The sequence below is a fragment of the Pseudonocardia sp. EC080619-01 genome (genome assembly GCF_001420995.1).
Taxonomy (GTDB): domain Bacteria; phylum Actinomycetota; class Actinomycetes; order Mycobacteriales; family Pseudonocardiaceae; genus Pseudonocardia.
This window is the reverse complement of the sequence record NZ_CP012184.1, coordinates 4803453-4916039: the sequence shown is the minus strand read 5'-3', so window position 1 is coordinate 4916039 and position 112587 is coordinate 4803453. Positions and strand designations below refer to the sequence as shown.

Below are 112587 nucleotides of genomic sequence, written 5' to 3'. Positions count from 1 at the left end.
CGGGCGGCAAGAACCTCGGTGGCCTGGTCAGCAGGCAGGCCGCCGAGGCCGGGGCGAACGTGGCGATCCACTACAACTCGGAGTCGTCCCGTCCCGAGGCGGAGGACACGCTGAAGGCCGTCGAGGCCGCCGGGGGGCAGGGCGTCCTGCTGTCCGGGGACCTGACCGTCCCGGCGAACGTCGAGCGGCTCTTCGCCGATGCGACCGGATCGCTCGGACCGATCGACGTCGCGGTCAACACCGTGGGCAAGGTGCTCCGCAAGCCGATCGTGGAGACCACCGAGGACGAGTACGACTCGATGTTCGACATCAACTCGAAGGCGGCCTACTTCTTCATCAAGGAGGCCGGCCGCAACCTCGCCGACAACGGCAAGATCGTCACCATCGTGACCGCGCTGCTGGCGGCGTTCACCGACGGCTACTCCACCTACGCCGGTGGCAAGTCCCCGGTCGAGCACTTCACGCGTGCCGCGGCCAAGGAGTTCGCCGAGCGCGGGATCTCGGTCAACAGCGTGGCCCCGGGCCCGATGGACACCCCGTTCTTCTACCCCCAGGAGACCCCGGAGCGGGTCGAGTTCCACCGGTCGATGGCCATGGGCAACCAGCTCACCCGGATCGAGGACATCGCGCCCATCGTGCGGTTCCTGGCGACCGAGGGCTGGTGGATCACCGGCCAGACGATCTTCGCCAACGGCGGCTACACCACCCGCTGAGCGGGTCGCGGCGCCGTCGCCGGTGCTGAGCGTCGTGGCCGGGCGCGTGTGCGAACCACACCGGGGCACGCACCCGGCCACGACGCCGCGGCAGTGACCCGACCCGGTCGACCTAAGGTGGAGTCGTGGGACACGAACCCCCCGGCGGGACCAGGAACCGGCTGCTGCGCGCCGCTGCCGACCTGATCGCGGCGTCCCCGGGCGAGACCGTCCCGTTGCGTGCGATCTGCGACGCCGGCGGTGTCCGGCTGCCCACGCTCTACCACTTCTTCGGGAGCAAGGAGGGGCTGCTCGACGCCGTCGTCGAGCACGGGTTCGAGCAGTACCTGTCCGCCAAGCAGGAGCACGAGTCCAGCGGCGACCCGATCCAGGACATCCGCGACGGCTGGGACGCCCACGTCGCGTTCGGCATCGCCAACCCCGGCTTCTACGCCCTGATGTACGGCCAGGTCACGCCGGGCAGGCGACCCGCGGCACAGGAACGGCCCACCACGATCCTCCTGGGTCTGACCCGGGAGGCGGCCGCCCGCGGCCGCCTCGCCGTCGAGCCGGACCGGGCCGCGGCCCACATCCTCGCGGCCAACATCGGCGTCACCCTGCAACAGATCATCACCGCCCGTCCCGACCCGGGGCTGTCGGCCGACATGCGCGAGGCCACCATCGCGGCCGTCACCGGCGGCAGCCGGCCCGCCCACCATCCGGCGGAGGAGCCCCACCTCGCCCGGGCGGCGGCGACCCTTCTCGCGCTGCCGGACGACAACACGGTCCTCGCCGCCCCCGAGACGGTGCTGCTCAAGAAGTGGCTGGCCGACATCGCACGCCTCCCCGGCCCGGCCCACCGACCAGGGACGTCGTCCACGCCCTGAGCCCGCAGGCGCCGTCGGCCTCAGCCGGGGCTCGGGCAGAGCTCGTGGGAGCTCCGGAAGGCGGCCCGGTAGGCCGTCGGGCTGACGCCGAGGGAGTGCCGGAACCGCCGCCGGAGCGTCGCCGCGGTGCCCATGCCGCAGCGTGTGGCGATCTCCTCCACGGAGGCGCCGGTACGTTCGAGGAGGTCCTGCGCACGGCGGATCCGCTGGTCGTGGAGCCAGGTCAGCGGGGCGACACCGAGCTCGGCCAGCATCCGCCGGGCGAGCTGCCGGCTGCTGAGCCGGGCCCGATCGGCAAGCCCCTGCACCGTGATCGGCTGGTCGAGACGGGTGCGCGCCCAGTCCAGCGCCGCAGCGAGCTCGTCGGTCACGACGGGATCGGCCGGCGCGACGATGAACTGCTGCTGGCCGCCGGGGCGGTGCGACGGGACGACGAGCGTGCGCGCCAGCCCGTTCGCCGCGGCAGTGCCGTGGTCGAGGTGGACGAGGTGCAGGCAGAGGTCGAGTGCCGCGGTCTTGCCCGCCGACGTGAGGACCTGCCCGTCGTCGACGTAGAGGACGTTCGCCCGCACGTCGACACGGGGATGACGGTCCGCGAGCTCGGCGGCGTGCATCCAGTGCGTGGTCGCCGGGCGGCCGTCGAGCAGACCGGCCGCCGCGAGCACGAACGAGCCGGTGCACAGGGCGGCGATCCGCGCGCCCCGTTCGTACGCGGCCCGGAGGGCGGAAAGGAGCTCCGCGTCCGGCTCGCGGTCGAGAACGGACGTGGACGGGACGAGGACGGTGTCGACCCGGCTCAGCGCTGCGAAGTCCTGGACCTCGGCGCCGGGGAACCAGCCGGGGGCGACCCCGTTCGGGGTGCAGACGACGACGTCGTACCACTCACCCGTCGCCGACAGCTCGGACCTGTCGACCCCGAAGACCTCCGACGCGATCGCCGTCTCGTAGAGCATCGAGTCCTGGTGGAGGGCGAGCCCCAGGGTGTGCATGTCCGAAAGTGTACGTACGTCGTCGGATCAGACACTCGAACGAACCCCTCTGCGCTGGTGAGGTGGACGCATGGAGAGCAGAGTTCTGGTCTACGGGGCGTACGGCCACACGGGACGGTTCGTGGTCGCGGAACTGGTGCGGCGCGGCCTGGTGCCCGTCCTGTCCGGACGGAGCACGACGGCCCTGGACGAGCTCGGGGCGCAGGTCCCGGGGTCGGAGGTACGGCCGGCGTCGGTCGACGATCCGGCCGCGCTGGACGCCGCAGTACGAGGGGTCTCGGCGGTCGTGAACGTCGCCGGCCCGTTCCTCGACACGGCCCGCCCGCTGGCGGACGCCGCCGTCCGCGCGGGAGCGCACTACCTGGACGTCGCGGCCGAGCAGGCTGCGGTGCAGGGCCTGTACGACGCGTACGGAGCCCCCGGTGCCGCGCCGGACGTGGCGGTGGTGCCGGCGATGTCGTTCTACGGCGGGCTGGCCGACCTGCTCGCCACCGCCGCGACGACGGGATGGGACACGATCGACGCGGTGACCGTCGGCATCGGCCTCGACCGGTGGTGGCCGACGAGGGGCACGCGGATCACCGGCGAGCGCAACACGGCCACACGGCTCGTCGTCGACGGCGGGCAGCTGGTCCCCGCACCCGCTCCGGCCCCCGAACGGGAATGGGTGTTCCCGGCCCCGATCGGGACGCAGACCGTGGTCGGTGTGCCGTTCAGCGAGATCGTCACGATGGCCCGCCACCTGCCGGCGACCCGGATCGAGAACTACCTGGCCTCGGTCGCGCTCGGGGACGTCCGTGATCCGGCGACCTCGGCGCCGCAGGCCGTCGACGAGCACAGGCGCTCGGCGCAGGTGTTCGTGGTCGACGTCGTCGTCCGGCGCGGCCGGGAGGACCGCCGCATCGCGGCGACCGGCCGGGACATCTACGCGGTCACCGCGCCGCTCCTCGTCGAGGCGGTCGTGCGACTGTTGGACGGCCGGGCGCAGGAGCGGGGTGTCCTGGCGCCCGGCGAGGCGTTCGACGCGCAGGACTTCCTCGACTCCCTGAGCGCGGAGTGGCTGACGATCGACACCCCCTGACGACGAACGATCCCCCGCCGCAGTGCGCTGCGGGGTGACCGCTGCTCACCGCTGCTCAGTGGTGGACCTGTCCGCCGACGGGGCATCAGGAGTGTGCCTGTCGCGCCGCAGATCAGAGCATCGCCATGATCACGAAGAACGCGAAGATGTCGATCACGCCGAGGACCATCGCCCCGACCGCGTCGTTCTTGCCGCGCTGCCCCGGCAGGAGCTGGTTGTACGCGGTGAGCCCCAGCGCGAAGGCGATCGGACCGAGGACGATGCCGAACACCAGCAAGCCGAGCCCGCCGCAGGCGATGGCCCAGCCGGCGAGCTTGCGGGCGGACTCGGAACGCGCGGCGGCCTGGTGCTGCTGCCAGGCCTGGTGCTGCTGCCACGCCTGGTACTGCTGCCACTGGGCCAGCTCGTAGGGGGTCGGCTGCGGGGAGTTCGGAGTAGTCATGCACGTCCATCCGGCGCAACCGGGCGTTCGTTAGTCGGCGGCGGGCCGGATCGACAGAAGTGACGATCGGCGAGAAGTCACTCGCAGGAAGCCCGACTCCCTCACACTCTGTCGGGCTCACGCCCGCGTCGTTGCGCACGTGCAGACCGGATCCTTCAGCTCCCCACCGGCGTCCACGAGGAGTGACCGATGACCGAGGACGGCAGTCCACTGCTGGCAGGCTGGGCAACCGCCATCGGACGTCCGGAGGTGGCCGACCGAGCGACGAACGATCTGACGATGATGCTGTTGCTGGTCGAGCGGAGCACCTCTCCTCCGCCTCCGGACGACGTCCTTGACGAGTGGCTGCGAGTCATCGTCTCCGAGCGATACACGGTCGCCATGTCCGACCTTCACTTTCTCCGCGCGGCCAGGCGGGTCGGCTGGTCCGCGGAGCGCCTTCGCGACGCGCTGGCGGCTTCCCCGTCCGTGACGATCGACGAGCTCGAAGATCAGCTCGAGCAGAAGGTGGCGAATCTCCATCCGTCGCGGAACGGTCAGCAATGAGTCGAGACCAGCCGACCACCGTCTCCAGCGCAGATCGAAAGCACTCACCGTCGACATCATCGCTATGAAAGGTGCCAAGTCCCCGGTCCATCCTGGAGGGCCAGGAGGCCGCAAGACCTGGACAAACGCAACCATGCCGTGCTTTGGACCACCCAGACGATCCGAACCAGTCACGCGGGGATGCGCCACGGTCGCGGCGTTGCGGCTGTGAGGGCAGCGCAAGCTCCACCGGTACGACGAGGACCGCTCACGGCGCAGGCTGCTCACTGACGCCATCGCCGACCTACCTGCACTGCATCTGATCGTGATCAGAGTCGACATCAACGCCGGCTCCGAGCGACGTCGGCGGCTCTGCCTGGCCCGTGTCCTCCCGGAACTGGACAGGCACGGAGTGCTCGAGGTCTATCTCGAAGCCCGTGAAGCCAAGCAGAACGCTTGTGACCTGGACATCCGGCGGGAACTTCTCGGGCTCACTTCCAAACGCTCCGCAAAGCGCCAGCTACGACCTCGATGAGGCCAGCATCACGACGGCGCCGCAGACCAACCGCCAGCACAAGTTGAGCAGGCAGGGGCCGTGGGCTCCGGCGACACGGGCCTCCGCCCGTGCCTGCTCGACCTGCCACGAACGAATCTGTGCGTGGTCAACGGCTCTCGTCGGCGATCGTCTCGACGTTGGGCGCTGGGACCTCGTTCAGTCTCCAGGGACGTGCGATAAGGACGATGGTGGCGGCAGCAGCGGCGAACAGGATGAAGATCGGCCGTTGCCCGACGAGTGATGCCGCCGCGCCACCGGCGATCGCGCCGAGTGGGGCAGACCCTAGACCGACGAGCTGGAATGCGGCATTGACACGCCCTCGAAGGTCGGCAGGGACGCGCCGCTGCCTTGCGGATATCACCTGGATCGCGAAGAGCATGCCAGCTGCGCTGCACAGGAGCATGAGTGCTCCGATGACGAACGGATTCGTGGAGACTGACGGCGCGCCGATGTTCACAGTCAGTGCGAGCGCACCAATCATCACAGCAGCGGTTGCGCCGGTCCGCTTGATCACGCCACTCACGAGGAGTCCGCCGAGGACCGAGCCCACGCCGGAGCACCCAAGAAGGAGGCCGTACTCGACGCTACTGAGTCTCAGCCCTTCCGCCGATACCGCGTAGGAGACGAGGACCGCCAGACTGGCACCGGAGGCGAAGTTCATCGCACCGACAGCGGTGACGGCACGTACCAGCCATGAGTCGGCCCTGATGGCTGCCAAGCCACCGCCGACTTCCTTCGCAAACGCCGCGACACCGCGAGTTGCCCGGCGTTCGCTCGCGGGGGTCGTGGGGAAGATGGCCACTGCCGACAGGTAGCTCACGATCACGAACACCAGCGCCATTGGTGGACTCCAGTTGAACAGAAGCCCACCCAATGCCGGACCTACGAGGGTGTTGCTGGTGTTCTGGACTACCGAGACTCTTCCGTAGACAGAGTCCAGACGCTCGTCCGAGACGATCTGCGGGACCGCGCTCTGCGCACTGAGGTCAGAGAAGATCTCCGAGAATCCACACATCAGAGCGACTGTGAGCAGCAGCGGCAGTGGTGGCGCAGCACTGGTCATCACTACGCCGACCAGTAGCCCGGCCAGCACCACCGCTCGAATCGCGTTCGACGCTCTGATCAGGGAAGACTTGCGTGAGCGATCGATGACAACGCCGGCCAGCAGGCTTCCCAGAAGCCAAGGAGCGAGCAGCGCACCCACCAGCAGGGAGACCTCGAATGGGCTAGCTCCGGAGCGGATCGCCAACAGAGGCAGGGCCAGCCTGAGAATCCCATCAGAGAGGTTTGTGGCGGCCGACGTCGTGACGACGCGCACTTCTATCGCCGATCGCACGCCACTGCCCCCGCCCTAACGCCGCTTTGCCTCCTTGCTCAGTTGGAATACTAACCGAGCCACGGATACCGCGTGCCAACGCGGAACAGCTCGGCCTCGGCGGGTGTTTACACGTCGGCCATCGTGAGCCCGTACCGTCTGAGGATCCGGTCGGCGTCGCCTGCGCCGGCGAGTGAGCCGTCGCCGACTGCTCGACTGAGCGCCCCACCGACATCGGTCTTCCACCCCGCATCCGACAGTTGACTGAGGATCATGTTGAGGCTGTGCTCGTCCCAGCTGCTGGCCAGTGCCGCGATGCTGACCGAGCCATCCCCGAGGCTGCCAGATCCCGGCCGCTCCTTCATGAGGGCCTTAAGAAAATCTGTTGATCGGTAGTGCGCTCCCGCGTTCACAACAACATCACCGAGCAGGACATCGCTACTCGCCAACTCTGCCAGCAGCGCAGAATACTGCGGAGTGAACAGGATGTCGGTCATCTTGATAACGGTGAACAAGTTTGCCTGCACAGTCTGGCCCTGTGTAGTGCCCCGGAACGCCTCGCGAAATGCATCCGGGTCAGACCGTGAGAGCATGCGCATGATCTTCAGGCGAGTTCGCATCGCCGTCGTCGCCACCTTGTAGCTGCCACGCACATCCGGCGGGAAGTAGTTGCGTTGGGGCCCGAGCTCGGCCACCGGATAGGTGCGGAAGAGAAGGCTGACGGTAGGCAGGTTCAGATGGCAGACAGAGTGCGGCGCGGCGTCACCTGGCAGAACAACTGATGCAGTCCCCGGAGTCCAGACTGTCGCCTGGTTGATATCAAATCGCCCCGGCTGCACACCTTCCTGAATGTCGTCACCCTGGAACTTGAAGGTGACATCCAGTGACTTGCCCGATAGCTGAAACTGTACACCGGAGAAATCGTGGTCGTGGATATTCAGATCACTGGCCCACCAGTTAAGGACTTCCACCCAGTAGTGACCATCGTCATATAGCTTGAAATACAAGTCGGAAAACGTCGAAGGCTGCTGGAGATCACCCACGGCAGGATCCATGCCGACCCGGTACAGGTTCGTGAGGTCGCCAAAGTACCTGAGATCAAGGTTGCGGGTAAGATCTAATACGATTTCCGGGAAATCATCGAGGTCTCGCCCGCTGCGTCCTCATTCGTTGCTGATGCGCTCGGCGCATTCCACCAGCGCATCATACTCAGGGATAGCCATCGTCACGCCTCCTCCACGAGAGCAGTAGCTGAGCGCGCGTCGAGACATCTACGCTTCGACCGATTAACCAGATCGACGGTCCGATCTGACACCAGCTCAGGCAGGTTCGAAAGTGCGAGGACGCTGTCGCAAGCGTCGATCGTTGCGCTGATTACTGTAGGGGTATCAGGATGAACCTTCCGGGGGGTGCAGGCGCCCTCATCCAGTATCGCAGAGCGCGCGCTGACCAGCTCTGCGGCGACGACGATGCTATGGACGACCTTGTCGAGCGGTCGCTTGCTTTTCCGAATAGCGGACTGTGCGAAATTTGCGGGTTCGCCGATGAGTGAGTACTCGAAGTGGTAATGGCAATATTCGTCGATAAACAGGAGGTGATGAGTTAGCTCGTGAATGAGCAGCTCGCAGATGTCATCGGTCGACAGATCGTCGTTCAGCGAGAGCCAGATGGACCCGATCGCATTGCTCGACGAGCCACCGTGCGCGGCGGATCCGTCGCTGACACGGTTTGTCTTCTTGATGAAGATCGAGTGGATCACTAGCTCAAACATCGCATGCAGAGTGGCATCCCGATCTGCAATTCGATCGATCGCTGGGCGTACTTGTGCGATACGCTTCGCGTGCTCCTCAGGCGTGAACGCGTCACCGATGATCGTGCTCTGATCGAGGTCGTTCAGGTTACCCCCCGAGTACGCACGGGCGATCGCATCGGCCGTCGCCGGGTCAGTGATGAACACATCATCGGAGTGGTTGACTGGCGCCTCGAAGCGAGGGTCCGAGAGGAAGCGGAGGTACTGCTCTCGCAGGTCGCCAAGGGTGGTCACCGCCCCTGTGTTACCTGAGCGCGACAAACGGAAGACATTCTGGATGATCTCGTCGTCACCGTAAAGATAGTACATCCAGCTCCTCGCTTCCTCTCGAACCTCGTATCGCCGATTAGTCGAATGCAACCATGTTCATCGGCTGGCGGTTGACACTCTGATCCGTGAGAAGACGGTCGACCCGAATAGCGGAGTCCTCCACCTCCTCGGTGTTGACCAGTGCGACGACGTCGGAGATATCGATGCTGGAGTTGGACGGCTTCTCGGTGGTGGTCATGACGCGACTCCAAACTAGATGGGCACCCTACGAATCAGAGGTGATCGCAGGGATCGGACCGAAATCGCGCGCGGAACGTGCGACTCGGAGCTTCGCCACACTGGGGAAATCCGAAGCTCGACAATACAAGCACGAGCCAGCTATTCGCGTCAATGCAGGCGGATCACACATAAGCGCGTCACACATCTGGTCTGCTGCATGATAGCTGCAAGTACCAATGATCTTGTTCGCCGTAGCGCAGATCAACCGAATGGCGGTTGAAGTGGTCACGAAGTAGATCGTGGTCGCGTATTTGCAGCACTGCTGCGCGCGTCGCGCTGTGGCCAGTCCGCATGGCTGGATGACCATCCAGCGGCAAGCGGATGATCGGATATTTCGAGTACTTGCAGCGCGGATAGCACCCACGGGTCGTGTTCGCCCAGGTCGGTCGAGCCGAGAATGGTCATTATGTTCGATCGCCGCCACGGAGAGCACTTGCTAGTGCTTGCAAAAAGCGAGCATCAAAAGATGCTGACGCGGGGCCGCACCTCGAGTTGAGCGACGCACTTCTCGTATGTCGGGTCGCGCTCCTCGGTCCACAGCGCGGCCGGCACCCGCCATCCACCGCAAGAGTGCCGTCGCCGGAATCGAACCGCACGGTCGACGTGCCGCCGACCGTGTCGACCTTCGGCGGTTGCTCACTCATGTTGACGCCCGGGTCAGTGACGCGCAGCGTCCCGGTCCACGTCGCGGCCTGCGGCAGTGTGCCCCCTGCCGTCACCGACGACGGCCGAGAGCTACTGGTGGTCGCGGCGTGGCTGCACGACATCGGCTACTCCCCCGCCGTCCGGGACGCCGGGAGCCAACAGGTCGACGGCGCGGCGCACCTGGAGCGCGAGGGCTACCCGGAGCGCTTGTGCGCGTTGGTCGCCCACCACTCGGCAGCGTCCTACGAAGTGGCAGAGCGCGGTCTCGGCGACCGCCTCGCCCGCTGGGAGCGCGAACGCTCGCCAGTGGCCGATGCACTCTGGACTGCGGACATGACCACCGGGCCGGGAGGTCAGCGGATGAGCTACCCGGAACGGCTCGACGAGATCCTGGAGCGCTACGAGCCGGACTCCGCGGTCGCCCGGGCGATGACGACGGCGCGAACCTCGATCGAGGCCGCAATCGACCGGACCACACGGCACCTCGAACGAGCGCGGCTCAGCTGATCCGCGGCGTGGAATCGCCACGGAGGGCGTCGTCGATCCGCCGGCGCATGGACGGGTGGATGGTCAGGTCGGGGATGTCGGCAGGATCGACCCACTTCGCCGCCTTCGTCTCGGTGCCGTCCTCGCGCAGCGTGCCGCCGGTGGGCCGGGCGTGGAAGCACACGGAGAACTCCTGGCGGACCTCGCCGTCGTCGTAGGCCATGACGTGGCCGGGGTCGGTGTAGATGCCGACGAGCCCGGTGATCTCGACGGTCAGGCCGGTCTCCTCGGCAACTTCGCGGACGGCGGCCTCGGAGATCGACTCACCCAGATTCATGCCGCCGCCCGGAAGAGCCCACTTGTCGTTGTCGACCTTGTGGATCATGAGCAGGTGCCCACGGTCGTCCCGCACCGCGGCGGTGGTGGACGGGACGACGCTGTTCGCCTGCGGGGCGTCAGAGTCCTGGAAGTAGTCGATACGGCCCATCGGGCGAGCATGGCGCACGTTCACCTCGCACGAGGCCGGCTCACTCCCGGACCTTCCTCGAACGAGTGCATGAGGTGCTCTCGCACCAGCCCGCCGGGGACGCGGCGCAGTGCATGACCGCGCGCCCGGGGCGCTGCGCCGACCCTCCTCGGCGTCTCAGCGCCCGTGGTAGTTGTCGGCCAGACCGCGCAGTCCGGCGGGCAGGTCGAGCGGATCGGTCCGCACGTGCAGCACGACCAGGCTGTCCGGTGAACAGGACACCGCGGCCAGGGCCTCGTCCAGCTCGCCGGGCGTCGCCGGCTCGGCCGTCACCATCGGCACGCCGGGCGCGAACGCACGGGCGAGCGCGCACCAGTCCCATGGGGCGACGTCGTTGTAGACCGCCGCCGGGCTCTGCAGAGCGCGTTCGATCGTGTAGCCGGAGTTGTCGACGACGATCACGACCGGCGGCTGCGGCAGCCGCGCGAGCGTGCTGAGCTCCTGCACCGTCATCTGGGCGGCACCGTCACCGATCACCAGCACCGGTCGTCGTTCCGGGTCGGCGACGGCGCAGCCCAGCGCGGCGGGCAGCGCGTAGCCGATCGACGACCACACCGGCTGCGCGACGACGTCGGAGCCTGCCGGCAGCGTGATCCCGGCCGCGCCCCAGAACGTGGTGCCGATGTCGGTGACCAGCCGGTGCCCGTGCGGGAACCAGCCTTCCAGGTGCGCCCACAGCGTCGCCTGGTCGAGCGCCGGACCGGCCTCGGGGCCCTCCGGAGCGGTGTCGGGCAGGTCGCGGCGCAGCGCAGCGCCGTCGACCAGTTCGGTCAGCACGTCCAGAGCGGTCGCGAACGGCACGCCGTCGATCCGCGACCCGGCCACCGTGGCGCCGTGCAGGCCCAGGTGGATGGTGTGGGCGGGATCGTCGCGGTGCGAGAACATCCCGGTCACGGCGTCGGCCATCAGCGTCCCGGCCTCGATCACGACGTCCGCGGTGTCGACGGCGAGGATCGCCCGCTTGGCACCGATCGTTCCGCAGTAGACCCCCGCGAAGTGCGGCGAGCCGGGGTCGACGGCGCCGCGGGCGGAGACCAGGGTGACGACCGGGGAGGCGGCCGCGTCGACCAGCCGGGCGAACCGGTCGACGGCGCCGGAGCGCTCCACGAGGTGGCCGGCCACCAGGACGGCGCTGCGGGCCCCGCCGAGCAGGTCGGCGGCGGCGGACCGGAACCGGCCGACCGCGCGCTCGTCCGTCGCGGTGAGCGGGAGCGGGGCCGCCGGTGCGAGAACCAGTGCGGTGGCGACGTCGACCGGTACGGCCAGGTAGACCGGACGCAGCTCGCGGACCGCGGTGGCCAGGACGTCGTCGATCCGCTCCGCGGCGTCCCGGGCGGTCAGGACGGCACCGGCGGCGGTGACCTCGGCGTAGGCGCGGGCGAAACGGCCGAAGTCGCCGTCGCCGAGCGTGTGGTGCAGCAGCCGTCCCGCGGCGGCGGACGTCGTGGGCGGAACGCCGGTGATCTGGACCAGCGGCACGTTCTCGGCGTAGGCGCCCGCGACCGCGTCGATCGCGCTGAGCTCGCCGACGCCGAACGTCGTGACCATCGCGGCCATGCCCCGGGTGCGGGCGTAGCCGTCCGCGGCGTATCCCGCGCCCAGCTCGTTCGGGGACCCGACCCACTCCTGGCGTCCCTCGGCGAGCATGTGATCGAGCAGGGTGAGGCTGAAGTCGCCGGGAACACCGAACAGGTGCTCGACGCCCAGCTCGCCCAGCCGGCGGGCGAGGTACTGCGCAACGGTCACGGTCTGCATGACCCCAGCTGACGACGGTGCATCGCTCTGCGCAATACTCGACCGATCGACTGCGCAGAATGCGTCATCCTACGGCGAGGCATGAACAGGAGATGGTCATCGTGCGCCCTCTGGACGGGACCGACGCCCGGATCCTCCTCGCGCTCGACGACGACCCCGGCGCGACCGTCGTGGCCCTCGCCGAGCGCCTGGGCCTGGCCCGCAACACGGTCCACGCACGGCTGCGCAGGCTCGATGCCGACGGCGCCCTCGCCCCGCCGAGCGTGCGCGTCCGGCCCGCGCACGCCGGGCTCCCGGTGCTCGCGTTCCTGACGCTGGCCATCAGCCAGGGGGACGCCGACGCGACGATCGCCGAGATCGCCGCGGTGCCCGAGGTGTGCGAGATGCACGCGATCACCGGGGACGGCGACCTGCACGTCCGCGTCGTCGCCGCGGACAACGCCGACCTGCACCGGATCACCGGCAGGCTGCTCGGCTGCACCGGGGTCGTGCGCTCCAGCACGGTGATCTCGATGGTGGAGGTGGTCCCGCTGCGGACGGCGCCGACGCTGTCCGGGATCGCCGACCGCTAGAGACCGGCCCGGTACTCCTCGAGCAACGCCGTCAGGCGGGCGACCATGAAGTCGTAGTACCCGGCCATGTCGTGCAGCCTGCGGCGCTGCGTCTCCGGCAGGGCGGCCCCGTTCGCCTCCGTCCGGTGGGCGAGGTCGCGCAGGTCCCGGGTCTGCCGGAGCTGGTGTTCCAGGCAGCCGACCCAGGCGTCCGCACGCCACTCGTAGACGAAGTGCCGTGCACCCGGCGCCTTGACCCGCTGCACGACGCCGTTGGTGATCAGCAGGCGGGTGATCTCCGACATCGACCCCGCACTGGCACCGACGTCGGCCTGCAGCTGCTGAGCGGACATCGCCCCCTCGGCGAGCATCAGCACCCCGGCCGTGCGTCCGGCCATCGGCGGCCAGCCCATGGTCCGGCCGAGGACCGACGCGAAGTCGTCGATCAGGACCTCCGCGTCCGCCGAACGGGTGCCCGAGGCGACCATACCGACCTCATTTCGATCAGCTCTGAATTTTCGCTATTGACTGAGAGTTCAGGAAACGCTGATAGTACCGGCCATCGGCGGCCCCGTCCGGGATGCTGCCCCGTCCGGCGGAGGTTCGTCCGTGACCAGGAACGGCTGGGACGTCATCGTGGTGGGGGCCGGTTCGTCCGGCGCCGTCCTCGCGAGCCGCCTCTCCGAGCAGGGACGACGCGTCCTGCTCCTCGAGGCCGGCCCCGACTTCCGCTCGGCGGAGATGGCGGAGGTCTGGCGCTCCCCGAACCCGGTGCGCGCACTGATCGACCCGGCGGCGAGCGCGCCGCTGGTGTGGTCGGGCCTGCTCGCGACCCGGACCGACAAGCAGGAGCCCGCTCTCTACTGGCGGGGCCGCGGCACCGGCGGCAGCTCCTCGATCAACGGGCAGATCGCCATCCGGCCGCCGATGGAGGACTTCACGGACTGGGTCCGGCAGGGGTGCACCGGCTGGTCCCCGGACGACGTGCTGCCCTACTTCGCCCGGTCCGAGGACGACGAGCAGTTCGGCGCCGAGCCGTACCACGGCCTCGGTGGGCCGACCCCGATCCACCGGATGGCCCGCGCGGACTGGGGGTCGGTCGACACCGCGCTGCACGCGGCCGCGCTGGCAGCGGGCCACGCCCCGGCCGAGGACGTCAACGCGCCGGGCGCGAGCGGTGTCTCGCCCTACCCGATCAACTCCCGGCACGGTCGCCGCGTCACCGTCAACGACGGCTACCTGGAGCCGGTGCGCGGGTCCGGTGCCCTCACCGTCCGGGGCGACGCCCTCGTCGACCGCGTGCTGATCGAGCACGGCCGTGCACGGGGTGTCCGGTACCTCGCCGACGGCGTCCCGGTCGAGGAGCGGGCGGATGTCGTCGTGCTGAGCGCCGGTGCGGTGCACTCCCCCGCGGTGCTGATGCGCTCCGGCGTCGGCCCGGCCGGTGCGCTGCGCGGACTCGGGATCGACGTCGTCGCCGACCTCCCGGTCGGCGCCGGCCTGCAGGACCACCCGATGGTCGGGGTGGCCATCCCGCTGAACGAGGCCTCGGCGATCCGCACCGCCGACGACCGGCACACCAACGTCTGCGTGCGCTACACGAGCGACGCGCAGGACGCGCTGCCGCTGGACATGATGTTCGTGTCGCTCAACCAGAACGTCCTGTCGATGGAGAGCGCCGACGTCCGGTTCGGTGCGGGCGGTTTCGGGGTCTGGGTCAACCAGGCCCACTCCCGCGGCTCGGTCACCCTGAACTCGGCGGACCCCACCGCCCATCCCGAGGTCCGGGAGGCGATGCTCTCCGACGAGCGCGACCTCTCCCGGTTGCGCTCCGGGTTGCGCGCACTGGTCACGATGGCCCGCGGCGACGACGTCGCCGCCATCTCGGACGGACCGGTCGACCGGGTGAACGGCCGGCTGCTCTCGATCCTGGACGACGACGCGCAGCTCGACGACCACCTCCTGGCCACGGCCGCCGACGCCCAGCACGCCACCAGCACCTGCCGGATGGGTGACCCGGCGAGCGGGGACACCGTCGTCGACCCGGGCTGCCGGGTGCTCGGCGTCGACGGGCTGCACGTCGTCGACGCCTCGATCTTCCCGTCCGTCCCGCGGGCGAACACGAACCTCGCCGCGATCATGGCCGGCGAGCTGATGGCCGACCGGCTCGGCCGCTCGTGACCGCCCCCGTCCACGACCCGAGGAGCGCGATCCCTGCCGTGCGCACGCTGCAGAACCACGTCGGGGGCCACTGGACGGCATCGGCCGCCGACGGGACCGGTGACCTGGTCGACCCGGCCACCGACGAGCTCGTGGCCCGGTGGCCGGTGGGCTGCGCCGAGGACGTCGACCGCGCGGTGACGGCCGCCGCCGCGGCCCGGCCGGCGTGGTCCGCGCTGTCGCTCGACGAGCGCCTCGCACACCTGGAGCGGGTCGCCGACACCGTTGCCGCACACACGGACGAGCTCGCCGAGCTGCAGTGCCGGGAGATGGGCAAGCCGGTCGGGCTGGGCGCGACCTTCATCGCGAACGGCGTCGCCGCGCTGCGCGGCTCACTGGCCGACGCCCGCAGCTACACGTTCGACACCACGACCACGCATCCGAACGGGAGCTCCACCCGCGTTCTGCGCCACCCGCTGGGCGTCGCCGCGGTGATCACGCCGTGGAACTTCCCGGTGCTCAACGTGCTGATCGCGATCGGACCGCTGCTGGCGGCGGGCAACACGGTCGTCCTCAAGCCGTCCGAGCGCTCCCCGCTGTCCAGCACGCGGCTGGTCGAGCTGCTCGACCTGCCCGACGGCGTGCTCGTCCTGGTGCACGGCGACGTCCGCGCGGGCGGTCCGCTCGCCGGGCACCCGGGGGTCGGCCTGGTCCGGTTCACCGGCTCGGTCGCGGCCGGGCGCGCCGTCGGCGCGAGCTCCGGGCACAGCCTGCACCGGTCCGTGCTGGAGCTCGGCGGCAAGGACCCGGTGATCGTCGACGCCGGCGTCGACCCGGTCGCGACCGCGCAGGCCGTCGCGTTCGGGGCGTTCGTCAACACCGGACAGATCTGCACGTCGATGGAACGCATCTACGTGCACCGCGACGTCGCGACGGCGTTCGTGACCGCACTCTGCGAGGCCGCGGCCGGCTACACCACCGGCGACGGCCGCGACGAGAAGACGGTGCTCGGCCCGCTCGTCGACCGGCGTCAGCGGGAGATCGTGCACCGCCACGTCACCGACGCCGTCGACCGCGGGGCGACCGTGCTCGTCGGCGGGGCCGTCCCGCCCGGGCCGAGCAGCTTCTACCCCGCCACGGTGCTCACCGGCGTCGACGAGTCGATGCTCGTCATGACCGAGGAGACGTTCGGCCCGGTCGCGCCGGTCCGGATCGTCGACTCCTGGGAGGAGGGCATCGCACGGGCCGGCGACTCGCCGTTCGGCCTGGCGTGCACCGTCTACACCTCGGATCCCGCCCACATCGCGTCGGCCGGGTCCGTGCCGGCCGCGGTGACCTGGGTGAACCAGTGGCAGGGCGGCGGACCGGGCCGGGTCTACGAGCCGTCCGGGGACAGCGGGATGGGCGCGACCGGATCGCACGCCGCCTTCGACGCCGCGACCCGCCCGGCGACGGTGCACGTGGGCGCGCCGTGACCGCGCCGCCGACCGCCCCCGACCGGCTGCGGCGCGACGTCGAGGGGCGGATCCGGGCGGCCGGCACCGACCTGGTGGCGCTGTCACACCGGATCCACGCGCACCCCGAGCTCGCGTTCTCCGAGATCCGCGCCAGCACGTGGGTGGCCGAAGCGCTGGCCGGGGCCGGCTTCGCCGTCGAGCACGGGTGCCACGGCCTGCCGACCGCGGTGCGCGCGACGATCGGGACCGGCCCGGTGCACGTCGGGATCTGCGCGGAGTACGACGCGCTGCCCGGCATCGGGCACGCCTGCGGGCACAACGTCATCGCCGCCGCGGCCGTCGGCGCCGGGCTCGGGCTGGCGCGGGTCGCCGACGACCTCGGGCTGACGGTGACCGTTCTCGGCACACCCGCCGAGGAGGGCGGCGGCGGCAAGGTGCTGATGCTGGAGCGCGGGGCCTTCGACGGCCTCGACGCCGCCATGATGGTGCACCCCGCAGCCGTCGAGATGGCGGCGATGCCCGGCTCGGCGGTCTCCGTGTTCGACGTGACTTACCGGGGCGTCCCCGCGCACGCGGGTGCCTATCCGGAGCGCGGGATCAACGCCGCGGACGCGATGACCGTCGCCCAGGTCGCGATCGGGCTGCTCCGCCAGCAGACCACCGGCACCGACCGGATCCAGGGCGTGGTCACCGAGGCCGGGACCGCCGCCAACGTGATCCCCGACCTCGGCCGCGGCCGATGGATCGTCCGGACCGGGACCGTCGACGAGCTGGGACCGCTGACCCGGCGGGTGCAACGCTGCTTCGAGGCCGGCGCCCTGGCGACCGGCTGCGATCTCGAACTCGTCCCGGCCTGCCCCGACTACGCCGACCTGCGCCCCGACCCCGGGCTGCTGGCCCGTTACCGGGCCAACGCCGAAGCGCTCGGCCGCACGTTCCCGGACCCACCCTCGGGAGGTGTCGTGGGGGCGGCCACCGACATGGGCAACGTCTCGCACGTCGTGCCGACGATCCACCCGATGCTCGGGCTGGACTGCGCCCCCGCGGTGAACCACCAGCCCGAGTTCACCGCGGCCGCCATCAGCCCGGCGGCCGACCGCGCGGTCCTCGACGGCGCGATCGCGATGGCCTGGACCGCCGCCGACCTGGCCGCCGGGAAGCCCGGAGCATGACGGCCGGTGGAACCCGGTGCGCGCGGGACCCGACCCATCGGTGGTCCGGTCGGTGATCGACACCCGGCGACGGCCTCTTCCTGGAGGAAGGGCGTTCAGTAGCGGCCGGTACGCGGCCAGGCCGTAGCGGATCCGCGCAGTGAGAATTCCGGTCCCGAGCGCGTTCTTCCCTCAGTGCGCAGCTCGACGGCCTCGCTGTCGGTGGCAGCTGATTACCTAGCCGAATGTTCGAAACTCCGGACGAGCTTCGCAGCCTCCAGGTCCTGCTCGACAAGTCGCTTGCCGCGTCCAGCGACCACCTGAAGTCGATCGTTCGGCCAGGTGAGAGCACCTTGGACGCCGAGCAGGTCGTCCACGCCTGCCAGGGCATGTGCACACTGGCCATCGCCACAGTCACCCGGCGCGGCGAGCCACGCATCAGCGGCGCCGACGGGCACTTCCTGCACGGCCGCTGGATCATGGGTACCCACCGCCAGGCCGCGAAAGCCCGCCATCTCGCAGCGCGGCCCGGCATCAGCGCGACCTTCATGCGCGGCGAGCAGCTCGGCATCTTCACGCACGGACACGCCATTCCGTTGAACCCCGAGGGGACGAGCAGCGACCCGACTTGGCCGGACGTCCGCGACTACCTCGTCGACCACTACGACGACGATGGCGACAACCCGTTCTGGGACGAGAACGTCTGGTATCGCATCGACCCCACCTGGATGGTCGCCTACAGCGTCGACCCCCTCGGCCTGCTCACCCCACGACCATCGGACTGATGGTTCCCGCGAATCCTCCTCAGGCCGTCACCGGGGGACCGGTCGAGGGTTGCAGGCGCCCCCGCCTGCACTGCGGATCTGACCGGTCGTTCCGGAGCCGGCCTGGAAAGCAGGCTCCGGAAATGAGCTCCGGGAACATCCCCGGACACAACGAAATCCCTGGTCAGATCCGGCTCTTCGATGACGTGACCAGAGGTTCTGACACTGGCGACACTGGGCTGGCATCGGCGTGGAGCTGCCCTCACTCGGCTGGTCCCGCGGCGGGCCCACCACCGTGCTGCTCGATCCGCGCCTGCTCGATCAACTCCGGGTAGTTCTCGACGGCCTCATCGTCATCCAGTTTCCAGTGTGCCGTCGACCAGGGGATCGGACATGGAGATCGATGCATCGGGTCGGGGCAGAGCATCAGTTGGATCTTGTCGGTCAGCTCTCTGGCTTGCTCAGCCGTGCAGAACACACCGATCCTGAGTTCCCACACGCCTGCGTGCTCCTGGTCCGCCGGCTCCGGTACCGCGTTCATGTCCGTGACTGTGACGACGGGGAAAGAGAACGGCATCAGGGTTTCACCTGGCCCGGTACGGATGTCTCGAGAGCGGGGTCAGGGCCCGCCCTGCTGCTCGTGGTCAGAGCTGCTCGCCGTCGCACAAGGGGTCGAACCGCCGGTACGCCGCGATGTCGCGGAAGTGGCGGCTGTACACGTCGACGACTGTCGTCGTGAAGTCGTCGCTCAGAGCCGGGGCGACATCGACGACGCGCACCAGGCGATCACTGACCGTCTCCCCAGCGTGGTTCGTGAAGGAGGTCTCGGCGTCGTGCCCGTGTCGTTCGGCAAGGCCCTGGGCGCCGTCCAGTGACGGCGCGCGCAGCATGAGGACGTCCTCGCGGTAGAGCGGTCGACAGCTCGGCGCCGACGATGTCGACTCGAACAGGAGGACAGCGACGAACAGCGCGTCAGGAGCCATGTCCGCATCGTCGCCCCGGAGGCTGCCGACTCGCTTCAGGTCGATCCCGGAGGCGCACCCCGGGATCGTGAACGGGACATGCCCGTCATCGTCGACGCGCCTTCGGGCAATCCGGAGTGCGAGTTCCTTACATCTCGGGCCGGCCGCAGTGGCGGTCGTGCGCGCGCCAGTCGCCGGTCGGGAGGTGGGAGGCAGCGACGCGGCCCGCCCGGGCCCACGACCACGAGCAGGCCGCGGGAATGGCGGGGCTGCGGTGATCCGGAAATGCACTCCGGGAACGACTGAGGCCCAACCCGAATGGATCGGATTGGGCCTCTGACCTGCGTGGGCGATACTGGGATCGAACCAGTGACCTCTTCGGTGTGAACGAAGCGCTCTCCCCCTGAGCTAATCGCCCTCAGCGGTAGTACGTACTCTACACAGCCCGTCCCACCGCCGTTCACGGGGGTCGATCCCGATCACTGCGACGGCGTGACCATCGTCGACCCCGGGATCTCGACCGGCGGGGGCGGCGGCTGGAGCAGCGGCATGAGCGGGGACTTCAGCCAGGCCCACTCGATCCCGACCCACCCGCCGACGGTCTCGAAGACCCCCACCGCCCAGGCGCACAGCGCGACGACGCCCAGGATCGCCGTCATCACCAGCACCTGGACCACCCGGGTCTGGCGGCCCATCCAGGCCACCCAGGCGTCGTACCGGACCCGGACCCAGTGCAGCAGCCGCTTGGCCCAGTGGAACTCGGCGGCCAGCACCCCCAGCCCGAGGAAGATGATCGCCCAGCCCGGCCCGGGGGCCGGGAGCGCGATGATCCCGATCACGACGATGGCCGTGCCTAGCACGCCCGCCGTGATCCGGTAGGTCATGTCCAGGACCGGGTTCCGCGCCACACCGGCCCGGAAGATCCGGTAGCGGACCTTGGTCTTCCGGAACCACGTCCGGAGCCCGGTGTAGCGACGGCGGCGGGGTCGCTGCCCCGTCACCGTCGTCCCGGTGTCGTTCTGCTCCGTCGTACTCAGGTCTCCACCCGCCCAGCCGCGACTACTGCCGACGGCGCGGGCGGAGCGACCCGCCCGCGCTCGAGCGAGACCGCGTACTGCTCGTACGTCCCGCTCCCGGGCGATGCTACTGACATCGGGCTGTTGATTCCCGTACGGACGTCGAACGTTCCGACGGCCTGCGGGTTCGCGTCACCGTTCAGACCCCAGAGGACGTAGGTCTGGTCGTCGACCTGGTTCGGCGCCAGTGCCATCGGCATGACCTCGGGCCTGCCGTCCTGCACGATCACCGCGGCCATCGGCGCCGCGGACGGGTCGGTCGGGGACGCGAGGAACGCGTGCGTCGTGCCCGGCTTGGCGAGCGCCCCGAGGACGTCCTCCATCTGCTGGGCCTGCGCGATGCTCGCGTCCCGCTCGGAACGCAGCGCCTGGATCTGCCCGGCGAGCACCCCGCCCCCGACGAGGACGGCCACGATCGCGGCGGTGGCGAGCAGCGCCCGGCCCGTACGACCGGACGGTCCACGACGCGCGCGACGGCGGCCGGGGCCGGCCGCGGGACGCTCCGCTCCCCCACGCGCCGGCTCCGGGCGCGACGACGGCGACTGCCTCGGCGGCACGAGTGCGGGTGCCGGTCGGCGCCCGGGGGACGGCACGACGTACTCGGGTCCGGCGGGCCCGCTGCCGATCCGGTCCCCCGGCACCACACGCTCGCCGTGGCCGCGCCCCGCCTGGGGGGTGCGTCGTGCCTCCTCCATGATCGCGTCACGGAGGCCGCGCGGGGGCTCGTACTGCGGGAGCGCGGTGGCGAGGCCCGTCGTGACACCCGCCACATCGGCGGCGACCCGCCGGCACTCCGCGCATCCGGCCAGATGCTCGATCACCTCGAGCTCCTCGTCGGGCTCGAGAGCGTGCAGCGCCCAGCCGACCGTCTGTTCACTCATCGGGCAGGGCCTCCTCTCGTTCCCGTTCACGTCACACCCCCGGGCCACTCGGCGCCGGAGTCCCCGATCACGGGGCCCAGCAGGTTCCGGAGTCTCGCGACCCCGGTGAACATCCGGGACTTCACGGTGCCCAGCGGCACCCCTGTCATCGCGGCGACCTCGCGCTGCGTGTAGCCGCCGTAGTAGGCGAGCGCGAGCACACGCCGCTGTTCGGCGGGCAGCCGTCCCAGCGCGTCCCGCACCTGGCCGGCCACGACCGATCCGATCGCGTCCTCGTCGGCACCCGGGCCGGGCGGGGCGTTCCACTCCGCGCCGTCCTCGCTCGCCGGCACGGTGCGGCGCCGGATGGCGCTCTCGCGCCGGACGGCGTCCACCGACTTGTGGTGCACGAGCGTCAGCAGCCAGGTGCCGAACCGGCCGCGCTCCGGGTCGAACCGCGAGGGGTCCCGCCAGAACGCCAGGAACACCTCCTGGACGACGTCCTCGGCGAGCCCCTCGTCGGCACAGATCCGTCGCGCGAGCGAGTACGCCTGCCGCCCGAACCGGTCGTACAACTCACCCAGGGCGGTGGAGTCTCCGGACACGATCCGTTGCACGAGCCGCACGTCCTCGGCGCCGTCCCGGCGAGGAGGTTCGCGGCGTGCGACACCCTCACCGGGCCGCCCGCGCTCCGGACGGTCCGGTGGATCGGCGATGCCTGCCACCAGCGATGTCCTCACAGTTGAAGTGTTCGATGTCCTGGCCCGATCGGTTCGGACCCCGGCGAGAGTAGTCGTGTCCCGTCGCCCACCTCACACGCAAGGACGGCGGCGCGCCCGTTCAGCCGCATCACCGCAGCGCGGAGTTACACCCGTGTGACTCGATCGGGCGTCATCCCGTGGTGATCCACGTTGATGCGCATCGGACCCGTCACCCCGAGGGCCGCTTGCTCGTTCTTCCGACTGACGCCCCACGCAACGCCCCCAGAAAGAGGATGACCGATGCGCGACGAGTCCAAGACGATCCGGGCGACGGCCATGTTCGAGCTCATCGCTCCGGACGCGCCTGTCGTGCCCGTGAAGGTCGAACTGTCCTACTCGAGCCGCGACCCCTACGCCGTCCAGGCCTCGTTCCGGACCGGCCACGACTCCACCGTCGACTGGGTCTTCGCCCGCGACCTGCTCGCCGACGGCCTGGTCGACTCGGCCGGCACCGGCGACGTCCGGGTGCAGCCCATGAGCGACGACCCGTCGCGGATCGAGCTCGAGCTGACCTCCCCGTCGGGCCACGCACTGTTCACCACCTCGGCGCAGACCCTGTCGGAGTTCCTGCAGGCGACCTACGACGCCGTCCCCGCCGCGTCGGAGTACTCCTGGCTCGACTTCGACGCCGCGCTCGCGGACCTGCTCGACACGACCGCCCGGGACTGACCCGACGCACCACCACCGGGCGGAGTCGATCTCCGCACGTGAGAGGACATCCGGTGGTGGCGAGGGGGGTGGACGACTCCCCTCCGGGGCGGGTGCTAGTGTTCTCTCATCGCACCGAGGACGGGCCGAGGCCCCGAGAACGGTGCTCATGCGGACGTAGCGCAGCTGGTAGCGCATCACCTTGCCAAGGTGAGGGTCGCGGGTTCGAGTCCCGTCGTCCGCTCGGAGGATCGGCCCTGAGCCGGGACCTTCCTGCAGAGTCAGCCAGACTCTGGCGGAGTGGCCGAGTGGCTTAGGCAAGGGCCTGCAAAGCCCTGTACGCGGGTTCGATTCCCGCCTCCGCCTCGCGCGATTAGCTCAGCGGGAGAGCACTACCTTGACACGGTAGGGGTCACTGGTTCAATCCCAGTATCGCGCACCATCACCGGAATCCCCGGGCCGCCGGCCCGGGGATTCTGTCGTTTCCGGCCCCGGCGACGCCCGCCGCGCCCCCGCGACGCGGACACTCCACTACCCCACCCCCCTCGTGGACCGCCACGGACCGTGCGCTACTGTTCTCCCAACGCACCGGGAACGAGCGGAAACGCCACGGGAACGGTACGAATGCGGACGTAGCGCAGCTGGTAGCGCATCACCTTGCCAAGGTGAGGGTCGCGGGTTCGAGTCCCGTCGTCCGCTCAGCCGGGTCTCGTACACGGGCCGGGTGTCCGGCGGCGTGGCCGAGTGGCTTAGGCAAGGGCCTGCAAAGCCCTGTACGCGGGTTCGATTCCCGCCGCCGCCTCGCGCGATTAGCTCAGCGGGAGAGCACTACCTTGACACGGTAGGGGTCACTGGTTCAATCCCAGTATCGCGCACCATCACCGGAATCCCCGGGCCGTCACCGGCCCGGGGATTCCGTCGTTCAGCGCCCCCGTCCGACCCACGCGGAGTCGACCGACCGGCGGGCGCGCTCCGGGTCGTCACCGGCCTCCGCGACGACGCCCGCGAGCATCGGCGGGACGTGGTCCAGCGCAGCGGGTGGCAGTGGCCCGTTCGCGACCAGCGAGCCGATCCCGTGGCCCACGGCCCAGCTCCGGGTCGCGAGATCCAGCGGGACGACGTCGGCGCGGACCCGTCCCGCCGTCCGCCCACGGAGGGCGGCCTGGACGAGGTACTCCAGGGTCGCGTCGGCCGCACGCAGGTCCTCCAGCTCGACGCTGTCGTCGAACATCACCCGGTACAGATCGGGGTGCTCGAGCGCGTTGTCCGCGTAGGCCGCGACCAGTGCCGCCAGGTCGTGCACCGGGTCGTCGGTGGTCCGCAGCCGGCCGAACGTCGCACCGAGCCGGACGAAGCCCTCCTGCCGCAGCGCCCGCCACAACCCGTCCATCCCGCCGAAGTGCGTGTAGACGGCCATCGTCGAGACCCCGGCGCCCGTGACCAGCGACCGGGTGGTGATCGGCTCGCGGGCACGCAGCATGTGCGCCGCGCGCTCGATCAGCGCAGTGCGGACCGCCGGATCCTTCGTCCTCGCCACGCTCGAATTCTATAACATTGCAGTGTTATTGTTCGACGGTGACCATCACCCTGAAGAGCCCGTCCGCTCTCCCCGCCGTGCCGATCTACCAGCAGGTGTCGATCGCGACCGGCTCCCGCCTGGTCTTCGTCGCCGGGCAGGTCGCGCGGGACGCGGCGGGCACCCGGATCGGCGAGGGAGACCTCGCCGCCCAGACCGAGCAGTGCTACGTCAACATCGCGGCGGCGCTGGCGGAGGCCGGGGCGACCTTCGACGACGTCGCGAAGTACACCGTCTACCTGGTCGACTGGACACCGGAGAAGATGGGCGCGTTCGTCGAGGGCGCCGAGCGGGCCGCGAGGCGGCTGGGACTGGAGACGCTGAGCGGCCCGCCGCTCACCGGGATCGGCGTCGCCGCACTGGCCGAGCCCGACCTGCTGATCGAGATCGAGGCCACCGCGGTCGTCGGCGGCTGAGCCGCCGGGCGGGCCTCAGCGGACCTGCTCCACCGGACGGACCAGCATCTCGTTCACCGCCGCGTGCCGCTGCCGCACGACCATGTACACGACGGCGTCGGCGATGTCGGCCGGGTCCAGCACACCCCGGTCGGAGGCGGCCGTCGCGTCGGGGGCGTGCCCGTGGCCCGAGGTCGTCATCTCCGAAGTCACCAGGCCGGGCTCGACCAGCCCGACGCGGACGTGCTGCTCGGCGTACTCCTGGCGCAGCGCCTCGGAGAACGCCCCGACGCCGTGCTTGGTGGCCGCGTAGACATTGCTCGCGGGCGTGGGCACCGTCCGCCCCGCCACCGAGCTGATCGTGACGACGTCGGCCACGCCACGCGGGCCCACCGCCGCCCGGGCGAGGTGCGGCAACGCGGCGTGCGTCGTCGACAGCACCCCGGTGAGGTTGATGTCGACGACCTTGCGCCAGTCCGCGACGTCGGCGTCGGCGGCCGGGCCCCAGACGCCGAAGCCGGCGTTGTTCACGAGCACGTCGACGGCGCCGTGCTGCTCGGCGACGGCGTCGACCGCAGCGTGCAGCGCGTCGTCGTCGGTCACGTCGACCGGGTGCACCGACGCCCGCCCCAGCTCGGCCGCGAGCCCGGTCAACCGGTCCTCCCGGCGGGCCAGGAGCGCGACCGTGGCCCCCTCTGCCGAGAGCGCCCGCGCGGTCGCCTCGCCGATCCCGCTCGAGGCGCCGGTCACGATCGCCGTCACGCCGTCCAGCCGTCCCGTCATGTGCCTGCCTCCCGTCGCCGGTGTGCGGTTCCTGCCCACCGGCTACCCGGCACGACCCGGCCGTAACGATCATCGTCCGCCCTGCCGCCGGAGCGCGTCGCGGCGTGCGATAGCGTCGCCCGCGCACGCACCGGAGACGGTGCGACTGCGGACGTAGCGCAGCTGGTAGCGCATCACCTTGCCAAGGTGAGGGTCGCGGGTTCGAGTCCCGTCGTCCGCTCCGCGAGCACCGAGAGCGATCACCCGGAGCCCCGGCCCGACCAGGCCGGGGCTCTCTCGTATGAGGGGGCCGTGCGGGTCGAGCGCCTCACCGGCGTCTACAAGAACGTGCTGCGGGACGTCGTCGTCCTCGCCTACCGCTGCTCCCCCGTCGCCGGGACGCAAGGGCCGCGGGCCGAGACCAGCGCCGTCGAGTGGATCTCCCCCGACGAGGCCGCGCGCCGGATGCCGCCGGTGTTCGCCGCCCGGGTGGCGGACGCGCTGACGGCGGGACCGCCGGCGTCACGGGCGCACGACGGGCACGACCTGGTGTAGCCGCGTCAGGGGCGCCATCCGTGGCGGTGCCGGGCGAACCCGCCCTCGGAGTCGATCACCTGCCCGGTGATCCAGTACGCCTCGTCGGTGCACAGCCAGGCGATCAGCCGGGCCGGGTCGTCGGGCTCGCCGAACCGGCCGAACGGGAACATCTCCGCCATCGCCCGGAACGCCTCCGCACCCAGGTAGCCGGTGTCCACCGGGCCGGGGTTCACGGTGTTGACCCGGATCCGTCGGTCGGCGAGCTGGTCGGCGAGGGTCGGCGTGATCCCGGCGACAGCGGCCTTCGCGGCCGCGTAGGCGACCTCGCCGGGCATCGGGCCGCGTTCCTGGCCGGAGGTGAGCAGCACGATCGCGCCGCCGGGCCGGGCGTCGTCGTGCGCGTTCGCCCACGCCTGGGCCAGCAGGATCGACGCGCGGGCGTCGACCGCCCAGTGCCGGTCGAGCTCGTCGGCCAGGTCCCCCAGCGGGCCGTCCGACCCGGACAGCGCCTGGTTCGCGACGAGCAGGTCCAGCGGGCCGGCGATCCGCCGGGCCGCCTCCACGACCCGCTGCGGCTCGCTCGGGTCCCCCAGATCGGCGTGCAGGCCGGCGACGACAGCGCCCTCGGCCACGAGATGTCCGCGGACGTCGTCGACGGCGGCCTCGACGTCGTCGGCACCCCAGTCCTGGGTCGCGTCGTGCGGGGCGAAGTGGTGGACGACGACGCTCGCCCCGTACGCGGCGAGCCGGCACGCCGTCGCGTGCCCGATCCCGCCCCGCCGCCCACCACCGGTGACGAGCGCGGTCCGCCCGCGCAGGGGCATCGGGTCCCGTCGCAGCGAGGTCATGCCGCGACCCTCGCGCAGGTTCCGGCGGGACGCGAACGGGTTCCTGCCCTACCGTTCCGCCATGACGTCCTGGACGGAGTTCGCGGCAGCGGCCCCGGTGGTCTCCGAGGTCTTCCGGCGCCGCCACGACGCCACCGACGACCTCTGCCTGCTCGGCACGCTCCGCGCCGACGGCTTCCCGCGGATCTCCCCGCTGGAGCCGCGGTTGTTCGAGGGTGAGCTCTGGATCGGCGGCATGCCCGGCACCCGCAAGTTCGACGACCTGCAGCGCGACCCCCGGTTCACCCTGCACACCGCCACCGTCGACACCCAGGTCACCGAGGGCGACGCGAAGCTGTGGGGCCGCGCCGACGACGTGCAGGACCCGGCGTTGCACGAGCGCTACGCGGAGATGCTGTTCGAGCGGGTCGGGCTCGACGTCCGCGGCCGGGAGTTCGGCTTCTTCCCCGTCGCCCGGATCGAGGGCGGGTCGTGCGTCCAGCGGACCGGCGGGCACCTCGACATCACGATCTGGCGGGCCGGCGGCGTCGAGGAGACGGTCCGCAAGCACTAGCTAGCCGCGCGCCGCCTCCGGTGCGATCGCGCAGCGCAGCCGGGCGGGCAGCGCCTGCGGGTCCGGCGCCCCACCGCCCTGCAGCCAGCGGGTCACCGCCCGCACGTCGTCGGTGCTGCGCACCGGGCCGACCGCCACGACCGGCGACTCCGGGTGACGGCGGCCAGCGTCGCAGGCCTGGACCAGCACCATCATCCCGGGGCGACGGCCCGCGCAGACGCCAGGGCCGAACCGGCAGCCCGACGTCACGAGCATCCCGTGCGCGCTGTCCTGCACGACCGCGCGCAGTCCCTCGACCAGCACCTCGTCGACCCCGGGCAGCGCGGCGACGGTGCCGTGCGCGTCCTCGTCGAAACCGCTGGGCATCTGTGCGCAGGCCGCGCACCGGACCGCCGTGAACCCGTCCATGTCGCACCTTCCTGCAAATCGGAACCGTTGTCGTTTAGGATCACGGTAGCAGTCGAACGCGCAGGAGGAATCCGTGAAACCAGGTATCCACCCCGACTACGGCCCGGTCGTCTACCGGGACATGTCCACCGGCGACCAGTTCCTGACCCGGTCCACCGAGACCTCGCGGGAGACGGTCGAGTGGTCGGACGGGAAGACCTATCCGCTGGTCAAGGTCGACATGACCGCGGCGTCGCACCCGTTCTGGACGGGCAACGCCCGGGTCCTGGACTCGGCGGGGCAGGTCGAGAAGTTCCACCGCCGCTTCGGCGGCCGGCGGCGCTGAGCCGGACCGCGGCGCTGAACCGGGTCGCAGCGGGGATCCGGACCACGGCGGGGACCCGGGCCGCGACGGAGAGGTCGGCGTAGCGTCGGCCGCGTGCGCCGACGCCGCCGCGAGCCGGTGCAGGTCGTCACCGACCTGCGCGAGCCGCTCGCGGTCGAGCACGGCCGGCGGATCCGGATCCGGCTCGTGGCGATGGCCGTCTGGATCGCCGGGTGGATCGTCGCCGGCGTCTTCTGGCGGGACGGCTGGCTGGCCACGGCGATCCTGCTGACGAGCGGCCCCGGCGTCTGGATCCTGTGGTGGCTGTTCGTGCCGCGGCCCGGGCACGGGCGGCGCGAGCCGGTGCGGGCGCGGGAGCCCCGTCGGCTGCCCGGGCCCGCGGACGGGGGCGGCGGACCGGCGGACTGAACGCGCGACTGCCGGCGGGCCGATCGGGTGGGCGGCCGCGGGGATCCGCGACCGCCCACCCCGGCGACCGGCGCAGCCGGGTGGTCCCGGCCTCGTCGGGTGGCCGTACGGGGACTCAGCCGGCCCGGCTGATCCCCACCATGTCCTCGCGCGGGATGACCTTCATCCGCTCGCGCCCGCGCTCCTCGCCGAGGCCGCGCTCGTGCTTGTCCAGGGCGAGCCAGCCGTCCCACGTCGTGAAGGGGACGCCGCGGCCGTCCAGCAGGGCGGGCACGGCCTCCGGGTCGCGCTGCGGCGCCTTCGGGAGGCCGGGGGCGTCGGCGAGCAGGCTGCCGACGGTCTCGAGCGCGCAGCCCTTCGTGTGCCCGATCAGGCCGACCGGACCGCGCTTGATCCAGCCGACGGTGTAGACACCCGGCACGCCGGACACCCGGCCCGCCTCGTGGGGGATCACGCCGCGGGCCGCGTCGAACGGCAGCTCGGCGAGCTCGGACCCGGTGTAGCCGACGGCCCGGTAGACGGCGCCGACCGGGTACTCGGTGAAGACGCCGGTCCCGCGGACGTTGCCGTCGCCGGTGTACTCGGTGCGCTCCACGCGCAGGCCCTCGACCCGGTCGGTGCCCAGCACGCGGTCCGGCTTCGCGAAGAAGTGCAGGTGGATGCGGCGCGGGTCGCCGCGGTGGTCGCGCAGCGCCCAGTCCTGCATGATCTTGACGACCATCTGGACGTGCTTGGTGGCGCGGATCTGCTCCATCGAGCCGTCGTCGAACTCGACGTCCTCGGGGTCGACGATCACCTCGAGGCCGGGCACGTGGTCGAGCTCCCGCAGCTCCATCGGGCTGAACTTCGCCTGGGCGAGCCCGCGCCGGGCGAACACGTGCACGTCGGTGGCGGGGTTGACGGCCAGGCCGGCGTGCACCGAGTCGGGGACCTCCGTGCTCAGCATGTCCTCGGCGGACTTCGCGAGCACCCGCGCGACGTCGAGCGCGACGTTGCCCGCCCCGATCACGGCGACCGACGACGAGTCGAGCGTCCACTCGCGCCCGACGTCGGGGTGGCCGTCGTACCACTGCACGAACTCGGCGGCGCCGTGGCTGCCCGGCAGCTCGATCCCCGGGATCTCCAGGTCGCGGTCCCGCTCGCAGCCGGTCGCGACGATCACGCCGTCGTAGTGCTCGCGCAGGTCGGCGAGGGTGACGTCGGTGCCGTAGTGGACGTTGCCGAACAGCCGCACGGCCGGGTTGTCGAGCACCCGGTGCAGCGCGTTCACGATCTGCTTGATCCGCGGGTGGTCGGGCGCGACGCCGTAGCGCACCAGGCCGAACGGCGCGGGGAGCTTCTCGAACAGGTCGACGGCGACGTCGGCGTCGGACTTCAGCAGGGTGTCGGCGGCGTAGATCCCGGCCGGTCCGGAACCCACCACCGCCACGCGCAGCGCAGTCATCGTTCTCCTCGGGTCGACGACCCCCGAGGGTATAGCAAGGTAAGCCTTACCTTACTGTTACATGGGTAACACCGTGCGCGGCAGCAGGTCCGGGAAGTGGCTGCCGACGCGCTCGGAGTGCCGGCGCCACTCGCGCGGGTAGCCCAGCGAGACCTCGACGAACGGGACGTCGTCGACCACGACGGTCCGCGGAATGTGCAGGTGGCCGTGCACGACCGCCCGCGCGCGGTAGCGGCGGCGCCAGTCCGCGGTCGCCGTCGTACCGCACCACAGCGCGAACTCCGGGTACCAGAGTACGTCGCAGGGCTCGCGCACCAGCGGCCAGTGGTTGACCAGCACCGTCGGCAGCCCGGGGTCGAGCGTGTCGAGACGGGCCGCCGTCGTCGCCACCCGGTCCGCGCTCCAGGCCTGCCGGCTCGGGTGCGGATCGGGGTGCATCAGGTACTCGTCGGTGCAGACCACCCCGGCCGCGCGCGCGGCGGCCAGCCCCTCGTCGGACGACGCGGTCCCCGGCGGCAGGAACGAGTAGTCGTAGGGCACGAACAGCGGCGCGACGACGGCCGGTCCGCCCGGCCCGTCCCACACCGGGTACTCGTCCTCCGGGGTGAGCACGCCGATCCCCCGGCAGCGGCGGACGAGCTCGTCGTAGCGCGCGACGCCGGCGAGCTGCTCGCCGTCGTCGGCGTCGGCGTTCTTCCCGCGGGTCCACAGCTCGTGGTTGCCCGGGACCCACAGCACGGTGCCGAACCGGGCGCGGAGCATCTCCAGCGTCCCGGCGACGCTCTCGATCCGCTCGTCCACGTCGCCGGCGACGATCAGCCAGTCCCCCGGGTGGCCGGGGGTGATCGCCTCGGCGATCTCCCGGTTCTCCGCGTGACGCACGTGCAGGTCACTGACCGCGAGCAGGCGCGGGCCGTCGGGAGCGGACATGCCTCCAGTACTACCCGCCGCCCGGGGGACGGGGTGCGGCAGGGATGGCCGAAAGATGGTTACCGGGAGTAGGTTACCGGGAGTAGGTTCGCGGACGAGCTGACGACGCGGGAGGTCGACATGGCGGGATCGCGCGGTGCGCGACGCTGGATCCGATGGGTGATGCGGCACGGGGCCGTGCGGCGCGAGGTGACCCGGCAGTCCGACAAGGGTGACCTCGGCGCACGGATGATCGTCCACCCGGACGCGGTGCGGGACCCGTTCCCGGCCTACGAGGAGATCCGCGCGCAGGGCCGGATGGTGCGCTCGGCGCTGAGCTGGACCACCGTCGACCACGAGATCACCACGGCGGTGCTGCGCAGCCCCGACTTCTGCGTCGGGATGCGGATGCCGGAGAACGCCCCCGGCCTGCTCAAGGCCCTGATGAGCGCGGGCGGGACGTGGCCGCTCGGGCCGGCCGAGCCGCCGTCGTTGCTGTCGATCGACCCGCCCGACCACAACCGGATCCGCAAGCTCGTCACGCGGTCGTTCAGCGCCAAGGCGATCGCCCGGCTGCGCACCCGCACCGAGGAGGTGGCCGCCGACCTGCTCGACGAGATGGAGGCCCGGACCGGTGCCGACCGGCGGGCCGACGTGATCGCCGAGTACGCCTCGCTGCTCCCGGCGACGGTGATCGCCGAGATGCTCGGCGCACCGGTCGAGATGCGCGAGCAGTTCCTCCAGTGGGGCGAGGGCGGCGCGTACTCGCTGGACATGGGCCTGAGCTACGCCATGTTCCGCCGGTCGGAGAAGGACATCGACGCGCTCGCGGAATGGATGTCCGGGCACTTCGACCACCTGCGCGCGCACCCGAACGACAGCATCCTGTCCTCCCTGGTGCACGCCTACGACTCCGAGGAGGGCCGCCTCACCTCCGACGAGCTGCTCTCGCTCGCCCTGCTGCTGCTCGCCGCCGGGTTCGAGACGACGGTCAACCTCATCGGCAACGGCACCAAGCTGCTGCTCGCGCACCCGGACCAGCGGGAGCGTCTGGCCGCGGACCCGTCGCTGTGGCCGAACGCCGTCGACGAGATCCTGCGGCTGGACTCCCCCGTGCAGCGCACCGGGCGGGTCGCCGCGCGCGACACCGAGGTGTGCGGGTTCCCGGTCCGCCGGGGCGCGCTGGTGCTCACCCACCTCGGCGGCGCCAACCGGGACCCGGAGGTGTTCCCGGAGCCGGACCGCTTCGACGTCGGCCGCGTCGGCGCCGACAAGCACGTCGCGTTCAGCCAGGGCATCCACTACTGCCTCGGTGCAGCGCTGGCGAAGATGGAGGGCGAGGTCGGGCTGCGGGCGCTGTTCGACCGCTACCCGGACCTGCGCTCCGCCGGTCCCGCCGAGCTGCGGGGCACCCGCGTGCTGCGCGGCTACCGGAGCCTGCCGGTCCGCCTCGGCGACGCCCGCGTCCCGGTCGGGACCTGACCGGGGCGCCTCAGGCGCGGGTGGAGGCGCTGGTGACCGTCGTGGTCACCAGGCTGATGATCGCCATGCCGATCACCAGGTGGATCGCCGCGGTCGCGATCCGGACGGTCAGCGGCTCGGTCGACAGCGCCAGCGGGTAGACCGTCGCGACGGCGGTGAGCAGGCCCGCGATCCACCCGAAGTACGCCATCGGGCTGGGCACGGCCATGAGCAGGATCTGGGCCAGCCCGGTGGCGGCCAGCGCGGCCAGCGCGGCGACGATCGCGAGCTGCACGGCGCCGTCCCAGCCGCCCACGGCGTCCGTCTCGATCGGCGCCAGGTAGGGGATCTGCAGCAGCACCCGCACGATCAGGAACCCGACGACCGCGATCAGCGCGGCGATCACCGCGGTCGCGACGCCGCCGGCCCACAGCCGGCTCCCCTGCACCGCCGGCCCGTGCGGGGCCCGCCGGGTGGAGCGGCTCATCTCACGGGTCCGGTCGTCGGCCTCGGACATCGTCGGTCTCCCCGGTCTCGTGCGCGTGGTCGTGCGGTGGCGACGGCGTCGACGGCGTCGCCGGTGTCGACAGTGTGACGCACGCCGGCCGCCCGCGCTCCACGGTGATCACCCGGCGTGCCGGCGAGGTTACGCCGCGGGCCCGCGGCCGGGAACCGTCGCCGTCGTGTGCCGGGCGTTTTCCCGCCGGCGTGCCCGGTCCGGGCAGGTCACGGCACCGGGCCCCGCCGCCCCCGGTCGCGCAAATCGGCGGATCGTCCGGCGTAACGGATCGGCAACCGCGCCCCGGTTCGGTGTCCTCCATCGGCACATTCGAGGAGGCCACCATGATCGTGCCCGACATCCGGGAGACCGCCGACCTGCGGCGTGCCTACGGGGCGTTCCCGAGCGGTGTGACGGCGCTGTGCGCGCTGCGCGACGGCGTCCCCGTCGGCATCGCCGCGAGCTCCTTCGTCTCCGTCTCGATGGACCCGCCACTGGTCTCGATCTGCGTGCAACGGTCGTCGACGACCTGGCCGCTGCTCGCCGACCGCGACCGGCTCGGGGTATCCGTGCTGGGGGCCGACCAGGCGTCGGCCTGCCGGCAGCTCGCCGGGCCCGCGGCCGGCCGGTTCGCCGGGCTCGTCCACCACGCGACACCGGAGGGGGCGGTCCTGCTCACCGGGGCCGCGGCCTGGCTGGACTGCTCGCTGCACGACGTCGTCGACGCCGGTGACCACGTCCTCGCGCTGCTGCGCGTCGAGGCGCTCCAGACCCACGACGGCGTCGCCCCCATCGTGTTCCAGGCCAGCCGGTTCCACCGGCTGGTCGAGGACGCCGCGTGATCCCGGCGGCACCGGCCGGGTCCGTCGCCGCGGCCGTCGCGGCGTTCCGGGCGGGGCGGCCGGTCGTGCTCGCCCCGCGGCACGGCGACCGGCCGTGCGACGCCGTGCTCCCCGCCGCGCTCGCCGGGACCGCCTGGACCGCGTGGCTGATCCGGCACACCTCCGGGCTGCTGCGGGTCCCGATGGAACCCGGCCGCGCCGACGGGCTGCGGTTGCCCGCCCTGCGGGCCGATCCGGGCACCCGCTGCGGCGCCGTCACCGTCTCGGTCGACGCCGAGGGGGTCGGCACCGGCATCAGCGCCGTCGACCGCGCGCTCACCGCCCGCGTGCTGGCCGATCCGGCCTCCCGGCCCGACGACCTGCGCCGGCCGGGGCACCTGCTCCCGGTCCGCGTCGCGGAGGGCGGCGGGCCCGGTGGCGCCGGGGCCGACGAGGCCGCGGTGGCGCTGTGCCGCGCGGCCGGGCTCCCCCCGGTCGCGCTGGCCGCCGGCCTGGTCGGCACGGGCACCGGGCTGGCCGACCCGGCGACGGCGGTGCGGATCGCGCACCGGCACGGCCTGGTCGTCGCCGATCCCGCCGAGGTGCTCACCCACCTCACACGGGATCCCGCCGACCCGCGCGACCCCGCCGACCTGCACGACCCCGCCGGCGTGCTCGCCCGCACCCGGCGCCACCCCGCGGCACCGCTCGCGACCACCCACCCCACCGCCCGGCACCTGGAGCACCTGTGACCGTCACCGTCGTCGTCGGCAACCCGAAGCCCGGCTCCCGCACCCGGGCGGCCGGCGAGCTGCTGGCCCGCTCGCTCACCGGGCGGGAGCCCGACCACGTCGTCGAGCTCGCGGAGCTCGGCCCCGGGCTGCTGGGCTGGGGCGACCCGGCGGTCACCGCGGCCGTCGACACCGTCCGCGGGTCGGATCTCGTCGTGATGGCGAGCCCCACCTTCAAGGCCACCTACACCGGGCTGCTGAAGCTGTTCCTCGACCAGTTCGCGGGCGGGACCGGGCTCGAGGGCGTGGTGGCCGTCCCGCTCATGCTCGGTGCCGGGCCGGCGCACGCGATGGCACCGGACCTGCTGCTGCGGCCGGTGCTGACGGAGCTGGGCGGCACGTGCGCCGTGCCGGGCCTCTACCTGCTCGACGACGACCCCACCGGCGGGGCGGCCCTGGCCGGCTACGTCGAGCGGTGGGCCCCCGTCGTCGGTGCGCTGACCGGCGTGCGGGCCTGACACCCGCGTATTTCCCCGCCCCGACGGCGCTGACCTGCGACGACCGTCCCGGCACCGGTCGCGCAAATCGACCGTGACGGTGACGGACACCGGACGCAACACCCGCCGTCGAGGCTTCTCCCCAGCACTCCCCCGCCCGGGCTCCCGGGCGGACCGGACGGGCACACCGGGGTGCCGCCCGACCCCCGATCCGACTTCAGAGGAGGTCACCGTGCGGTTCCCGGACACCGACCAGGCCGTGGCGCCGGTCCCCGACACGTCCCCCGGAACGGGCCGGTGGTTCGACCGGCACCGCTGGTGGGTCACCAGGACGGCGATGCTGCCGGTCCACGTGCTCGTGTTCGCCGTCGTCGCGTTCTTCCTGGTCTCCCTGATCCCCGGCGACCCCGTCGTCGCGCTCACCGGCGGCCGGCTCTCCGCCGAGGACTACGCGTCGGCCCGGGCCGACCTCGGGCTGGACGGGCCCTGGTGGGAGCGGCTCGGCCGCTTCCTGGGCGATCTCGTCTCCCTCGATCTCGGCACCTCGCTGGCGACCGGCCGCGACGTCGCCGGTGAGCTCGCGACCCGGCTCCCCGCCACCCTCGAGCTGGCACTCCTGGGCCTGGTCGGCTCGACCGTCGCCACCCTGGTGGTGTCGTGGTTCGCGGTCACCCGCCGCGGGTCCTGGTTCTCCCGGGTCGTCGTCGGCTATGCCCGCTCCGCCGGTGCGATCCCCGAGTTCGTGCTGGCCATCGCCGCGGTCTTCGTGTTCTACGCGGCGCTGAGCTGGGCGCCCGCCCCGTCGGGACGGACGTCGCCGATGGTGCCCGCCCCGGACACCGTCACCGGGTTCACCCTGCTCGACGCCCTGCTCACCGGCAACGGGGAGGCGTTCGCCTCGCTCGCCGGGCACCTCCTGCTCCCGGTGCTCGTCATGATCGCCGCCCACTCGGCGATCCTGATCAAGATGCTGCTGGTCGGTCTCGACGAGGCGATCGACGCACCCGCGACCCGCTTCCGGATCGCGACCGGCGCACCCCGCCGCGTCGTGGTGCTCTCGGTCTACCGCCGCGCCGCGCCGGCGATGGTGGCGACGATCGGGATGCTGTTCGGCTACCTCATGGGTGGCGCGGTGGTGCTCGAGTCGATGTTCGCGCTCGGCGGGCTCGGTCAGTACGCCGTCGACGCCGTCACCACCGCCGACGTGGTCGCGCTCCGCTCGTTCCTCGTGGTCACCGCGGCGTCCTGCCTGGTGATCTACCTCGTCGTCGATCTCGTGACCATGACCCTGGACGTCCGGCGACGTCCCGGCGCGGTCACCGGGGAGTGAACATGACTGCCGCCGTCCTCACCCCGGGGGAGGTCACGGGGCCACGCCCCGCGGCCCGGCCCCGGCTCGCCCGCCCGCTCCTCGCGCTCCCCTTCGCGCTGCTGCTGGTGCTCGCCGTCGTCGGTCCGCTGCTGGCGCCGTGGGACCCGCAGAGCGTGGTCGCGACGCCGTCGTCGCCGCCGTCGTCGGCGCACTGGTTCGGCACCGACACCAACGGGATGGACGTGTTCTCCCGCGTCCTCACCGCCACCCGGCTCGACGTGCTGATCGCGCTGTCGGTGACGGTGCTCAGCACCCTCGCCGCGCTCGTCGTCGGCCTGGTCACCGGCATGAACGAGGCCCGTCGCGGCCCGGCCGGGATCGCCGCCCGTGCCACCGCCCGGGGCATCGACCTCGTCCAGGCCGTGCCCACCGTGATCGGTGGTCTCGTGCTGCTGTCGTTCTTCGGCCGCGAGCCGCTCGTCATGGTCCTGGCGCTGGCGCTGCTGCTCCTGCCGGTGCAGGCCCGGCTCGTCCGGGTCGAGGTCCTCCGGGTCCGGTCGGAGGGCTACGTCGACGCCGCCCGGATGTCCGGGGAGAGCGAGCCCGCCCTGATCGTCCGGCACGTCCTGCCGAACGCCTCGCACGCGGCGCTGGAGAACACCTCGGCGATCTTCGGGATCGCCGTCATCTTCTGCGCCGGGCTCGGCTTCCTCGGGGTCGGCATCGTGCCGCCGATCCCGGAGTGGGGCTCGATGCTGGCGCTCGAGGCGACCGACGCCGCCGTCGGCCGCTGGTGGGGGGCGCTGTTCCCCGCACTGGCGCTGGGTCTCGCGGTGGCCTCGGCCGCCGGTGCCGCCCGCGCGCTGTTCGCCGGGGGTGCCCGGTGAGCGCCGGCCGCCGCGCGCCGCTGGCCGGTCTCGTCGCCGCGCTCGCCGTGCTGGTCACCGGCTGCGGTGCCGGCGCGGTGGAGGCGGAGCGGGACACCGTCGTCATCGTGACGGGGGCGCAGGCTCAGTCCTTCGCCCAGGACTCCAACGGCACCGGCTACGAGAGCGCCGAGTACCTCGCCAACACCAACGCCACGCTGCTGCGCAACCCCTACGTCGACGGCAGCGGCGGGCAGGCCCGGCACCAGGACCTCTACCGCTTCGAGCCGCTGCTCGCCGAGCGCTACGAGGTCAGCCCGGACCGGCTCACCTACACCTTCCACCTGGACCCGGACGCCCGTTCCACCGCCGGGAACCCGGTCACCGCCGAGGACGTCCGCTGGTCCTACGAGCGCAAGTTCGCCACCGCCACCTCGATCGTCCCGTTCGTGAACGCGCCGGTGATCGTCGACCCGGAACGCCAGATCCGGGTGCTCGACCCGATGACGGTGTCCTTCACCGTCGACGAGCCGGGCTACGGGTTCACCCTGCTGTCGCTGCTGTCCAACACGACCGCGGCGATCTACGACACAACGGTCCTGAAGGCGCACGTCACGCCCGACGACCCGTACGCGGTGGAGTGGTCGGCGAGCAACGGGAACTGGGGCTACGGCGCCTACGGCCTGGAGAGCTTCACCCCCGGCCAGCAGACGACCTACGTCCGCAACGAGGACTACGCCGGCGGCGCACCGCCGGTGCGGCGGATCATCCAGCGGGTCGTCGCCGACGCCGGGATCCGGGCGAACCTGCTCGCCCAGGGCGACACGCACGTCGCGGCGCAGCTGCGGCCCGCGGACCAGGTCGGGATCGCGGAGACCGGGGCGCAGGTGTTCAGCGCCCCCACCAACGCGATGGTCTACATGCCGCTGACCACGACCATGGCCCCCTTCGACGACGTCGCGGTCCGCCGGGCGCTGGCCCGCGCGGTGCCCTACGAGCAGATCGTCTCCGACGTCTACAAGGGACGCGCGGAGCAGCTGGCCGGGATGCTGTCCCCCGGCGCACCCGGCTACGACGGCGACGGCCTCGTGCCGTTCCGCTACGACCCGGCCGAGGCGCGCCGGATCCTCGCCGAGGCCGGCCACACCGAGCCGGTCGCCTTCACCCTGACCGTGAACGCCAGTGTCCCGGACCTGCAGGAGGCGGCGGTCCAGATCCAGACCGCGGCCCGCGACGCCGGGTTCGCGATCACCATCGAGCCGGTCCCGTCGGCCGCGTTCAACGAGGGGCTCGCCGCCAAGACCTTCCAGGCGTCGATGGGCCGCGACTACGCCGTCGTCCAGTCCCCGCCCTACGAGCTGGCGCTGTTCTACACCGCCGACTCGCCGATCAACTGGCCGGACTGGGAGGACTCCCGGTTCGACACGGCGCTGGCCGCGGGCAACGCGGCGGGCGACCCGCTCTCGGTCACGGCGGGGCGCTCCTGGAACGCCGCGCAGCGCCGGATCCAGAGCGACGTCCCGACCATCTGGATGGCCTACGTCCAGCCGCTCAATGCCTTCCGCGGCGACGTCGGCGGCTACGTGTTCCGCACCGACAACACCATCGACTACTCGCAGCTGACCCTGGAGGGCTCATGACCGCGCAGATGGACACCGCGCAGGCGGCACCGGCGGCACCGGCGGGTCCCGTGCCCGCGGACCCGGTGCTGGCGGTCGAGGGACTCGACGTGCGGTACGGCACGTCGCACGCGGTGCGCGGGGTGGACCTCACGGTGCGCCCCGGTGAGCGGATCGCGCTGGTCGGCGAGTCGGGGTCGGGCAAGTCGACCCTGGGGCTCGCGGTCGCCGGGTTCATCGACCAGCGGGTCGCGACCGTCGAGGCGCGGCGGATGGAGTTCGCCGGCGTCCCGCTGCGCCGCGAGCTGACCCGGCTGCCGCAGCGCACCCCGGGGATGTCGATGGTCTTCCAGGACGCCATGACCTCCCTCGACCCGTTGTGGACGGTCGGGAGCCAGCTCGTCGCCGTGCTGCGCGGCGCGGGCGGGGTGGACGGCCGCGCCGAGGCCGCCGACGCCGCCCGGGAGTGGCTGACCCGGGTCGGGCTCACCGACACCCGGCGGGTGATGGCCGCCCGCCCGCACGAGCTCTCCGGCGGGATGCGCCAGCGGGTCATGACCGCGATCGCGCTCGCCGGGCGGCCCCGGCTGCTCGTCGCCGACGAGCCGACCAGCGCGCTCGACGCCTCGCTCGCCCGGGGAGCCGTGGAGCTGCTCGTCGAGCTCTGCGAGACGCAGGGCGCGTCGGTCCTGATGATCAGCCACGACATCGGGCTGTGCCGGCGCTACACCGACCGGACCCTGGTGATGCACCGCGGCGTGCTGGTCGAGGAGCTCCGCTCGGACGACCTCGGCGCCGCCACGCACCCGTACACGCGGGGCCTGCTGCGCTGCATCCCGACGCTCGCCTCGGCCGGTCTCGACGAGCTGCCGACGATGACCGACGACGAGCTCGGGATCGCGGCGTGAGCGCGCCGCAGGTCGTCCTGGAGGGGGTGACCCGGCGGTTCGGCGACCGCACCGCCGTCGCACCACTGTCGATGACCGTCGACGCCGGCGACCGGATCGGCATCGTCGGCGAGTCCGGGTCCGGCAAGTCCACGCTCGCCCGGATGATCGCGGGCCTGGACCGGCCGTCCGGCGGGACGATCACGATCGACGGCCGCACCCAGACCGCCTGGATGTCCACCACGGCGGGCCGCCGCGACCTGCGGCGACGCATCCAGCTCGTCGCCCAGGACACGACGTCGACCTTCGACCCGCGGCGCACGGTGCGCGACGCGCTCCGCACCCCGGCCCGGCTGCTCGGCGGGCACTCCGGGGCCCGGGCGGACGCCGTCGCGGAGGAGGCCGTCGCCGACATGGGCCTGCCGCCGGCGATGCTCGACCGCCACCCGCACGAGCTGTCCGGCGGTCAGCGGCAGCGGATGGCGATCGCGCGGGCCATGGTCGTGCGCCCCGGGCTGCTCGTCTGCGACGAGGCGGTCTCCGCGCTCGACGTGTCGGTGCAGGGCGCGGTGCTCAACCGGATCGTCCGGTACTGCCGCGAGCACGGCGCCGGGCTCCTGTTCGTCTCGCACGGCCTGCCCGCCACCGCCTTCGCCACCGACGACCTGCTGGTGATGCTGCACGGCCACGTCGTCGAGCACGGCCGCACCGGCGCGGTCCTCTCCTCCCCCGTCCACGACCACACGGCGGCCCTCGTGGCCGCCCACGCCTGACACCCGCACCTCGGAAGGACACCTCGCATGTTCCACCTCGGATGGTTCCTCGGTAACGGCTTCGGCATCCAGCCCTGGAACCCGGCCGCCGACGGCCCCTGGACCGGCAGCAACCACCTCGACTGGATGAAGCCGGACCTCTACGTCGATCTCGCCGCCTCGCTGGAGCGGGCCGGCTTCACCTACGTCCTCATCGAGGACACGGCGATGGTCGAGGACACCTACCAGGGCTCGGCCGAGACGTCGCTGCGCCGCGGGTTCATGGCGCCGAAGAACGACCCGATGCCGCTGGTCCCGCTGATGACGCAGCGGACGAAGCACCTCGGCATCGTCCCGACCGTCTCGACGATCCAGTACCACCCGTACCTCGCGGCGCGGCTGTTCACGACGCTCGACCACCTCACCGAGGGCCGGGTCGGCATGAACGTCGTCACCTCGGTGACCGACCGCGTCGCCCAGAACTTCGGGTTCGAGAAGCACTTCGACCACGACCAGCGCTACGAGATGGCGCAGGAGTGGGTCGAGGTCGTGAAGGCACTGCAGAACAGCTGGAAGGACGGGGCGGTCCTGGCCGACCCGGTCAAGGGCGTCTACGCCGACCACACCCTGGTCGAGCCGATCGACTTCCAGGGCCGCTGGTTCTCCAGCCGTGGACCGCTCAACACGATCCCCGGCCCGCAGCGGCAGCCCCCGATCGCGTCGGCCGGCGGATCGGCGCCCGGCCGCGAGCTCGCCGCGAAGCACGTCGACACCCAGATGGCGATGTGCAAGAGCGTCGACGACATCAAGGCCTACCGGGAGGACCTGCACCGCCGGATGGCCGCCCACGGCCGCCGTCCCGACGAGGTCAAGCTGCTGTTCCTGGCCAGCCCGGTCGTCGCCGCGAGCGACGCCGAGGCCCGGGCCAAGGCCGAGCAGCTGAAGCTCGCCCGCCGCTCCGACCTCGCCGTCGAGTACAACCTGTGGAACCTCTCCTACACCTCGGGCGGCCGGATCGACTTCGGCGGGATCGACCCGGACACCCGCGTCGAGGACATCGACACCTCCCGCGGCAACGGCGAGCGCTCCTCGATCGCCAACCTGTTCCAGGGGCAGGAGGGCAAGACGCTGCGCGAGCTCGCCGCCACCTCGTTCCAGATCACCGACCTCGGGCTGGTCGGCTCGCCGGAGACGGTCGCCGCGCAGATGGACGAGATCATGCAGGAGGCCGGCGGGGACGGGTTCCTGCTGTACGTCCCGCCGACCCGGGTGCAGATCGCCGAGATCACCGACGGGCTCGCACCGGCGCTGCGGCGGCGCGGCGCGATCCGAGACGGCTACGCCCACTCCACCCTGGCCGAGAACCTCCAGGAGTTCTGACGCCCCGGCCCGTGCCCGCCACCGGCGCCGGGCACGGGTCACAGCATCGTTCCCGGCCGGTAACCCGGGAGGGACGGTTCCCGGGCGACGGTCACCCCAGCAGGAATCCCTCGCAGGAAGGCCCCGCCCATGTCCCGTCCCGGCCGGCTCACCACCGTCCCGCACCCCCGCGCGTCCGGCGGGACCGCCCGCGGGCGGCACACGTTCCCGCGCCGGGTGCGGGAGATGCTGCGCGCCTCCGTGCGGGGCGGCTACCTCGTCGTCGACGAGAAGCTCGTCGAGGACCAGCTGATGGAGTCGCTCAACGCGAGCCGCTCCGCGGTGCGGGCCGCCCTGCAGCAGCTCGCCGACGAGGGGTTCGTCGACCGCCAGCAGCGCCGCGGCACCGTCGTCGTCCGGCGGGGTGTCGCGGTCCGGCTGCGGGACACCGTGACCGCCCTCGGTGCCACCGAGGTGACGCTGCAGATGACCGAGCAGGGCGTCGTGCCCTCGACGCCGCTGCTGCGGCACCGGCTCGGCGTCCCCGACGCGGCGCTGCGGATGAACGAGAACATCTTCCGCGCCGACGGCGAGGTGATCGGCGTCCGGACGGCCTACTTCCCGAGCTCCTTCACCACGCCGTCGTACGCCGGGCCGGCCGCCCTCGACGTCGTGTTCGCCGACTTCTTCGGGGTGGGCCTGGGCCGGGTGCAGACCGAGATCGGCGCCGCGGGCGCCGACGACCGGACCGGGCGGCTGCTGGGCGTCGCCCCGGGTGCCCCGGTGCTGCTGCGCGAGCAGCTGTTCCACGACGAGGACGACCGGCCGGTGCAGGTCGTCTTCGACAACTACCGGGCGGACCGGGTGACCTTCGTCGACGACCCGGACCTCGGCTGAGCCCGCCGGGCCGTCAGCCCGCGAGCTCGGCCAGCGCGGCCTCGGCGTCGGCGAGCACCCCGAGCCTGCGCCGTTCCAGCGTCGCGCCCGACTCCGCGCCGGCACCCATGTTCCCCTGCGCGTAGCGGGTCCAGACGCCGGTGCCGATGCAGGCGCACCGCCAGTACGCGAACGCCACCCAGTACGGCAGGTCGTCCACCGGGCGGCCGGACCGCGCGGCGTAGCGGCCGGCGATGCCGTCGCGTTCCGGCCAGCCCGGCGCCGCGGTCGGGCCGCTCGTGATCGTGTGCCGGGTGTCGCCGGGGCGCTCCCAGGACGCGACGAGCCAGCCGAGGTCGGCCAGCGGCTCGCCGAGCGTCGCGAGCTCCCAGTCGAAGACGGCCGCCACCCGGCCGTCGCGGTAGGACAGGTTCCCCGGCCGGTAGTCGCCGTGCGCGATCCGCGGCCCCTCCGCCGGGTCGGCGGGCATCCGGGCGAGGAGCTGCTCGTGCGCGGCGTCGATCGCGGCGAGATCGGTGAAGGCGCCCGAGTGCGCCTGCCGGTGCCAGCGCCGCAGCTGGCGTTCGAGGTAGCGGCCGGGCCGCCGCAGGTCGTCCAGTCCGACGGCGCCGGGATCGACGGCGTGCAGCGCGGCGAGGACGTCGGCGGTGTCCAGCCCGCAGGCCTCGCGCTCCGGCTCCGGGATCGGGTCGCCGGACGCCCGGTCGCCGGGGACGACGCCGTCCACCCAGCTCATCAGGTAGAAACCGGCGCCGATCACGGCGGTGTCCTCGCAGTGCGCGACCGGCTCCGCGACGGGGACGCCGGTCCCGGACAGCGCGGTGAGGAACCGCCACTCCCGGCTCATGTCGTGCGCGGTGGCGAGCACCCCGCCGGTCGGGGGGCGGCGCAGCGCGAACGGCGTGCCCTCGGCGTCGACCACCCGGAAGGTGAGGTTGGAGTGCCCGCCGGAGATCCGCTGCACGGCCACCGGCCCGTCACCCGTCACCACCCGCGGGGCCTCGGCGGCGAGCCAGCGGGTCAGGGCGACCGGGTCCACTCCGTCGTGCGTGTCGGCCATCCCCCGATCCAACATGATCGTCGCCGGACGGGCCAGGCGTCCGGACCGGTCACCCGCCGAGGGGCAGCACGAGGCGCTCCAGCAGCCGGTCCGCCTCGGCGTGCGGGTCCGCGGTCAGTCCGGTGTGGACGGGCCCGGGCCGGACGATCGTGCTGCGTGCCGTCGTCAGCCTGCGGAACCGGCGTCCGATGTCCTCGCCCGCCCCCGGGCCGCGGGCGGCCAGCGCGCCCGTGGCGTGCCGGTCCGAGCGGGGCGGCTCCGGCACCGCGGCCACCGCCGCGATCGTCTCCAGCACGTCGGCGACGGCGTCGGCGTCGCAGTGCGGGTCGAGCGCGGCCAGCCGCTCCCGGTCCAGGTGCACCCGGACGGCGAGGACGTCGCGCCGCCGGCAGTGCAGCAGCACCCCGGCGTTGACCGACTCCCCGCGCTCGACCCGCGGAACCACCTGCAGCAGGGCGTACTCGTAGGTGACGAGGTCGCTCACCGGCCCGCACCGCCGTCCACCCCGCCGATCCGCAGCCACGACGGGCGGCGCGGCTCGCGGTCCACCGGGCGTGGCCGGCCGGCGCGCACGGTCTCCCGCACCCCCGGCAGCCACTCCGCGCGCCGCTGCACGCGGCCGAGCAGTGCCGTCACGTAGGCGTCGCGGACGGCCTCCGCCGAGTCGAAGCCCGGCTCCCCGTCCAGCCACCCGCCGGGGACGAGGGCGAGCACGTCGTCCAGCAGCGCGCGGGTGACCAGCGGCGCGAGCGCGGTGTCGGCGGCGTCGAGGTCGGGCCGGCAGCCGAGCAGGACGTGGTCGCCGGCGTCGAACGGCTTCGCCGGGAACCGCGACGCCGACTCCCAGCTGTGCGCGAAGGTGAGCGTCGCGCCGTGGTCGATCAGGTACGGACGCCGGTGCCAGAGCAGCATGTTCGAGTTGCGCCAGGAGCGGTCGACGTTGCCGACGAGCGCGTCGAACCACAGCACCCGCCCGGCGAACTCCGGGCCGACGTCGAACGCCAGCGGGTCCAGGTCGAGCGCCCCGGGCAGGAAGTCGATCCCCAGGTTCAGCCCGGCCGAGGAGCGGAGCAGCTCCTGGACCTCCTGGTCGGGTTCGGTGCGGCCGAGCTCGCCGTCGACGTCGACGGTGACGATCTCGGGGACCGGTAGGCCGAGCGCCCGGGCCAGCTCACCGGCGACGATCTCGTTCACCAGCACCGACCGGCCCTGGCCCGCACCGGTGAACTTCACCGCGTAGCTGCCCAGGTCGTCGGCCTCCATCAGGCCGGGCAGCGAGCCGCCCTCGCGCAGCGGGGTGACGTAGCGGATCGCGGTGACGTGGCGCAGGCCCTGCCCGCGCGGGTCCGGTCGGGACAGCACGCGCGGAGGCTATCCGGCGCCCATCCGCACCCGCGATCGAGATGCGAACGGCCCGCACCCCGTGGCGTCGGGATGCGGGCCGTGATCGCGCCGGAGCGGTCCTGCGGGGCCGGGCGGGGCCGGGCGGGGCAGAGGTGGGGCAGAGGTGGGGCGGGGCCGGGCTCACCGGCCCGTCCGGCGTCGGGGGCGCACGGACGGGCCGGGAGGTCTCACACCGAGATGGTCTGGCGCGGGATGGTCTGGGTCTGCTCCATCCGGCGCTCGGCCTGGCGGGACAGCACCGTGTCCAGGCTGAACCGGCCGGCACCGGCGACCATGAAGGCGGTCAGCGCGCAGATGATCGTGCCGACCAGCGCCCAGCCGCTGTTCTCCATGAACAGGCCGTTCTGGCCGTGCACGAACCAGATGGCACCCGCCATCACGAAGATCATCAGTCCGGCGGGGACGACCATCCGCAGGCCGAGCAGCAGCGACACCGACACCACGATCTCGACGACGATCGTGAAGGACGCCGCGGCGATCGCCAGCGGGATGCCGAACTTGGAGAACACCGTGGCGGTGTCGAAGAGCCCCGCGTCGATCTTCTTCCAGGCGTGCATGATCAGGATGTAGGCGAGCAGCACACGGCCGACGAGCAGGACGACGTCCCGCGGGGTTCCGGTCAGGGAGCGGTACACGGTTCCTCCAGTACGAGCATGATCACATCGGGTGAACTGGTCACCACGTAATGCACAAGAGCTTATGAGTGGAATCGCTCTGCTCCACCCGGTTAAGCGACTCTGCGCGACGAATCGACCGCATGCCGCGACGAAAGTCGCTCGGCTCACACCTCACCGTGTGTCGCACCTCCGGAGCGCGCCGTGACCGGACGATTCGGCGGCACGACCGGTCGAGCGGTCCCTTCCGTGGTGCGTTCGCGCAGGTAGACGACACGCTGCGTGCAGGGATCGTGGGCGCCGTCACCCGGGTGCAGCAGTACTATCCGGTAACTCGACCGGGTGTCACGGACGGTTCGCAGCGATGGGCGGTCCGTCGTTCCGGACGTACCGCTCGTCCCGCCCGGGGCCGTCCGCGACGGGCGGTACCCCCGTGCGGCGCAGTACGCCGGGGACCGTCCACCGTGGCCCCGGCCCGCGCGCCCGGGGCTTGACGCTGCGGAATGATGGCCGGGTGTCCGACACGAACGACGTCATCGGCAGAGACATCACAGCGACCCCCGAGTGGACCGCGCTGACCGAGCACGCGGCGGAGGTGGAGCCCCGCCACCTGCGGGCGCTGTTCGACGAGGACCCGGACCGGGCCACCGCGCTCACGGCGTCCGGCGCCGACCTGGTCCTCGACCACTCGAAGCACCGCATCACCCGGGACACGGTCGGCCTGCTCACCGCGCTCGCCCGCGCGGCCGGGCTGCCGCAGCGCACCGAGGCGATGTTCACGGGCGAGCACGTCAACACCTCGGAGGACCGCGCGGTGCTGCACACCGCGCTGCGGCTGCCCCGGGACGCGTCGCTCGTCGTCGACGGGCAGGACGTCGTCGCCGACGTCCACGCGGTCCTCGACCGGATGGGCGACTTCACCGACGCCGTCCGGTCCGGGCGGTGGACCGGCTTCACCGGCGAGCGGATCCGCACGGTCGTCAACATCGGGATCGGCGGTTCGGACCTCGGCCCGGTGATGGCCTACGAGGCCCTGCGGGACTACGCGCAGCGCGACCTCGAGTGCCGGTTCGTGTCCAACATCGACCCCACCGACCTGTCCGAGACGGTGTCCGACCTGGACCCGGCGACGACCCTGTTCCTCGTCTCCTCCAAGACCTTCACCACCCAGGAGACGCTGACGAACGCCCGCAACGCGCGGTCGTGGCTGCTCGCCGGGCTCGGCACCGACTCCACCGACGCGGTCGCGAAGCACTTCGCCGCGGTGTCGACGAACGCGGAGAAGGTCGCCGAGTTCGGCATCTCCACCGAGAACATGTTCGGCTTCTGGGACTGGGTGGGCGGCCGCTACTCGGTCGACTCGGCGATCGGGCTGTCGCTGATGTGCGCCATCGGCAGGGAGAACTTCGCGGAGTTCCTCGCCGGGATGCACGCCATGGACGTCCACTTCCGGGAGACGCCGCTGGAGCGGAACCTCCCGGTGATCGCCGGGATGCTCGGCATCTGGTACTCGAACTTCTTCGGCTCCGAGACCCGCGCGGTGCTGCCCTACTCCCAGTACCTGCACCGGCTGCCCGCCTACCTGCAGCAGCTGACGATGGAGTCGAACGGCAAGTCCGTCCGCGGCGACGGCACCCCCGTCACGACGACGACCGGGGAGATCTTCTGGGGCGAGCCGGGCACCAACGGCCAGCACGCCTTCTACCAGCTGCTGCACCAGGGCACCCGGCTCGTGCCTGCCGACTTCATCGGGTTCGCCCGCCCGCACCACGACCTCGCGGGCGAGGGGGAGGCGGACATGCACGACCTCTTCATGGCGAACCTGTTCGCGCAGTCCGCGGCGCTGGCGTTCGGCAAGTCCGCCGAGGAGTTCGCCGCCGAGGGCACCCCCGCCGACGTCGTGCCGCACAAGGTGATGCCGGGCAACCGGCCGTCGTCGACGATCCTCGCCGAGAAGCTGACGCCGTCGGTGCTGGGCCAGCTCATCGTGTTCTACGAGCACGTCACGTTCGTCGAGGGCGTGATCTGGGGGATCGACTCGTTCGACCAGTGGGGCGTCGAGCTCGGCAAGGTGATGGCCAAGCAGTTCGGCCCGGCGCTCTACGCGGCGGACCCGCCGGACGCGAAGGAGGCCGGCCTCGACGCCTCGACGGCCGCGCTGATCGACCGCTACCGCTCCTGGCGCGGACGGTGAGCAGCGGCCCGGCGGGGCGGGCCCCCGCCGGGCGGACCGGCGGGGCGCCCGGACACCGGCCCGAACCGCGCACGACCGGGATCGTCGCCGCCCTGCTGCTGGTCACGGCAGTGTCGCTGCTGCTGATCGGCGTGAGCGGCGGGCTCCAGCGGGACGTGACGACGGCGACCGGGCTCGCCGCCGAACGGGAACCCACCCCGGTGGCGTTCGCGCTGCTCGTGACGGAGATCGGCAACACGGTGGGTAGCGCGCTGGTCGCGCTCGTCGCCGGCGGCGTCCTGTACTGGCGCGGGCGCCGCGCCGAGGGCGTCTGCCTGGCCGCCGTGCCGCTGGTCGCGAGCGCGGTGATGTCCGGGCTCAAGCGGGTCCTGGACCGGTCCCGGCCGCCGGAGCAGCTGCAGGTGCTGTCGGTGGCGAACGAGTCGCTGCCGTCCGGGCACGCGACGATGGTCGCCGCCGCGTGGACCGCGCTCGTGCTGGTGCTGTGGCCGTCGCTGACCCGGCGGGTGCGCACACTCCTGGCCGTGTTCGCCGCGCTGTGGGCGGGCGCGGTCGGGTTCACCCGGATCTACCTGGGCGTGCACTGGCTCTCCGACGTGCTCGCCGGGTGGGCGCTGGGCGCCGGGCTGGCGTTCGCCGGGGTGACGGTGCTGAGCGTCGTGCAGGCGGGCCGCCGTCCCACCGGGGTCACCTGAGCGGGTCCGGGTCAGGTGCCGCCCTCGATGTCGGCCCGCACCTGCTCGGCCCGCTCCCCCGCCGCGGCCAGGGTGCGGGCGTGCTCGTGCCAGGCCGCGACGTCCCCGCGGAGCCAGGCCGCGCGCAGCTCGTCGGCCGCGGCGGACCAGCGGCGCAGGAGCACCGCGCCCTCGGCGGCCGGACGGGAGCGCCGCATCGCCCGCTGCGCCGCGATCCCGCGGCTCATCGCCAGCATCGCGCGCATCGCCGTCGCGACCTTCCCGGTGATCTCGATCGGTACCGGCAGGCCGGCGACGGCGTGCGCACCCCGGGCGGCACGCGTCAGGAGCACCACGGCGATCCCGGCGGCCACCAGCAGGACCGGTGTCCAGAGCAGACCGGACGTGCCCGGCACCAGCAGGACGATCGTCACCAGGACCAGGACGACCGGGAACGCCCGCCGCGCCCACCGGGCGGCCCGTGACCGGGAGTGCGCCCGGCGCTGGGCCTGCAGGTCGGGCGGGCTCTGGTCGGCGCGCACGAGACCACGGTCGACGTAGAGCAGGGCGGTGTCCGATTCGTCCGGCACCCGGCGATTGTGCACGACCCGCGGGCGGCGCCGCGGCTCAGCCCTGTTCCTGCGGGCACCACCACGTCGACCGGCCGCCGACGGTCCCGTGCACCATCTCCGCCCCGCAGCGGGGACAGTGCCCGCCCGGGTGCCGGTGCTCGATCACCTCACCGGTGTGCACACCGCCGTTCGCGATCGCCCGCTCCAGCGCGCGGTCCAGGTTGCGGTGCAGCCGGTCGAGATCGGTGCGCGTCAGGTCCCGCACCGGGGTCGCCGGGGCGATCCGGGCCTGCCAGAGCGTCTCGTCGGCCAGCAGGTTCCCGACACCCGCGAGCACCGACTGGTCCAGCAGCCGGGCCTTCACCGCCGACCTCCCGCGCAGCAGCCGCTCCCGGAACACCGCGGGCCGCAGCCCCTCGGCGTCGGGCCCGAGACCGGACAGGTCGGGATCGAGCCGGACCCGGCCCAGCCGGCGCTTGTCGAACAGCCGGAACTGCCCGCCGTCGTCGAAGGTGACGGTGAAGCGGTCCCACTCGCGTTTGCGCGACTGCCGGTCGGGGCGCGCCGGGCCGCCGCCGATCCGCTCGCCGCCGGAGTTCGTGACGACGATCCGCCCGCCCATCCCGAGGTGCACGCCCAGCGCGGGCCCGGCGTCGCCGTCGGCGGTCTCGGTGTCGCACCACATCGTCTTGCCGATCCGGTGGGCCGCGGTCAACCGCCCGCCCTTCAGGGCCGACGCGATGTCGCCGGGCCGGTGCGGGCGGCACACCCAGTCGTCGCCGTCGTCGACGTCGGTGATCGTGCGGCCGGTCGCCTGCGCCAGCACCGCACGCGCGTTCTCGACCTCGGGCAGCTCGGGCATGCCGGTCAGTCTCGCGCGGTCACGGAACACCCGCGCGCCGGTCCGGCGTTGCACATGATCGTGAGCGCTGGCGAGAGCGGTGCGGCCGGGACGAGCCCGGGCGCCGAGCGGATGAAGGTACGGGCCCCCGAGCTGCGCGGGCGGCGCTGGCTCAACACCGGCGGCCGGGAGATCACCCTGGCCGACCTGCGCGGCCGGATCGTCGTCCTCGACTTCTGGACGTTCTGCTGCGTGAACTGTTTGCACGCGCTCGACGAGCTCCGGCCGCTGGAGGAGGAGTTCGGCGACGTCCTGACGATCGTCGGGGTGCACTCGCCGAAGTTCGTGCACGAGGCCGATCCGGACGCGGTCGAGGCCGCGGTGGAGCGCTACGGCGTGGAGCACCCGGTGCTCGACGATCCCGAGCTGACCACCTGGGACGCCTACGCCGCACGCGCCTGGCCGACGCTCGCGGTGATCGACCCGGACGGCACGGTCGTCGCCCGGATGGCGGGAGAGGGTCACGGGCCGGGGCTCGCCGCCCTGGTGCGGGAACTCGTCGACACCCACGGCGACCGGCTGCGCCGCGGCGACGGGCCGTACGTCCCGCCGCCCGCACCGGAGACCGCGCTGCGGTTCCCGGGCAAGGTCGCGACGCTGCCCGGCGGAACGTTCCTGGTGTCCGACACCGCGCACCACCAGCTCGTCGAGCTCGAACCCGATCTCGTCACCGAGCGCAGGCGGATCGGTGACGGCGGGCGCGGGTACACCGACGGCCCGGCCGGGAGCGCCCGGTTCTCCGAGCCGCAGGGGCTGCTCGTGCTCGACCCGTCCACGGTGTTCGTCGCGGACACGGTGAACCACGCGGTGCGCCGGGTGTCGCTCGACGACGGCACCGTCTCCACCGTGGCGGGGACGGGATCGCAGCTGCGCGAGCGCGTCGACCCGGGCGGGACCGCGGCCGAGCTGTCGTCGCCGTGGGACCTGGCGCCGTGGGACGGCCACGTCGTCGTCGCGATGGCCGGGTCGCACCAGCTCTGGACGGTCGACCCCGTGTCCGGGCAGGCCCGGGTGCTGGCCGGGACGACCAACGAGGGCCTGCGCGACGGCTCGTTCGCCGAGGCGTTCCTCGCGCAGCCGTCGGGGCTCGCCACCGGCCCGGACGGCACCCTCTGGGTCGCCGACTCCGAGATCTCGGCACTGCGCCGGGTGGACGTCGACCCGGGGGCCGGGCCCGCGGTGAGCACCGCCGTCGGGCAGGGCCTGTTCGAGTTCGGGCACCGCGACGGGCCGGCGGCCGAGGCGCTGCTGCAGCACCCGCTGGGCGTCGCCGTGCTGCCCGACGGCTCCGTCGCCGTCGCCGACACCTACAACGGCGCCGTCCGCCGGTTCGATCCGGCCGCGGGCAGCGTGTCGACGCTGGCCGAGGGGCTCGCCGAGCCCTCGGACCTGCTGGTGGACGGCGAGACGCTGGTCGTCGTGGAGTCCGCGGCGCACCGCCTGGTGCGGCTGCCGATCCCGGCCGGGTCGCTGGTCGAGGGCGGCCGGCACACCGTCCGGCGCACGCCCACCGAGCTGGGCGCCGGCGTCGCGCTGCGGATCGGGTTCACCCCGCCCGCGGGCCAGCACCTCGACGACCGGTTCGGCGACCCGACGTCGCTCACCGTCGCCGCGGACCCGCCGTCGCTGCTGCGGGCGGGGGCCGGCACCGCGACGGGGCTGACCCGCGAGCTGGAGCTCGACCCGGCCGTCGGGTCCGGGGTGCTGCAGGTCGCCGTCGCCGCTGCGGCCTGCGACGCCGCCGACGGCGGGCCCGACACGTTCGCCGCCTGCCACCGCTACCAGCAGGACTGGGGCATCCCCGTCACCGTCACCGGGACCGGCCCTGCGGTGCTCGACCTGGACCTGCGCTCGGTGTAGGCGCGGCTCAGCTCTCCACCCAGGCGAGCACGGCCATCACGCGGCGGTGGTCGTCCGACGACGGCGGCAGCCCGAGCTTGGTGAAGATCGACGAGATGTGCTTCTCGACGGCCCCCTGGGTGATCACCATGATCCGGCCGATCGCGGTGTTCGTGCGGCCCTGGGCCATGAGCTCGAGCACCTCCCGCTCGCGGGGCGACAGCTCCTCGAGCGGGTCCCGGCGGCGCCGCTTGGTCAGCAGCGCGGACACGACCTCCGGGTCGAGGACGGTGCCGCCCGCGGCCACCCGGCTCAGCGCGTCGGCGAGGTCGGCGAGCTTCGAGACCCGGTCCTTGAGCAGGTAGCCGACTCCCCCACCCGCCTCCAGGAGATCGGTCGCGTAGGACTCCTCGACGTACTGGGACAGCACCAGGATCCCGACGGCCGGGTGCTGCCTGCGGATCTCCAGCGCGGCGCGCAGGCCCTCGTCGGTGAACGACGGCGGCATCCGCACGTCGACGACCGCCACCTCCGGCCCGTGCTCGGCCACCGCCTCGACGAGCGTGGTGCCGTCGCCGACCGCTGCCAGGACCGTCGCACCCGCCTCCTCCAGCAGCCGGACCAGGCCCTCGCGCAGCAGCATCGAGTCCTCGGCGAGGACCACGCGCATCGTCATGGACCCATCCTGGGTCACGCCTCCCCCAGCCCGGCGACCGGTACCTCCGCCGTGAGGACCGTCGGACCGCCCGCGGGGCTGCGCACGTCCAGCCGGCCCTCGACGATCTCCAGCCGGTCCGCGAGCCCGGCCAGGCCGTGCCCCTTGCCGAGGTGGGCGCCACCGCGGCCGTCGTCGCGGACCACGATGCGCAGCAGGGTCTCGTCGACGGTGACGACGACCGTCGCGGACGAGGCCCCGGCGTGCTTCGCCACGTTGGTCAGCGCCTCCGACACGACGAAGTACGCGGTGTTCTCGACCAGCGCCGGCATCCGGGCGCCGGGATCGAGGTCCACGTCGAGATCGACGGGGACGGGGCTGCGGCCTGCCGCCGCGGCCAGCGCGGGCCCGAGGCCGCGGTCGGCGAGGATCGGCGGGGCGATGCCCCGGGACAGCGCCCGCAGCTCGGACAGCGCCTCGCGGCTCTGCTCGAGCGCCTCGTGCAGCAGGGGGCGGGCGCGCTCGGGGGCGTCGTCGAGGCGGCGCACGGCCGCCTCCAGGTCCATCCCGAGGCGGACCAGGCGCTGCTGCGGGCCGTCGTGGATGTCGCGCTCCAGCCGGCGCAGCGTCTGCGCCTCCGCGGCGACGGCGGCGCGGCGCCCGGCGGCGAGTGCCTGGGCCCGGGCACGCAGAGCGGCGGTCTGGTTCGTGAGCAGACCCCGGGCCAGCAGCGCGCGGACGTCGGTCAGCCACCGCACCACCGTCGGGAGCGTCACCAGCAGCAGGACGCCGAGCCCGGTGTTCAGCGCGATGTCGCCGGCCGTCGAGTGGATCCCGGTGACCGACTCGAACAGCGTCCAGACGTCCTCCCCGCGCGGCAGCGACCACTGCCAGAACACGTAGAACAGCCCGCCGAGGCCGGTCACCGACCAGACCAGCGCGACGGCGGCGGTGATCGCCCGCAGCGGCAGCGCGGCCACGGCGTGCGCGACGTCGCGCCAGCTCTGCGGATCGGCCAGCGCGCGGAACAACCGGCTCATCAGCCGTCGTCCGCGGTTGGGGCGGTAGTGGTGCGGCGGCAGCGGCCGCCCGGTCGCCGCCTCGGTGGCGCGGCGCTCCAGCTCGGCCAGGCCGCGCGCCGCGACCAGCGTCCCGACGGTGATCGGCAGCCCGATCCAGACCACGAAGGTCCCGGCCCCGAGACCCAGCCCGACGAGCACGACGACGCCGCTGATGATCGCGAGCGGCAGGCCCGTCAGCAGGTAGGCCATCTGCGCGCCCAGCCGGGTGCGGCCGGGCCAGCCCGACGGCCAGCTCACCGACTGCGGCAGGTGGCGACCGCCGTCGCGCAGCAGGTACTCGCGCAGTGCGCCGTTGCCCCAGCCCTCGAGCACGCGCACCAGGTGCGGATCGAGGGGGTTGCCGCCCGGCTCGTCGGGATGCGGCTCCCGGCGGGCCTCCGGGTCCCCGGTGGTCCGCGTCTGCTCCGGCATGGCGCTCGGTCCCTCCGGTCGGGTCGTGATCCGAGGATAGGCGGGTGGTCCCTCCGGTGAGCGGGTCGCGTGTGCCGCCCGCCGTGACCGGACCGGTGGTCCTGCTCACCCCCGCGCCGCACTCGCGCGTCCCCCGGCTGTCGTGGTGAGCTACCGGGCGGTAGCAACCGCGACGACGCGAGGAGCCTGACGCGTGGATCCCTCCGACCTGACCGACGTCCTGGATTCCGTCCGTGACTTCATCCGCACCGAGGTGGTGCCGCTGGAGGAGACGATCGACGCCGAGGACGCCGTCCCGGAGCGGATCGTCGCCCAGTGCAAGGAGATGGGCCTGTACGGGTTCACCATCCCCGAGCAGTACGGCGGCCTGGGCCTGACCGCGTCGGAGGAGGTCCGGCTGGCGTTCGAGCTGGGGTGGACCACCCCGGCACTGCGGTCGCTGTTCGGCACCAACAACGGCATCGCCGGGCACGTCCTGCTGGAGGGCGGCACCGACGAGCAGAAGGCCCACTGGCTGCCGCAGCTCGCCTCCGGCCGGGTCACGGCGTCGTTCGGCCTCACCGAGGCCGACGCGGGGTCCGACCCGTCGTCGCTCGCCACCCGCGCGGTCCGGGACGGCGACAGCTGGGTGATCAACGGGTCGAAGCGCTACATCACGAACTCCCCGGTCGCCGACGTGATCATGGTGTTCGCCCGGACCGACCCGGACGCCCCGGGCAACCGCGGCATCTCCACCTTCCTCGTCCCGCGGGACACGCCCGGCCTGTCGGTCGGCCCGAAGGACCTGAAGATGGGCCAGTTCGGGGCGTGGACCGCCGACGTGCACCTCGACGACGTCCGGGTCCCGTTCGAGAACGTCGTCGGCGGCGAGGAGGGCATCGACAACGGCTTCCTCACCGCGGCGAAGTGCCTCGCGCACGGGCGGCTGCACATCGGCGCCGTCTGCGTCGGGATGGCCGACCGGCTGGTGCACGAGACCGTCGAGTACGCGCGGACACGGGAGCAGGGCGGGAAGCCGATCGCCCGGTTCCAGCTGGTCCAGGGCCTCGTCGCGGACTCGGTGACCGACGCCCGCGCCGGCCGCGGCCTCGTCCTCGACGCCGCCCGCAGCTTCGACGACGGCACCGACATGGTGTCCGGCCCCGCCGCCGCGAAGTACTTCTGCTCGGAGATGGTCGGCCGGGTCGCCGACCGGGCCGTCCAGGTGCACGGCGGGGCGGGGTACATGCGGGGCGTGGCCGTGGAGCGCTTCTTCCGCGACGCCCGGCTGTTCCGGATCTACGAGGGCACCAGCCAGATCCAGCAGGTCATCATCGCCCGGGACGCGCTCGGCAAGGCCGCCCGCGGCTGACCGCACACCGGCGGTCCGGCCCGGCCGGACCGCCGGTCATCCCCCGGCGAGCACGCCGCGCAGCGCCGCGGACACCGTCCGGACCTCGTCCACCAGGTCCTGCTCCGCGGGCGCCTCGACCCAGCGCTCGAACGCGGTGCGGAACACGGCGACCGCCGCCTCCGCCGCCACGGTCGCCGCGGGCTCCGCCACACCGCGGTCGCGCAGTCCGCCGGCGAGCACCTGCGCGACGGTCGCCATCTTCACCAGCTCCCGCTCGCGCAGCGACGCGTTCGCCGCGAGCACCCGCTGCCGGCGTCGCGCGAACGCCCACCGCCCGCCGAACGAGCCCGCCACGTGCTCGATCGCCGCGGCCAGCGCCGGCTCCGGCGGCAGGTCCGGGCCCGCCGCGGCCAGTCCCTCGGCGAAGAGCCCCACGAACGCCTGCCCGGAGTCACCGCCGAAGAGCACCTCGCGCTTGTCGGCGTAGTGCCGGAAGAAGGTCCGCTTGGTGACCCCGGCCCGGGAGGCGATGTCCTCCACCGTCGTGCCGTCGTAGCCGTGCTCCTCGAACAGGTCCAGCGCCGAGGCGCGCAGCCGTCCCGCGGCGTCCGGCTCCCATCGACCCATGGACCGAGCCTACGTGACGACACCACATGTCATCACGGTGTACGTTGATGACACCAGATGACATCACTGGTCATCGCGTCACCGGAGGAATCCGAATGACCGTGTCAAGCCGCGATAGCGGGTTGTGGTGCGGTGATGGTGAACATCCTCCGGTCACGCAGCAGGGCCCACAGGACGTCGACCAGGCGTCTGGCCAAGGCGAGCAGAGCCTGGGTATGAAGCATTCTTTCGCTGCGTTTGCGCTGGTAGAAGGCCCGGGACGGGCCATTGACCTTGAGGCTGGACAGTGCGGCCATGTAGAACACTCGCCGCAGGCGGCGGTTGTAGCGTCGTGGGCGACGCAGGTTCCCGCTGATCCGGCCGGAGTCCTGGGGCACCGGGACGAGTCCGGCGTAGGAGGCCAGCCGCCCTGGAGAGGTGAATCCGCCCAGTTCAGGGCCGACACCGCCGTGGGTGGCGGTGAGGAACTCCGCGCCCAGGATGGGTCCGAGACCGGGCAGCGACTCGATGATCGCCGCGTCCGGGTGGGAGCGGAACACGGTGGTGATCAGCTTGTCGGTGTCCTTGATCTCCCGGTCGAGTTCCAGCAGTCGTCGGGCCAGGCCGGCAACAAGGATCGCGGTCCGCGTCTCGCTGGGCAGTGCCACGGTCTGGGCGTGGGCGACCTCGACCGCGGTGGCGGCCATCGCAGCAATACCCGGTGCCCACGCCCGATGGGCACGCAGGTACTCGATCACCCCTGCCTCGCCGGCGTCCCGGAGTGTCCGCGTACGGGCTCTGATGTCGCTGTAGGTACGAGCTGATCTGTCGTTGGTCCGGCGCGTCGGATCCAAGATCGGCTCAGGGAGGGACCACCCTCCGGGCTTGTCAGCCGCCAAGCAGACGAAACCCGGAGGGTGGTCACCCGTGATCCTGCCTGTGGAGGCATGGATGGATATCAGGAGGTTCGCCCCGCTGCGCGCGGCTGGGGCGTCGTGGAAGGAAATCGCAGCTCAAGCGGGCTGTGACTGGAGGACGGCGAAGAAGTATCTCTCGCCGGGAGCCCCGATGGCACCGCCGCGGGCGAGCTCGCGGGCGGGGACGGTGCCCAGGCTGGTGGACCCGTTCACTGACGTGATCGATGCCTGGCTCGCCGATGATCCGCGCCTGCTGGCCACGGTGATCCATGAGCGGTTGGTTGCCGACTACGGCTTCACCGGGCACTACCAGCGGGTCAAGGTCTACTGCGCCCGGGCGAGGGCACGGATCGAGCTCGAGTCCGACGCCCAGGGGCGCCCGCCGGGGCTGCACCGCCGGTTCGAGGTCGTCGCGGGCGCCCAAGCCCAGGTCGACTGGGGCGACGAAGGAACGCTGCTGGCCGGGGCCGGGCAGGGACGGAAGGTCTACTCGTTCCACATGACGTTGTCCTACTCGCGGGACCCGTTCATCTGCTTTGTCACCAGCCAGGATCTGGCCACGTTCTTCGACTGCCATCGCCGGGCGTTCGCGCACTTCGGCGGTGTCCCGGCCACGATCGTCTACGACCGGACCAAGACCGTGGTCCGCCGCCATGTCGCGCCCGGGCGTGCGGTCCCACTCCATCCGCAGGCGGCGTCGTTCGCTGAGCACTACGGGTTCGCCATCGACGTGCTCGCCGCCTACCGTCCCACCGGGAAGGGCCGGGTCGAACGTCAGGTCGCGATCGGGCGAGACCACGTCCTGTCCGGGCGGAGGTTCACATCGCTGGCGGAGCTCGATGCGGCGTTCGCCGCCTGGGTGCCGATCCGGCGCGGGCAGGTCCACCGCACCCACGGCGAGGTGATCGGTGTTCGCGCCGCCCGTGATCACGACGCCTTGGGGCCGTTGCCGCAGTTCGGATATGCGGTCACCGAGACCCACCTGCGCCGCGTCGGGCGGGACGCGTTGATCTCCTTCGCCGGATCTTCCTACTCGGTCGCCGCGAGAGCCGCCGACAGGCGCGTGACGAAGGCCGGGCAGCGGGTCGAGGTCCGGGTCGGGGTCGAGCACGTGGAGATCTGGCGGCTGCCCGTCGACAGCCCCGACCGGACCCCGATGCTCCTGGCCAGGCATCGGCTCGCGGCCGTCCGCGGACAGATGATCGTCGACCCCGCACACTGGGCCGAGCTCCCTGACGGCCACACCCGCGCCACCACCCTCACCGTCACAGACGAAGAACCTGTTGCCGCCCAACAACTCCAGGACGACCCGACATTCCCTTCGGCGTCGACATCGGCGTCGGCGTCGGCGTCGGCGTCGGCGTCGGCGTCGATGGTGTTCGGTGAGTCGCAGGCAGCACTCAAGGTCATGGTCGCCCGACGTCCGCTGGCCTATTACGACCGGCTCGCCGGGCTGGCGCCACCACCTGACCCCGCCGCTGCGGCCGGCGCCGAGAACGAGTCGTTGGTGGGTGCGGCATGAGTGAGCTGATCACCGGCAGGATCACCGCGCACGCCACCCGTCTCGGGCTGCCGCACCTGGCCGAGAACCTCGAACTGCTCGTCGGACGCGCCGAGGCCGACTCCATGGGTTACCGCGAGTTCATCGACACCGTCCTCGGTGAGGAACTCGGCCTGCGCGAAGGACGCCGGTTCCGCACCGCGCTCAAGCTGTCCGGGCTGCCCCACCACAAGACCCTCGACGAGTTCGACTTCGCCTTCCAGCCTGATCTCGACGTCCGCAAGATCCGCGATCTCGCCGCTCTGGCGTTCGTCGAGGCCCGCGGCAACATTGCCCTGCTCGGGCCGCCCGGCACCGGGAAGACCCACATCGCCGTCGCGCTCGCCGTCGCCGCCTGCCAGGCCGGGCACTCGATCTACTACACCAGCCTCGATGACTGCGTCCGCCAACTGCGAGCCGCCGAAGCCGCCGGCCGGTTCGCCCGCAAGCTCCAGACCTACCTACGGCCCTCGGTGCTCGTCCTCGACGAGGTCGGTTACCTGCCCTGCGACCGGGCCGCAGCGAACATGGTGTTTCAGCTGATCAGCCGCCGCTACGAACGCGGCTCGATCATCCTCACCAGCAACAAGACCTTCTCCGAATGGGGCCAGGTGTTCACCGACGAGGTCATCGCCACCGCGATCCTCGACCGGCTCCTGCACCACTGCGACGTCGTCGCCATCAACGGGCCCAGCTACCGGCTCAAGGACCGAGCGCTGTCCGCCGTCCCGGCAGCTGTGTCATGATCCCGTCCGGGCCAACGACACGTCAGGTCGTCCACCGACCGACACCACAGCCCGTCCCCGGACACGGAGGGCCTGGGGTGTCTGGAACCCGGTGACCAGCACCAGAGCGCTGCGGGTGGAATAGTCGAATGCCGCCTCGAGACCGGGAAAGATCGACCCGAGCAGGTCACGCAGCCGGTTGACCCCGCGCACCCAGTCGGCCATCAGGTCCTCGCGATGGGCCACGAGCCGGGCCAGTTCGGCAGTGGTCTCATCAGTGGCGGTGACCGTGGTGAGGTCGGCGCCGCGCATGCGGGCGGTCTCGGCGATGACCTTCGCGTCACGGGCGTCGGTCTTGGCCTCGCCCCGGAACACGCCGCTCATCCGGTCGACGACCCGACCGGGGACATAGACCACCTGCTGGTCGGCCGCGGTGAGGACCACCTGCAGCAGCGCCGCATAGCTGCAGGTCAGGTCGATGGCCCACCGCACGTCCTGGGCCGCTTCCGCAGCGCGGGCCAGCAACGCCTCGATCGCGGCCTGGTCGTTGCTGACCTTGCGGGAGAACACCACCTTGCCGTCGGTATCGATCGCGCACGCATGGTGCGTCCTCTTCCCGACGTCGATCCCGATCCAGATCACTGGCCGTTGCGCCACGCGCAGGCTCCTGTCGTTGCAGGTCACGCCCGTGGACAACCCGCCATCAGGTCCCTAATCAGCGACGGTCCGCACAGATCCGAATCAGTGGCCAGGCCTGTCCAGCACGACGGGGCGGCCATTCCTTCCGAGCCACCGAAGCGACAACACCTCATCAGCCACACCCCGTCGTCCCGGGCATCCGGGGCACCAACCCCGAACACCTACGACCTTAGGGACACCTCATGCGCATCCTGGTCACCGGAGCGACCGGCTGGGTCGGCTCCGCCCTCGTCCCCGAGCTCCTCGGAGCGGGTCACCGGGTCGTCGGCCTGGCCCGCTCCGACACCGGCGCGGCCGCACTCACGGACGCCGGCGCCGACGTCGTCCGGGGCGATCTGGACGATCTCGGCCTGCTGTCCGCCGCGGCCGCGGACTCCGACGGCGTCGTCCACCTCGCCTTCAAGCACGACGTGGCGTTCGGCGGCGACTTCCCCACCGCCGTCGCGGCGGACCGGGTGGCGGTCGCCGCGCTCGCCGCCCCGCTGAAGGGCACCGGGCGCCCGCTCGTCATCGCCTCCGGGCTGGCCGGGCACGCGTCCGGAGCGGCCGTCACCGAGGACGACACGGCGGACCCCGGCGACCCGACGGCCGGCCGGATGGCCACCGAGCAGGACGTCCTGCAGCTCGCGTCGTCGGGGGTGCGCTCGGCGAGCGTCCGGCTCGCCCCGACCGTGCACGGCGCGGGCGACCCCGGGTTCATGGCCACGTTCGTCGACGTGGCGCGGCGGACCGGGGTGAGCGGTCACGTCGGCGACGGGACGCAGCACTGGCCCGCCGTGCACGTCGGCGACGCCGCCCGGCTGTTCCGGCTGGCCTGCGAGTCCGCGCCGGCCGGGTCGGTGCTGCACGCCGCCGCCGAGCCGGGCGTGCCGATGCGGGAGATCGCCGGGACGATCGGCCGCGGCCTCGACCTGCCGGTGCGGCAGGTGCCCCCGGAGCACTTCGGCGGGCTGGGCACCTTCGCCGGGCTCGACGTCGTCGCCCGGAGCGACCGGACGCGGGCACTGCTGGACTGGCACCCGGCCGGTCCCACCCTGACCGAGGACCTCGAGCGGCACTACGTCCACGCCGCCGCCGGGCACGCCCACCACTGACCGGTCCCGGAACGACGGACGGCCCCGCTCCCGGATGTCCGGGAGCGGGGCCGTGGCCGTGTCGCGCGCTGCTCAGTGGTGGGCGGGGCCCCGGTGGTACTCGAAGACCAGGCCGCCCACGGCGATCAGCACGAGCGTGCCGCCGACCACGATCATCCAGACGTAGAAGAACGCCAGGCCGAGGCCGGTGAACGCGGCCGCGGCGGCCAGGCCGAGCGGCCAGTAGCTGCCCGGGGAGAAGAAGCCGACCTCGCCGGCGCCGTCGGAGACCTCGGCCTCCGGGTTGTCCTCCGGACGCTCCTCCAGCCGCCGCGAGACGAACCGGAAGTAGGTGCCGACGATCAGCGACAGGCCCGCGGTGAGCCACAGCGCGGTGACGCCGACGACCTCGCCCGCCACGAACATGTAGACGATCGCGCAGAGGATGAAGAACCCGGTGCAGATCTCGAAGATCCGGGACTCGATCTTCATGGTGTCGCCCTCCCTCAGCCCGTGACCTGCGCGGCCAGCTGGCCACGGTCGGTCGAGAACGGCTTCGTGCTGATCGCCTCCGGCGCGCACCACTCCCCGCAGTTCAGCGCCTGCAGCGCCTCCCCGGTGGTGTAGGGCTGCCCGGTCTGCGGGTTCGTCTCCTTGCGGAGCTGGATGTAGCGGTCGAACAGCGCGGGCTCGATCGCGCGCACCTCGAAGTTCATCTGCGAGTGGTACGTGCCGCAGAGCTCGGCGCACCGGCCGACGAAGGCGCCCTCGCGCTCGATCCGGTCGATCACGTAGGTGTTGTCCTGCTCGTTCCGCTCGGGGAACGGGAAGACGTCACGCTTGAAGAGGAACTCCGGCACGTAGAACGAGTGGATCACGTCGGGCGAGCGCTGGGTGAACTCGATCGACCGGTCGGTCGGCAGCACCATGATCGGGATGACGTCGCTGGTGCCGAGGGTGTTCACGGCCTGGCCGTTCGCACCGGTCTCGTCCGGGTACGAGAACTCCCAGTTCCACTGGAAGCCGACGATGTCGACGCGGAGGTCGGCCGGTCCACCCGCGGTGGCCTCCTCCTTGTCGATGTAGTTCTGCACGTTGACGGTGAAGCCGAAGAGCACGGCGACGATCACCGTGGGGATCGCGGTGAAGACGATCTCGACCGGCAGGTTGTACTGCGTCTGGCGCGGCAGCGAGCCGTCGTCGTCCTTGCGCTTCCGGTGGAAGATCATCGCCCAGAACATGACGCCCCAGGTGATGACGCCGACGACGAGCGCGGCGATCGCGGACCAGGTCCAGAGGTTCCGCATGGACTCGGCCTCGGGGGTCACCCCGACCGGCCAGCCGAAGCGGATGACCTCCTCGACCGAGCAACCGGACAGTGCCAGCAGAGCCGGCACGCCCAGCACGCCGAGCTTCGCCGCCCGGGCTATCCGGGAGCGGCCTTCGGTTCGGGCCACTGCGTGCCGCCTTCCTGTCGTCTCCTGCGTCAGCCGCACTGCCAGCACGTTCTTCCTTGCTCTGATTCCGGCACTGTCACCACGGGGCGGCCGAAGGCGATCATCGCTCACCCGTTCGGAGCACCGTCTTCGACCTCGCGTAGAGACTAGACGAACACCCCGGCCGACGCCCCCTCCGGGGTGCCCGCGGGTTCGTGTCCCACGCCACCCGCCGACGGCGGAAACCGGCAGTCTCGCAGGAGGAAGGCCGTTCGCCACCGGGGCGCGCGAGACCCGTCCGGATGACTCGTCATACTGATTCGTGTGTGCGGACTGCTGGGACTGCTGACCGCCGGGGCGGACGCCGCGACCCGGGTCGAGCCGATCGCCGACGCGCTGCGCTGTGCGCGGCACCGGGGACCCGACGAGAGCGCTACGTGGAACGACCACGATCTCGTCCTCGGGTTCAACCGGCTCTCCATCATCGACGTCGATCACTCGCACCAGCCCCTGCACTGGGGACCGGTGCCCGGTGAGGACACCCGGTACACGATCGTCTTCAACGGGGAGATCTACAACTACCCCGAGCTCCGCGAGGAGCTCATCGAGAACTACGACGCCGCCTTCGCCACCGAGGGCGACGGCGAGGTCATCGTCGCGGCCTTCCACTACTGGGGCCCCGACGCCGTCCAGCGGCTGCGCGGCATGTTCGCGTTCGCCATCTGGGACGCGGTGGAGCGCGAGCTGTTCGTCGCCCGCGACCCGTTCGGCATCAAGCCGATGTTCCTCGCCACCACCGCGGCGGGCACCGCGTTCGCCAGTGAGAAGAAGTCGCTCCTCGCGCTCGCCGGCGAGCTCGGCATCGGGCTGGACCTGGAGCCGGCGGCGCTGCAGCACTACCTGACGCTGCAGTACGTCCCGGAGCCGATGTCGCTGAACCGCATGATCTCGCGCGTCGAGTCGGGCACCCACGTGACCGTGCGGCCCGGCGAGGAGCCGCTGCACCAGCGCTACTTCGCGCCGAAGTTCGTCTCGCTGCCCAGCCACGCCCCGGCCAGCGCCGAGGCCGAGGCGATCGTGCACGGCGAGATCGCCGACGTGCTGCGCGACTCGGTCGCCAAGCACATGCGCGCGGACGTCACCGTCGGTGCGTTCCTCTCCGGCGGGATCGACTCGACCGCGATCGCGGCGCTCGCCAAGGAGCACAACCCGAACCTGATCACCTTCACCACCGGCTTCGAGCGCGAGGGCTACTCCGAGGTCGACGTCGCCGCCGAGTCCGCGGCCGCGATCGGCGTGCGCCACGTGGTCCGCACGGTCAAGCCGGACGAGATGATGGAGGCCCTGCCGCTCATCATCTGGTACCTCGACGACCCGGTCGCCGACCCGGCGCTGGTCCCGCTGTGGTTCATCGCCCGCGAGGCCCGCGAGCACGTCAAGGTGGTGCTCTCCGGCGAGGGCGCCGACGAGCTGTTCGGCGGCTACTCGATCTACCGCGAGCCGCTGTCGCTGGCGCCGTTCGAGAAGGTGCCCGGCACGCTGCGGCCGATCATGCGGCGGGCGTCGCGCAAGATGCCCGAGGGGATGCGCGGCAAGGACCTGCTGCGCCGCGGGTCGCTCAGCCTGGAGCAGCGCTACTACGGCAACGCCCGGATCTTCCGCGACGACCAGCTGCACGAGGTCCTGCGCGGCTACGACCCGCGCGTCTCGCACCAGGACGTGACGGCGCCGCACTACTTCGCCAGCCACGACTGGGACCCGGTCGCCCGGATGCAGCACGTGGACCTGTTCACCTGGCTGCGCGGCGACATCCTGGTCAAGGCGGACAAGATGACGATGGCGCACTCGCTGGAGCTGCGGGTGCCGTTCCTCGACCCCGAGGTCTTCGACATCGCGTCGTCGCTGCCGCAGTCGCAGAAGATCACCCACGGCGCGAACGGCACCACGAAGTACGCGCTGCGCCGGGCCTGCGAGGGGATCATCCCGCCGCACGTGCTGAACCGGCCGAAGCTGGGCTTCCCGGTGCCGATCCGGCACTGGCTGCGCGACGAGATGTACGCGTGGGCGCGGGACATCCTGCAGAACTCCGGTGCCGGGCACCTGATCGACCTGCAGGCCGTGCACCGCATGCTCGACGCGCACCGCGAGGGCCCGGTCGACCACTCCCGGCGGATCTGGGCGGTGCTGGTCTTCCTGATCTGGCACGGCATCTTCGTCGAGAAGCGGATCGTGCCGGACGTCCCGACGCCGAGCTACCCGGTCAAGATCTGACCCGCCCCGAACGGCCGAACGGCCGGTACCCGAGTGATCGGGTACCGGCCGTTCGTCGTTCCGGGGGCGGCGTCAGGCCGGGAGGACGGCGCCGATCTCGTCCGCGGCGGCGTCACCGAAGGCGTCGCGCAGGCGGGCCAGGGCGGCGGTGCGGTCCAGGGTCCACTCCTGCGGCCCGTCGGACTCCAGCACGTAGGTCGCGATGAGCGCGCCCAGCTGCGCGGAGCGCTCCACGGACAGGCCGCCGTTCAGCGCGGTGAGGAAGCCGGCGCGCCAGGCGTCGCCGACGCCGGTCGGGTCGACCTGCTGGGTCGGCGGGACGACGTCGACCCGGGTCTCGGTGCCGTCGGACTCGACGATCACCGCACCCTTCTCGCCGAAGGTGGTGATCCGGGTGCCGACCTTCGAGGCGATCTCGGCCTCGGACCAGCCGGTCTTCTTGAGCAGCAGCTCGTACTCGTAGTCGTTCGTCACGAGGAACTTCGCGCCCTCGATCAGGCGCTTCACCTCGGGGCCCTCCATCCGGGCCAGCTGCTGGGACGGGTCCGCGAGGAACGGGTAGCCCTTCTCGCGGCACTCGTCGGTGTGGCGGACCATGGCGTCCGGGTCGCTGGCGCCGATGAGCACCAGCTCGAAGCCGCCGACGCGCTCGGCGATCGGGGCCAGCTCGATCTCGGAGGACTTGGCCATCGCGCCGGTGTAGAAGGACGCGATCTGGCGCATGTCGTCGTCGGTGGTGCAGACGAAGCGGGCGGTGTGCACGTCGTCGTGGGTGTGCACGCCGGAGGTGTCGACGCCCAGGTCGTCCAGCACCTTCCTGTACTCGGCGAAGTCGGCACCCACCGCCCCGATGAGCACCGGGTTCTGGCCGAGCACACCGAGCGCGAACGCGATGTTCCCGGCCACCCCGCCCCGGCGGACCGTCAGGTCGTCGACGAGGAAGCTGACCGAGATCCGGTCGAGCTGCTCGGCGAGGATCTGCTCGGAGAACTTCCCGGGGAAGTGCATCAGGTTGTCAGAAGCGATGGATCCCGTCACGGCAATAGGCACGACGGGCACCCTACGACACGGAAACGGGCCCCGTCCCGATCATGATGATCAGGACGAGGCCCGTCCGAGCGTCTGACCTGCGGCTCAGCCCAGGATCAGTTGAACGAGTCACCGCAGGCGCAGGAGCCCCCGGCGTTCGGGTTGTCGATCGTGAAGCCCTGCTTCTCGATGGTGTCGACGAAGTCGATGGTCGCGCCCTGCAGGTACGGCGCGCTCATCCGGTCGACACCGACCTTGAGGCCGTGGAAGTCGCGGAACAGGTCGCCGTCGAGCGAGCGGTCGTCGAAGAACAGCTGGTAGCGCAGACCGGCGCAGCCACCCGGCTGCACCGCGATGCGCAGGTGCATGTCGTCGCGGCCCTCCTGCTCGAGCAGGGTGCGGGCCTTGACGGCCGCGGCGTCGGACAGCTCCACGCCGTGGGTCTGGGTGTCGGTGGCGTTATCGACGGTCATGGCTCTCCCAACAACGTGCGGGTCCGCCGTAATCCCGGGACAGGCGGCGTTCGTACCGGTGTCCATACTACGACGTCCCGGGCGGGTCCAGCGTTCCGGCGATCCCCCGTTCGCCGAACGAGGGCGTGGCGGGCGTCACCGGCTCCAGCGGGGGGCGACCCGGGCGGCCAGCTCGGCGAGGGTCCCGGCGGGGTCGGCCATCGACGCGTCCAGCCCGAACTCCTCGGCGACGCCGTGCGCGGAGTCCACCCCGGCGGCGCCGGCCTCGCGGCGCCCGACGCTCACCTGACCGGCCAGCACCACGCACGGCATCCCGCGGTCGGCCGCACCCCGGGCGACGGCGGTGATCAGCTTCCCCCGCAGCGACTGCCAGTCGAAGCTCCCCTCCCCCGTGACGGCGAGGCCGCCGGTTGCGGCCGCGGCGTCCAGCTCGGCGTCCAGGCCGACCAGCTCGCGGACCAGACCCGCCCCGGACTCCACCCGGGCGCCCAGCGCGAGCAGCGCGGCGCCGAGCCCACCGGCGGCGCCGGCCGCGGCCTCGTCCCGGACGTCGCGGCCCGCGAGCGTCGCCAGCACCCCGGCGAACACGCCGAGCGCCGCGTCCAGCTCGGCGACCGCGGCGTCGTCGGCGCCCTTCTGCGGGCCGAACACGGCGGCGGCGCCGTGCGGGCCGAGCAACGGGTTGTCGACGTCCGAGGCGGCGACGAGCTCGATGCCGCCGAGCCCGGGCGCGCCCGCGAGCCGGTCGCAGGTGGCCAGCGCCGCCCCGCCGAGCGGCAGTGGGAGGCCGTCCTCGTCGACCGGGGCGGCACCGAGCGCGGCGAGCATCCCGGCGCCGCCGTCGGTGGTGGCCGACCCGCCCAGCCCGACGACGATCCGGGTCACCCCGGCGTCCCGTGCGTCGGCCACCAGCTCACCGACGCCGTAGGTCGTCGCGGTGCGCGCCACCCCGGGCAGCCGGTCCTCGCGGGCGACGTGGTGCAGCCCGCAGGCCGACGCGCACTCCAGGTAGGCGGTGTCGCCGACCTGCAGCCACGAGCCGGTGACGGGGTCACCCAGCGGGCCCGTCACCTCGCGGCTGTGCACGGTCCCGCCGAGCGCGGTGTGGAGCACCTCGGCGAACCCGGTGCCCCCGTCGGCGAGGGGGACGATCCGGACGTCGTCGCCGGGCGCGGCGCGCCGCCAGCCCGCAGCGATCGCGTCCGCGGCCTCCCGCGCGCTGAGCGTTCCGCCGAAGGAGTCGGGAGCCACCACGATCCGCATGCGGGCGAGGCTAGCCGCGGCCCGTATTGTGAGAGCTGTGAGGTTCCTGCGCCGTTCCGAGAGCTCCGACCCGGCTGGTCAGACAGCCGTCGACTCCTCGGCGGGCACGGACGCGACGGGCACGGAGGACGACGGCGCGGACACCACGCGCCCGCACACCACCGCCGGCAAGGGCCGGGCGACGCCGAAGCGCCGTGACGCCGAGGGCAAGCGCCGCGGTCCTGCTCCGCCCCCGCCGCGTACCCAGCGGGAGGCCGCGAAGCTGGCCAAGGCCAACCGTCCCTCGAAGGACCAGCGCCGCGCGCAGTCCCTCGAGCGCCGCCGCCGGATGGACGCCGGCGACGACCGCGTGCTCCTCCCCCGCGACCGCGGCAAGGTGCGCGCCCACGTCCGAGACATCGTCGACTCGCGCCCGCACGTCATCGGCCTGTTCCTGCCGCTGGCGGCGCTCGTCCTGGTGGCGGCGCTGATCCAGAACCCGTTCATCCAGCAGTACGTCACGCTGTTCACGTTCCTGATGCTGGCCGTGATGATCGTCGAGGGGACGCTGCTGGGCATGCAGGTCCTGAAGAAGGCCCGCGCGAAGTTCCCGGACGAGGAGATCAAGGGCCTGCCGACCGGCTGGTACGCCTTCTCGCGCGCCACCCAGCCACGCCGGATGCGGGTGCCCAAGCCCCGCGTCAAGCGCGGCGACACCGTCTGAGCTCCGCCCGTGACGCACGGCCCGGCCCCCACGGGGGCCGGGCCGTCGTCGTGCCGGGGCCGTCCGGCCAGGTCAGCGGCGGTCCGTCCGGCGGCGGTCCCGGCGCGACGACGATGATCGCGCACCTTCCGGAAGCCGGCCGGACCGCGTGCGCCACCATGAGCGGCGTGAACGCGACACTCGTCCTCGGTGGCACCCGGTCCGGCAAGTCCCGGTACGCCGAGGGGCTCCTCGGTGACGGGACGGCGGTCCGCTACCTCGCGACCGGGCGGCGGATCCCCGGCGACGCCGAGTGGGACGCGCGGATCGCCGCGCACACCGGCCGCAGGCCGCCGGAATGGACGACCGAGGAGATCACCTCGGGGCCCGGTCTCGCCGCCGCGCTGGCGACCGGTGGCCCGGTGCTCGTCGACGACCTCGCGACCTGGCTGACCGGCGTCCTCGACGACGCCGCCGCCTGGGAGCGGACCGGCCCGCTGCCCGAGGTGGACGACGCCGTCGACGGTCTGGTGGCGGCCGTCGCCGCGGCGCCGGGACCGCTCGTCCTGGTGTCCGCCGAGACCGGCCTGGGTGTGGTGCCCGAGACCCGGTCCGGGCGGCTGTTCCGGGACCGCCTGGGCGAGCTGAACGCGACGCTCGCGGCGGTGTGCGAGGAGACGGTGCTGGTGGTGGCCGGGCGGCCGCTGCGGCTCCCGGCGTCCGGGCTCCCCGGGACCGCGGGACCGGCGTCGCCCGCGACCGCACCGGCGGCCCCGTCCGCGGCCCCGGCCCCGGGTGCGGTGGCTGCGGACGGGCCGGCGAGCCCCGTCGCTCCGGCCGCCACGACGCCGGTGTCCCGGGCGGGGCGACCGGTGATGGGTGTCCCGGTCCGGGCCGACGCGCCCGCGGAGGAGCAGGACGGCGCCGCGAGCGGCATCGTCGGGCCGGACGACGGCATCGCCGGGCCGGGCGGCGACGTCGCCGGGACCCCGGCCGGGGTCCCGGGAACCGTCGATCCCGGCACGCCCGGTCCTGGAACGCCCGACCCCGGCACCTCCGACCCCCGCACCTCCGGAACCGGCACCTCCGCTCCCGGTACGCCCGGGACCGGCGGGCCCGGGTCCGCCGGTACCGGGCCGATCCCGGCGCAGCCGCCCACCGACGCCCCGGCATCGGCCGCACCGGCCGCCGTCTCCGGGGCACCCGCCCCGACCCCGGCGCCCTCTCCGACCCCGGCGCCCACTCCGGCTCCGGACCCGGCCGAGGGCGACGAGCCGATCGTCCCCGCCGCCGTCGGGCGCCCCGACCTGCGGACCCGGCGGGAGGCCGTCGCGCTCGTCGAGGGCCTCGCGGCCCCCACCGGGGGCCTCGGGCGGCTCGGCGAGCTCGGCGTGTGGCTGGCGTCCTGCCAGACCGAGTGCCCGCCGCGCCCCCCGCTCGACGCCCGCGTCGTGCTCCTCGCGGCCGACCACGGGATCGCCGCGCTCGGCGTGTCCGCCTACCCGCCGGAGGTCTCGGCGACCCGGGCGACGGCCGCCGCGGCCGGACGCCTGCCGGTCGCCGTCGCCGCACGCGCGGCGGGCGCGGCCGTCCGCACCGTCGACGTCGGCCTCGCCGCCGGCGCGGACGGCACCGAGTCCGGCTACGTCGTCACCCGCGGGACGGGACGCATCGACCGCGAGGACGCGCTCACCGCGGAGCAGACCGAGGCCGCCTGGCGGACGGGGCGGCGGCTCGCCGACTCCGAGATCGACGCCGGTGCGGACGTGCTGGTCCCGGCGACCCTCGCCGTCGGCGTCACCACCCCGGCCGCCACCCTCGTGGCCGCGCTGACCGGGGCCGAGCCGGTCGCCGTCGTCGGGCGGGCCTCCGGGATCGACGACCGCGCCTGGATGCGGAAGGCCGTCGCGATCCGGGACGCGCTGCGCCGCGCCCGGCCGCACGTGCGCGACCCGCTCGCGCTGCTGCGGACCGTCGGCGGGACCGACCTGGTCGTGCTCGCCGGGTTCCTGGCGCGCGCCGCCGAGCGGAAGGTGCCCGCGGTGCTGGACGGCGTCGCCGTCGGTGCCGCGGCGCTGCTGGCCGAGGAGCTCGCCCCGGGCGCGAAGGACTGGTGGGTCGCCGCGCAGCCGTCCACCGACCCGGCGGGCACCCTCGTGCTGGAGCACCTGTCGCTGACGCCCGTGCTGGACCTGGCGGTGCGGACCGAGGACGGCACGGCGGCGGTGACCGTGCTGCCGCTGCTCGTCACCGCGGCGCGGCTGCTCGCCGAGACCGGGAGCGCCGAGGCCACCGCCGTGGTGCCGGGCGAGCCGGCGGCCACCGTGGCGCCGGGCGGGACCACGGCCGGCGCCGGGCGGTGAGCGCGGGCCGACCCGGCCCGTTCGCCGGGCTCGCGCTGGCGGTCAGCTGGCTGACGGTGCTCCCGGCCCGCGTCCGCACCGAACCCGGCGGCGCGCTCCCCGACGGGGTGCCCGCGTCGGCGTTGCGGTGGGCCCCGGTCGTCGGGGCCGGGCTCGGGCTGTGCGGTGGCGGGCTGCTGCTCGCCCTGATCCTGGCCGGGGTGTCCCCACTGGTCGCGGGGCTGCTCGTGGTGGGTGCCGGGGCTCTCGCGACCCGCGGGATGCACGTCGACGGGCTCGCCGACACCGCCGACGGGCTCGGCAGCTACGGCCCGCCCGAGCGGGCGTTGCGGGTCATGGCGGACGGCGGAGCGGGGCCGTTCGCCGTCGTCACGCTGCTGGTCGTGCTGGGCGGCCGCGCGGCGGCGCTGGCCCAGCTCGGCACCGCTCCCCCGGTCGCGGTGCTCGTCGCGTGCACGGTGGCCGCCGCGACCGGACGGGCCGGGTTCTGCTGGGTCGCCCGGCGCGGGACGCCCGCGGCCCGGCCCGGGGGGCTGGGTGCGACGGTCGCCGGGAGCCAGCCGGCCTGGGTGGCGCCGCTCTGGTGGACCGGCATCGCCGGCGCGGGTGCGGCAGCGCTCGCGACCGTCCCGCCCGGTGGCGCCGGGACCGCCCTCGCCGCCGCCGGTGCCGTGCTCCTCGCGGCGCTGGGGGTGGCGGGCCTGGCCCGGCACACCCGGCGCCGGTTCGGCGGGATGAGCGGTGACGTCCTGGGCGCGGCCGCGGAGCTGGGGAGCACCGCCGTGCTCGTCGTCCTGGCGGCCGCGCTCAGCGGGTGATCAGACCGACGCGGGCGCCGGCACCAGGGTGCGCATCCACCCGTGCGGGTCCGCCGCCGCACCGCGCTGGATCGCGGTGAGCGCCTCGCGCAGCTGCAGCGTGATCGGGCCCGGCTCGCCGTCGCCGACGGTCACCTCGCCGCCACTGTGCTTCACGGTGCCGATCGGTGTGATCACCGCGGCGGTGCCGCAGCCGAACACCTCGGTCAGCACGCCGTTCGCGGCGCCGCCGAGCCACTCCTGGCCGGAGATCCGGCGCTCGACCACGTCGATGCCCAGGTCCTTCGCGACGGCGATCAGCGAGTCGCGGGTGATGCCCGGCAGAACCGATCCGCGCAGGTCCGGGGTGGCGAGCTCGGCCCGGCCGTCGGCGTCGCGGAAGACGAAGAACAGGTTGTTCGAGCCCATCTCGTCGATCCAGGTCCGCTCCTCGGCGTCGAGGTAGGCGACCTGGGCGCAGCCGTGCTTCGCGCCGACCGCCTGCGGCAGCAGGGAGGCGGCGTAGTTGCCGCCGCACTTGGCCGTGCCGGTGCCGCCGAGCGCGGCGCGGGTGTACTCGGTCTCCAGCCACACGTCCATCGGCTTCACGCCACCGGCGAAGTACGGCCCGGCCGGCGAGGCGATCACCGCGTAGAGGTACTCCGCCGACGGCCGCACCCCGAGCCCGACCTCGGTCGCGACCATGAACGGGCGCAGGTACAGCGAGTCCTCACCGCCCGCGGCGGGCACCCACTCCGAGTCGACCGAGAGCAGCGCGGACAGCGACTCGAGGAACAGGTCCTCGGGAAGCTCCGCCATCGCCATCCGGCGGGCGGAACCGGCGAAGCGCGCGGCGTTGGCCTCCGGCCGGAACGACGCGATCGACCCGTCGGGGTGCCGGTAGGCCTTGAGCCCCTCGAAGATCTCCTGCCCGTAGTGCAGGACCATCGACGACGGGTCGAAGGTCAGCGGCCCGTACGGCTCGACCTTCGGGTCGTGCCATCCGGTCCCCTCGGTCCAGCGGACGGTGACCATGTGGTCGGTGAAGTACCGGCCGAAACCGGGGTCGGCCAGTACGTCGGCGCGCCGCTGGGGGGACGCCGGGGCGGGGTTGCGGGTCACGGTGAACTGCGGCGCGCTCATGGAGGAGACGGTAGCTCCGTCCGACCGGGGTCAGACAGTCGGATTCCCAACCGCTGGTCGTGAGTGGTTGCGTGGGTCCTGGCCCACGCAACCACTCACGGGGGCTACCGCACCCGCGACGGGACCATCGGCGGCTTGACGACCTCGACCGGCAGGACGCGGCCGCGGACGTCGACCACCAGCTGGTCGCCGGGCGTCACCTTCGGGTCGGTGGCGATCAGCGCGAGCGCGACGCCGGTCTTCAGGGTCGGCGAGAACGTGCCCGAGGTGACGGTGCCGACCGGGGAGCCGCCCTCGCCGTCGAGCACGGTCATACCGGCCCGCGGGACGCCGCGGCCGGTCGCCCGCAGCGCCCGCAGGCGCCGGGCGGGTCCGGCCGCCCGCTCGGCGGTCAGCGCCTCGCGCCCCCAGAACGACGGCTTGTCCCAGCCGACCGCCCAGGCACTCCCGGCCTGCACCGGGCTGATCTCCTCGGACAGCTCGTGGCCGTGCAGCGGGTAGCCCATCTCGGTGCGCAGGGTGTCCCGCGCGGCCAGCCCGCACGGCCCGCCACCGACGGCCCGGACGGCGTCGAGCAGCGCGTCCCACATCGCGGGTGCGGCCTCGGCGTCGAGGACCACCTCGTAGCCGTGCTCACCGGTGTAGCCGGTGCGGCAGACGCGGACGCCGCCGCCGGCGAGGCCGCCCTCGATGTCGGTGAACGCCATGTAGTCCAGGTCGGCGACGCCGGCGCCGGCCTCGCCGAGCGCCGCGGCCAGCGCCTCGCCCGAGCGCGGCCCCTGCAGGGCCAGCACGGCGAGCTCGCGGTGCCGGTCGGTGACGGTGACGCCCGCGGGGGCGCCGTCCTGGAGCATCGTCACGATCCGGGTCGAGTTCGCGGCGTTCGGGACGAGCAGCAGGTCGTCGTCGGACGCCATGTAGATGATCATGTCGTCGAGGACGCCGCCGGCCTCGTTGCAGGCGAGGGTGTACTGGGCCCGTCCCGGCCCGATCCGGCCGAGGTCGTTGGTCAGGCAGGTGTTCACGTGGGCGGCCGCGCCGGGCCCGGCGATCGGGACGGTGCCGAGGTGGCTGACGTCGAACAGTCCCGCGGCCTCGCGCACCGACGTGTGCTCGGCGACGGTGCCACCCGGGTAGGAGATCGGCATCGACCATCCGCCGAACTCGCCGAGGGTGGCGTCGAGGGCGACGTGACGGTCGTGCAGCGGGCTGGGCAGAAGATCGTCGGTCACGCGTACCGACCCTAGTGCCTCAGGCCGCGCGCTCCTCGGGATCGGACGGCCCGCTCTCCGCACGGGGCTCCCGCGCGGCCGCGGAACGCGAGCAGACCGTGCTCAGCCCCCAGGCCGCGACCAGCAGCGCCGCGGTCGCCAGGAGCGGCCACGGCGGCAGCACGGCGGCGAGCAGCACGCAGCCCGTCCCGCCGGCACCGGCGACGAACGCCGCGGTACCGGGACGCCCGGGCAGCCGCAGCACCGCGGCGTGCAGCAGCGTGTGGTGCACCAGCGCCGCCCCGACCGAGACGGCGATCGCGACGACCGGGCCGAACGCCAGCGTCACGGCGACGGTCAGCCCACCCAGGACCAGGTCGGCGACCCACGGCGTGCCGCGGGACCCACCCCGTCCGAGGAAGGCGGGCAGCTCGCCGTCGCGCGCCAGCCGGGCCGCGCCGGACGCGGCGCGGGACAGTGCACCCAGCAGCGCGGCCGCGGTGGCCGCGGCGGCGGCGATCCGGACGAGGACCCCGAGCGCGGGGCTGCCCCCGGTGTCCATGAGCGAGGCGAGCGGGGTCGCGGACTCCGCCAGCCGTGCGGGGCCGAGGCCGTGCAGCAACGCGGCCGACAGCAGGAGCAGCAGCGTGGTCGTGACGAGCACGGCGACCGCCGGGGCCCGGCGGATCGCCCGCATCGGGTCACGCAGGCTCCCGCCGAGCTCGGCGACCCGGGACAACCCGGTGAAGGCGAAGAACACGAAGGCGGCCGCGGTCAGCACGCCCAGCGGCCCGGGTTCGACGGCCGCCTGCAGGGTCCCGACGACCGGGTCGTCCGGCGTCCCGTCGGCCTCCGCCACGGCGGTCCCGGCCGTCGCGGCCGGCATCGCCGACGACGGGTCGCTGCCGTCCGGCGCGTTCGTGAGCAGCCCGACGCCGATGACCAGCGCCAGCACCAGCAGCGTCCCCACGACCAGCCCGCGGGACGCGCCCGGGGACACGCGCACACCCGCCGCGTTCACCCCGATCACGGCGAGCACCGCGATCACCGCCACCGGCTCCGGCCGGGACGGCAGCACGTACGCACCGAACACCCCGGCGGCAGCGGCGGCGGCAGCGGTCCGCGACACCAGCCGCGAGACGGCACCGAGCCGCAGCGCGGGCCCTGGCAGGTCCCCGCGGACCAGCTCCGGCCCCGCGGGGCGGGCGGTCGCGAGGTGCGCCGTCGAGGCGACCACGCCGAGGGCGAGGAGCCCGGCGAGCACGACACCGAGCGGGAACCAGGCCCCGGCCGACGCCGCGGCGGGGGCCAGTGCCGCGTAGAGCCCGGTCCCGAACGTCGCCGCGAGCGCGACGACGACCGCGGTCGTCGACGGGATCCGGTACGGGGGGCGGGGCACGTTGCTCACCATCCCATCCGACCCTGTACCGCGCGGCGCCGCGGGGGTGTCATTAGCATCTCGGTCCGGTCTCGCCGGGCCGCTCCCCGCCCGCCCGGCGCACGCGACACGTGCGCTGGTCACCGTGCGTGCAGCAGCGGCCCCGCGACGCCACCTGATCGAGCAACCAGCGATCACCGACCGATCCCCGACCGAGGAGCTCCGACCGTGCCGACCGACCCGACCATCCCGGACACCGCCGCGCTCACCGGCTCCCCCGCGACCGCCGACACCGGCGCCCTGGTGATCGGCCTGTACCCGGCCGAGACCCGGGAGGACGGGCCGGACGGCGCCGGCGCCGGTGCCGGCGAGGCACCCGTCCTCGCCCCCGGCGCCGAGGAGGTCGACGCCGCGTTCGGCGGCGAGCTCGCCGCCCTCCTGCAGGTCGTCGGCGCGACCGGCCGGGTCGAGCAGGTCGTGTCGCTGCCGTCGCGCGGCGCGGTGACGGCCCCGCGCGTCGTCGCCGTCGGCCTCGGCAGGCCCGCCGAGGGCGCGGAGCGGGCCGAGGCGGTCCGCCGGGCCGCCGGTGCCGCCGCCCGCACGCTCGCCGGGACCGCCTCCGCGGTCAGCACGCTCGCCGCCGTCGACGGCGAGGCGGCCGTCGTCGGGGCGCTGCTCGGCGGCTACCGGTTCGACGTCCACCGCTCCTCGGCCGACGCCGCGTCGGCACCGGTCGCGTCCTGGTCGTTCACCGGCGCGACCGCCGACGCGGTCCGCCGGGCCACGCTGATCGCCGAGGCGGTCGCCACCACCCGGAACCTGGTGAACACCGCACCGAACGTGCTGTTCCCGCAGACCTTCGCGGCCCGCGCGGTGGCGCTCGGCGAGCAGGCCGGCCTGGTCACCGAGGTCCTCGACGACGCGCAGCTGCGGGAGAACGGCTACGGCGGCGTCGTCGGCGTCGGGAAGGGGTCGGCGAACCCGCCCCGCCTGGTCCGGCTCACCTGGAACGGCGGCGCCGGCGCCTCGAAGCGGGTCGCGCTCGTGGGCAAGGGCATCACGTTCGACACCGGCGGCATCTCGCTCAAGCCCAACCCGGGCATGGCCGACATGACCTCCGACATGGGCGGCGCCGCGGCCGTCGTCGCGACGGTCGTGCTCGCCGCGAAGCTGGAGCTACCGGTCACGGTGACGGCGACGGTGCCGATGGCGGAGAACATGCCGTCGTCGACCGCGTACAAGCCCGGCGACGTGCTGACCATGTACGGCGGACGCACCGTCGAGGTCCTCAACACCGACGCCGAGGGCCGCCTCGTCCTGGCCGACGCGATCGTCCGGGCCGGGGAGGACGCCCCCGACTACCTGGTCGAGACCTCGACGCTGACCGGGGCCCAGCAGGTCGCGCTCGGCCTGCGCACCGCCGGGATCATGGGGTCCGACGACCTGCGGGACCGGGTGACCGGGCACGCCGTCGCGACCGGCGAGGACGCCTGGGCGATGCCGCTGCCGGAGTACCTGCGCTCCGACCTCGACTCCCGGGTGGCGGACATCGCCAACGTCAGCGGCCAGCGGTTCGCCGGGATGCTGCTCGCCGGGATGTTCCTCAAGGAGTTCGTGCCGGACGGGCTGCCGTGGGCCCACATCGACATCGCGGGTCCCTCGTACAACACCGGCGGGCCGCGCGGCTACACGACCAAGGGCGGGACGGGCGTGCCGGTGCGGACGCTGGTCGCGTTCCTGGAGGACGTGGCCGCGAACGGCTGACCCGCCCGGCGCCCGCGGGTCAGCGGGACTGAAGGGCGTCCAGCGCGACGGCGACCGAGGCGGCGAGCCGGAAGTCGATCCGCGGGTCGGGGACGGCGACGTCGTACCGGTCCCGGATCGACCGCTTCCGGTCGCTGGTCATGACGAGCGGCCCGCCGCCGTCCTCGGTGAAGTCGAAGTGGAACGGGAACGGGACGTCGTCGAACACCCGGCGCAGGAGCGCGACCGGCAGGCTGCGCTCCTGCCCGGTCGCGGCCAGCCCGGGGCTCTCGAGCCGCCACGTCGAGCGGAACAGGCTCGCGCCGAACTTCTTGCCGAACGTGCCGAGGAGCTGGCCGTGCTCGTCGTGGACGTCGTGCTGGGCGCGCACGTCCATCGCCTGCCGGGCCCTGAAGGAGAAGACCCGGCGGCGACGGGAGTCGTCGGCCCAGAAGACGACCTCCTCCTTGAACGCGAACCGCTTCTGCTGGGCGAAGGCCATCAGCGGGCCCTCGCTGCCGTCGGGGTTCGCGGCGTGCACGTCGTAGCGGTTCACGCCGAGCGTGATCCGCTGGCGGACCAGGAACCGGGGCAGGTGCAGCGGGGCGGACACGGCGCCGAGTGTGTCCCACCGGCCGGCGGGCCGCCCCGGGATTCACCCGGACCGGCACCCGGGGCTACCGGCCGGTAACCCCGGACGGCATACTCCGGGGATGTTCGGACGACGTCGCCCGGCGGGCCGGCACGAGATCCCCGCACACGCCCCCCGGTCGGCCGTCGTGACCGGCGCCGCCCGCGGCATCGGGGAGGCCGTCGCGACCGAGCTCGTCGAGCGCGGCTACCGGGTGCTCGTCACCGACCTCGACGGCGACGCGGCCGCCGCCACCGCCACCCGGATCGGCGCGGCGGGCGCACTCGCCCACGACGTCACCGACCCCGCGGCCGCCCACGACGTGACGGCGGCCGCCCGCGAGCTGGCCCCGCTGGGCGCCTGGGTCGCCAACGCCGGGGTGGGCTTCGACGGCACCCTGACGGCGCTGTCCGAGGCGCGGGTCCGCGCCCTCGTCGAGGTGAACACGCTGGGTCCCGCCTGGGGCGCCCGCGCCGCGATCGCCGCGTTCCGCGAGCAGGCCGCGGCCGGCACCGCGCACGGCGGCGAGATCGGCGTGACCGTGTCGCTGTCCGGGCTCGGCCCGGTGCCCGGGCTGTCGGTGTACGCGGCGTCGAAGGCGGGCGCCCTGTCGCTGGTGTCGGGGCTCGCCTCCGAGGTCCGGCGGGAGGGCATCCGGGTGCACGCGATCTGCCCGGACGGGGTGGACACCGCCCTGCTGCGCGGGATGGAGCCGGGCGGGCAGGCGCAGGCGCTCGTCCGTTCCGGGACGCTCGTCACCCCCACGCAGGTCGCGACCGGGCTCGTCGGGATGTTCGGCACCGCCCGCGTCTACCGGACGATCCCGGCCTGGCGCGGCGCCGTCCTGCGGCTCACGGCGCTGCTGCCGGGGCCCGCTCTCCGGATGGAGCCCGCCATGCGGGCCGTCGGCGCACGCAAGGCGCGGTCGCTGCGGCGCTGAGCCAGGACCTGCCGATCCCTACCGATCCCTACCGATCCCTACCGGTCCTTGTCCCGCAGCTGGCGCAGCATCTCCTCCTGCCGCTCCCGCTTGCGCAGCGCACGCCCGCGGGCGTCGTGCTCGCGCATCCGGTTCGGGTATCCCACCAGCTGGACGTCGTAGATCGGGATGCGCATCGACCGGGCGAGCTTCTTCGCCCGGTTCGGGTTCCCGACCCGCCGCCGGGTCCACTCGCCGTCGTGGGCGACGAAGACCACCGTCGTCTCGGTCACGGTCGTGCGCGGCTCCACGAAGGCCTCCACCCCGATCCGCGCGTCCGCCCATTCCCGCAGGTAGGCCTCGTCGTCCCGTGGCCGTCCCCCACCGGAGGACCTGCGGGGACGGAACCTGTCCAGCAGGCCCATGCGCGTCACCCCTCTCGTCCGCTCGTGGCGCGTCCGTCGCCCGGGTGCGGCGAAACGGACACAGCGTCTCCTGTACCCCAACGCACGGGACGCGTGATCTGCTCCCGACACCCCGGTGGCGCGACGGCCGGGTAGTGACAAGATGGGCGCCGCAGTGCGGTGTCGCGTACCGCTGACGGAGCAGCCGGGCGCGACCGGGAGGGAGTTGATCGGTGTCCGAGGAGGGCCTGCGGAGCACGGACACCGCCGACCTGGTGATCCTGGGGGGCGGTTCCGGCGGCTACGCCTGCGCGTTGCGTGCGGCGGAGCTCGGGCTGTCGGTCGTGCTCGTCGAGAAGGACAAGCTCGGCGGTACCTGCCTGCACCGGGGCTGCGTCCCGACCAAGGCGCTGCTGCACGCCGCCGAGGTCGCCGACCACGCCCGCGACGGCGGCAAGGTCGGAATCCGGTCCACGTTCGACGGTGTCGACATGGCCGGGGTCAACTCCTACAAGGACGGCGTCGTCTCCCGCCTGCACAAGGGACTGCAGGGCCTGGTCGCCTCCCGCGGCATCACCGTGGTCGAGGGCGCCGGCACCCTGGAGGGCCCCGGCGTCGTCCGGGTCGGTGACGAACGCTGGACCGGCCGCAACGTCGTGCTGGCGACCGGTTCGTACGCACGCTCGCTGCCCGGCCTGGAGCTCGACGACCGCATCGTCACCTCCGACGCCGCGATCTCGCTCGACGACGTCCCGCAGCGGGTCGTCGTGCTCGGCGGCGGCGTGATCGGCGTCGAGTTCGCCAGCGTGTGGCGCTCGTTCGGGGCCGAGGTCACCGTCGTCGAGGCGCTGCCCCGGCTGGTCCCGGGCGAGGACGAGTTCGCCTCCACCCAGCTCGCCCGCGCCTTCCGCCGGCGCCGGATCACCGCCCGGACGGGAGTGCGCTTCTCGAAGGCCACCCGGCAGGGCGACACCGTCACGGTGTCCCTGGAGTCCGGCGAGGAGATCGAGGCGGACCTCCTGCTGGTCGCGGTCGGCCGCGGCCCCAACACCACCGGTCACGGCTTCGCCGAGGCCGGCGTCGCGATGGACGGCGGATTCGTCACCATCGACGAGCGGCTGCGCACGAACCTGGACGGCGTCTTCGCCGTCGGGGACGTCACGCCCGGCCTGCAGCTCGCCCACCGCGGATTCGCGCACGGGATCTTCGTCGCCGAGGAGGTCGCCGGGCTGTCCCCGGTCCCGGTGACCGACGACGGCATCCCGCGCGTGACCTACTGCGATCCGGAGATCGCCTCGGTCGGGCTGACCGAGGCGGACGCCCGCGACCGGTACGGCGAGGTGCACACCCTCACCTACGACCTGGCCGGGAACGGGAAGTCCCAGATCCTGCAGACCTCCGGCGCGATCAAGCTCGTCCAGGCGGGGCCGTCCGGCGCGGACGGGCCCGTGGTGGGCGTGCACATGGTCGGGTCGCGGGTCGGTGAGCTCGTCGGGGAAGCGCAACTGATCTACAACTGGGAGGCACTCCCCGCCGACGTCGCCGCACTGATCCACGCCCACCCCACGCAGAGCGAGGCCCTCGGCGAGGCCCACCTCGCGCTGGCCGGGAAACCGCTGCACACCCACGGCTGACCCCCCGGCCGCCACAGACCCGAACACCCACGCGGAACAAGAGGAGCTCCACCCCACATGGCCGTCACCGTTGAGATGCCCGCCCTGGGCGAGAGTGTCACCGAGGGCACCGTCACCCGCTGGCTCAAGGCCGAGGGCGACACCGTCGAGGTCGACGAGCCGTTGCTCGAGGTCTCCACCGACAAGGTCGACACCGAGATCCCGTCGCCGGCGGCAGGCGTGCTGAAGCGCATCATCGCGGGCGAGGACGAGACCGTCGAGGTCGGCGGCGAGCTGGCCGTGATCGGCGACGCCGGCGAGGCCGACACCTCCGGCGGCGGTTCCGAGCAGGCGGCCCAGGAGGCCGAGCCGGAGCCCGAGCCCGCGCAGGAGGAGGCCCCGGCGCCGAAGCAGGAGCCGGGCGGCTCCTCCGGCGGCGGTTCCGGCTCCCCGGTGACCATGCCCGAGCTGGGCGAGTCGGTCACCGAGGGCACCGTGACCCGCTGGCTCAAGCAGGTCGGCGAGTCGGTCGAGGTCGACGAGCCGCTGCTCGAGGTCTCCACCGACAAGGTCGACACCGAGATCCCCTCGCCGGTCGCCGGCACCGTGCTCGAGCACACCGTCGGCGAGGACGAGACCGTCGAGGTCGGCGCGCAGCTCGCGCTGGTCGGCGACGGCTCGGCCGCCCCGGCGCAGCAGGAGGCCCCGGCCCCCAAGGAGGAGCCGGAGCAGGAGGCCCCGAAGCAGCCGGAGCCGAAGCCGGAGCCGACGCCCGCGCAGCCGAAGGCCGAGGCCCCGAAGGAGCAGGCGGCCGCGCCGAAGGGCTCGACCGACACCCAGGGCGGCGCGTCGTCGTCGAACGGGTCGGGCGAGAAGCCCTACGTCACGCCGCTGGTCCGCAAGCTCGCCCAGGAGAACGGCGTCGACCTCGAGTCGGTCACCGGTTCCGGTGTCGGCGGGCGCATCCGCAAGCAGGACGTGCTGGCCGCGGCCGAGCAGAAGTCGGCACCGGCCCCGGCCGCCCCGTCGGCACCGGCCGCCGGTGGCGCGCCGAAGCAGCCGCAGGCCGTCCCGACCCGCTCCGGCGACGCCCCGGAGCCGGGCACCACGGTCAAGCTGCCGCGCCTGCGCCAGGTCATCGCCCAGCGCATGACCGAGTCCCTGTCGACCTCGGCGCAGCTGACCACGGTCCAGGAGATCGACCTGACCCGCATCGTCAAGCTGCGGAACCGGGTCAAGGAGGACTTCAAGAAGCGTGAGGGCGCCAACCTCACCTTCCTGGCCTTCATCGCCAAGGCGACCATCGAGGCGCTCAAGGCCTTCCCGTCGCTGAACGCCTCGATCTCCGAGGACGCCAAGCAGGTCACCTACCACGGGCCGGTGCACATGGGCATCGCGGTCGACACGCCGCGCGGCCTGCTCGTCCCCGTCATCAAGGACGCCGACGACCTGTCGCTGGCCGGCATCGCCAAGAAGATCGCCGACGTCGCGGCCCGCACCCGCGACGGGAAGATCGGCCCGGACGAGCTGTCCGGCGGCACCTTCACGATCACGAACATCGGCTCCGCCGGGGCGCTGTTCGACACGCCGATCATCAACCAGCCGCAGGTGGGCATCCTCGGCACCGGCGCGATCGCGAAGGAGCCGAAGGTCGTCGCCGGCCCGGAGGGCGAGGACGTCATCGCCATCCGTTCGGTGTGCTACCTGCCGCTGACCTACGACCACCGTCTGGTCGACGGCGCGGACGCCGGCCGGTTCCTCTCGGCCGTCCGGGCCCGCCTGGAGGAGGGCGCGTTCGAGGCCGAGCTCGGCCTGTAGTCCTTCCCGGACACGCGGAACACGATGTCGCGGCCCGTCCCGGTTCCACCGGGACGGGCCGCCGTCGTTCACCCGGCCGTGTGATGCGGTGATCACCGTCGCGGCATGTCCGGGTCGCGCGGACCGCCCGGAACCGGAAGGATCGCCGCCGTGCGAGTCGTCGTCGCCGGTTCGTCCGGACTGATCGGAACCGCCCTGGTCGCCCACCTGCGGGGCGCGGGGCACGAGGTGCTGCGCCTGGTTCGGCGCTCGGCCGCCGCGCCCGACGAGCGCAGCTGGGACCCACCCGCGGGGACCATCGAGGACGGCACGCTCGACGGCGTCGACGCCGTCGTGAACCTCAACGGCGCCGGGATCGCGGACCGGCCGTGGAGCGGGGCCCGCAAGCAGCTGCTCCGCGACTCCCGCAACGTCCCCACCGACGTGCTGGCCACGGCGGTCGCGCGGCACAAGGTGCCGGTGTTCGTCAGCGGCTCGGCGGTCGGGTACTACGGCGACACCGCCGACGTCGAGGTGGACGAGTCCGCGCCGTCCGGCAGCGGCTTCCTCGCCGACGTCTGCCGGGACTGGGAGGCCGCCGCCGCGCCCGCCTCCGACGCCGGCGCCCGCGTCGTGCTGGTCCGCACCGGCCTGGTCCTCTCCCCCTCCGGCGGGATCCTCGCCCGGGTGCGACCGCTGTTCAAGGGCTTCCTCGGCGGCCGGATCGGGTCCGGTGCGCAGTACTGGCCGTGGATCTCGCTGGACGACCACGTGTCCGCCGTCCGCTTCGCGGTCGAGACCGGCACGCTGTCCGGGCCGGCGAACCTGACCGGGCCGGTCCCCGTCACCAACGCCGAGTTCACGAAGGAGATGGGGGAGGCCGTCGGCCGGCCCACCCCGTTCCCGGTGCCCGGGCCGGTGGTCGCGGGCGTGCTCGGTGAGATGGGCCGGGAGATGCTGCTCGGCGGGCAGCGGGCGGTGCCGAGGGCACTGCTCGACGCCGGGTTCCAGTTCCGCCACCACACCGTCGGCGACGCGCTCTCGGCCGCGGTCGGCACGTGACCGACGTCCTGGTCGTCGGCGCCGGGCTCGCGGGCCTGCGCGCCGCCGCCGTCCTGCACCGGCACGGGCTCTCGGTGCGGGTGCTGGAGGCGTCCGACCGGGTCGGCGGCCGGGTCGCCACCGACGTCGTCGACGGCTTCCGCTGCGACCGCGGCTTCCAGGTCCTCAACACCTCCTACCCGGCGCTGCGGGCCGCGCTCGCCCCGCACGGGCTCGACTCGCTCGACGCCCGGCCGTTCGAGCCCGGGGCCGCGATCCGCGCGGGCGACGGCGAGCTGCACCGCTTCGTCAACCCGCTGCGCCGCCCCGCCTCCGGCCCCGATCTCGTCACCGACGACCTGTTCGGACCGATCGACAAGGCCCGGCTGGTCGCCTGGACGGCCCGGGTGCTGGCGTCGCCGCCGTCGCGGACCGCCACCCTGATCGACCGCTCCGCCGCCGACGATCTCGACGCCGCCGGGCTCGGCGGCGCCGTCACCGACCGGTTCCTGCGCCCGTTCCTGTCCGGTGTGCTCGGTGAGACGGCACTGGAGACCTCGGCGGCCTTCGTCCGGCTGGTCTGGCGCAGCTTCGCACTCGGCACGGTCGTCGTGCCGGGGGACGGCATGGAGGCACTCCCCCGGCGGCTCGCCGCGGCCCTGCCGGAGGGAACGGTCTCGCTGGGGACCCGGGTCCGGGCCGTCCACGGCGGACCCGCACCCGCCGTCGACACCGACGACGGCACGGTCCCCGCCCGCGCCGTGCTCGTCGCCGCGGACCCGCGGACGGCCGCCGCGCTGCTCCCCGGCGTGGCCGATCCGGCGATGCACGCGCTGACCACGTTCTTCCACGTGCCGCCGCACGCGCCGTCGTCGTCGCCGTTGCTGCACCTCGACGGCACCGGCGGCCCGGTGGTCAACACGGTCGTGCTCACGGCCGCCGCGCCCGGCTACTCCGCCGACGGACGGCCGCTGGTCGCCTCGACGATCGTCGGGACGCCGGAGGGCACCGGGATCGACGAGCCCGCGGTGCGCCGCGAACTGACCCGGATCTGGGGCGAGCCGGCCGACGACTGGGCGCACCTGCACACCGCCCGCGTCGAGGAGGCCCTGCCGCTGCTGCCTGCCGGGCAGCCGGTGCGGCGCGACGTCGACCTCGGCCGCAACCTGTTCGTCGCCGGGGACCACCGGGACACCCCGTCGACGCAGGGGGCGCTGGTCTCGGGGCGCCGGGCGGCGCAGGCGGTGCTCGCCCGGCTGGGTGTGCGGTCCGGGGGGTGACCCGCGGCCGGGAGTAACCTCGGCCCCATGCCCGCCCCGCACCTGAGCTGCCGTGCCGGAACCGACCCCGTCCGCGTGGACCGGCTGGGGCGTGTCGAGTACCTCGCCGCCTGGGACACCCAGCGCGCGCACGCCGCCGCCCGCAAGGACGGCGCCGGCGCGGACGTGCTGATGCTGCTGGAGCACCCGCCCGTCTACACGGCGGGGCGGCGCACGCAGCCCGAGGACCGGCCCACCGACGGCACCCCCGTGATCGACGTGGACCGCGGCGGCCGGATCACCTGGCACGGCCCGGGCCAGCTGGTCGGATACCCGATCATGAAGCTCGCCGAACCGATGGACGTCGTCGACTACGTGCGCCGGCTCGAGGAGGCGCTGATCCGGGTCTGCCACGAGCTGGGCCTGGAGAAGGCCGGCCGGATCGAGGGGCGGTCCGGGGTGTGGCTGCCCGCCGAGGGCTTCACCCCCGAGCGCAAGATCGCCGCGATCGGCGTGCGCATCCAGGGCGGGATCACCCAGCACGGGTTCGCCCTCAACTGCGACGCCGACCTGGGCGACTTCGGCCGGATCGTGCCCTGCGGGATCGCCGACGCCGGCGTGACCACGCTGAGCGCCGAGCTGGGCCGCGACGTCACGATCGACGAGGTCACCGGTGCCGTCACCACCGCGGTGCTGGACGCGCTCGAGGGGCGGCTGCCCGTCTCCGAGCACCGGGTCGCCCGGATGGTCGACCTGATGTCCGGCCTGGGCTGATGCACGGACTTCCGTAGTTCCGTAGTATCGGAGCCGTGACCGACGACGCCGACCGCCGCCTGACCGACCTGGAGGACCGGGTCGCCCAGCTCGAACGGCGGATCGTCGACGGGGATCCCGGTGGCCGCGGGTCGCGGGGTCCCGCGGCCACCGGCGCCGGGACCGTCCGCTACTCCGGCGAGGTCGCGCTGCACGGGGACATCGGGTGGGCGATCGAGTACGACGCCGGCGCCGCGCTCGACCTGGCGGACGAGCCCCGGACCGCCGTGCTCGCCGCGCTCGGCCACCCGGTCCGGGTGCGCATCGTCCGCAGCCTGCTGCACGGCCCGCGCGGGACCACCGAGCTCACCGAGGCCGCCGAGCTCGCCTCCACCGGGCAGCTCTACCACCACCTCAAGGCGCTCACCCACGCCGGCTTCGTCGAGCAGGACGGCCGCGGCACCTACCGGATGGCACCGCGGGCCGTCGTACCCGCGCTCGTCCTGCTCACGGCGTCGGCCGACGTCGCGGGTCTGTTCGGTCAGGCCAGCTGAGGCACCACCGACGACGCGAACTCCTCGATGTGGCCGAGATCGGCGAGATCGAGGATCTGCAGGTAGATGCGGGTGGTCCCGGTCTTCTCCGACCACACGCCGAGCTGGTCGACGATCTCGCCGGGGGTGCCGGCGAGGCAGTTGCGGCGGACCTCGTCCACGTCGCGACCGACCGCGGCCGCGCGGCGCGCGACCTCGGCGTCGTCCCGGCCCAGGCACAGCATCTGCGCCACCGAGTACGTCAGCTCCCCCGGGTCGCGACCGGCGGTCGTGCAGGCCTCGCGGACCCGGCCGAACTGCGCGGCGACGGTGTCCGGGTCCTGGAACGGGACGTTGAACTCGGACGCGAACCGGGCGGCCAGCGCGGGGGTCTTGCGCTTCCCCATACCCCCGACGATCACCGGGGGCGCGTCCTGGACGGGCCGCGGCAGCGCGGGCGAGTCGGCGACCGTGTAGTGGGTGCCCCGGTGCGAGAACCGCTCGCCCGGCGGGGTCGCCCACATCCCGGTGAGGATCTCCAGCTGCTCGGTGAGGATCTCGAAGCGCTCGGCCAGCGGCGGGAACGGGATCCCGTAGGCGGTGTGCTCGGCCTCGAACCAGCCGGAGCCGAGACCGAGCTCGATCCGGCCGCCGGACATCTCGTCGGCCTGGGCGACGGCGACGGCGAGCGGGCCGGGCAGCCGGAACGTCGCGCTGGTGACGAGCGTCCCCAGCCGGATGCGTTCGGTCTCCCGGCCGAGCGCGGCGAGGGTCACCCAGGCGTCGGTCGGGCCGGGGAGGCCGCCGCCGTCGCCCATCGCGAGGACGTGGTCGGAGCGGAAGAAGGCGTCGTACCCGGCGTCCTGCGTGGTAAGCGCGACGCGCAGCAGGTCGGTGTAGGTCGCACCCTGCTGGGGTTCGGTGAAGATCCGGAAGTCCACGTCGGGAGACGCTAGCCGCGGACCGCTACGGTCGCCGCGTGCACCCGCTCCCCGACCTCTCCGGCCGCACCGTCGTCGTCACCGGGACGACGTCCGGGCTCGGCAAGTCCCTGTCCGCCGCGCTGGCCGGGGCCGGTGCCCGGGTCCTGATGACGGCGCGGGACGCCGGACGCGGGACGGCGGCGGTCGAACAGGTCCGGGCCGGGCTCACCCCGTCGTCACCGGGCGCGGGCAGCGCGGAGCTGGTCCTGCTCGACCTCGCCGACCTCGCCTCGGTGCGGGCCGCGGCGACCCGGATCCGCGAGCACACCGGCGACCGGCTCGACGTGCTGGTGAACAACGCCGGCGTCGCGATGGGGCCGCGCGCGGAGACCGCGGACGGCTTCGAGCTCCAGATCGGGACCAACCACCTCGGCCCGGCGGCGCTGACCTGGCTGCTGATGCCGGCCCTGCGCGGAGCGGGCGACGCGGAGCAGCCGTCGCGGGTGGTCACGACGTCGAGCCTCGGGCACCGCAGCGGCCGGATCGACCCCGACGACCTGCACTGGACCCGTCGCCGCTACGGGCCGAACGCGGCCTACTGCGCATCGAAGCTGGCGAACCTGCTCTTCGCCGCCGAGCTGGACCGTCGCCTGCGGCTGGCGGGTGACCCGGTCCTCTCGGTGGCCGCGCACCCGGGGATGACGGAGTCGTCGCTGCTGGCGAACTCGTTCCGGCGGGCGGGCAGCGGCCCGTGGAAGGACCGCGTCTACGGCGTGCTGGACCGGCTGATCGTCCAGCCGGTGGAGGACGGCATCGCACCGCAGCTGGCGGCCGCGACCGGGCCGGTGCACGGCGGTGACTACATCGGACCGTCCGGGTGGGGTGAGGTGCACGGACCGCCCGCTCCGGCCCGCCGGACGGCTGCTGCGCAGGACCCGGTGCTCGCGGGCAGGTTGTGGCAGGTCACCGCAGCCGCGACCGGCATCACACCGGACCCCGGGCGTAGGGTGCAGGTGTGACCGTCGCACCCGAAGGCCGCAAGCTGCTCCGCCTCGAGGTCCGCAACAGCGAGACCCCGATCGAGCGCAAACCGTCCTGGATCCGCACCCGCGCCCGGACCGGTCCGCAGTACACCGAGCTCAAGGGACTCGTCCGTTCGGGCGGGCTCCACACGGTGTGCGAGGAGGCCGGTTGCCCCAACATCTACGAATGCTGGGAGGACCGGGAGGCGACGTTCCTGATCGGTGGTGAGCAGTGCACCCGCCGCTGTGACTTCTGCCAGATCGACACCGGCAAGCCGTCCGACCTCGACGTCGACGAGCCCCGCCGGGTCGCGGAGTCCGTGCAGCAGATGGGTCTGCGCTACTCCACCGTCACCGGCGTCGCCCGTGACGACCTCGACGACGGCGGGTCCTGGCTCTACGCCGAGACCGTCCGCCTGATCCACGAGATGAACCCGGGCACCGGCGTCGAGCTGCTGATCCCGGACTTCAACTCCCGTGACGACCAGCTCGGCCCCGTCTTCGACGCCCGCCCCGAGGTCCTCGCGCACAACCTCGAGACGGTCCCGCGGATCTTCAAGCGGATCCGCCCGGCGTTCCGCTACGAGCGCTCCCTCGAGGTGATCACCAAGGCCCGCGAGAAGGGCCTGGTCACCAAGTCCAACCTGATCCTGGGGATGGGCGAGACCCCCGACGAGGTCACCTCGGCGCTCCGGGACCTGCACGAGGCCGGCTGCGAGATCATCACGATCACCCAGTACCTGCGCCCGACCAAGCGCCACCACCCGGTCGAGCGCTGGGTCAAGCCCGAAGAGTTCGTCGCGCACTCGAAGGCCGCCGAGGAGATCGGGTTCGCCGGGGTCATGGCCGGACCGCTGGTGCGGTCGTCGTACCGGGCGGGCCGGCTGTACGCGCAGACCGTCGCCCACCGCGGCGAGGAGCTGCACCCCGACCTGGCGCACCTGACCGAGTCGGGCCCCGCCGCCCAGGAGGCGAGCTCCCTCCTGGCCCGGGGCTGACCCGCACCGGGCGGGGCGGGCGGGGCGCGTGAGACGGCCCGTGGACCACACGGACCGTTGATCACCGCGGGCACGTACGCTGGTCACATGCCCGGCAAGCCCCGCAAGCCCTCGCCCGAAGAGAAGAAGGCGCTCAAGGCCCAGAAGAAGGCCGCGTCGAAGCAGCGCCGCCAGCAGATCTGGCAGGCGTTCCAGACGCAGCGCAAGGAGGACAAGAAGCTCCTCCCGATCATGATCGGCGTCTTCGTCGGTGCGATCGCGCTGCTCACCCTGGTCGGCTGGCTCTTCGGGCTGACCTGGTTCTTCGTGCCGTTCGGCGTGCTCATCGGTGCGCTGGGGGCGTTCAGCATCTTCGGCCGGCGGGTGCAGCGCTCGGTCTACGTCAAGGCCGACGGGCAGCCGGGTGCCGCGGGCTGGGCGCTGGACAACATGCGCGGGCAGTGGCGGATCACCCAGAGCATCGCCGGCACCACCCAGCTCGACGCGGTGCACCGGGTCATCGGGCGGCCCGGCATCGTCTTCGTCGCCGAGGGCGCGCCGCACCGGGTGAAGAACCTCCTGGCGCAGGAGAAGAAGCGGACCGCGCGGGTCGCCGGCACCACCCCGATCTACGACGTGATCGTCGGGAACGAGGAGGGGCAGGTCCCGCTCAAGGGCCTGCAGCGGTACCTGATGAAGCTGCCGCGCAACATCTCCGCCGCGGAGATGGACTCGCTGGAGAACCGCCTCAACGCGCTCGGCAGCCGGGCCGCGGCGATGCCGAAGGGGCCGATGCCCCAGGGCGCGAAGATGCGGAGCGTCCAGCGCGCCGTGCGCCGCCGCTGAGCTCCGCTCCCGGACACCCGGGCGGCCTGGTCCCCTGGCCGCCTCAGGCGTGGGGGTGCAGGAACGTCCGCAGCCGGTCGGCGGAGGCGGTCCCACCCCAGATCCGCCGCACCCGGTCCCGCCCGGCGCGGCCCATCGCCGATGCCCGGGCCGGGTCGGCCAGCAGACCCGCCACCCGGTCGGCGACGGCGCTCACGTCGCGCCCTCCGACGACGTGCCCCGTGACGCCCTCCTCCACCGTCTCCGGGGCTCCGCCGGAGTCCCCCGCGACGACCGGCAGGCCGGACGCGGCCGCCTCGAGCAGCGCGATCCCCAGCCCCTCGACGTCCAGCCCGCCCAGGTGGGTGCGGCACGGCAGCGCGAACACGTCCCCGGCCGCGTGGTGCGCGGCGAGCTCCGCGGCCGGCACACCCCCCGTCAGGACGACGGCGTCGGCCACCCCGTGCGAGACGGCCAGCCTCCGCAGCCGGTCCCGGTACGGCCCGCCACCGACGAGCAGCAGGCGGGCACCGGGCACCCGCTCGCGGATCGCCGGCAGGGCTGCGACGAGCACGTCCTGCCCCTTGCGCGGTACCAGACGGGACACGCAGGCGACGACCGGTGCCCCGCCGAGGCCGTAGCGGGCCCGGACCGCGGCGCGGGCCGCGGGATCGGGCGCGAACCGGGTGGTGTCGACCGGCGGCGGCAGCGGCTCGAGCGCGGCGTCCGGGCCGAACGCGGCCGCGAACCGGTCCCGGGTCCAGCGCGAGACGGTGGTGACGACGTCGGCGTCCGCCCCGATCCTGCGCAGTGCCGCGCGCGCCCCGGGCAGCATCGACCAGCCGACCTCGTGCCCGTGGGTGGTGGCAATGACCCGGCCGATCCCGGCCCGCCGGCGCAGCGACGGGCCCAGCAGGCCCAGCGGGGCCGCGGCACCGAACCAGACGGCGCCGGCTCCGTGTTCACGGGCGATCCCCGCGGCACGCCGGGCGACCTCGGGCACCGGGAGCATCAGCGAGGACCGGTGGCGGTGCACCGGGAACGGGAGCGTCGCGTCGAACTCGTGGTCTCCCCGCCAGGCCGGGGCGTAGACGGCGAGCTCGCCGACCGGCAGCGCGCGCGCCAGGTCGTGCAGGTAGCTCTGGATGCCGCCGGGCCGGGGCGGGAAGTCGTTGGTCACCAGCAACGTGCGCGCCACGGCGACCGACGGTAGCCGGGCCGGTCACGGCGGTCCGGGGCCGGGCCACCGCGGTGTCGGCGGGCCCTGCCACCGCGGTGTGGGCGGGCCGGGTCACGGCGGTCTGGGCGGACCGGGGCACGGCGGTGTCGGAGCGCCGGGCCACAGCAGTGTCGGCGGACCAGGGCACGGCGGTGTCGGCGCTCCGGGTCACGACGGTTCGAAGGGCCGGTCCGGCGGCGCCGCACGCGTCGGGGGACACGCCGGGGTCGCGGGCCGCCGACCGGCCTTCTGGGGAGCGGACGATCCGCTCTCCTCCCCGTCGTCCCGCGGTGCCCCGGAGGTTCCCGTCGGGGCCGGGAGCTCCCGGGATGCTCCGACCGGGTGGCGGGGGACCACCCGGCAGGACGTCCGGTGAGGAGGTGGTGCTGTTCAGGTGAACGAGCGCGGGCGGGCCCGGGTTACGGATCGGCAACGGATTTCCCGGATCCGGGGGTACGGACCTCCGCGGCCGGTTTCTGTCGGACCCCTCCCCTAGCTTCGGCGGTGATCGCACGACCACACGACGAGGGAGGCCCCGATGATCGTCGACTGCGACCGCTGCGAGGTCCGTGGCACCGCCTGCGGTGACTGCGTGATCGGCGTCCTCATGGACGTGCCCGAGATCGACCGTCCGATCCCCTACCTGCCGGTCGACCTGCCCGGCGAGCAGACCGGCCGGAGCGGTGCCGCGGCCGTACCCGGCGGGCTGCGCCCGGTGGCCGGCGGCCCGGGGAGCGGCCCGGTCGAGTTCGCCGAGCCGGAGCGCCGGGCCCTGCAGGTGCTGGCCGACCACGGCCTGATCCCGCACCTGCAGCTGGTGGAACCGTCCGAGCGGCGTGCTCCCGCGGCGGAGCGGCCCCTGATGCCGGTCCCCGTGGTACCGGTCCGCGACCGGCGCCACCGCGACGCGGGCTGAGTCCGGGCCCGTTCAGCCGCCCAGGCGGCGCAGCAGGACGGCCGAGGGCACCGTGTGGGCACCGCTGCGACGCACCGAGCGGACGACCTCCTGGTCGGTGGTCGCCACCAGCAGGGGGCGCCCGCGGGGCTCGGCGGCCACGAGATCGCGCACGACGTCGTCGGCGATCACGCCGGCCTCGCTGAACAGCACCCGGACGCCGCGCCCGCCCCGCAGCGGCGCAGCGCTGACCGCGGCACCGTCGAACACGACGGTGATCTCCACCCCGGTACGGGCGCCGAGCACGCCGAGCTGCCCCACCAGGCGCGAGCGCTGGTCGGCCAGTGGCAGGTCCGGATAGCCGGTCTTGCTGACGTTGTAGCCGTCGACGATCAGGTGCACCGCGGGCATGGCGAGCAACGTGTCGAGCGCGGCGAGCCCGTCGACGGGCACCCCGGCCCGCCCGCGGGCCGCGGTCGCCGCGTCCCCGCCCGTCCCGGCGAGGAGGTCCGCCGGGCGCGGTCCCCCGGCGCCCACGTCGAGCTCGCGGCGCAGACCCGCGATCGCCCCGCCGACCGTGTCCAGCAGCAGCTCCAGCCGCACCTCGTCGCCGCGGCGCGCCTCCCGGGCCGCCGCCCGTGCGGCGGCGACCTCCCGGGGCGCCGCCTCGGCCCGGCGCCGCTCCTGTTCGGCACGCTCCCGTTCGTGCGCGCACTCGGTGCGCGCGGCGGTCAGCCGCTCGTCGGCCCCGGCACGCAGCCCGGCGACCTCGGCCTCCAGCTCCGCGCGGGCGTCGAGCGCGGCGCGCAGCTTCCCACCCTGGTCGCTGATCCGGCGTCGCATCTGCTGGAACTCCGCGTCCCGGCTCCCGACGACCGTGCGCGCCTGGTCCCGTTCCTCCGCGACCTCGGCCCGCACCCGTTCCAGCTCGGCGGTGAGCTTGTCGACCTTGGCGAGCGCCTCGTCCCGCTCGGCCCGCATCGCGGTCAGGTCCCCGGACTGCTCGGCCTCGGTCACCCGTCGCCCGGCCCGCGGGTCGCCCGTGAGCAGGGCGACGGCGGCCGCGTCGAGCTTGTCGACCGGGGCGGGGAGGTCCCCGTCGGTGTCGGACCCGGCAGTACCGGCCGCCGGGCCGGCCGCGGAGGCGGCTGCCGAGGCGTCGTCGCCGCTCCCCTGCTCCGTCCGGTCCGGCAGCTCCAGCTCGCCCGGCCGGTGCTCGGCCCACCACGCGACGACGGCCGCGCGGAACGCCGGGTCGGACTCCAGCTGGGCGACCAGGACCTGCCCGGCGAGCCGGGCCCGCTTCGCCGGGGTGAACGTCGCGAAACGCCGCAGCGGGGCGGGCACCTCGACCGGCCGCAGGCCGCCCAGGGCCGCGCTCGCGATCTCGGCGAGCCGGGCCCGCAACGGCGCCGACAGCGGCGGCCAGGGAGTGCCGGACCCGGGACCGGTGCAGTCGGAGCCCGGACCGGGGTCGTCGGAGCCGGACGGGTCGCGTGCGGGGCCCGACGAGTCGCGTGCGGGGCCGGACGGGTCACGTGCTGGGCCGGACGGGCCGTGTGCGGGGCCGGACGGGCCGCCGGAACGGTCCGAGGGGTCCTCGGACGCCCCGGCGCCGGGACACGACGGGACGCCGGAGGCCGTGGGGCCCGGTGCATCCGTGTCGTCGTGCGCCATCGGTCCAGGCTATCCCCGACCGCCGCCCCGTGCCGCCGACCGGCCGGGCACGGAGCCCGATCGGAACCGGCCCGTCACCGACCCGGTTCGAACATACTGTCGGACCCCGGCGCTACGGTGCGGGACGTGACCCCCTGCTCCCCGCAGCTCACGTTCGACGAGCTCGGCACCCCGCTGCGCGACGTCACGTTCTGCGTCGTCGACCTGGAGACCACCGGCGGCAGCCACCGGGCCGACGCGATCACCGAGGTCGGCGCGGTCTCGGTACGGGGCGGGGAGTCGATCGGCGAGCTGTCCACGCTCGTCGACCCGGGCACGCGGGTGCCGGCCGACGTGACCCGGCTGACCGGGATCACGAACGGGATGCTCGCCGGTGCCCCGCCGCTCGGTGCGGTGCTGCCCCCGGTGCTCGACCTGCTCCGGGGGTCGGTGCTGGTCGCCCACAACGCCCCGTTCGACACCGGGTTCCTCCGGGCCGCGTGCGAGCGGCACGAGCGTCCCTGGCCGTCGCCACCGGTGCTCTGCACGGCCCGGCTGGCCCGCGCGGTGCTCCCCCGCAGCGAGTGCCCGAGCGTGCGGCTCGGGGCGCTCGCGGCGCACTTCGGCTGTCGCACCACGCCGGACCACCGGGCGCTGACCGACGCCAGGGCCACCGTCGAGGTGCTGCACCACCTCCTCGAACGCATCGGGAACCTCGGGGTGCAGAGCCTGGAGGAACTGCTGCAGCTGGTGAAGGACCGGGCGCCGCACCGCCCGACCACCGCGCAGCGGCAACGCCGTCACCTCGCGAAGCGGGTGCCGTCCGAGCCCGGGGTCTACCTGTTCCGCGGCGCGGGCGACGAGGTGCTCTACGTCGGCACGAGCGGGGACCTGCACCGCCGGGTCCGCTCCTACTTCACCGCGGGCGAGCGGCGCCGCCGGGTCCGCGACATGGTCGCTCAGGCCGAGCGGGTCGACACCGTCGTGTGCGCGCACGCGCTGGAGGCGTCGGTGCGGGAGCTGCGCCTGATCGCCGCGCACCGGCCCCGGTACAATCGGCGTTCCCGCAACCCCGGCCGCGCCTGGTGGGTGGCGCCGACGGCGGAGACCTTCCCGCGGCTCTCGGTCGTCGCCTCGCCGCGGGAGGGCGCACTCGGGCCGTTCTCCTCGCAGCGGGCGGCCACCGCCGTCCTCGACGCCGCGCTCGACGCGGTCCCGCTGCGCCGGTGCACCATCCGGATCCCGGCTCGCAACCCGTCCGGGACGCCGTGCGCGCTGCACGAGCTCGGGCGGTGTGCCGCGCCGTGCGCCGGGCTGCAGTCCGCCGAGGACTACGCGCCGGCCGTCGAGTCGTGGCGCGAGCTGGTCGAGGGCCGCAGCGACGCCCCGCTGCGCGCGCTGGCCGACGGGGTGGACGCCCGTGCCGCCGACGGCCGGTACGAGGCCGCCGCCCTGGCCCGGGACCGGCTCGCGGCGCTGGCCTCGGGTGTCGACCGGGCGGGCACGCTCGCCGGGCTCGCCGGGCTCGACGAGGTCGTCGGTGCCCGGCCGGACGGCAGCGGCGGCTGGCAGCTCGCCGTGCTGCGGCACGGCAGGCTCGCCGCAGCCGGGAACGCCCCGCGCGGGGTCCGGCCGATGCCGGTCGTCGAGGCACTGCGCGACGGGGCACAGACCGTCCTGCCCGAGCCCGGACCGCTGCGCGGCGCTCCCGCCGAGGAGGTGCGGCTGCTCTACCGCTGGCTGACCGAGGGCGGCACCCGCCTGGTGTACAGCACGCCGTCGTGGGCGGAGCCGGCCCGGGGTGGCGGGCCGTGGCGCGAGTGGGCGGACCGGGCCCGCGACACCGCGCACCGTACGGGCGAGCAGTCCCCCGACGAGCCGTCGCACCGCACCTGACCGCGCCGGCCCGGAACGCGGACGGGCCCCGCCGGAGGTGTCCGGCGGGGCCCGTCGTCGTGCGTTCCTAGGAGATCACTCGGTCGGCTGCTGCGGACGACCACCGTCGTCCGGCCGGCCGGCGAGCTCCTCGCGGCGGGACTCGAGCTCCCGGCGGGCGGCCGCGCGCTCGTCGCGCTCGGTCAGCTCCCGCTCGTGGGCCTCGTGCCGGGCGTGCGCCAGCTCCCGCGACTCCTCGGCCGGGTCCGGCTTCATCAGCGAACCCGGGACCGGCTCGCCGGCCGAGCCCAGCTGGTTCATCCGCTTCGGCACGGACGTGCCCTGGTAGTCCAGCTCGATCGCGTGACCGTGCGAGTCGACACCGGCCAGCGGCTGGTGCACCTCGATGAACTCGCCGTGCGGGAGCCGCTTGATGATGCCGGTCTCGATGCCGTGCTCCAGCACCGCGCGGTCCGACTTCTGCAGGCCCAGGCACCAGCGGTAGGTGACCCAGTAGACGATCGGCGGAACGATCATCAGCCCGAGGCGGCCCGCCCACGTCGTCGCGTTCAGCGAGATGTGGAAGAAGTACGAGATCCAGTCGTTGAACCCGCACATCACGAGCCACAGGTAGAACGAGATCGCCATCGCGCCGAGCGCCGTGCGGACCGGCACGTCGCGCGGACGCTGCAGCAGGTTGTGCAGCGCGTCGTCGCCGGTGAACCGGCGCTCGAGCGCCGGGTACATCCCGGCCACCACGAACAGCACCGGCAGGAAGCCCGCGGTCGGGATGAACGCGGCCGGGATCGTGTACTCGCCGAACAGGTAGAACTCCCACGGCGGGAAGATCCGGCCCATGCCCTCGGACCAGAGCATGTAGAAGTCCGGCTGGGACCCCGCGGAGATGTGCGAGGCGTCGTACGGGCCGAGGTGCCAGATGCCGTTGATCTGGAACAGGCCGGCGATCAGCGCGAGCACACCGGCGACGACGGCGAAGAACGCGCCGCCCTTCGCCGCGAACTGCGGCAGGATCCGCACGCCGACGACGTTCTTCTCGGTCCGTCCCGGGCCGGGGAACTGGGTGTGCTTCTGGTACCAGACCAGCCCGAGGTGCACCGCGATCAGCGCGAGGATGATCCCCGGCAGCACCAGGACGTGCAGGATGTAGAGCCTGGGGATGATCTCCGTGCCCGGGAACTCCCCGCCGAACAGCGCCCAGTGCACCCAGGTGCCCATGATCGGCACGGTCAGCGTGATGCCCGAGGCGATCCGCAGGCCGACGCCCGAGAGCAGGTCGTCCGGCAGCGAGTAGCCGGTGAAGCCGGCGAAGGTGCCCAGCAGGATCAGCACGATGCCGATCGTCCAGTTGGCCTCACGCGGCTTGCGGAACGCTCCGGTGAAGAACACCCGGAACATGTGGATGATCATCGAGGCGACGAACAGCAGCGCGGCCCAGTGGTGCAGCTGGCGCATGAACAGGCCGCCGCGGACCTCGAACGAGATCTCCAGCGCGGACTCGTACGCCCGCGACATGTGGACACCGCGCAGCGGGTCGTACGGGCCGTTGTAGACGATCTCCTCCATGGAGGGATCGAAGAACAGCGCCAGGTAGATGCCCGACAGGATCACGATGATGAAGCTGTAGAGCGCGATCTCGCCCAGCATGAACGACCAGTGGGTCGGGAAGACCTTGTTGAACTGCTTGCGCAGTCCGGCCGCCGGGTGGAACCGCTGGTCGAGCTGGTCGAGCGCCTCGGCGCCCTTCTCGTTCAGCCCTCCGGAGGAGGACGTCGGCGTGGTGATCGAACTCATGTCGTCTTCGGCCTCTCCCAGAACGCGGGTCCGACGGGCTCGACGAAGTCGCTCTCCGCGACGAAGTAGCCCTCCTCGTTCACCGTGATCGGCAGCTGCGGCAGCGGCCGCGCGGCCGGCCCGAAGACCGGCTCGGCGTCCTCCGTCGCGAGGAACTGCGACTGGTGACAGGGGCACAGGATGCGGTTGTCCTGTGCCTGGTACAGCGACGTCGGGCACCCGAGGTGGGTGCAGACCTTCGACCATGCGTAGTAGTCGCCGTAGCTGAAGTTCTCCTGGCCGGGACGCGCCGTGACCGGCGTACCCGGGCGCAGCCGGATCAGCATGACCGGCGCGTCGGAGGCGCGCTGCGCGTGCAGCAGCTCCTCCTCGTTCCCGCGCTCGCTCTCCCGGTAGGGGAAGACGGTCATCATCGAACCGGGCTCCATGTCCTCGGGACGCACTCGTGCGATCTCCCCGAGGATACCCGTGTCGGTGCGGAGGTACACGGTCTCGCCGCCCTCGGGGCGCCATCCGGTGTGCCAGAGCGGGGCTTCCTCGCCCTCGGCCCACGGGTTGCGGACGATGCCGCCGAGCGCGATCACGCCGGTACCGATGCCGAGCACCGCCGCCGACAGCCCGGCCGAGCGGATGATCAGCTTCCGGCGGCCGAGCGTGGTCCCGTTACCGGCGTCGGCCAGCTGGGCCATGATCGTCCGGCGGTCGATCTCGTCCGACGGGCCGTCGTGCCGCTGCTGGACCGCGACCTCGGCCGGGAAGAGCTTCTTCACGGCCTGGATCACCGCGATGCCGAGCGCCAGGATCGACATCCCGAACGTGAGGCCGATGACCGGGGTGTAGAGCGAGTACAGGCCGACGCCGGGCTCGCCGGCGTTGACGTACTCCCACGGCCACCAGATGAAGGCGACGACGAACGCGATCCCGGAGATCGCCGAGATCAGGAACCACAGCGCGACCGCGCGCTCGGCCCGCTTCTCCGCCCGCGTCCCCGGGATCGGGAAGGCGGGCGCGTTGTGCACGACCTCGACCTCGTCGAGCTCGCCGGCCAGGCGGGCCAGCTGCTCCGGCGACATCGCGTCGAGCTCCTCCTGGGTCGGGCGCCCGCCCGGCCCGGTGCTGACGTCGCTGCTCAAGACTTCGCCCCCAACCAGATCGCGAACCCGACGAGCCCGGACATGACGACGGTGAAGATGAAGATCCCCTCCGCCGTCGGGCCGAGACCCAGGAGCGCGTTGCCACCCGGGTCGTTCGTGTTGTTGACCGACTTGATGTACGCGATGATGTCCTGCTTCTCCTCCGACGTGAGCTGCTGGTCGGAGAAGCGCGGCATGTTCTGCGGGCCGGTCTGCATCGCGGTGTAGATCTGCTCCTCGCTGGCCGGGGCCAGCGCCGGGGCGAACTTGCCGGACGACAGCGCGCCGCCCACACCGGTGAAGTTGTGGCAGGACGCGCAGTTCAGGCGGTACAGCGTGCCGCCGCGCCCCGGGTCCTCACCGCGCAGCGCCTCCCCGCGCTCGACCGGCGTGACCGGTCCGCCGCCGTTCGCCTGGATGTAGGCGCCCAGCGCCTCCAGGTTCGCGCGGCCCTCGGCGGACTCCGGGTCGAAGATCGGCAGCGGGTGCTTGCGCATGGCCTGCGCCTCCTGGCGGGCCATCGGCATGCGGCCCGAGGAGACCTGGAAGTAGACCGCCGCGTCGCCGACGCCGATCAGGCTCGGCCCGCGGTCCTGCTCACCCTGCAGGTTCGCACCGTGGCAGGTGATGCAGGTGTTGTTGTAGAGCTGCTCACCCTTGGCGATCAGCGCGGCGTCCGGCTGCGCCTCGGCCAGCTGCGGCTGCGGCGCGAAGGCGGCGTAGAGGAAGCCGACGGACAGCAGGCCGAGACCGATGGCGAGGGCGCCCGCGATCCGGCGGCGCAGCTTGCCGTGCGGGCGGCGCCGGGCGCCGGCCTTCTCGTCCGGCCGGTTGCCCGGTGGTGGGTTCTGGGCTGCGTGGTCAGCGCCCTCGGGGTTCTCGGTCATCGCTGGGGGTCTTCCAACCTCGACGTCGTGGCGGGTGGGGAGTCTCGGGACGTAAGTGGGGCTCGGCCCGTTATCGGATGAAGTAGATGACGGCGAACAGTCCGATCCACACCACGTCGACGAAGTGCCAGTAGTAGGACACGACGATCGCTGCGGTGGCCTGCGCCGGGGTGAACTTGCTGAGCCTGGTGCGGATGATCAGGTAGACGAACGCCACCAGACCGCCGATGACGTGCAGGCCGTGGAACCCGGTCGCCATGTAGAAGACCGTGCCGTACGAGCTGGCGGCCATCGTCGTGCCGGTCTCGACCAGCTCGTAGTACTCGTAGGCCTGGCCGACGACGAAGAACGTGCCCATCGCCAGCGTCAGCAGGTACCACCGCCGCAGCCCGAACACGTCGCCGCGCTCCGCCGCGAACACCCCGAACTGGCAGGTGAACGACGACGCCACCAGGACGATCGTGATCGCGAGCGCGTAGGGGACGTTCAGGTGCGTGGGCGGGGGCGGCCAGGGCCCGTCGTTCTGCGCCCGCGCGGTGAAGTACATCGCGAACAGCCCGGCGAAGAACATCAGCTCGCTGGAGAGCCAGACGATGGTGCCGATGCTGACCAGGTTGGGGCGGTTCAACGAGTGGATCCGCGCGCTGATGTTGGGTGCCGCTGTCGTCACGCCCGGCATTATGACCCGACGCGAACTTCTACGGCTTGTCGGGATACCCCTTCCCGCATCACGATCGGCGAACGGTGCCGATGATCAGCAGGTCTTCGCCTGGTCGGGAGGCCGGGGCGCCGCCGTCGCCGGTGCCCGACCGATCGACGTTCGGGAGTGTCGGGGAGTTCCCCTAGTATCGGCCACCGTGGCGAGCGGAACAGCGGCAGGGATCGGCAGCGCGGCCGGTGGCGCGGCGGGGACGAGTGCGGGCACCAGCACCGTGCTCGTCTACAGCCACCGCCCCGAGGTCCGCGAGAGCATCATCCAGGCGGTCGGGCGGCGCCCGGCGCCGGACGTCGGGCGCGTGCGCTACGTGGAGGCCTCCGGCATCGCCGAGGTCCTCGCGGCGTGCGACGCGGGCACGGCCGACCTGCTGGTCCTGGACGGTGAGGCCCAGCCCACCGGCGGGATGGGTGTGGCGAAGCAGCTGCACCACGAGGTCACCGACTGTCCCCCGATCGTGCTCACCGTCCGCCGCCGCGACGACCGCTGGCTGGCCACCTGGTCGGAGGCCGACGCGGTGCTCGTGCACCCGCTGGACCCGATCGAGGCGGCCGAGGTGATCGCGCAGGTGCTGCGCGACCACCGGGCCGGCACGCTCACCGAGACCGAGTAGGGACCGCACCGCGTGACTGCACCGACCTGGCCGTCCGTCATCGGCCGCCTCATGCGTGGCGAGGACGTGAGCGCCGAGGAGTCCACCTGGGCGATGGGCCGGGTCTTCGCCGGCGAGGCGACGCCCGCGCAGCTCGCGGGCTTCCTCGTGGCGCTCCGCGCGAAGGGCGAGACCGCCGCCGAGATCTCCGGGATGGCCGACGCGATGCTCGCGCACGCGCTGCGGGTGGAGGTCCCCGGCCGGGCGGTCGACGTCGTCGGGACCGGTGGTGACCAGGCGCAGACGGTCAACATCTCGACGATGTCGGCGATCGTCGTGGCGGCCGCCGGCGCGCCGGTGGTCAAGCACGGCGGCCGGGCCGCGTCGTCGCAGTCCGGCACCGCCGACGTGCTGGAGGCGCTCGGCGTCGCGATCGAGCTGAGCCCGGCGGCGGTGGAGCGCTGCGTCGCCGAGCTCGGCATCGGCTTCTGCTTCGCGCAGGCGTTCCACCCGGCGATGCGCTACGCGGGCGGGGTGCGGCGCGAGCTCGGCGTCCCGACCGCGATGAACGTCCTGGGGCCGCTGTCCAACCCGGCCCAGCCCGAGACCGGGCTGATCGGCTGCGCCGACCCCCGGCTGGCCCCGGTGATGGCCGAGGTGTTCGCCCGGCGCGGCAAGTCCGTGCTGCTGGTCCGCGGCGACGACGGCCTGGACGAGCTGACCACGACCACGACCAGCTCGGTCTGGATCACCTCCGGCGGAGCGGTGCGCCGGGAGACGCTGGACCCGGCCGCGCTCGGGGTCCGGCCGGTGACCGCCGAGGAGCTGCGCGGCGGTCCGCCGGAGGTCAACGCCGCCGTCGTGCGGGACCTGGTCGCGGGCAAGGGCGGTCCGGTGCGGGACACCGTGCTGCTCAACGCCGCCGGTGCCCTGGCCGCACACCGCGGGGTGGACGGCGCGCTGGCCCCCGCCGTCGCCGACGCGATGGAGACCGTGGCGCGGGCGATCGACTCGGGCGCCGCCGCGGACCTGCTGGCCCGCTGGGCCGCGCTGTCCACCGAGCTCGCCGCGGGCTGAGCGCGCTGCCGGCCGACCGGCAGCGGGGACCGGGCCGGGCTCCCGGCCCGGTCATCGGCGCACCGGGTCCGCGGTCGTCCGGCGCAGTCCGCGGACCACGGACATCCGGCGCGGTCCGCAGTCGTCCGGCGCCGCCACGGGCATCCGGCGCGGTCTGCAGTCTTCCAGTGCGGTCCGCGGGCAAGCTGCGCGGTCCCCACCGGTGTGACCGCATCCGGCGACGGCCACCCCTCTGTGTGTAATCGCTGCCTCGAGCAGCGATTCCACACGGAGGGGTGGTCGGCCCTGGCCGTCCGGGCGGTGGAGAGCCGGGGATCCGCCCTCAGTCGAGGCCGATGGAGTAGGCCGCGTCGGTGTCGGCCTTCGAGTACGAGCGGAACGCGATGTGGGTGTCGGTCCCGACGACGCCGTCGACCTTGCTCAGCTTCCCGGCGATGATGTCGGCGAGCTCCTCGTGCTCGCGCACCTTCACCACCGCGATCAGGTCGACGTCGCCGGCGCAGGAGTAGACCTCCGCGACACCGTCGAGGTTCGCGATCGTCTGCGCGGTCTCGGGGATCCGGTCGGCTGCGGTGTGCACCAGGACGATCGCGGTGATCACGACGGGACTCCCCCTCGGGTCAGGGTCTGACGGTCGCCGCACAGGCTAGTGCGCGGATCCCGTGTGGCGCAGGCCGCACCTGGTTGCTACGGTGATCGCATGCGTTCCGTCGAGCTCACCCTTGCTCCGGCCGCAGCGCTGCCCGCACGACGTCTCGCGGTAGTAGCACTGCGCGTCGGCTGATCCAGGCCGCCGACGCGCCGCGCCCCATCCAGGCGCACCCCTCTCGTACGCCGAGACCTGGCTCGCGTTCACACAGCACGTTCTCCCTCGTGACGCACGGAGCCTTCTCATCATGAGCATCACCGCTGACCGCCCGACCACCTTCGCCTTCCCCGCCTCCTCCGGCGGCGCCGCGGACATCGCGTCCCGGATGCCGCGGCGGCACACCGTCGTCACCGGCGACGGGATGGAGGGTGTCATGCAGGTCGCGACGGCACTCCAGACCTGCGGCCGCACGCTGCGGGAGTTCTGCGTCGACGTCCGCGAGGGCGTCGCCTACAGCTCCGTCACCTGCACGATGTCGATGACGCCGTCCGAGGCCGACGAGTTCGAGACCCGGATGCTCGCGATGCCGTTCGTCCTCGCCGTCGACCCGTACTGACCGGTCGACGCGTACCGACCGGTCGCCCCGCACCGGTGGACCGGGTCACCGGCCTCCGGTCCGGGTGCCCCGGGCGGCGTCCAGCATCGCCGTGCGCTCAGCGATCTTGACCCGGTCGGTGCCGCCGCGCCGCTGCCCGAGCGCGATCTCTGCGGCGTCCAGGCGCTGCCAGTCCTCCCACAGCACCGGGTCGACGCCGAACTCCCGCAACCGGTCGAGCACGGCGTCGCCGCCGGGCCGCGGCGGGGTCGCGAGGCCGGGCAGGTCCGCCAGCAGCGAGGCCGCGGTCTCCGCGCCGTCGCCCTTGTTGGTCCCGATGACGCCGGTCGGCCCCCGCTTGATCCAGCCGGTGACGTAGCTGCCGCGCAGCGGCTCCCCGCCGAGCACCACCCGTCCGGCCTCGTGCGGGACCGTGCCGCCGGCACCGTCGAACGGCAGGCCCGGGACGGGCTCGCCGGCGTAGCCGATGGCGCGCACCACGAGCCCCGTCTCCAGCAGGGACGTCTCCCCGGTCCCCCGTACCGAGCCGTCCGGCGCGATCTCGTTGCGCTCGATCTCGATCGCGCGAACCCGTCCGGAACCGTCGCCGTCTCCACCGTCCCCGACGAGCCGGACCGGGCTGCGCAGGAAACGCAGGTGGATCCGTCGCCTGCCGCCGGCGCCGGGCGGGTCGGCCGCCCACTCGGTGAGCGTCTCCAGGACCTGCCGCATCCGGCGTTCCGCGGGCTCCTCGACCCCGGCGGCGAGGATCCCGTCGTCGTGCACCCGGATCTCGACGTCGTCCAGCTTCCCCAGCGCACGCAGCTCCGCCGGGGTGAACCGGACGTGCTGCGGCCCGCGCCGGACCAGGACGTGCACGTCGGTGACGGCGCTGTCACGCAGCCGGTCGAGGACCGCGTCGTGCAGGTCGGTGGCGGCGAGGTCGTCGGCGGGGCGGGCGAGGATGCGGGCGACGTCGATCGCGACGTTCCCGGCACCGACGACGACCGCACCGGCCCGGTCCAGCGCGGGTCCCGGCCCCGCCGCGTCAGGATGGCCGCAGTACCAGGACACGAACGCTCCCGAGCCGACCGATCCGGCCAGCCCCTCCCCCGGGATCCCGAGGTCGCGGTCGATCGCGCTGCCGGTGGCGTGCACGACGGCGTGGTAGTGCTCGCGCAGCACCTCCGGCGGCACGGCGCCGCCGCCGGCCGCGTCCCCGACGTGCACGTTGCCCAGGAACCGGACCCGGTCGGCGTCGTCGAAGGTGGACACCAGCGCCCGGATCACCGACTTCATCTTCAGGTGGTCCGGGGCGACGCCGTAGCGGACCAGTCCGTACGGGGCGGGGAGCCGGTCGAACACGTCGACCTGCGCGTCGGGATCGCCCTCCAGCAGGGCCTCCGCCGTGTACAGGCCGGAGGGGCCGGAGCCGATCACCGCCACCCGGTACGGCCGCGGGACGGGCACCTGCGGGGACGTCACGATCGCACCTCCGGCCGTCGGTCGGTGACGACGCTAACAGTCCCCGTCGCCCCCGGCGATCACGCGGCGCCCCGGATGCCCCCGCCCGTCACGCGCACCGCGGGACGGCCGTCGGGCAGCAGCAGCTCGGTGCGCAGCGTCCAGAACCGGCGGCCGTCGCGGACCGTCTCGGTGCGGACCCGCAGCGGCGCGTCGACCTGGACGGGCCGTAGGAAGTCCACGGTCAGCGCGAGCGGACGCGCGGTCGGGTCCGCGAGGTGGCGGGCCTGCGCGGCGGCGCCGATGCCGGTCAGGACGGCGCCGTGGGTGGTGCCGTTGAGGTTCACCGTCGACGGGCCGGGGGTGAACAGGGCGTCGTCGCCGTCGGACTCCAGGTTGTCCGGTACCAGCCGGGCGGGGTCGAACGGCGGGAGCTCGGAGCGGAAGTCGGTGTCGTCGTCGGGACCGCCGCCGGATCCGGCGTCGACCGCGGCGCCGCCCGATGCCAGCCCGCCCGGCCGGTCCGGGACGCCGGTCAGCGCCATGGTGACGACGGCGTGCGCGACCGGCACACCGGTGTCGTCGTACATCTCGGCGCGGCCGATCCCGATCTCGTCGTCGAGGTGCAGCAGGGTCAGGTCGGCGGTCAGCCACCGGGCGCCGGGTGCGGGGACGCCGGTCAGGTCCAGGCGCAGGTCCACGGTCGGGGCACCGGCGACGAGCTTGGCGGTGGAGAAGACGAGGTAGCCGATGCCGGAGTCGGCGAGCAGCGCGGGCAGCACGGGCAGGAGCCGTCCACCGTCGGTGCGGACACCGTCGGTGATCGGGGCGCGCAGCCGGATCCGCTCGGCGGTCGACGCCGGGTCGGGCACCATGCCCAGGCCGGTCTCGACCGGCGCGCGCCGCATCCGCTCGCGGGTGGACGGGCCGGAGGTCGACGACGTGGTGGGCATACCCGTCATCGTGCGATACGGGAACGTTTCGCAGGCGGGCGGGCGGGTGTGCCGTCCCTCACGCGGGGCGGCGCTCGTCGCGGTGGCAGCGGAACGTGCTGCGGTAGTCGGCCGGCGAGACGCCGAGGGCACGCCGGAAGTGGTGGCGCAGCAGCGCGGCCGTGCCGAACCCGGTGCGGGTGGCGACGGCGTCCATCCCGAGGTCGGTCTCCTCCAGCAGGGTGCGTGCGTGCAGCACCCGCTGCGCGGAGATCCACCGGTGCGGCGTGGTGCCGGTCTCCTCCACGAAGCGGCGGGCGAACGTCCGCTCCGACATGGCGGCCCGCCGGGCCAGCCCGGCGACGGTGTGCTCGCGGTCGAGGTTCTCCAGCAGCCAGGCCAGCACCGGCGCGAGCGAGTCGGCGGTGCACTCCGGGACCGGCAGCTCCACGAACTGGCGCTGCCCGCCCTCGCGCTGCGGAGGGACGACCATCCGGCGGGCGATGCCGTTGGCGACCGCGCCGCCGAGCTCGCGGCGGACGAGGTGCAGGCAGGCGTCGATCCCGGCGGCGGTGCCCGCACCGGTGACGAGGTCGCCGTCGTCGACGTAGAGGGCGTCCTCCTCGACGCGGGCCTCGGGATGGGCCGCACGCAGCTCGTCGGCGTGCTTCCAGTGCACGGTGCAGCGGCGGCCGGTGAGCAGCCCGGCGGCACCGAGCACGAACACCCCGGAGCAGACCGAGAGCACGGTGGCGCCGCGGGCGTGCGCGGCCCGCACCGCGTCGAGCGCGGCCGGCGGGAACTCGCGCAGCGCGGTCGCGGCGACGCACACCAGGTCGGCGCCCGCCAGCGCGTCGAGACCGTGCTCGGGAGTGATCGTGACGCCGCTCTTCGTCGTCACCGGCCGTCCGGCCTCGATCCCGCAGACCGACCAGTCGAGCACGGGCAGCCCGTCGTCCGAGCGGTCCAGGCCGAAGACCTCGCAGAGCACGCCGAACTCGAAGACCGCCAGCTCGTCGAGCACCAGCACGGAGACGCTGCGCAGCATGGACCGACGGTAGAGCGGCAGGAACCGGCCGTCCACGGTCGTTCCTGCCACGCGCCGTCGGGATCCCGCCGTGGTCAGCCCGCGTACCAGGCGGTGAGGCGCTCGGCCTCGTCGGCGACGGCGCGGGCGGACGCGGCCGGGAGGTCGGCGAACGGCGAGGTGACGACCCGGCCGTCGTCGTGGGTCCAGGTGCCGGCGACCCGGCCGTCGACCAGGAACGTCGGGGCCGAGCGGGGCCTGCTCGTCGCGAAGACGAGGTGCCGGTGCGCGGCGGGCAGGATCCGTCCGCGGGCGGCGTGGGCGAGCAGCAGCACGGCGTCGAACGGGCCCAGGAACCGCACCGGTGCCGGGGTCCGCGGGTCCGGGAGCGGTGCCCGCGGGACGTCGACGAGCTCGGTCCCGTCCTCGTCGCGGAACCGGCGCAGGTCCAGCTCCCCGAGCGCGGTCCGGGCGACGCGGACCGGCCAGCCGGCGAAGCGGGCGACGTCCGGCGCGGAGGCCGGGCCGAACGCACGCAGGTACCGGCGGGCGAGTTCGACCCTGGCCTGCTGCACGGCGTCCTCGCCGGGGTCGCCGGTGTCCCGGCCGCCCCGGGCGGCCAGGCCGTAGACGTGCGCGCGGGGCGTCGTCCACGTCCCGGCCGGCGGCACCCGGACCAGCGGGACCCAGTGCTGGACGCCGGGGAAGGTCCCGGCGGGAAGTCCGCGCGCCGCGAGCTCCGCGGTGATCTCCGCATGGCGGCGTGGTCCGCCGGCGAGGAGATCCGCGACGACCGCCGCCGCGGCGGTCATGTCGTCGCCGGTGACGTCCCGGCGGAGCCGTAGCCACTCCGCCCGCTGCTCGTCGCGGACGGCCGCGGTGAACGTCGGGTGGTCGTGCCGGCTCAGCATGTGGATCGTCGAGCGCATCGCCCAGGTCTGCACGACCCGCCCGTCGTGCAGCATCGCGGTGAGCGCGGCCCGGTCGAACCCGCGGAGCCGTGCGGCCAGCCCGAGATAGCCCGACGGCGCGTGCTGGGTCTGCAGCCCGCCCAGCCGTTCCAGGGCCCGGGGCACGCCCAGGTCGGCCCGCTCCAGCAGCAGCTGGCGGGCGAGCAGGGCCCGGAGCGAGTCGTCCGCGGTGAGCAGGCGCATGCCGCGATCCTGCCCGGTCCGCGCCGGTCGGTGCGCCTCAGCGCGTGGCGTACCGGTTCGCCGGGCGGGACAGGCCGAACCGCTCACGCAGCGACCCGTCGTAGGGCGCGGGTGACCAGACGTCGCCGAGCGCGGGCAGCAGCCCGTCGACGATCTCCCCGGCACCGCTCGGCAGGGCCAACGGCGCGAGGACGAACCCGTCGGCGGCCCGTTCCTCGGCGGCGTCACGCAGCAGCGCGGCGAGCCCGGCCGGGTCCCCGACGTGGCGCAGTGTCGCCGGTCCGAGGTCCGCCCCGGCCGGGGCGAGCGCGTCGAGCTCCCGGAGCCGGTCCGCGGCGTCCGGGCCGAGCAGGGTCTCGACGTCGAGCACCACCGGGACGGTCCCGGGGTCCCGGCCGGCGTCGGCGACGGCGGCCCGCACCCGGTCCCGGGCCTCGGCCGCCGCGGCGACGGAGGTCGCGGCGACCCGGACGACGTCGGCGTGGCGGCCCACGACCGGCAGCGCCGCGGTCTCGTCGCCGCGCAGCACGGTCAGCGGCCGCCCCTGCGGCGGCCGGGGCGTGATCGACGGGCCCTTCACCGAGAAGAACTCGCCGGCGAAGTCGATGTGGTGGAGCTTCTGGCGGTCGACGAACCGGCCGGTCGGGGCGTCGCGGATCTCGGCGTCGTCCTCCCAGGAGTCCCAGAGCCGGGCGACGACGTCGATCACCTCGCCGGCCTCGCGCCACAGCGTCGCCGGCTCCTCGGGTCCGGTGCGCCCGAAGAGGTCCGCCTCGGTGCGGGTCCGCGACACGTCGGGCTGCCAGCCGGCACGCCCGGTCGCGACGAAGTCGAGGGTGGCGACCGCCTTGGACAGGTGGAACGGCTCGGTGTGGGTGACCGTCGCGGTCGGGACGACGCCGATGCCGGGCACCGCGGGGGCGACCCGCGCGGCGATCGCGACGGCGTCGAGGGTGCCGGGCACCGCGGCGGGGTCGTCCGACGGGGGCAGCAGCGAGTCGGGCAGCGCGACCAGGTCGAGACCACCGCGCGCCGCGGTCCGGACGACGTCGACGTGGTGCTCGGCGGTGAGCAGCCGGTCCGGATCGGCGCCGGTCGACCGCCAGGCGCCGGGATGCCGCCCGGCCGCTCCGAGCTCGACCGCCAGGTGCAAGCGTCCGCTCACCGTGCCTCCCTCGTCGTGACCGTCCCTCCGGCGCAACCGGGCCGTGCGGGCCGATGTTCCCGCCGGGGACCTCAGCCGGCCCGGACCGCCACCCGTTCGAGCCCGCCCGGGCCGACCCGCCAGGCGACGATGCGGCGCAGCCGGACCCGCAGCGGGCGGGCGAACACCTGCCGCCAGCCGTCGAGTTCCTGGTCACCGAGCATCTCCCGGTACTTCTCCCCGAACTCGCGCAGCTCCGGCTCCGACGGTTCGACGGCCGGTGCGGCGTCGCCCTCGGCGAGCACGACGTTGGTGCCCGACGCCGCGGTGTCCAGCGACAGGCACACCCCGGGCCGGTCGCGGAGCCGGGCGACCTTCGCGGTGTCCGGCCTGCTGAAGATCAGGATCTCGGGGTCGGCGAACAGGAACCAGACGGGAACCGAGTGCGGGCGGGCGTCGTCGCCGACGGTGGTCAGCCAGATGACCGGTTCGGCCGCGAGCCGGGCCGCGACGTGGGCGTGCCCGGGCGCACCGCGGTCGAGCAGCGCGGCCGTCATCGCAGGCCCCCGGCCGACATGGTGATCTGAATCACAGTAGTCATGCCGCCGATGGTGCCCTATCCGGCGGCCCGCAGGTCCGCCTCGATCGCGGACACGCACGCCCGCAGCTCCGGGAGCACGTCCGTGCGCAGGGTCGCGGCGTCCAGCCGGGACGCGTGGGTCGACACGTTCGCCGCGGCCGTGACCCGCCCGGCCCGGTCGTGCACGGGAACCGCGATCGAACGCAGCCCTTCCTCGAGCTCCTGGTCGACGACGCAGTGCCCGTCGGCCCGGACCCGGCCGAGCTCGGCCCGCAACGCCTCCGGGGCGGCGACGGTGTGCTCGGTCAGGGTCTCCGGACGCAGCCCAGCGAGGTAGGTGTCGAGGGTGGCGGGCGGCAGCGCGGCGAGCAGGACACGACCCATCGACGTCGCGTAGGCGGGGAACCGGGTCCCGATGGTGATCGCGACGGTCATGATCCGCGACGTGGGCACCCGGGCGACGTAGACGACGTCGTAGCCGGTGGCCGGGTCGCCGTCGAGCACCGAGACCGACGCCGACTCGCGCACCGTCGCGACCAGCCGCTCCAGGTGCGGGGCGGCGACCTCGGGCAGGCCCATCGCGGACAGGTAGGACCAGCCCAGTTCCAGCACCCGCGGGGTGAGGGCGAACAGCCTGCCGTCGGTGCGGACGTAGCCCTCGTCGGCGAGGGTGAGCAGGAACCGGCGCGCGGCGGCGCGGGTGAGGCCGGTGGAGCGGGCGACGTCGGCGAGGGTCTGCTGCGGGCGGTCGGCGTCGAACGAGCGGATGACGGCGAGCCCGCGCGCCAGCGACCGGACCTGCTCGCGGCGCTCCCCCGGCTCCTCGCTCACCGCGGTCGCCCCGCCAGCACCCGGTCGGCCAGCTCCGCTGCGTGGCCCGCCCCGCTGCCCTGCGCGCCCGCGGCGAGCGCCAGGTTCCGGCCCATCGCGTCCGGGTGCACCTGCAGTCCCTCGAGACACGTCCGCAACCGGGAGGCGGCGCCGGCGGTGACCCGGAGCAGCCCGGTGAGCGTCTCCCACTCGGCGTGCCAGGCACCGGCGGCGCGCTGGAACTCCTGCTCCTGCGCCGCGAGCAGGGTCGCGACGAGGCCGGGGGCCCGCGTCGCGGCACCGCGGGCGGTCACGGCCGCGGCGGGGTTGCGCTTGTGCGGCATCGACGACGAGTCCCCCGGCGCGGCCTCGGACACCTCGCCGAGCTCGGTCGCCGACAGCAGGACGACGTCGCCCGCCGGCTTCGCGCACGCCCCCGCCGCGACGCCGAGCGCCCCGGCGAGCTCGCCGATCCGGGTGCGCTCGGTGTGCCACGGGACGCCCTGCGGGGCGAGCCCGAGCCGGGCGGCGAGCGCGTCGGCGACGGCCGGGCCGTGCGGGTGGGTCGCGGCGAGCGTGCCGGCGGCGCCGCCGTACTGGACGGGGAGCTCGTCGAGCACCGCCGCGAGCCGCACCCGGGCGCGGTCCAGTCCGGCGCACCAGTTCGCGGCGACCAGGCCGAACGTCGTGGGGAGCGCCTGCTGACCCAGGGTCCGGGCGGCACACGGGGTGCCGCGGTGGTCGCGGGCCAGCGCGGCCGCGGCATCCGCGCAGGCCGCCAGGTCCTCGGTGATCCGGTGCCCGGCCCGGCGGGTGAGCAGCACGAGCGCGGTGTCCAGGACGTCCTGGCTGGTCGCGCCCGGGTGCACCGCCCGCTCGGCGCCCGGCTGGATCCGCGCCGCGGCCGCCTTCAGCCGCTTGACCAGCGGGATCACCGGGTTGCCACCCTCGACGGACTCCGCGGCGAGCGCGGCCGGGTCCACCCCGGCGACGGCCGCCACGGCCCGCTCGACCCCGTCGGCGTCGTCGGTGGAGACCGCGCCCTGCTCGGCCGCGACCGCCGAGAGCGCCAGCTCGACCTCGAGCAGCGCGGCGATCCAGGCGCCGTCGTCGAGCAGCACGTCGACCCGGTCCGTGCCGGACAGCGGGCCGAAGAGGGCGTTCGCCATGCGGACGAGTGTACGCAGAGAGAACAGGGAGGATGGAGCCGTGCTGACCCACATCCTCCTCGATCTCGACGGCACCCTCGTCGACTCCGCCCCCGGCATCCTCGGCTCGATGCGCCGCGCCATCGACGAGGTCGGCCTCGACGTGCCCGAGTCCGCGCTGGGCACCCACCTGCTCGGGCCGCCGCTCTACCGCTCGCTCCCGCCGATCCTCGGCGAGGAGGGCACGGCGGCGGTACTGCCGGTCTACCGCCGGATCTACGGCGACGAGGACGGCTGGATGGGGAGCAGGCCCTACCCCGGCGTCGAGGAGCTGCTGCGGGCGCTCGGCGACGCCGGCGTGACGATGGCGCTCGCCACCAGCAAGGCCGAGCCGTCGGCGCGCAAGATCCTCGCCCACCACGGCTGGACCGACCTGTTCACCGAGATCGTCGGCGACACCCGCACCGCTGACCGCCCGACCAAGGGCGCCGTGGTCGCCGAGGCGCTGCGCCGGCTGGGGAACCCGTCCGGTGTGGACGAGCCGCTGATGGTCGGCGACCGGCTGCACGACGTCGAGGGGTCGGCCGAACACGGCCTCCGCTGCGCCGGCGCGGGCTGGGGCTACGCCGAGCCGGGCGAGCTGGAAGCCGCGGGTGCCGAGATCGTGTACGCATCCGCGGACGATCTCCGGGTCGCACTCCTCGGCTGAGGACTTCCTTTCGCCGGCCCGTTCGCGACCGGTAGACACCGAGGTATGACGGTCGTCTCACTGCACCGGTACCCGGTGAAATCCATGCTCGGCGAGTCCGTGGAACGGTCGGTCGTGACCGGCCGCGGGCTGCTGGGCGACCGGGCACTGGCGGTGTACGACGTCGAGTCGGGCACCGTCGCGAGCGCCAAGGTCCCGCGCCTGTGGTCGGGCCTGCTCGACTTCTCCGCGCGGTTCGCCGCCGAGCCGGAACCGGGCCGCCCGCTGCCCGAGGTGGAGATCCGCTTCCCGGACGGCTCGATGCTGCGCTCCGACGACCCGGGGATCGACACGGCGCTCTCCGCGATCCTCGACCGCGAGGTCCGGCTCATCGCCGAGCCACCGGAGGGCAGCCAGTTCGAGGAGGTCTGGCCGGAGTTCGACGACCTCCCGATCGACCAGCTCGCCCCCGGGCAGCTGATCGAGGGCACCACCGCCCGGCACGAGGACACCGGCGAGCGGGTCAGCCGGTTCGACGTCTCCGCGTTCGGCGCGCCGGGCACCTTCTTCGACCTGTCCACGCTGCACGTGCTCACCGAGTCCACACTGGACCGGCTGCGCGAGCTCGCCCCGGACGCGACCTTCGACCCGCGCCGTTACCGCCCGAACGTCGTCCTTCGCGGCGAGGACGCCGGCTTCCTCGAGAACGACTGGCCGGGGTCGGACGGCACCATCGGCGGCGTCGCCGTGCGGTACTCGTTCGCCACCATGCGGTGCGTGATGACGACGCTGGCGCAGGGCGACCTGCCCCGCGACCCCGGCACCCTGCGGACCATCGCCAAGCACAACCGGATCGAGATCCCGCAGATCGGCGGGGTCTGGGCGTGCGCCGGGGTGTACGCCGACGTCGTCACCGACGGGGAGATCGCGGTCGGCGACGAGCACGAGGCCCCCACCGCGGCCTGACCCCGCGCCCGGCACCCGGTCGGCGCACCCCGTCACCGTCGGCGCACCCCGTCACGTGGCGGCGTGCCCCGTCGTCGGCGCACCCCGTCACCGTCGGCGCACCCCGTCACGTGGGGGCGCACCCCACGCGACGGGTGCGTGAGCCGGCGCCGGGGCGCACGGACAGACGACGGGGTGCTCCAGCTCGGGACGGCCGCCGGACGGAGCGGGCCTGGCTACGCGACGGCGCACGCCCGCGCTCCGTCGGCACCGATGACGTTCGCACAGCGAACGCTTGTCCGCAGATCGCACACTGCGGTACCGTCGCGTCCGACGGAGGTGCGTGATGGA

Annotated in this window: 113 protein-coding genes, 8 tRNA genes and 2 pseudogenes (2 of these 123 running past the window's edge); 64 read left to right on the top strand and 59 right to left on the bottom strand. The window is 73.4% G+C overall.

Features of this window, described 5'->3' with window-relative positions; translation table 11 throughout:
• Together AD017_RS23145 and AD017_RS23140 are read left to right on the top strand one after the other, a co-directional pair.
• Positions 1–713, top strand: partial view of an SDR family oxidoreductase gene (locus AD017_RS23145; protein WP_060575538.1) — the 3' portion only. The gene continues 43 nt to the left of window position 1, outside the view; 713 of the gene's 756 nt are visible here — the last part of the coding sequence; its start codon lies beyond the left edge, outside the window; the stop codon is at positions 711–713.
• A 125-nt stretch (positions 714–838) separates the two neighbouring features.
• Positions 839–1579 (top strand): TetR/AcrR family transcriptional regulator, encoded by a 741-nt coding sequence (locus AD017_RS23140; protein WP_060575537.1) that lies wholly within the window; start codon positions 839–841, stop codon positions 1577–1579.
• Between the two features lie 20 nt (positions 1580–1599).
• Here the strand turns inward: AD017_RS23140 and AD017_RS23135 are convergent, their stop codons facing one another.
• Positions 1600–2568 carry a GlxA family transcriptional regulator gene (locus AD017_RS23135; RefSeq protein WP_060575536.1) on the bottom strand — a complete coding sequence of 323 codons (969 nt, stop codon included), beginning with the start codon at positions 2566–2568 and terminating at the stop codon, positions 1600–1602.
• A gap of 70 nt (positions 2569–2638) precedes the next feature.
• On the opposite strand from AD017_RS23135, the gene AD017_RS23130 reads away from it, so the two are divergent.
• The gene (locus AD017_RS23130; protein WP_060575535.1) at positions 2639–3649 is read left to right on the top strand and encodes a trans-acting enoyl reductase family protein; all 1011 of its coding nucleotides are present in this window, start codon (positions 2639–2641) and stop codon (positions 3647–3649) included.
• A 112-nt stretch (positions 3650–3761) separates the two neighbouring features.
• Here AD017_RS23130 and AD017_RS23125 read toward each other — a convergent pair whose 3' ends face one another.
• Positions 3762–4091 carry a hypothetical protein gene (locus tag AD017_RS23125; RefSeq protein ID WP_010227319.1) on the bottom strand — a complete coding sequence of 110 codons (330 nt, stop codon included), beginning with the start codon at positions 4089–4091 and terminating at the stop codon, positions 3762–3764.
• Positions 4092–4280: 189 nt separating this feature from the next.
• Here AD017_RS23125 and AD017_RS23120 point away from each other — a divergent pair, with 189 nt between their 5' ends.
• Positions 4281–4637, top strand: a complete 357-nt coding sequence (locus AD017_RS23120; RefSeq protein WP_060575534.1) for a hypothetical protein — start codon at positions 4281–4283, stop codon at positions 4635–4637.
• Positions 4638–5278: 641 nt separating this feature from the next.
• On the opposite strand, the gene AD017_RS23115 is transcribed toward AD017_RS23120, so the two are convergent.
• The 4 genes from AD017_RS23115 to AD017_RS35450 all read right to left on the bottom strand — a co-directional run bounded on the left by AD017_RS23115 (position 5279) and on the right by AD017_RS35450 (position 8805).
• Positions 5279–6490, bottom strand: coding sequence for an MFS transporter (locus AD017_RS23115; RefSeq protein ID WP_168170464.1), 1212 nt, complete (start codon positions 6488–6490; stop codon positions 5279–5281).
• A gap of 125 nt (positions 6491–6615) precedes the next feature.
• Positions 6616–7530, bottom strand: coding sequence for a hypothetical protein (locus tag AD017_RS23110; protein ID WP_060575532.1), 915 nt, complete (start codon positions 7528–7530; stop codon positions 6616–6618).
• Positions 7531–7712: 182 nt separating this feature from the next.
• Positions 7713–8606: an HEXXH motif-containing putative peptide modification protein gene (locus AD017_RS23105; RefSeq protein ID WP_060575531.1), complete on the bottom strand. Its 894-nt coding sequence runs from the start codon at positions 8604–8606 to the stop codon at positions 7713–7715.
• Positions 8607–8643: 37 nt separating this feature from the next.
• Positions 8644–8805: a hypothetical protein gene (locus AD017_RS35450; protein ID WP_168170463.1), complete on the bottom strand. Its 162-nt coding sequence runs from the start codon at positions 8803–8805 to the stop codon at positions 8644–8646.
• Between the two features lie 644 nt (positions 8806–9449).
• Between AD017_RS35450 and AD017_RS23100 the strand changes: the two genes are divergently transcribed.
• On the top strand, positions 9450–9998 hold the full coding sequence (locus AD017_RS23100; protein ID WP_227013348.1) for an HD domain-containing protein: 549 nt from the start codon (positions 9450–9452) through the stop codon (positions 9996–9998).
• Here AD017_RS23100 and AD017_RS23095 read toward each other — a convergent pair.
• Both AD017_RS23095 and AD017_RS23090 read right to left on the bottom strand, forming a co-directional pair.
• A complete protein-coding gene (locus AD017_RS23095; protein WP_060575530.1) occupies positions 9991–10464 on the bottom strand; it encodes an NUDIX domain-containing protein in 474 nt (157 codons plus the stop codon). The genes AD017_RS23100 and AD017_RS23095 overlap by 8 nt on opposite strands.
• A 156-nt stretch (positions 10465–10620) precedes the next feature.
• Entirely contained in the window at positions 10621–12258 is a 1638-nt protein-coding gene (locus AD017_RS23090; RefSeq protein ID WP_060575529.1) for an alpha-keto acid decarboxylase family protein, read from the bottom strand.
• A gap of 92 nt (positions 12259–12350) precedes the next feature.
• Between AD017_RS23090 and AD017_RS23085 the strand changes: the two genes are divergently transcribed.
• Positions 12351–12830, top strand: a complete 480-nt coding sequence (locus tag AD017_RS23085; protein WP_060575528.1) for an Lrp/AsnC family transcriptional regulator — start codon at positions 12351–12353, stop codon at positions 12828–12830.
• On the opposite strand, the gene AD017_RS23080 is transcribed toward AD017_RS23085, so the two are convergent.
• A complete protein-coding gene (locus AD017_RS23080; RefSeq protein WP_060575527.1) occupies positions 12827–13297 on the bottom strand; it encodes a GbsR/MarR family transcriptional regulator in 471 nt (156 codons plus the stop codon). The two genes, AD017_RS23085 and AD017_RS23080, sit on opposite strands and share 4 nt — an antisense overlap.
• Before the next feature lie 121 nt (positions 13298–13418).
• Between AD017_RS23080 and AD017_RS23075 the strand changes: the two genes are divergently transcribed.
• From AD017_RS23075 to AD017_RS23060, 4 genes are all read left to right on the top strand, one after another.
• Positions 13419–14990: a GMC family oxidoreductase gene (locus AD017_RS23075; RefSeq protein WP_060575526.1), complete on the top strand. Its 1572-nt coding sequence runs from the start codon at positions 13419–13421 to the stop codon at positions 14988–14990.
• A 38-nt stretch (positions 14991–15028) separates the two neighbouring features.
• A complete protein-coding gene (locus AD017_RS23070) occupies positions 15029–16444 on the top strand; it encodes an aldehyde dehydrogenase (protein WP_060575525.1) in 1416 nt (471 codons plus the stop codon).
• Positions 16441–17598 carry a M20 family metallopeptidase gene (locus AD017_RS23065; RefSeq protein ID WP_202968904.1) on the top strand — a complete coding sequence of 386 codons (1158 nt, stop codon included), beginning with the start codon at positions 16441–16443 and terminating at the stop codon, positions 17596–17598. Before AD017_RS23070 ends, AD017_RS23065 begins: the two co-directional genes overlap by 4 nt.
• 224 nt (positions 17599–17822) lie before the next feature.
• The gene (locus AD017_RS23060) at positions 17823–18362 is read left to right on the top strand and encodes a pyridoxamine 5'-phosphate oxidase family protein (RefSeq protein WP_060575524.1); all 540 of its coding nucleotides are present in this window, start codon (positions 17823–17825) and stop codon (positions 18360–18362) included.
• A 241-nt stretch (positions 18363–18603) separates the two neighbouring features.
• Here AD017_RS23060 and AD017_RS23055 read toward each other — a convergent pair whose 3' ends face one another.
• The 6 genes from AD017_RS23055 to AD017_RS23030 form a co-directional block, all read right to left on the bottom strand.
• Positions 18604–18882 (bottom strand): hypothetical protein, encoded by a 279-nt coding sequence (locus tag AD017_RS23055; protein WP_060576561.1) that lies wholly within the window; start codon positions 18880–18882, stop codon positions 18604–18606.
• A 103-nt stretch (positions 18883–18985) separates the two neighbouring features.
• A complete protein-coding gene (locus tag AD017_RS23050) occupies positions 18986–19324 on the bottom strand; it encodes a DUF4288 domain-containing protein (protein WP_060575523.1) in 339 nt (112 codons plus the stop codon).
• Between the two features lie 325 nt (positions 19325–19649).
• Positions 19650–19721, bottom strand: a tRNA-Val gene (locus tag AD017_RS23045).
• 61 nt (positions 19722–19782) lie between these two features.
• Positions 19783–20304 carry a TIGR02611 family protein gene (locus tag AD017_RS23040; RefSeq protein WP_010241056.1) on the bottom strand — a complete coding sequence of 174 codons (522 nt, stop codon included), beginning with the start codon at positions 20302–20304 and terminating at the stop codon, positions 19783–19785.
• 32 nt (positions 20305–20336) lie between these two features.
• Positions 20337–21260: an anti-sigma factor gene (locus AD017_RS23035; RefSeq protein ID WP_060575522.1), complete on the bottom strand. Its 924-nt coding sequence runs from the start codon at positions 21258–21260 to the stop codon at positions 20337–20339.
• A 26-nt stretch (positions 21261–21286) separates the two neighbouring features.
• The gene (locus tag AD017_RS23030; RefSeq protein ID WP_010244147.1) at positions 21287–21964 is read right to left on the bottom strand and encodes an RNA polymerase sigma factor; all 678 of its coding nucleotides are present in this window, start codon (positions 21962–21964) and stop codon (positions 21287–21289) included.
• A 276-nt stretch (positions 21965–22240) separates the two neighbouring features.
• Between AD017_RS23030 and AD017_RS23025 the strand changes: the two genes are divergently transcribed.
• The 7 genes from AD017_RS23025 (at position 22241) to AD017_RS22995 (ending at position 23526) form a co-directional block, all read left to right on the top strand.
• Positions 22241–22669, top strand: a complete 429-nt coding sequence (locus AD017_RS23025; protein ID WP_010244145.1) for an SsgA family sporulation/cell division regulator — start codon at positions 22241–22243, stop codon at positions 22667–22669.
• A gap of 150 nt (positions 22670–22819) precedes the next feature.
• A tRNA-Gly gene (locus AD017_RS23020) sits at positions 22820–22892 on the top strand.
• 50 nt (positions 22893–22942) lie between these two features.
• Positions 22943–23014 (top strand) — tRNA-Cys (locus AD017_RS23015).
• Position 23015: 1 nt separating this feature from the next.
• Positions 23016–23090 (top strand) — tRNA-Val (locus AD017_RS23010).
• Positions 23091–23274: 184 nt separating this feature from the next.
• A tRNA-Gly gene (locus tag AD017_RS23005) sits at positions 23275–23347 on the top strand.
• A 31-nt stretch (positions 23348–23378) separates the two neighbouring features.
• Positions 23379–23450: transfer RNA gene (locus AD017_RS23000), tRNA-Cys, on the top strand.
• A gap of 1 nt (position 23451) precedes the next feature.
• Positions 23452–23526, top strand: a tRNA-Val gene (locus AD017_RS22995).
• 44 nt (positions 23527–23570) lie between these two features.
• Here AD017_RS22995 and AD017_RS22990 read toward each other — a convergent pair.
• Positions 23571–24185 (bottom strand): TetR/AcrR family transcriptional regulator, encoded by a 615-nt coding sequence (locus AD017_RS22990; protein WP_060575521.1) that lies wholly within the window; start codon positions 24183–24185, stop codon positions 23571–23573.
• 38 nt (positions 24186–24223) lie between these two features.
• Here AD017_RS22990 and AD017_RS22985 point away from each other — a divergent pair, with 38 nt between their 5' ends.
• Positions 24224–24640: a RidA family protein gene (locus AD017_RS22985; protein WP_060575520.1), complete on the top strand. Its 417-nt coding sequence runs from the start codon at positions 24224–24226 to the stop codon at positions 24638–24640.
• Positions 24641–24655: 15 nt separating this feature from the next.
• On the opposite strand, the gene AD017_RS22980 is transcribed toward AD017_RS22985, so the two are convergent.
• Entirely contained in the window at positions 24656–25402 is a 747-nt protein-coding gene (locus tag AD017_RS22980) for an SDR family oxidoreductase (RefSeq protein WP_060575519.1), read from the bottom strand.
• A 147-nt stretch (positions 25403–25549) separates the two neighbouring features.
• On the opposite strand from AD017_RS22980, the gene AD017_RS22975 reads away from it, so the two are divergent.
• Both AD017_RS22975 and AD017_RS22970 read left to right on the top strand, forming a co-directional pair.
• Positions 25550–25622, top strand: a tRNA-Gly gene (locus tag AD017_RS22975).
• Between the two features lie 71 nt (positions 25623–25693).
• On the top strand, positions 25694–25936 hold the full coding sequence (locus AD017_RS22970) for a hypothetical protein (protein WP_060575518.1): 243 nt from the start codon (positions 25694–25696) through the stop codon (positions 25934–25936).
• Positions 25937–25941: 5 nt separating this feature from the next.
• On the opposite strand, the gene AD017_RS22965 is transcribed toward AD017_RS22970, so the two are convergent.
• A complete protein-coding gene (locus AD017_RS22965) occupies positions 25942–26766 on the bottom strand; it encodes an SDR family oxidoreductase (protein WP_060575517.1) in 825 nt (274 codons plus the stop codon).
• Between the two features lie 61 nt (positions 26767–26827).
• On the opposite strand from AD017_RS22965, the gene AD017_RS22960 reads away from it, so the two are divergent.
• Positions 26828–27319: a pyridoxamine 5'-phosphate oxidase family protein gene (locus tag AD017_RS22960; protein WP_060576560.1), complete on the top strand. Its 492-nt coding sequence runs from the start codon at positions 26828–26830 to the stop codon at positions 27317–27319.
• Here AD017_RS22960 and AD017_RS22955 read toward each other — a convergent pair whose 3' ends face one another.
• Positions 27320–27727 (bottom strand): hypothetical protein, encoded by a 408-nt coding sequence (locus tag AD017_RS22955; RefSeq protein ID WP_060575516.1) that lies wholly within the window; start codon positions 27725–27727, stop codon positions 27320–27322.
• Positions 27728–27800: 73 nt separating this feature from the next.
• Between AD017_RS22955 and AD017_RS22950 the strand changes: the two genes are divergently transcribed.
• Together AD017_RS22950 and AD017_RS22945 are read left to right on the top strand one after the other, a co-directional pair.
• Complete coding sequence (locus tag AD017_RS22950; RefSeq protein WP_010231297.1) at positions 27801–28052, top strand: type B 50S ribosomal protein L31; 252 nt, start codon at positions 27801–27803, stop codon at positions 28050–28052.
• 93 nt (positions 28053–28145) lie between these two features.
• The gene (locus tag AD017_RS22945) at positions 28146–28460 is read left to right on the top strand and encodes a hypothetical protein (protein WP_060575515.1); all 315 of its coding nucleotides are present in this window, start codon (positions 28146–28148) and stop codon (positions 28458–28460) included.
• Positions 28461–28575: 115 nt separating this feature from the next.
• Here the strand turns inward: AD017_RS22945 and AD017_RS22940 are convergent, their stop codons facing one another.
• Together AD017_RS22940 and AD017_RS22935 are read right to left on the bottom strand one after the other, a co-directional pair.
• The gene (locus AD017_RS22940) at positions 28576–29904 is read right to left on the bottom strand and encodes an FAD-dependent oxidoreductase (protein ID WP_174521764.1); all 1329 of its coding nucleotides are present in this window, start codon (positions 29902–29904) and stop codon (positions 28576–28578) included.
• A gap of 57 nt (positions 29905–29961) precedes the next feature.
• Positions 29962–30834: a metallophosphoesterase gene (locus AD017_RS22935; RefSeq protein WP_060575514.1), complete on the bottom strand. Its 873-nt coding sequence runs from the start codon at positions 30832–30834 to the stop codon at positions 29962–29964.
• Between the two features lie 120 nt (positions 30835–30954).
• Here AD017_RS22935 and AD017_RS22930 point away from each other — a divergent pair, with 120 nt between their 5' ends.
• Positions 30955–32295, top strand: a complete 1341-nt coding sequence (locus AD017_RS22930; protein WP_060575513.1) for a cytochrome P450 — start codon at positions 30955–30957, stop codon at positions 32293–32295.
• A gap of 10 nt (positions 32296–32305) precedes the next feature.
• Here the strand turns inward: AD017_RS22930 and AD017_RS22925 are convergent, their stop codons facing one another.
• Positions 32306–32791, bottom strand: coding sequence for a DUF6069 family protein (locus AD017_RS22925; RefSeq protein WP_060575512.1), 486 nt, complete (start codon positions 32789–32791; stop codon positions 32306–32308).
• Positions 32792–33117: 326 nt separating this feature from the next.
• On the opposite strand from AD017_RS22925, the gene AD017_RS22920 reads away from it, so the two are divergent.
• From AD017_RS22920 to AD017_RS22875, 10 genes are all read left to right on the top strand, one after another.
• A complete protein-coding gene (locus AD017_RS22920) occupies positions 33118–33615 on the top strand; it encodes a flavin reductase family protein (RefSeq protein ID WP_029239126.1) in 498 nt (165 codons plus the stop codon).
• Positions 33612–34346 (top strand): 3,4-dihydroxy-2-butanone-4-phosphate synthase, encoded by a 735-nt coding sequence (locus tag AD017_RS22915; protein ID WP_060575511.1) that lies wholly within the window; start codon positions 33612–33614, stop codon positions 34344–34346. Before AD017_RS22920 ends, AD017_RS22915 begins: the two co-directional genes overlap by 4 nt.
• Positions 34343–34843, top strand: coding sequence for an NADPH-dependent FMN reductase (locus AD017_RS22910; protein WP_060575510.1), 501 nt, complete (start codon positions 34343–34345; stop codon positions 34841–34843). Before AD017_RS22915 ends, AD017_RS22910 begins: the two co-directional genes overlap by 4 nt.
• A 211-nt stretch (positions 34844–35054) precedes the next feature.
• Complete coding sequence (locus AD017_RS22905) at positions 35055–36152, top strand: ABC transporter permease (protein ID WP_060575509.1); 1098 nt, start codon at positions 35055–35057, stop codon at positions 36150–36152.
• A 2-nt stretch (positions 36153–36154) separates the two neighbouring features.
• A complete protein-coding gene (locus tag AD017_RS22900; RefSeq protein ID WP_060575508.1) occupies positions 36155–37021 on the top strand; it encodes an ABC transporter permease in 867 nt (288 codons plus the stop codon).
• Positions 37018–38640 (top strand): ABC transporter substrate-binding protein, encoded by a 1623-nt coding sequence (locus AD017_RS22895; RefSeq protein WP_060575507.1) that lies wholly within the window; start codon positions 37018–37020, stop codon positions 38638–38640. The genes AD017_RS22900 and AD017_RS22895 overlap by 4 nt, the downstream gene beginning before the upstream one ends.
• Positions 38637–39527, top strand: coding sequence for an ABC transporter ATP-binding protein (locus tag AD017_RS22890; RefSeq protein ID WP_139316815.1), 891 nt, complete (start codon positions 38637–38639; stop codon positions 39525–39527). The genes AD017_RS22895 and AD017_RS22890 overlap by 4 nt, the downstream gene beginning before the upstream one ends.
• Positions 39524–40279 (top strand): ABC transporter ATP-binding protein, encoded by a 756-nt coding sequence (locus AD017_RS22885; protein WP_010225451.1) that lies wholly within the window; start codon positions 39524–39526, stop codon positions 40277–40279. The genes AD017_RS22890 and AD017_RS22885 overlap by 4 nt, the downstream gene beginning before the upstream one ends.
• 27 nt (positions 40280–40306) lie before the next feature.
• Entirely contained in the window at positions 40307–41638 is a 1332-nt protein-coding gene (locus tag AD017_RS22880) for an NtaA/DmoA family FMN-dependent monooxygenase (RefSeq protein ID WP_060575506.1), read from the top strand.
• A 129-nt stretch (positions 41639–41767) separates the two neighbouring features.
• Complete coding sequence (locus AD017_RS22875) at positions 41768–42514, top strand: GntR family transcriptional regulator (protein WP_010225455.1); 747 nt, start codon at positions 41768–41770, stop codon at positions 42512–42514.
• Positions 42515–42527: 13 nt separating this feature from the next.
• Here the strand turns inward: AD017_RS22875 and AD017_RS22870 are convergent, their stop codons facing one another.
• The 4 genes from AD017_RS22870 to AD017_RS22855 all read right to left on the bottom strand — a co-directional run bounded on the left by AD017_RS22870 (position 42528) and on the right by AD017_RS22855 (position 45613).
• On the bottom strand, positions 42528–43574 hold the full coding sequence (locus tag AD017_RS22870; RefSeq protein ID WP_010225457.1) for a phosphotransferase family protein: 1047 nt from the start codon (positions 43572–43574) through the stop codon (positions 42528–42530).
• Positions 43575–43623: 49 nt separating this feature from the next.
• A complete protein-coding gene (locus AD017_RS22865; RefSeq protein ID WP_010225459.1) occupies positions 43624–44058 on the bottom strand; it encodes a DUF3037 domain-containing protein in 435 nt (144 codons plus the stop codon).
• Positions 44055–44936, bottom strand: coding sequence for a HipA family kinase (locus AD017_RS22860; RefSeq protein WP_174521763.1), 882 nt, complete (start codon positions 44934–44936; stop codon positions 44055–44057). Before AD017_RS22860 ends, AD017_RS22865 begins: the two co-directional genes overlap by 4 nt.
• 209 nt (positions 44937–45145) lie before the next feature.
• Complete coding sequence (locus AD017_RS22855; protein ID WP_060575505.1) at positions 45146–45613, bottom strand: DoxX family protein; 468 nt, start codon at positions 45611–45613, stop codon at positions 45146–45148.
• A gap of 493 nt (positions 45614–46106) precedes the next feature.
• Here AD017_RS22855 and pgi point away from each other — a divergent pair, with 493 nt between their 5' ends.
• Together pgi and AD017_RS22845 are read left to right on the top strand one after the other, a co-directional pair.
• On the top strand, positions 46107–47786 hold the full coding sequence (gene pgi / locus AD017_RS22850) for a glucose-6-phosphate isomerase (protein WP_227013347.1): 1680 nt from the start codon (positions 46107–46109) through the stop codon (positions 47784–47786).
• Positions 47783–48481 carry a phosphatase PAP2 family protein gene (locus AD017_RS22845; RefSeq protein WP_060575504.1) on the top strand — a complete coding sequence of 233 codons (699 nt, stop codon included), beginning with the start codon at positions 47783–47785 and terminating at the stop codon, positions 48479–48481. Before pgi ends, AD017_RS22845 begins: the two co-directional genes overlap by 4 nt.
• Before the next feature lie 11 nt (positions 48482–48492).
• On the opposite strand, the gene AD017_RS22840 is transcribed toward AD017_RS22845, so the two are convergent.
• The gene (locus AD017_RS22840; protein ID WP_060633697.1) at positions 48493–49050 is read right to left on the bottom strand and encodes a hypothetical protein; all 558 of its coding nucleotides are present in this window, start codon (positions 49048–49050) and stop codon (positions 48493–48495) included.
• Between the two features lie 37 nt (positions 49051–49087).
• Positions 49088–49894, bottom strand: a complete 807-nt coding sequence (locus AD017_RS22835; RefSeq protein ID WP_060576555.1) for an Fpg/Nei family DNA glycosylase — start codon at positions 49892–49894, stop codon at positions 49088–49090.
• A gap of 54 nt (positions 49895–49948) precedes the next feature.
• Between AD017_RS22835 and AD017_RS22830 the strand changes: the two genes are divergently transcribed.
• Entirely contained in the window at positions 49949–51793 is a 1845-nt protein-coding gene (locus AD017_RS22830; protein ID WP_227012559.1) for an NHL domain-containing thioredoxin family protein, read from the top strand.
• A gap of 7 nt (positions 51794–51800) precedes the next feature.
• On the opposite strand, the gene AD017_RS22825 is transcribed toward AD017_RS22830, so the two are convergent.
• Both AD017_RS22825 and AD017_RS22820 read right to left on the bottom strand, forming a co-directional pair.
• On the bottom strand, positions 51801–52442 hold the full coding sequence (locus AD017_RS22825) for a response regulator transcription factor (protein WP_029239243.1): 642 nt from the start codon (positions 52440–52442) through the stop codon (positions 51801–51803).
• Positions 52443–52462: 20 nt separating this feature from the next.
• Positions 52463–53920: a sensor histidine kinase gene (locus tag AD017_RS22820; protein ID WP_010225476.1), complete on the bottom strand. Its 1458-nt coding sequence runs from the start codon at positions 53918–53920 to the stop codon at positions 52463–52465.
• 193 nt (positions 53921–54113) lie between these two features.
• Here AD017_RS22820 and AD017_RS22815 point away from each other — a divergent pair, with 193 nt between their 5' ends.
• Positions 54114–55271, top strand: a complete 1158-nt coding sequence (locus AD017_RS22815; RefSeq protein WP_010225479.1) for an acyl-CoA dehydrogenase family protein — start codon at positions 54114–54116, stop codon at positions 55269–55271.
• A gap of 36 nt (positions 55272–55307) precedes the next feature.
• Here AD017_RS22815 and AD017_RS22810 read toward each other — a convergent pair whose 3' ends face one another.
• Together AD017_RS22810 and AD017_RS22805 are read right to left on the bottom strand one after the other, a co-directional pair.
• The gene (locus AD017_RS22810; protein WP_060575502.1) at positions 55308–55880 is read right to left on the bottom strand and encodes a TetR/AcrR family transcriptional regulator; all 573 of its coding nucleotides are present in this window, start codon (positions 55878–55880) and stop codon (positions 55308–55310) included.
• A 104-nt stretch (positions 55881–55984) separates the two neighbouring features.
• Positions 55985–56641: pseudogene (locus AD017_RS22805) on the bottom strand (transposase); the annotation flags it as partial.
• A gap of 169 nt (positions 56642–56810) precedes the next feature.
• Between AD017_RS22805 and istA the strand changes: the two are divergent.
• Together istA and istB are read left to right on the top strand one after the other, a co-directional pair.
• Entirely contained in the window at positions 56811–58298 is a 1488-nt protein-coding gene (istA, locus tag AD017_RS22800; protein WP_060576553.1) for an IS21 family transposase, read from the top strand.
• Positions 58295–59062: an IS21-like element helper ATPase IstB gene (istB, locus tag AD017_RS22795; RefSeq protein WP_060575501.1), complete on the top strand. Its 768-nt coding sequence runs from the start codon at positions 58295–58297 to the stop codon at positions 59060–59062. Before istA ends, istB begins: the two co-directional genes overlap by 4 nt.
• A 42-nt stretch (positions 59063–59104) precedes the next feature.
• Here istB and AD017_RS22790 read toward each other — a convergent pair.
• Positions 59105–59698 (bottom strand): annotated as a pseudogene (locus tag AD017_RS22790) (IS110 family transposase); the annotation flags it as partial.
• Positions 59699–59922: 224 nt separating this feature from the next.
• Here AD017_RS22790 and AD017_RS22785 point away from each other — a divergent pair.
• On the top strand, positions 59923–60834 hold the full coding sequence (locus AD017_RS22785) for an SDR family oxidoreductase (RefSeq protein WP_060575500.1): 912 nt from the start codon (positions 59923–59925) through the stop codon (positions 60832–60834).
• A 72-nt stretch (positions 60835–60906) separates the two neighbouring features.
• Here the strand turns inward: AD017_RS22785 and AD017_RS22780 are convergent, their stop codons facing one another.
• Complete coding sequence (locus AD017_RS22780; RefSeq protein WP_010225485.1) at positions 60907–61305, bottom strand: cytochrome c oxidase subunit 4; 399 nt, start codon at positions 61303–61305, stop codon at positions 60907–60909.
• A gap of 14 nt (positions 61306–61319) precedes the next feature.
• Positions 61320–62270, bottom strand: coding sequence for a cytochrome c oxidase subunit II (locus AD017_RS22775; RefSeq protein WP_082398877.1), 951 nt, complete (start codon positions 62268–62270; stop codon positions 61320–61322).
• Positions 62271–62573: 303 nt separating this feature from the next.
• Between AD017_RS22775 and asnB the strand changes: the two genes are divergently transcribed.
• Entirely contained in the window at positions 62574–64520 is a 1947-nt protein-coding gene (asnB, locus tag AD017_RS22770; protein WP_010225489.1) for an asparagine synthase (glutamine-hydrolyzing), read from the top strand.
• Positions 64521–64592: 72 nt separating this feature from the next.
• On the opposite strand, the gene AD017_RS22765 is transcribed toward asnB, so the two are convergent.
• From AD017_RS22765 to AD017_RS22755, 3 genes are all read right to left on the bottom strand, one after another.
• Positions 64593–65528 carry a carbohydrate kinase family protein gene (locus tag AD017_RS22765; protein WP_010225491.1) on the bottom strand — a complete coding sequence of 312 codons (936 nt, stop codon included), beginning with the start codon at positions 65526–65528 and terminating at the stop codon, positions 64593–64595.
• A 137-nt stretch (positions 65529–65665) separates the two neighbouring features.
• The gene (locus AD017_RS22760; protein ID WP_010225492.1) at positions 65666–66022 is read right to left on the bottom strand and encodes an iron-sulfur cluster assembly accessory protein; all 357 of its coding nucleotides are present in this window, start codon (positions 66020–66022) and stop codon (positions 65666–65668) included.
• Positions 66023–66157: 135 nt separating this feature from the next.
• Positions 66158–67285: a glycerate kinase gene (locus AD017_RS22755; protein ID WP_060575499.1), complete on the bottom strand. Its 1128-nt coding sequence runs from the start codon at positions 67283–67285 to the stop codon at positions 66158–66160.
• Between the two features lie 37 nt (positions 67286–67322).
• Here AD017_RS22755 and AD017_RS22750 point away from each other — a divergent pair, with 37 nt between their 5' ends.
• The 3 genes from AD017_RS22750 to AD017_RS22740 all read left to right on the top strand — a co-directional run bounded on the left by AD017_RS22750 (position 67323) and on the right by AD017_RS22740 (position 71148).
• Positions 67323–67988, top strand: a complete 666-nt coding sequence (locus tag AD017_RS22750; RefSeq protein ID WP_010236880.1) for a DUF3043 domain-containing protein — start codon at positions 67323–67325, stop codon at positions 67986–67988.
• Positions 67989–68155: 167 nt separating this feature from the next.
• Positions 68156–70330, top strand: a complete 2175-nt coding sequence (locus AD017_RS35440; protein ID WP_193427373.1) for a bifunctional adenosylcobinamide kinase/adenosylcobinamide-phosphate guanylyltransferase — start codon at positions 68156–68158, stop codon at positions 70328–70330.
• The gene (locus tag AD017_RS22740; protein ID WP_060575498.1) at positions 70327–71148 is read left to right on the top strand and encodes an adenosylcobinamide-GDP ribazoletransferase; all 822 of its coding nucleotides are present in this window, start codon (positions 70327–70329) and stop codon (positions 71146–71148) included. The genes AD017_RS35440 and AD017_RS22740 overlap by 4 nt, the downstream gene beginning before the upstream one ends.
• Here AD017_RS22740 and AD017_RS22735 read toward each other — a convergent pair whose 3' ends face one another.
• The 3 genes from AD017_RS22735 to AD017_RS22725 all read right to left on the bottom strand — a co-directional run bounded on the left by AD017_RS22735 (position 71149) and on the right by AD017_RS22725 (position 74880).
• Positions 71149–72270 (bottom strand): branched-chain amino acid aminotransferase, encoded by a 1122-nt coding sequence (locus AD017_RS22735; RefSeq protein ID WP_010226147.1) that lies wholly within the window; start codon positions 72268–72270, stop codon positions 71149–71151.
• Positions 72271–72374: 104 nt separating this feature from the next.
• A complete protein-coding gene (gene gcvT, locus AD017_RS22730; RefSeq protein ID WP_060575497.1) occupies positions 72375–73502 on the bottom strand; it encodes a glycine cleavage system aminomethyltransferase GcvT in 1128 nt (375 codons plus the stop codon).
• Between the two features lie 19 nt (positions 73503–73521).
• A complete protein-coding gene (locus AD017_RS22725; protein WP_168172287.1) occupies positions 73522–74880 on the bottom strand; it encodes an amino acid permease in 1359 nt (452 codons plus the stop codon).
• Between the two features lie 207 nt (positions 74881–75087).
• On the opposite strand from AD017_RS22725, the gene AD017_RS22720 reads away from it, so the two are divergent.
• Entirely contained in the window at positions 75088–76623 is a 1536-nt protein-coding gene (locus AD017_RS22720) for a leucyl aminopeptidase (RefSeq protein ID WP_369821652.1), read from the top strand.
• A 19-nt stretch (positions 76624–76642) separates the two neighbouring features.
• Here the strand turns inward: AD017_RS22720 and AD017_RS22715 are convergent, their stop codons facing one another.
• Positions 76643–77215, bottom strand: coding sequence for a hypothetical protein (locus tag AD017_RS22715; protein WP_060575495.1), 573 nt, complete (start codon positions 77213–77215; stop codon positions 76643–76645).
• A gap of 100 nt (positions 77216–77315) precedes the next feature.
• Between AD017_RS22715 and AD017_RS22710 the strand changes: the two genes are divergently transcribed.
• Positions 77316–78173 (top strand): SDR family oxidoreductase, encoded by an 858-nt coding sequence (locus AD017_RS22710; RefSeq protein ID WP_082398874.1) that lies wholly within the window; start codon positions 77316–77318, stop codon positions 78171–78173.
• A 38-nt stretch (positions 78174–78211) separates the two neighbouring features.
• On the opposite strand, the gene AD017_RS34690 is transcribed toward AD017_RS22710, so the two are convergent.
• The gene (locus AD017_RS34690) at positions 78212–78577 is read right to left on the bottom strand and encodes a hypothetical protein (protein ID WP_010224467.1); all 366 of its coding nucleotides are present in this window, start codon (positions 78575–78577) and stop codon (positions 78212–78214) included.
• Between the two features lie 212 nt (positions 78578–78789).
• Here AD017_RS34690 and lpdA point away from each other — a divergent pair, with 212 nt between their 5' ends.
• The 6 genes from lpdA (at position 78790) to AD017_RS22675 (ending at position 85573) form a co-directional block, all read left to right on the top strand.
• Positions 78790–80190 carry a dihydrolipoyl dehydrogenase gene (lpdA, locus tag AD017_RS22700; RefSeq protein ID WP_193427372.1) on the top strand — a complete coding sequence of 467 codons (1401 nt, stop codon included), beginning with the start codon at positions 78790–78792 and terminating at the stop codon, positions 80188–80190.
• A 57-nt stretch (positions 80191–80247) separates the two neighbouring features.
• On the top strand, positions 80248–81987 hold the full coding sequence (gene sucB / locus AD017_RS22695; protein WP_060575494.1) for a 2-oxoglutarate dehydrogenase, E2 component, dihydrolipoamide succinyltransferase: 1740 nt from the start codon (positions 80248–80250) through the stop codon (positions 81985–81987).
• Positions 81988–82137: 150 nt separating this feature from the next.
• A complete protein-coding gene (locus tag AD017_RS22690; RefSeq protein WP_010224470.1) occupies positions 82138–83028 on the top strand; it encodes a TIGR01777 family oxidoreductase in 891 nt (296 codons plus the stop codon).
• Positions 83025–84287 (top strand): NAD(P)/FAD-dependent oxidoreductase, encoded by a 1263-nt coding sequence (locus AD017_RS22685; RefSeq protein ID WP_060575493.1) that lies wholly within the window; start codon positions 83025–83027, stop codon positions 84285–84287. The genes AD017_RS22690 and AD017_RS22685 overlap by 4 nt, the downstream gene beginning before the upstream one ends.
• A gap of 27 nt (positions 84288–84314) precedes the next feature.
• Complete coding sequence (gene lipB, locus AD017_RS22680) at positions 84315–85040, top strand: lipoyl(octanoyl) transferase LipB (RefSeq protein ID WP_060575492.1); 726 nt, start codon at positions 84315–84317, stop codon at positions 85038–85040.
• 35 nt (positions 85041–85075) lie between these two features.
• The gene (locus tag AD017_RS22675) at positions 85076–85573 is read left to right on the top strand and encodes a helix-turn-helix transcriptional regulator (protein ID WP_010224473.1); all 498 of its coding nucleotides are present in this window, start codon (positions 85076–85078) and stop codon (positions 85571–85573) included.
• Here AD017_RS22675 and AD017_RS22670 read toward each other — a convergent pair.
• Entirely contained in the window at positions 85561–86493 is a 933-nt protein-coding gene (locus tag AD017_RS22670; protein ID WP_060575491.1) for an LLM class F420-dependent oxidoreductase, read from the bottom strand. The genes AD017_RS22675 and AD017_RS22670 overlap by 13 nt on opposite strands.
• Positions 86494–86531: 38 nt before the next feature.
• Here AD017_RS22670 and AD017_RS22665 point away from each other — a divergent pair, with 38 nt between their 5' ends.
• The 3 genes from AD017_RS22665 to AD017_RS22655 all read left to right on the top strand — a co-directional run bounded on the left by AD017_RS22665 (position 86532) and on the right by AD017_RS22655 (position 89320).
• The gene (locus AD017_RS22665; protein ID WP_010224475.1) at positions 86532–87494 is read left to right on the top strand and encodes an SDR family NAD(P)-dependent oxidoreductase; all 963 of its coding nucleotides are present in this window, start codon (positions 86532–86534) and stop codon (positions 87492–87494) included.
• A complete protein-coding gene (gene lipA / locus AD017_RS22660) occupies positions 87491–88495 on the top strand; it encodes a lipoyl synthase (RefSeq protein ID WP_010224476.1) in 1005 nt (334 codons plus the stop codon). Before AD017_RS22665 ends, lipA begins: the two co-directional genes overlap by 4 nt.
• Before the next feature lie 87 nt (positions 88496–88582).
• Positions 88583–89320, top strand: a complete 738-nt coding sequence (locus tag AD017_RS22655; RefSeq protein WP_060575490.1) for a DUF4191 domain-containing protein — start codon at positions 88583–88585, stop codon at positions 89318–89320.
• 43 nt (positions 89321–89363) lie between these two features.
• On the opposite strand, the gene AD017_RS22650 is transcribed toward AD017_RS22655, so the two are convergent.
• Positions 89364–90497: a glycosyltransferase family 4 protein gene (locus AD017_RS22650; RefSeq protein ID WP_060575489.1), complete on the bottom strand. Its 1134-nt coding sequence runs from the start codon at positions 90495–90497 to the stop codon at positions 89364–89366.
• A gap of 559 nt (positions 90498–91056) precedes the next feature.
• Here AD017_RS22650 and AD017_RS22645 point away from each other — a divergent pair.
• Positions 91057–91434 carry a hypothetical protein gene (locus tag AD017_RS22645; RefSeq protein ID WP_010224480.1) on the top strand — a complete coding sequence of 126 codons (378 nt, stop codon included), beginning with the start codon at positions 91057–91059 and terminating at the stop codon, positions 91432–91434.
• A 12-nt stretch (positions 91435–91446) separates the two neighbouring features.
• Here AD017_RS22645 and AD017_RS22640 read toward each other — a convergent pair whose 3' ends face one another.
• The gene (locus AD017_RS22640; RefSeq protein ID WP_082398872.1) at positions 91447–93090 is read right to left on the bottom strand and encodes an NYN domain-containing protein; all 1644 of its coding nucleotides are present in this window, start codon (positions 93088–93090) and stop codon (positions 91447–91449) included.
• Between the two features lie 126 nt (positions 93091–93216).
• Between AD017_RS22640 and AD017_RS22635 the strand changes: the two genes are divergently transcribed.
• Positions 93217–94965 (top strand): DEDD exonuclease domain-containing protein, encoded by a 1749-nt coding sequence (locus AD017_RS22635; protein ID WP_227012557.1) that lies wholly within the window; start codon positions 93217–93219, stop codon positions 94963–94965.
• 75 nt (positions 94966–95040) lie between these two features.
• Here AD017_RS22635 and AD017_RS22630 read toward each other — a convergent pair whose 3' ends face one another.
• From AD017_RS22630 to AD017_RS22615, 4 genes are all read right to left on the bottom strand, one after another.
• Positions 95041–96756, bottom strand: a complete 1716-nt coding sequence (locus AD017_RS22630; protein ID WP_010225591.1) for a cytochrome bc complex cytochrome b subunit — start codon at positions 96754–96756, stop codon at positions 95041–95043.
• Positions 96753–97889 carry a ubiquinol-cytochrome c reductase iron-sulfur subunit gene (locus AD017_RS22625; protein ID WP_010225594.1) on the bottom strand — a complete coding sequence of 379 codons (1137 nt, stop codon included), beginning with the start codon at positions 97887–97889 and terminating at the stop codon, positions 96753–96755. Before AD017_RS22625 ends, AD017_RS22630 begins: the two co-directional genes overlap by 4 nt.
• A complete protein-coding gene (locus tag AD017_RS22620; RefSeq protein ID WP_010225596.1) occupies positions 97886–98776 on the bottom strand; it encodes a cytochrome c in 891 nt (296 codons plus the stop codon). Before AD017_RS22620 ends, AD017_RS22625 begins: the two co-directional genes overlap by 4 nt.
• 70 nt (positions 98777–98846) lie before the next feature.
• Positions 98847–99455, bottom strand: coding sequence for a heme-copper oxidase subunit III (locus AD017_RS22615; protein ID WP_010225598.1), 609 nt, complete (start codon positions 99453–99455; stop codon positions 98847–98849).
• 253 nt (positions 99456–99708) lie between these two features.
• Between AD017_RS22615 and AD017_RS22610 the strand changes: the two genes are divergently transcribed.
• Together AD017_RS22610 and trpD are read left to right on the top strand one after the other, a co-directional pair.
• The gene (locus tag AD017_RS22610) at positions 99709–100104 is read left to right on the top strand and encodes a response regulator (RefSeq protein WP_010225600.1); all 396 of its coding nucleotides are present in this window, start codon (positions 99709–99711) and stop codon (positions 100102–100104) included.
• A 12-nt stretch (positions 100105–100116) separates the two neighbouring features.
• Positions 100117–101160, top strand: coding sequence for an anthranilate phosphoribosyltransferase (gene trpD, locus AD017_RS22605; protein ID WP_139323907.1), 1044 nt, complete (start codon positions 100117–100119; stop codon positions 101158–101160).
• 322 nt (positions 101161–101482) lie between these two features.
• On the opposite strand, the gene AD017_RS22600 is transcribed toward trpD, so the two are convergent.
• A complete protein-coding gene (locus AD017_RS22600; protein WP_010232544.1) occupies positions 101483–101761 on the bottom strand; it encodes an Lrp/AsnC family transcriptional regulator in 279 nt (92 codons plus the stop codon).
• Between the two features lie 295 nt (positions 101762–102056).
• Between AD017_RS22600 and AD017_RS22595 the strand changes: the two genes are divergently transcribed.
• Complete coding sequence (locus AD017_RS22595; protein ID WP_010232543.1) at positions 102057–102365, top strand: hypothetical protein; 309 nt, start codon at positions 102057–102059, stop codon at positions 102363–102365.
• 45 nt (positions 102366–102410) lie between these two features.
• Here AD017_RS22595 and AD017_RS22590 read toward each other — a convergent pair whose 3' ends face one another.
• The 8 genes from AD017_RS22590 to AD017_RS22555 all read right to left on the bottom strand — a co-directional run bounded on the left by AD017_RS22590 (position 102411) and on the right by AD017_RS22555 (position 110624).
• Positions 102411–103829, bottom strand: a complete 1419-nt coding sequence (locus AD017_RS22590; protein WP_082398871.1) for an FAD-dependent oxidoreductase — start codon at positions 103827–103829, stop codon at positions 102411–102413.
• A 59-nt stretch (positions 103830–103888) separates the two neighbouring features.
• A complete protein-coding gene (locus tag AD017_RS34680) occupies positions 103889–104761 on the bottom strand; it encodes a PaaI family thioesterase (RefSeq protein WP_060575487.1) in 873 nt (290 codons plus the stop codon).
• Between the two features lie 58 nt (positions 104762–104819).
• Complete coding sequence (locus AD017_RS22580; protein ID WP_060576545.1) at positions 104820–105788, bottom strand: helix-turn-helix domain-containing protein; 969 nt, start codon at positions 105786–105788, stop codon at positions 104820–104822.
• Positions 105789–105862: 74 nt separating this feature from the next.
• Positions 105863–106921 carry a winged helix DNA-binding domain-containing protein gene (locus AD017_RS22575; RefSeq protein WP_060575486.1) on the bottom strand — a complete coding sequence of 353 codons (1059 nt, stop codon included), beginning with the start codon at positions 106919–106921 and terminating at the stop codon, positions 105863–105865.
• Positions 106922–106958: 37 nt separating this feature from the next.
• Positions 106959–108086, bottom strand: coding sequence for an LLM class flavin-dependent oxidoreductase (locus AD017_RS22570; protein ID WP_060575484.1), 1128 nt, complete (start codon positions 108084–108086; stop codon positions 106959–106961).
• A gap of 71 nt (positions 108087–108157) precedes the next feature.
• Entirely contained in the window at positions 108158–108622 is a 465-nt protein-coding gene (locus AD017_RS35850; RefSeq protein ID WP_193408768.1) for a pyridoxamine 5'-phosphate oxidase family protein, read from the bottom strand.
• Between the two features lie 59 nt (positions 108623–108681).
• On the bottom strand, positions 108682–109476 hold the full coding sequence (locus tag AD017_RS22560; RefSeq protein ID WP_060575482.1) for an IclR family transcriptional regulator C-terminal domain-containing protein: 795 nt from the start codon (positions 109474–109476) through the stop codon (positions 108682–108684).
• The gene (locus AD017_RS22555; protein WP_060575481.1) at positions 109473–110624 is read right to left on the bottom strand and encodes a lyase family protein; all 1152 of its coding nucleotides are present in this window, start codon (positions 110622–110624) and stop codon (positions 109473–109475) included. The genes AD017_RS22560 and AD017_RS22555 overlap by 4 nt, the downstream gene beginning before the upstream one ends.
• Before the next feature lie 40 nt (positions 110625–110664).
• Between AD017_RS22555 and AD017_RS22550 the strand changes: the two genes are divergently transcribed.
• The 3 genes from AD017_RS22550 to AD017_RS22540 form a co-directional block, all read left to right on the top strand.
• On the top strand, positions 110665–111312 hold the full coding sequence (locus tag AD017_RS22550) for an HAD hydrolase-like protein (protein ID WP_060575479.1): 648 nt from the start codon (positions 110665–110667) through the stop codon (positions 111310–111312).
• 45 nt (positions 111313–111357) lie between these two features.
• Positions 111358–112257: an MOSC domain-containing protein gene (locus tag AD017_RS22545; protein ID WP_010227286.1), complete on the top strand. Its 900-nt coding sequence runs from the start codon at positions 111358–111360 to the stop codon at positions 112255–112257.
• Positions 112258–112582: 325 nt separating this feature from the next.
• A protein-coding gene (locus tag AD017_RS22540; protein WP_060575478.1) for a CoA transferase subunit A crosses the window boundary here: on the top strand, positions 112583–112587 show its beginning. It continues 742 nt past the right edge of the window; 5 of the gene's 747 nt are visible here — the first part of the coding sequence; the start codon lies at positions 112583–112585; the stop codon falls past the right edge of the window.

Coding starts and splice junctions, on each gene's coding strand:
- AD017_RS23135 (WP_060575536.1), bottom strand. CDS start 2,568: ATGCACACCCTGGGGCTCGCCCTCCACCAGGACTCGATGCTCTACGAG.
- AD017_RS23130 (WP_060575535.1), top strand. CDS start 2,639: ATGGAGAGCAGAGTTCTGGTCTACGGGGCGTACGGCCACACGGGACGG.
- AD017_RS23125 (WP_010227319.1), bottom strand. CDS start 4,091: ATGACTACTCCGAACTCCCCGCAGCCGACCCCCTACGAGCTGGCCCAG.
- AD017_RS23120 (WP_060575534.1), top strand. CDS start 4,281: ATGACCGAGGACGGCAGTCCACTGCTGGCAGGCTGGGCAACCGCCATC.
- AD017_RS23105 (WP_060575531.1), bottom strand. CDS start 8,606: ATGTACTATCTTTACGGTGACGACGAGATCATCCAGAATGTCTTCCGT.
- AD017_RS35450 (WP_168170463.1), bottom strand. CDS start 8,805: ATGACCACCACCGAGAAGCCGTCCAACTCCAGCATCGATATCTCCGAC.
- AD017_RS23095 (WP_060575530.1), bottom strand. CDS start 10,464: ATGGGCCGTATCGACTACTTCCAGGACTCTGACGCCCCGCAGGCGAAC.
- AD017_RS23090 (WP_060575529.1), bottom strand. CDS start 12,258: ATGCAGACCGTGACCGTTGCGCAGTACCTCGCCCGCCGGCTGGGCGAG.
- AD017_RS23085 (WP_060575528.1), top strand. CDS start 12,351: ATGGTCATCGTGCGCCCTCTGGACGGGACCGACGCCCGGATCCTCCTC.
- AD017_RS23080 (WP_060575527.1), bottom strand. CDS start 13,297: ATGGTCGCCTCGGGCACCCGTTCGGCGGACGCGGAGGTCCTGATCGAC.
- AD017_RS23060 (WP_060575524.1), top strand. CDS start 17,823: ATGTTCGAAACTCCGGACGAGCTTCGCAGCCTCCAGGTCCTGCTCGAC.
- AD017_RS23055 (WP_060576561.1), bottom strand. CDS start 18,882: ATGAACGCGGTACCGGAGCCGGCGGACCAGGAGCACGCAGGCGTGTGG.
- AD017_RS23050 (WP_060575523.1), bottom strand. CDS start 19,324: ATGGCTCCTGACGCGCTGTTCGTCGCTGTCCTCCTGTTCGAGTCGACA.
- AD017_RS23035 (WP_060575522.1), bottom strand. CDS start 21,260: ATGAGTGAACAGACGGTCGGCTGGGCGCTGCACGCTCTCGAGCCCGAC.
- AD017_RS23025 (WP_010244145.1), top strand. CDS start 22,241: ATGCGCGACGAGTCCAAGACGATCCGGGCGACGGCCATGTTCGAGCTC.
- AD017_RS22980 (WP_060575519.1), bottom strand. CDS start 25,402: ATGACGGGACGGCTGGACGGCGTGACGGCGATCGTGACCGGCGCCTCG.
- AD017_RS22965 (WP_060575517.1), bottom strand. CDS start 26,766: ATGACCTCGCTGCGACGGGACCCGATGCCCCTGCGCGGGCGGACCGCG.
- AD017_RS22960 (WP_060576560.1), top strand. CDS start 26,828: ATGACGTCCTGGACGGAGTTCGCGGCAGCGGCCCCGGTGGTCTCCGAG.
- AD017_RS22955 (WP_060575516.1), bottom strand. CDS start 27,727: ATGGACGGGTTCACGGCGGTCCGGTGCGCGGCCTGCGCACAGATGCCC.
- AD017_RS22940 (WP_174521764.1), bottom strand. CDS start 29,904: ATGACTGCGCTGCGCGTGGCGGTGGTGGGTTCCGGACCGGCCGGGATC.
- AD017_RS22935 (WP_060575514.1), bottom strand. CDS start 30,834: ATGTCCGCTCCCGACGGCCCGCGCCTGCTCGCGGTCAGTGACCTGCAC.
- AD017_RS22930 (WP_060575513.1), top strand. CDS start 30,955: ATGGCGGGATCGCGCGGTGCGCGACGCTGGATCCGATGGGTGATGCGG.
- AD017_RS22925 (WP_060575512.1), bottom strand. CDS start 32,791: ATGTCCGAGGCCGACGACCGGACCCGTGAGATGAGCCGCTCCACCCGG.
- AD017_RS22920 (WP_029239126.1), top strand. CDS start 33,118: ATGATCGTGCCCGACATCCGGGAGACCGCCGACCTGCGGCGTGCCTAC.
- AD017_RS22900 (WP_060575508.1), top strand. CDS start 36,155: ATGACTGCCGCCGTCCTCACCCCGGGGGAGGTCACGGGGCCACGCCCC.
- AD017_RS22890 (WP_139316815.1), top strand. CDS start 38,637: ATGACCGCGCAGATGGACACCGCGCAGGCGGCACCGGCGGCACCGGCG.
- AD017_RS22880 (WP_060575506.1), top strand. CDS start 40,307: ATGTTCCACCTCGGATGGTTCCTCGGTAACGGCTTCGGCATCCAGCCC.
- AD017_RS22875 (WP_010225455.1), top strand. CDS start 41,768: ATGTCCCGTCCCGGCCGGCTCACCACCGTCCCGCACCCCCGCGCGTCC.
- AD017_RS22870 (WP_010225457.1), bottom strand. CDS start 43,574: ATGGCCGACACGCACGACGGAGTGGACCCGGTCGCCCTGACCCGCTGG.
- AD017_RS22835 (WP_060576555.1), bottom strand. CDS start 49,894: ATGCCCGAGCTGCCCGAGGTCGAGAACGCGCGTGCGGTGCTGGCGCAG.
- AD017_RS22830 (WP_227012559.1), top strand. CDS start 49,949: ATGATCGTGAGCGCTGGCGAGAGCGGTGCGGCCGGGACGAGCCCGGGC.
- AD017_RS22825 (WP_029239243.1), bottom strand. CDS start 52,442: ATGCGCGTGGTCCTCGCCGAGGACTCGATGCTGCTGCGCGAGGGCCTG.
- AD017_RS22820 (WP_010225476.1), bottom strand. CDS start 53,920: ATGCCGGAGCAGACGCGGACCACCGGGGACCCGGAGGCCCGCCGGGAG.
- AD017_RS22810 (WP_060575502.1), bottom strand. CDS start 55,880: ATGGGTCGATGGGAGCCGGACGCCGCGGGACGGCTGCGCGCCTCGGCG.
- istA (WP_060576553.1), top strand. CDS start 56,811: ATGGATATCAGGAGGTTCGCCCCGCTGCGCGCGGCTGGGGCGTCGTGG.
- istB (WP_060575501.1), top strand. CDS start 58,295: ATGAGTGAGCTGATCACCGGCAGGATCACCGCGCACGCCACCCGTCTC.
- AD017_RS22785 (WP_060575500.1), top strand. CDS start 59,923: ATGCGCATCCTGGTCACCGGAGCGACCGGCTGGGTCGGCTCCGCCCTC.
- AD017_RS22780 (WP_010225485.1), bottom strand. CDS start 61,305: ATGAAGATCGAGTCCCGGATCTTCGAGATCTGCACCGGGTTCTTCATC.
- AD017_RS22765 (WP_010225491.1), bottom strand. CDS start 65,528: ATGCACTTCCCCGGGAAGTTCTCCGAGCAGATCCTCGCCGAGCAGCTC.
- AD017_RS22760 (WP_010225492.1), bottom strand. CDS start 66,022: ATGACCGTCGATAACGCCACCGACACCCAGACCCACGGCGTGGAGCTG.
- AD017_RS22755 (WP_060575499.1), bottom strand. CDS start 67,285: ATGCGGATCGTGGTGGCTCCCGACTCCTTCGGCGGAACGCTCAGCGCG.
- AD017_RS22735 (WP_010226147.1), bottom strand. CDS start 72,270: ATGAGCGCGCCGCAGTTCACCGTGACCCGCAACCCCGCCCCGGCGTCC.
- AD017_RS22710 (WP_082398874.1), top strand. CDS start 77,316: ATGTTCGGACGACGTCGCCCGGCGGGCCGGCACGAGATCCCCGCACAC.
- AD017_RS34690 (WP_010224467.1), bottom strand. CDS start 78,577: ATGGGCCTGCTGGACAGGTTCCGTCCCCGCAGGTCCTCCGGTGGGGGA.
- sucB (WP_060575494.1), top strand. CDS start 80,248: ATGGCCGTCACCGTTGAGATGCCCGCCCTGGGCGAGAGTGTCACCGAG.
- lipB (WP_060575492.1), top strand. CDS start 84,315: ATGCCCGCCCCGCACCTGAGCTGCCGTGCCGGAACCGACCCCGTCCGC.
- AD017_RS22655 (WP_060575490.1), top strand. CDS start 88,583: ATGCCCGGCAAGCCCCGCAAGCCCTCGCCCGAAGAGAAGAAGGCGCTC.
- AD017_RS22645 (WP_010224480.1), top strand. CDS start 91,057: ATGATCGTCGACTGCGACCGCTGCGAGGTCCGTGGCACCGCCTGCGGT.
- AD017_RS22640 (WP_082398872.1), bottom strand. CDS start 93,090: ATGGCGCACGACGACACGGATGCACCGGGCCCCACGGCCTCCGGCGTC.
- AD017_RS22630 (WP_010225591.1), bottom strand. CDS start 96,756: ATGAGTTCGATCACCACGCCGACGTCCTCCTCCGGAGGGCTGAACGAG.
- AD017_RS22620 (WP_010225596.1), bottom strand. CDS start 98,776: ATGACCGAGAACCCCGAGGGCGCTGACCACGCAGCCCAGAACCCACCA.
- AD017_RS22615 (WP_010225598.1), bottom strand. CDS start 99,455: ATGCCGGGCGTGACGACAGCGGCACCCAACATCAGCGCGCGGATCCAC.
- AD017_RS22595 (WP_010232543.1), top strand. CDS start 102,057: ATGAGCATCACCGCTGACCGCCCGACCACCTTCGCCTTCCCCGCCTCC.
- AD017_RS34680 (WP_060575487.1), bottom strand. CDS start 104,761: ATGCCCACCACGTCGTCGACCTCCGGCCCGTCCACCCGCGAGCGGATG.
- AD017_RS22580 (WP_060576545.1), bottom strand. CDS start 105,788: ATGCTGCGCAGCGTCTCCGTGCTGGTGCTCGACGAGCTGGCGGTCTTC.
- AD017_RS22575 (WP_060575486.1), bottom strand. CDS start 106,921: ATGCGCCTGCTCACCGCGGACGACTCGCTCCGGGCCCTGCTCGCCCGC.
- AD017_RS35850 (WP_193408768.1), bottom strand. CDS start 108,622: ATGACGGCCGCGCTGCTCGACCGCGGTGCGCCCGGGCACGCCCACGTC.
- AD017_RS22555 (WP_060575481.1), bottom strand. CDS start 110,624: ATGGCGAACGCCCTCTTCGGCCCGCTGTCCGGCACGGACCGGGTCGAC.
- AD017_RS22545 (WP_010227286.1), top strand. CDS start 111,358: ATGACGGTCGTCTCACTGCACCGGTACCCGGTGAAATCCATGCTCGGC.